Here is a 115,343-nt window from a genome sequence, read left to right on the forward strand (position 1 = left end):
TAAAACGTGCGGCTTTGTCAGCCGAATCAGAATAGATTACCCCACCGACCTGCATTTCTCCTTTCTTGGTGCGCGTTATTTTACGCTGATTGGCGACTATCCCCACACTCCAGCCATCAACACGAGCAAAACCGGTAATTAACGTTTGCCCATACCCTTCTTTAAACTCCGTAAAGGAGTCTTCATCCACGATACACTCCAAGACTTCATGCATATCGTAGGGCTTGGTTCTGTCATCAGGAAAAACGTCAAAAAGCTCTTCCGCATCTCGGGCCGGAGCTACAGGTTCTGTTCTATTGAAACCCGCCTTACCGAAAGGTCCCAATTTATCTACTAAATCTCGTACGGTTTCCAGACACTCTTCATCATCTTTTACTTTATAATCTGTCACCCCACTTATTTCGGTATGGGTAGTAGCACCCCCAAGTGTTTCATTGTCTACATCCTCGCCTATAGCTGCTTTTACAAGGTAACTACCAGCCAAGAAAACACTACCGGTACCATCAACAATCAGTGCTTCATCACTCATAATCGGCAGATACGCTCCCCCGGCCACACAACTGCCCATAATAGCTGCAATTTGTGGAATTCCTTCAGCACTTAATCGGGCATTATTCCGGAAAATGCGACCAAAGTGTTCTTTATCGGGGAATATCTCATCCTGCATAGGCAAGTATACTCCTGCGGAGTCAACCAAGTAAAGGATCGGTAGCTTATTTTCCAGCGCAATCTCTTGGGCCCGCAGATTTTTCTTTGCCGTAATAGGAAACCAGGCTCCTGCTTTAACGGTGGCATCATTGGCGACAATAATACAATCACGTCCCGATACACTTCCGATACCGGTAACTACGCCCCCAGAAGGGCATCCTCCTTCATCTTCATACATTTCATAGCCCGCCCACAGACCTAATTCATAGAGCTGCGAATCATCATCAATCAACAGATCGATGCGTTCGCGTGCCGTAAGCTTTCCTTTGTTATGATGTTTGGCAATTCGTTTTTCTCCTCCTCCCTTTTTTATCTCTTTTTCAGTTTCATTAATCTGCTTAATAAGTGATGCTAGATCTTGAGGAGAACTGGAATTGCTGGAACTCATAGAGCGGATTACTTTTTATAGATATTAAATTATAGTTTCGAGCGTTACCAAAATAACGATTTTTAGCAATTGCCAAAGTAATGAATGTATCTATTTCGATTCAAGTTCATTACTTTGCACCTTGCTATGTAAATAACATTTTTAATGAATCCGATAAGCTGTGAAATTATTTAAATTCTTTTTATCAACAGCGTTATTGTTCTTATGTCTGCTTTTCTTTTCTGATGCTGCATATGGCCAATGGAATAATGGATACCGGCAGTTGGCTAATCAGAAAGGGAAAAGTCCTGTTTCAATTGATATTATAACATTACCAACCAAGTCAGATTCTACCGTAACCATGGGCGTTGTGTTTAATTTGCCCTACAGCTATCTGCCCTTCAAAAAGGCCAAACGAACAAATTCAAATGGCGAATTTTACAGTAATCTTGAACTCAGTATCGAAATATTTAAAACAGACGGGCAAAAATCTTCTTCGAAGGATAAATTTTCAATCAAAGGACTGGAACCGATCGCCCGTGACTTTTTAAGTGATACGGTTTATGCTGAGAATTACGAACAAAGTCAGTCAAAAAAAGAATTTTTAAACGGCTACCTGCAAACTTCTTTACCACCCGGTACTTACGATTATGTTTTACAAATAAAACGGGGACAAGAAGCCCAAAGCAGGATGTCTCGCAGACAAACTGTACATATTTCTTCTTTTAAAAATGGAACCCAAGATCATGTTACTTTTGGGAATAGTCTGACCACACAAAATGGTATCTCCTATGTCAGTTTATCCAAGCTGGGAGAAAACGTAGCCTATGGTAAAGATTTTTATATGCTGGCTCATATCCCAAATTATGACCCATCAGCAAATTACAATCTGAAACTTGATAACCTTAAAGTTTCCGGCAAAGATACCACACAAAGCAGCACCGTTTATTCGTCTACACTTTCAGATGGTGATTTTAAAACTGATATACTGCCTACCCTCTCAAAAGCAAAGGATAATGATGTTCAGCTAAACCTAAAACATATTGAGAGTGGTTATACCTATGCCCTACTACAGATCCCTAATAAAAAATTACCCAACTCCTTATATCGCCTTACAATCTCAAAAACCGGTGACAGCAGCCCCGTAGTCAGCGAAACGTATCGCGCAGTTTGGGTAGATATGCCAAGGAGCCTACTCAGTTTAGACGTATCTATTGAAATGCTACACTATATTGTTGATGACAAAACACTGGATCGTCTTTCAAGTGGTTCTAATGAAGAACGGGAACAAAAATTTCGCGAGTTTTGGGAAAAACGGGATCCAACCCCTGAAACAGATTATAATGAGCTAATGGCCGAATACTACCGGCGAATTGATTATGCGTATGATAAATTTTCAACCCAAAACAAGCTTGGTCATAAGAGCGATAGAGGGAACGTTTACATAAAGTTTGGTCCTCCCAAAAATACTAAGCGTAAATTCCCTACAAACGGGCCCACAACCGAGATCTGGACCTATCCTTCGACTAAATTTGTATTCCAAGCCACTACAGGATTTGGAGATTTTAAGCTTGTCTCAAAAGAAAAATTATAGTTTGTCTCAACCATGAATTACCGAATAGCAATTAGCAGCGGCGATTTTAACGGTATTGGGCCGGAAGTCGTTTTAAAAACACTGGCCGCTCACCCACTCAATACTGTTACCCCCATTATACTTGGGAGCACAAAAGTCGTCGACTTTTACGCTAACCGAATTACAGAAGAATTGAAATACCATCAAACCGATAGCACCGATGAACTAGTGGACGGGCAGATAAATATACTTGAGTGCTATAATAATGAAGTACCCAATATTGCTCCGGGTTCTCTTACCGAACAGGCCGGGCTTTGTGCTATGCTTGCTGTTGAAAAAGGAATTGAACTGTGTAAAACCAAGGCTGTTGATGCGCTCGTAACTGCTCCTATATCAAAAGAGGCTGTCAACCTTGCGGGCTATCAAATCCCCGGACATACCGAATTTTTAGCTGAGCATACCGATACCTCGGATTTTATGATGATGCTGGTTAACAATGATCTGAGAGTGGGATTGACTTCAGTGCATATCCCCTTAGCCGAAGTGTCCGGTGCACTTTCCGAAGAAAAAATATTGAACGATATTTCGATAATGGACCGAAGTCTCAAAAATGATTTTAACATTGGTGCCCCTAAGATAGCAGTACTGGGGCTGAATCCGCATGCCGGTGATGGAGGTATTATTGGAAATGAAGAAATTGAATTGATTTCTCCTACAATTCAAAAAGCTCAACAAAACGGACATCTCGTAAGTGGCCCCCACCCTGCTGATGGCTTCTTTGGGAACAGGAAGTACAAAAACTATGACGGTATTTTAGCAATGTACCATGACCAGGGCCTTATCCCTTTTAAAACGCTTTCTTTTGGAGCCGGCGTTAACTTTACAGCCGGCCTGCCAATTGTTCGAACCTCTCCTGACCATGGCACTGCCTTCGACATTGCCGGAGCAGATAAAGCTAATTCCTCTTCGTTTACTCAAGCTTTTAATTTGGCAATAACATTGGCTAAGAATCGCCAAAAGGAGGCTTTACAAGCATGAGCAATATCGAATATCCGGAATACTCGAAATTAGCCGATATCTATGATTCGGTTATGAAAGACGTTAACTACGACCTTTGGGCTGATTTTATTGATGCCTTAATGTTAAACCATCATCCCAACCCCCAGACCATTATGGAACTGGCTTGCGGCACGGGTTCCCTGGCTCTTTCTCTTGATGAGTTGGAGTGCTATGATATTTTGGGAACCGATAAATCTCCACAGATGATTGCTAAAGCTCGTCAAAAAAATGAAGAAAAAAGATGCAACGTCGATTTTGAGGTGATGGACTTTCTCGATATCAACATGGACCGAACTTTTGATATCGTTGTTTCTGTGTTTGACAGTATCAATTATTTGCATTCACCAGAAGAGGTCAAACAGTTTTTAGAAGAAGTTCAAAGCGTTTTGGGTCCACAAAGCCTGCTTATTTTTGACTTTACTACCCCCAAGAACTCTATTCGAGCGATAGATTACCTGCACAACGAAGAAGGATATACCGAGGATGGCTATCACTTCTCGCGGAAAAGCACTTATGATTCTGCTGCTCAAATACATGTTAACAGTTTTAAAATCAAAAAGCTTGCCGATGACCAGCAAACAGTTTTAGAAGAGTATCAAGAATCTCACAGACAACGAGCATATACGCTAGAACAAATGCTTGATATTATCGATCAAACAGCGTATAACTTAGTTGCAAAATACAGCGACTTCGAATTCGAAGAAGCTGACGAAAATAGTTTACGAATCACAATGGTTTTACGATGTCCCAACACGCAGTCATAGAATTTCAAAATGTTAGTGTCTCTTATAATCATCAGCCCGTGCTGGATAATATTAACTTCAGCTTAGGCAATGGCGAATTCACTTATCTTATTGGCCAAACCGGGGCCGGAAAAAGCTCTTTCCTACGTCTTATTTACCGAGATTTATTGCCCGACAACGGAACCGTATCAGTAGCAGGAATGGATGTTAGCTCCCTGAAAGATAAAAAAGTGCCCTACCTACGGCGAAGACTGGGTATTGTGTTCCAGGATTTTCAGCTTCTTCCCGACCGTACTGTTTATGAAAACGTGGCTTTTTCCCTTCAGGTCACCGGTGAAAAGAAAAGCTTTATCAAACAACGCGTGCTGGAGGTATTAGGAATGGTTGGATTAAGCCATAAACGGCGGAATATGCCCGAAGACCTATCCGGAGGAGAACAACAACGGGTTGTTATTGCACGAGCCTTAGCAAACGAACCTCGTATTATGTTGGCAGATGAACCTACCGGGAACCTTGACCCTGCTGCATCTGCTGAAATTATGGATCTGCTCAAACAGATTAATAACCGTGGTATGGCTGTTCTGATGGTTACCCATGATTATGATACCGTCAAACAATATCCATACCGGACCCTAAAATTAGCAGATGGGGAGATCAACGAAGTAGACACTGCTGCATTATAATGCTACCCCTTGAAATCATTTATTACCACTTTAGCAATGCTTACCTTTAAAGGCTGTTCTTATTAAAAAAACAGCTAACGCTTTCGTACTATAAAGATATACACCTCAATTACATGAACCTGCACGATCGCACTCAAAAGGTACGTGAAAAAGCCCTGCGCCTGGGATTTAATGCCTGCGGTTTTGCTAAAGCCGGGCGTCTCGAAACCGAAGAACGTCGCCTGCGTGAGTGGTTAAACCAAGATCGTAATGGTAAAATGGGCTGGATGGAGAATCATTTCGAAAAGCGGGTAGATCCTACCAAACTCGTGCCCGGGGCTAAATCTGTAGTATCTGTAATAGGCAGCTATTTCCACCCCCGCCACCGGAAACAGATGGCCAAAGACAACAGCCCTCAAATCGCTAAGTACGCACAAGGCCGAGACTATCACAAAGTATTCAAGCAAAAACTTAAAAGGCTTTTTGCGGAGACAGAAGAACTTTTAGGAGGATTGGAAGGCCGGGTTTTTGTCGATTCTGCTCCTGTATTAGATAAAGCGTGGGCCGTTCGTTCAGGGTTGGGCTGGATGGGTAAGAACTCGAACATCCTGAACAAAAATATGGGCTCATTCTTTTTTATCGGAGAGATGATCATTGACGCTGAGTTCCAATATGATGCCCCTATTACCGACCACTGTGGCAGTTGCACCCGATGTATCGATTCGTGCCCTACCAATGCCATTTATGAGCCTTATCGTGTTGATGCCACAAAGTGTATCTCTTATTTGACTATTGAGCTAAAAGAGAGCATACCCGAAGACCAACGAGATGATGTAGGCGATTGGATGTTTGGATGCGATATCTGCCAGGATGTTTGTCCCTGGAATCGTGATGCTACCTATAGCCAGATGGAAGATCTTGCTCCGCGTGAAAAACTTCTTGACCATGATATCAATTTCTGGGAAGAACTGGATATCGAAAAATATGATGAGCTTTTTGAAGGAACCCCTATTCGACGGGCTAAATTTGAGAAATACAAGGACAATGTAGCAGCTGTTGCAACAAATATTAGGAAAAGCTGATTCAATGGCGGCCTCCACTCAATCACATAAAAGAAATGACTGAATTGCCGTTCTTATCCTTAATTGGAAAAATATTACAGCTACCTTAGAATGTGTTTAATCTATATCTGGCTCCCGCAATGTAACTCCTGTAATTTTTTTACTTGATAATGAATCTGAAGAAAAATCACTGGCAAAACTAAAAAAGGGCCTCAACAAATGTGAGGTGCAAATCAATATATATGCCAGTGAGCAAAATTTAGGATTTGCCGGAGGAGTAAATTACTTAGTAAAAAAAAATAAATCTGGATGATTTTTCAGGGCTTTTTTTACTAAATAATGATGCCAGTATCAATCAGAATACCCTGTGGCCCCTGCTTAAACAAAGTCGACAGCAAAATATTAAGTTACTAAGACCTCAAAATAAAAACACAGAAACGGGAGCATCTCGACGCTGGCCATGGTGGCTGTTTGGAATTAGAACACCCCACGAGTTCAACCCGGATCTCCAATGTTGGCCTACCTTTTATATTGAAGGCTCGGCACTATTCATCCAAAAAGATCTTGTTCGTAGAATCTTAAAAAAACGAGAAAACCTATTTGATCGAAGATTTTTTTATATGCCGAAGACACTTAATTAGGGTTATTTGTGCAAAAAATGGGATTCCAACCCTACATCACCTCTAAAGCAATATTTGAACACAAAAATGGGTCTTCTCAATCAAATGAAAGACGTGCACTCACTTATTATTATACAACGAGAAACCGTATCCTCCTTGCCAAAAATTACTTATCTGTCTATCTCAAACCATTATTCCATTCCTACTATTCTGTCACAAGAATTATAATAGCAACTTGCCAAATAGGTCTTGGGCGCAGTAATTTAGCCAGGGCTATTATAAAAGGATTAAAAGATGGATACCAAAAGAAGTATGGAAAATGGAACGAACACTGAATTAACAAGATAGAATATTGAAAGTTTACCCTTCCTGATATCCCTCTCTTCTTAAGAGTATTTAAATCTTCCTCTTCTTACCCTTCAGTACTTTGTACAACAACTCACGAGCTCTAGAGATATGTGCTTTCACTATACCCAAGGGAGAATCCAGCATATTACAAATCAGTATTAAAGGACGAACAGTTTAAGGGGGGTACCCGATGTTAGTATTTAAAATGCCACAATTTCAAGAAATTTTATCGGAATTATTGATTAAGTAATTAATATATTTTTATTACTTTTCTAAATATATTAATGCTATTGCAATACTATAACTTATAATAGTATCTGTTTTTACAATATGCAGTATTTTTTTATGTTGCAGTAGTTAAGTAAACTCAAGAGAATTAAACCCGCTGATACCTATCCCAAAAAGATATCACATTACTAAATCATTCGAATGGTGAAATTTATCACCCATCGAAATGAGAGAAGAAAAGAAACTGTGCATCAAAATAAACGCTAAGAATCCTTGCGTACAAAAGGATTCATCAATAAAAACTACTTTATCATGAAGATTTCAAAAGAAGACCTAAATTCAAGACCAAGTAAAAAAGATACAGCTGTTCATGTAACCGTACCAGCAAAGGTAGCTTACAACCTGGATGAGATGCAGAAAGTTACCTCAATTGTACTTGACAGGCTCAATTGTCCGGCATGTCATTCGGGTTTCGATATTCGATTTGATATCGAAAAAAGGTTTAACTTTAATGAAGACCTGGAATTGATTGATCGTCCAAGGTTTCGTTAAGTATGAATATTCCGGAACAGGGAGTTGGGATTATTTACTTCCCAGGGTTTGAAGATACCATAGAACTCAACTCAGATCTTATTTCAACTATTGAAATTGAGCCACAAACTCTGTGGACTCATAACAAGACTGAGTTGAGTTCTTACTCCTATGATGAAGACAAAGTAGAATATCTCCAGGCATTGGATATACCTATCTCCTTTCATGGAGTGGGTTTTCCTATTGGCGGCTCTATTTCCTCTGATACCGAACATATCAATTGCATGCAGAAAATGATTGATGCTCTTGATCCTGTATGGTTGAGTGAGCATCTTAGTTTCAACAAGATCTATGCAGAAGATGCAGTAAGAAATACTAATTTTCTGTTGCCCCCCCTTCAAACAATGGAGGGTGCGTTGAATGCTGCAGAAAAAATTAAAGCGTATGCTTCACATTTCGACCTACCTTTTGCCTTTGAAACCGGTACAAATTACCTGCAACCACAAGATTTTGAGCTTGCAGATGGCCATTTTATCAATGAGGTCGCTCGCAATGCAGATTGTAACATCCTGTTGGATATTCATAATCTGCTTTCTAATCAAAAAAATGGAAGGCAAAATATTTTTGAAGCCCTCTCACAAATAGACCTTAGCAGAGTTATACAAATTCACCTGGCAGGAGGATTTTATTTTGACGGGTACTATCTCGACGCCCATTCAGACGTTTCAAGCGCTGAAGTACTAGAGGTATTTGAAAAAGTGGTACGAATGTTACCTAACTTAAAGGCAATTACCTTTGAAATGCTTGCAGATTACCTTCCTGCTGTAAGTCAAGATGATCTGCGAAAACAGTTTGAAATCATGAATTCGGTTTGGGCGGAAAGAGGGAAAGATGCATCGGATACTGCTGCAGCCCCATTAACAGATAAATCTTCTGATATGGATGCTCCCCGTCTTACAGATTATGAACATGAATTAGGATTACTTGCCATTCGAAAGCAAAAAGCTACAGAAGTTCCTTCGCTTGATTATTTAAACCACGATAAAGGAGTAAAAATAATTCAATCCCTGATTGACAAATTCAGAAAATCACAGCTTGTCAGTTTTGCCAAATTATCATCCAGGTATATTATGCTTAAATATGGAGAGGAAGCTTTTGAACAAGTCTTTTCCGATTACTGTATAAAAAACTATCCCTGTCTTTTTGCCTCAGACAGTGGCATTCTTTTTTCTGAATATTTATTAAACGATTCAGACTTGGTTGAAAATGATACCTTTTTTAAAGATTTGGTAACCTATGAGTATAACTCATTATTAACATATATGGATGGGGTTGAAAGGGAAGTAAATATATCATTTAACCCATATGATATTATTCCATCCCTGGAATCACGGGAATTACCGAAAGATGTTAGCACAGGCAACTATGTTATTCATATTACTCCTGAAGAAGACGCCAAAGAAAAAGTAAATACCGTATTTCACAGTTAATATTACTTAGAACCGATCCTTTTTGTCTTTCAGCTCTTTGTACAACAGCTCACGAGCTCTAAAGATATGCGCTTTTACTGTGCCCAAGGGAGAATCCAGGATATCTGCAATCTCTTTATAACTTTTCTCCTCCATATGACGCAGTTCAATAACCTTTCGATATTTTTCAGGAAGATCTTTAATCGCTTTTTGCACAATTTTTTTTCGCTGTTTTTTTATGATATCACGATCGGTTTTTGCAGACTCATCCGGGAGCTGTATCTCCATCTCTCCGTCTTTTGTCTTTACCGGATCATCAATGGAGAGCGTTTTTAGCTTTTTCTTTCGCAAATAATCAATCGTATGATTGGTAGCAATGCGATATAACCACGTAGAAAAAGCGTAATTGGTATTGTAGGTATTCAGGTTATCAAAAGCCTTAACGAAAGCCTCCTGAACCAGATCTTCGACTTGCTCTCTGTCTTTCACCATTTTTAAAATATGAAAGAATAACGCCCGCTGGTATTTATCTACAAGCTTGGTATAGGCATCTTCGTTACCGCCAATAGCCTTCTTTACCAGTTTATCATCTTCGAGACTACTTTCAGAGGCGTTTTCACGAGGAGATTCGTACTCTTCTTCACTTGTTGTCTTATTATCTGACATTCCCAATGTAAAAGTTGATCTGAGCAGCTATTAATTTTAGTGCCTTAACATACTGAATCAAAAACATTTTTCCCATCTAGTTTTACAAAAAAAGACTTGAATATTTATTTTTGAACTTTTTTTATATAATATCTCGCATATAAAGAGTGATAAAAATAAAATTGTAAGGTTTTTGCTTTATAGGGGTCTTACATTATCAAGAACAACTTCATCAGTTTGAAGTTATCACTAACCAATAACAATAAAACATACAGACAATGAAAAAACTACTAACATTAGGATGCTTAATACTAGGGATAGCATTTTTAACAAACTCCAATACTTATGCTCAAGACATTAAAGCAGGTGGGGGCTTGGCATACGGTACTGAGATAGAATCTATTGGAATTCAAGCTGGAGCTGTTATGGGTTTTAGTGACAGTTTTAGAGGGGCAGCAGATTTTATCTATTTCTTTGGCGAAGAAGCAAATGGAGTTGATACCTCATGGTGGGAATTAAATGCCAACGTTCATTATGTCTTCTTATCTGAAGCTACAATGACGGTATATGGCTTAGGGGGACTTAACTATGCTACTGTTGAAACTACCGTCAGTGCCGGTGGGTTTACAGCCTCAGGAAGTGCCTCAGAAGTTGGACTTAATCTGGGAGGTGGCGCTGAATTCGGTATTGGTTTTGCTGACCTATACACTGAACTGAAATATGTTCTCGGTGACGCAGACCAATTAGGAATCTCGGCTGGTCTTCGATTCGGCTTCTAAGATCTAGTTAATTGAATTATATATTATTTAAGGCGTCCTATTCAGGGCGCCTTTTTTATTATTTCATTGATTTTAAAATTGCACCATGTCGGATGCCGCCTATTGAAACCACTAATGCTTCAAAGTTATTCACCTCCATAACTTGTTCCAGAATTAACAGTCCGGCTAAAAAGATATCTGCCCTCCCCTTCATCACTTCCAGATATTCTTCTACCAGCCGTGAACTACTCTGTTGTCTAATATAAGCTATCCACTTTTGCAGAACCCCTATTTCTATCTGGCACCCATTTAATGCTGATCGGTCATAGCTTGGAAGTTCTAATTCCATATAAGCCAACGAAGTTACAGTACCGGCTACCCCTACTAAAATTGGCTCTTTTATGAAATTAAAGGATCTATGACTGAGGGTTTCTTTAATCTCTGCCCGGCACTCTTCAATTTGTTGAAGTGATGGCGGATCATTAGTCAAAAACCGCTCGGTAAAACGTACACAGCCCATATCAAATGAATGCCGATCAATTAACCCTTCTGATTGCGAACCAACTGCTAATTCGGTACTACCTCCGCCAATATCAACAACTGCCAAGGGCTTGGCCACGGGCAATACACTTTGAGCGCCCCAAAAGGTATACTGTGCCTCTTCATAGCCACTTAAAACCTGGATTGATAGGCCTGTCTCCTTCCTAATATGTTCTATAAACTGTTCCTTATTGTTTGCATCCCGAACGGCACTGGTAGCAGTAACCGTTAGTTCTGTAACCTCAGGAAAATCGGTCGAAAGAATCTGTTTAAAATAAGTTAATGCTTCCGTAACTCTTTTTATAGCTTTATCACTGAGATTTCTTTCTTTATCAACGCCCTCTCCCAACCGAGGTATACACTGCTCTTCATATAAAACCTCCAGCTCACCGTCACTTACCTTAGCAACAAGTAATAGCGCAGTATTTGTACCTATGTCGATAGATGCTCTCATGAGGTTATCTTTTTGGCAAAAACTGCAATCCATTCATTTTCATGGTAGACCTCTAAAATCTCAAAATGTGGCTTTAACTCCTCTTTAAGCTGGTCCAGATCGGTTTCCAACAGCCCCGACAACAGTAATTTCCCCTTTTGTTTAAGGGCCGGAATAAAATCATCCAACAAGCTTAGAATGACATTTTTTTCAATATTGGCCATAATAAGATCAACAGCTGCTACATCGGCAATCACTTCTGATGACCCCAATTTTACCGTAATATCTTCCGATACTCCATTGAGCAATATATTCTCTTTTGTGTTTGTGATACTCCATTCATTAATATCAAAAGCGAGGGCTTCTTTCGCGCCCAATTTGATTGCAGCAATAGATAGTATTCCCGTTCCCGTCCCCGCATCAATAATCGTCTCCCCACCCTCTAACAGCTTGGCCAGAGCCTCCAACATCAATCGAGTGGTCTCATGATATCCCGTACCAAAAGACATTTTAGGATCAATCTCGAGCAGTATTTTATCATTGGGTACCGAAGCTTGCGACCATGTGGGTTTCACAAAGAATTGCCCTATTGATTGCGCCTTAATCGTCTGCTCCCACTGTGCATTCCAGTTTTGTTCGGCTACAACTTCTTCAGATTTTATGTAGCCATCACCCGGATAGGCCCCCAATAGTTGATCTATTTGTTCCCGATCGCCAATCCCAAGACTCTCTTTCGTGATATAAGCTACAATAGAATCTTCACGTTGTTCAAAACCGTCAAAATCCATATCAAACAGCTCGGCAATCAAACTTTCCTGGTACTCATCCGCAATCTCAATAACAAGTTTGATATATTTCATAACACTGGAAGTTAGAGCTTGGAAATTGGAAATTGGATTGCCAGAATCTGGCCTATGGCCTTAAACACCCAGCTTATAATTTCTATATTCTGTTATAAATTAATTCGGTTAAGACTTCTCCTACAGCTTTCAGGGTGTTTTTGTCAATAATATCCATATTGTCATCGTGGGTATGCCAATATGGGGCGAATTCTGCACCATTCTCCGTAACTTCATGACGAATAATATCAATAGTTGGTATTTGCAGATCTCGATTTATAATTAGGTGATCATCTGAAATAGCATTCCCTTTTTTATCCAGAAACAGCTGACCATGGTTTTTCTGATCGGCAATAGACCAGAGCTCATTTACCAATGCCGGGGCAAAATGCATAGAATACTGCTCTTTGGGAAACTGTGCTCCCTTGCCTCCTACCATATCCAGTAAAATACCAAAACGTGGAGAATATCCTTTTACCGGGGGATTTTGAGCCCAATATCTTGATCCCAAAAAGTAGTTGTCAAGATCTCCTTCTTTACCATAATCTTCGCCATCAAAGAGCACGATATCGACCCCAATGGGTGGCGGATTTTCCTTAAATAGGCGGGCAAGCTCTAGTAGGACACCAACCCCGCTCCCTCCGTCATCAGCTCCTAATATTGGTTCCTGCTTATTTTTATCAGCTTTGTCAGCACGGGGGCGGGTATCCCAATGGGCACACAACATAATACGATCACTACTCTGTGTATTAAAGGCAGCAATAATATTCGTTAGTTTAAGTTCTTCGCCTTGATACCCTTTGGCTGTAAAATTCTGTGGAAATACCGTCCGCTCAGATGAAAAATCTCGTAATGTATTCAACAGAAAAGCTTTGGTTTTACGATGTCCTTCTGAACCGGGATTTCGCGGGCCCAAAGCTACTTGCTCTTCAATAAAATGATAGGCACTGTCAGCATTGAATTGAGGGACAAACTGGTCTTTGTTTTCAAACGAAAATCTCTGTTCTGATGATTCCTCTCCCCCACATCCCAAAAAAAACACTGGCAGTAAACAAACAATTAGAATGATAATCGTTTTATTCATCACGGGAAACCATCGATGAAGAAGATTGTGACACCGGCAGTACAATAGAATCCATAATATTTACGTGCGGCGGGCGATTTGCTATAAAATGGATAATCTCAGCAATATCTTCTCCCGTTAAGGGATCCAAATTGGCATACACATTATCCGCTCGTTCATCATCACCGTGGAAGCGCACATTACTGAATTCCGTCTCTACCAATCCCGGTGAAACCATACTAACTCGTACATTGGTGCCGTGCAGATCTTTCTTTGTGGCTTCTGTAAATGCTTTTACAGCGTGCTTTGTAGCACAATAGACAGAACCACCCGGATAACTTTCGTGGCCGGCTATGGAACCGACATTGATAATATGTCCCCTATTTTTCTCTTTCATCCGGGGGCTAATAAGACGTGTCATATTCAAAACCCCTTTAATATTGGTATCTACCATCTCATCCCAATCTTCAAAAGAAGCATCATACACAGCATCTTTTCCGCGGGCAAGACCTGCATTATTAACGAGAGTATCTATAGGATGTTCAAGCTGAGATATAAAATCCGAACATGCCTCTCTGTCTCGTACATCAAAGCAGCCTGTTTCTACTACAACAGAATGCTCTGTTTCAAGTTGCTGCTTAAGATTATCCAGACGTTCTTTCCTACGTCCATTTATTATCAAATTACAGCTAGAGGCTGCAAATTCAACAGCAGTAGCTCTACCGATACCCGAAGTAGCGCCGGTAACAAGCGCCCATTTACCCTCTAATCGATTAGTCATCTTAAAAATATTTTTTAATCCAATTGCTCAACAAGGCGACCTGCATTAAACAGCTTGCCTTCTTCAAACGTATCTGCCATAAACTGCATACCATAGGGCAGCCCATTAGAATGAGTACCCGCCGGAACGCTCAACCCACAAATCCCGGCCAAGTTAGCAGAGGTGGTATAAATATCGTTGAGATACATTTGAACCGGATTATCTTGATTTGTACCCAGATCGAAAGCAGTGCTGGGCGCCGTTGGCGATACAATAACATCTACATCTTCAAACGCCTTTGTAAAGTCTTCTTTTATTAGACGACGAACTTTTTGCGCTTTGGCATAGTAGGCATCATAATAGCCGGCACTCAACACGTAAGTCCCTAACATAATACGGCGTTTTACCTCATCTCCGAAGCCTTCGGTACGGCTCTTTTTATACAATCGAATCAAAGCAGAATCCATATCTTCCAACTTGGCGCTCAGCTCAACCTTTTCGTCGCCTTTGGCCTGCTTAATCTGCTCGGTAATAGCCTCACGTTCCAGCTTAAGATCTTTTTCAACATCTTTAATATCAGCACGGTGCCCATAGCGGATACCATCATAACGGGCAAGGTTACTGGAGGCTTCTGCAGTAGCCAAAATATAATAGGTGGCGATACCATATTTCATATGCGGCAGGTGGATGGGGACTAACTCTGCCCCATTTTGCTCTAGTTCATCCAGTTTAGCCTGAATTCCTTCCTTGATTTCGTTGTCAAGGCCTTCCCCAAAATACTCTTCCGGAACACCGATGCGAATATTAGAGTCGGGCTCTTCGGCAAATTGCCGATAGTTCGGTACTGTTCTACTAGAAGAGGTGTTATCATTGGGATCGGCACCCGCTATCGTTTCAAGTAATATAGCTGCATCCTTTACAGAATGAGTAAGCGGTCCAATACAATCAAAAGATGAGGCAAAGGCAATTAAACCGTGACGAGATACACGGCCATAAGTAGGCTTAAGTCCTACTACTCCACAATACGAAGCCGGCTGGCGAATAGAACCGCCTGTATCAGAACCAAGAGAGGCCGTACAGAAATCAGCCGCTACAGCAGCAGCACTGCCCCCTGATGACCCACCGGCTACTTTATCGGTATTAACCGGATTTTTTGTAGGACCGTAAATAGTATTTTCAGTTGATGAACCCATTGCGAATTCATCCATATTCAAGCGCCCCAACAAAATGGCATCATCTTCTCGCAAACGCTCTACCACGGTTGCATCATATACACTCTCAAAGTTTGATAAGATGTTTGATGCACAGGTAGCCTGTTTATCACGTTCACAGATCAGGTCTTTAATACCAATAACCATCCCGGCCAAATTTCCGGCCGTTCCATCATCAATACGCTCCTGAATTTCCTTAGCTCTGCTAAGCGCACCGTCTTTGTCAATGCTTACAACGGCATTTACTTCAGCGTTGCGTTCTTCAATATTTGAAATATAATGCTGTACAATTTCCGGGAGTGTAACATCACCAGATGACAATGACTCTTGAATCTGGCTAAAATCTGAATAACTCAACAGTAAGTATGGTTTTAATTAATTTTCTTTGTTCTTAACTTCTTCTTTTTCCTTACTTTCTGAAGACAATCCTTCCTTTCCGCCCTGTTCGATCTCTTTTTTGATCTCATCTGAGGCTTTTTGGAATTCATTTATTCCTTGACCGATTCCACGGGCAAGTTCGGGGATCCGCTTTGCTCCAAAAAACAGCAGCACAACCAGCAGAATAATTAAAACTTCCATACCACCAAAACCACCAAGCATATAATATTCCTTCTTTTTTAGAGTTTGTATTTATTGATACCACAAGATATGAATAATTTTCTAAACCTTTGAGCCTTTGAAAGAAAAAAATAATTGCTTTTTCCTTAAAAAATGACTTGAATTTAATGTATGAAACCTTTTATTAAGGTGCTTAGTTATATAGTTGAACCCAAATAACAAAATAAGAAGTTTTATTTATGATCTGGACTGTTGAATTAGCAGCCGTATTAGATGACGCACCATTTCCTGCAACCCGTGATGAACTTATTGAGTGGGCCGAGCGGAATGGTAGTCCTCAACAGGTGCTCGACAATTTACATGAACTCGAAGAAATTGAACAAGGCGAAGATGTTGTATACGAGAGTATAGAAGATATCTGGCCCGATTATATTGGTAAGGAGGATTTTTTCCACAATGAAGATGATGAAGGATTTAATTACGATGATGTTTAATTCGTAATACAATAACGTTACCTTCAAGCGGTTGTACGGTTCGAGCCTGCAACCGCTTTTTTTTGGAATTTCTTAATCACCCTCTTTGCCCTTTTGAGTCGCGACATCACTTTTTTCGTTTTTTTATTATGCTTGCTCGGGATTATTTCTGCGAGCTCTCCTGCTATTGCTTTATCTCAAAATACCACCGTAAGCAGTGATACCACTGACAACGTCGTGCGTATTATACGTTTTGTAGGTAATGATAATGTAAAGGATAATACCCTTGAAACTCTTATCCGCACCCAAACCAATCGCGAGTTCCTGGGTATCCCCCGGTTTACCCCCTGGTATTTCATTTGGCAACTCACCAACAAGTTTGGCGAAGAACCCGCCTATTTAAATCGAGCAACCGTAACCAACGATATCGAACGGATAAAGCAGTATTACAAAACCATCGGTTACCTGGAAGCAGAGGTCGATACCAATATTGTCGAATTTAAAAAAAATCGTGTCGAAGTTTCCTTTCTGATTGACGAAAAGAAAGCTTTCAATATTCAAACGATAGCCTATTCTGGCATACCTCAATTTAAAGACTCTACCCTGGTACCCCAGTTTCTGGATGACAGCCCGCTCACAAAAAGTAGTATTAACGACTCTACCTTTACTGTATATAAACGTTATTCCGAAAATGATTTAACAACAGAGCGAAATAGATTAATCACCTTTTTAAAAAACAACGGGTATGCGGCTGTTCAAAAAGACTCGATCAATGTGTTGATGAGGCATGATTCAACCAATCGCCATCAGCTTGATGCACTGTTCAACATTAACTCGGGGAAAAAATATACTTTCGGCGACCTATACATATCCCTTGCCGGCCCTGATGACACCACTCATTACCAACAACGAGACACCCTGCAAAACTCTGAACGTACAAAAGGTGATGTTAAGATATTTCTTCAAAAAGAAAAGTCGGCTCAAACAAAGTTCAGCCTGTTAACAGGTCAGGTGCTTTTCAAGCCTGGCGATACTTTCAATAACGAACTATATATTCGTTCTGTAAATGAGTTTCAAAACCTGGGCATGCTTACTATCCGTCAATTTGGGCTTAGCGAAGATGGGGGCTTACCCAACTATTCCAACGACCGGATTCCCGTTATGTTTTCTCTCCAAACTATTCCCAAGCATTCTATTAATTTAAACCTGTTTGGGATGAAACGCTACGGTTTTGGTTCAGGTGCAGGAGTAACCTACACCAACAACAATCTGTTTGGAAAAGCAGAAAATCTTCAAATAAGTCTTAACGGTAGCTTTGAATACGTATCATCCGAAACGGTTCGCGATATTGCCTCAGGATCTGGTAACGGAACATATGATGGCCGATTCTTTCAGAGTTTTGAATCGCGTATAAACTATACACTTCCCCGGCTCACGTTCCCTTTTAGAGCATTTGATGAGAATATTTTCTTCTCAAACGGAAGAACCCGCTATGGTCTTTCTTTCAGCCGGTCTGATCAGCTACTGTTTGATATCAATTCAGATATTCGGTTTAACCTGCGATACGAAGTACAACATAATGATCGTTTTTCCAGCTTCCTTGACCTTATAGAACTAGACCTCCTGGACACCGACCCCTCGCCCCAATTCCGAGAAGCCTTGCGCAACGATTTTGGAGAAGATTCTTTCGAGTATAAAAGAATTCTTGAAGATTTTCGTCCGCAAGTCTCATCTATACTTCGCTACACCTTTCGGAGTAAACGAACTGACCTAATCAAACGAGATCACGGTTATTTTAGCGAGTACTCAATAGCCGTAGGCGGGAATATTCCCTTTTTAACGGATAAACTTATTGTCACCCCAAATACTCTTGAGGGACATCTGCCCCCTATAATACCGGGTAGTCAAAATAACCTTGCCTACAGCCGTTTTATTAAAGGAACAGCAGATTACCGGCGATATATACCCATTTCTAATAATGCTGTTTTTGGATATCGTGGATTTGTGGGAATTGCATTACCCTACGGCAAGAGCACTTCTATCCCCCTAAACCAACGGTTTTATGCCGGCGGTAATAACGACATCCGCGGGTGGGATATCTACAGTTTGGGACCGGGAGCAATTCCACTTGATGATGTAACAATCAATGGTGGAGAAATTAAGCTTTTGGCACAAACTGAGGTCAGACAACGTTTTATTCGCGACTTTTTCTCTGCTGATTGGATTGCGGGCTGGTTTACAGATGCCGGCAACATTTGGTATGGCCCGCGTACTGAATTTCCCTCAAACAGCGGAAATGGACAAACAACAGCCAGCCAGAGAGAACGATTACTTAAACTTGGGAAATTCAAATTCAATAATTTTCATAAACAAATTGCCGTTAGTTCCGGCTTAGGTCTTCGTTTGGACTGGGAATATGTTGTAGCCCGATTTGATTTCGCATTCCGCATTCACGATCTACAAAAAGGTTGGTTTAACGATAAAAAGCTATACTTTAGTTTTGGTATTGGCCATTCGTTCTAATTGTACTCTACAATTGATTTATTGGCATACAGCATAGAACTTGTCGGTATAATTTATCATAAAATCAGAGATGATGTTTGGATCTAAAAAGTTTGGCAAAGTTAAGAACAAAGGGGAAATTATTTTTAAATCCCGCTTTCTCAAAAATCTGACGACCCTGGAGCGTTCAGAGTTTTTACAGTATTGCCATCGACGAAAATACAAAGAAAATGAACATATCTATTACCAAGGCGATCCCGGTACCGGTATGTATTTTATTGAAGAAGGGAAAGTTGAGCTAATTGTAGAACCCGATCCCGGGTCGGAGGGCGAACCGCAAAGTTGTATTATTGAATCACCAGAAAGTTTTGGGGCCCTCTCTATTGGCTACGAACTGAGACGTATCAGTAGCGTAAAATGCCTCACTGATTGCGTCTTAATGGGGTTTTTCAAACCTGATTTTGAAACCCTAAAAAAACGACATCCCAGTATTGCAGTAAAATTCATGGAGACATTAGCCATGATCTCCATGAAACAGCTTGAAATTGTGACGAAAGAACTGAAAAAAGTTAGTACGGCCGAACACGCTTTTTCTCTGCAGTTTAAAACGTACTTCAACCAACAAAACGAAAACTCGCTCTAGCACCACCCTAATGGCATTAAAAAAAGGACAAGACATTGAACTTGATATTGATGATGCAGCATACAAAGGCAAAGGTATTGGTAAAATTGATGGACTAGCAGTTTTTGTACCCAATACTACACCCGGCGACCGTATCAAGGCACGTATCCTAAAAAAGAAAAAAAGCTACGCTGAAGCTAAACTCCTGGAGGTTTTGGAGAAAGGCCCCTACCGTATTGATCCTAAATGTCAACATGCTAAAAATTGTGGGGGTTGCAGTTGGCAGCACGTTTCCTACGAGCATCAAAAAGAGTTTAAACGAGATCAGGTCCGAGATCACATTCACCGCATCGGCGGACTTACAGATCTCGAAGTAAACCCCATCATTGGTTGTGATCTTCCCTTTTACTATCGCAATAAGATGGAGTACTCTATCGGGCATAAACGATGGCTAAGTCAAGAAGAAGTAAATCGTGATGAATATGTGGATGATCGCTGCTTTGCAGTAGGGTTGCATGCCCCCGGACGGTTCGATAAGATCCTGAACATCAACGAATGTCATCTGCAGGACCCTATTTCCTACAAAATAATGGATTTCTTTCGCCAGTGGTGTGTAGAGAATAATATTGCCCCCTTTAATCGAATTGATCACAAAGGGTTTATGCGTAATCTGATCATCAGAAAAGCGTACTATACAGATGATCTGATGGTTAATATCGTAACCTATCAAGATGACCAAGGTCTGATTGAGCCACTTGCTGAAGCTCTATTAAAAGAATTTCCTGAGATTACCACAATCATCAATAATGTGAACGACACAAAGTCTCCCACCTCTGAGGGGCGATATGAAAAGATCATTCACGGGCCGGGTTATATTACGGATAAGATCGGCGACTATCGTTTTAACATTGACGCCAACGCCTTTTTCCAAACCAATACGCCCCAGGCTGAACAGCTCTATAAAATTGTCAAAGATTTTGCCGGTATCCGTGACAATGATATTATCTATGACCTCTACTGCGGTGTTGGCACTTTAACCATCTACCTAAGTGACAAAGCAAAGAAAGTTGTAGGCATTGAACTCGAAGAAGTAGCAATCAGGAATGCACAAAAAAATGCCGAAAAAAATAATATTGACAACGTCTCTTTTGTAAAGGGCGACATGAAAGATGTATTTACAGAGGAGATTTCCGATCGGTACGGAGACCCGAACTGCTTAGTGACCGATCCGCCTCGCGCAGGTATGCACCCGGATGTTGTAGAACGACTCATAGAACTGAAAGTACCCAAAATCGTGTATGTAAGCTGTAACAGCTCTACTATGGCACGAGATCTCAAAAAGCTTAACGAAGTATATGAAATACAAGATATCCAACCGGTAGATATGTTTCCCCAGACCTATCATATTGAGACTGTGGCCAAGTTGCGACTTAGAACATAGCTGTCTCTCATCGATAGATTTTCCAAGTTTTAGAAACTTGGAAAATCTAAAAAATATTGGGTAGAGATGAAGGGTGATGTATAAAAGTGGACCCCGAAACAAGTATCCGTACAGAACAACGGTAGAACAACGATTTCTCACTACGTTCGAAATGACTCATTGTTTAAAAAAATAAGCATTTATTTCCTACAACTTCCTAATGTCATCTCAACCAACGGAAGTGATCTTTGCTTGCCTTCAGGAAACACTAACCTAAGAGAGGCTAATCTTATATATCAATTAATAGTGGCTGATTAAACATAAGACGACAGCTGGTTTTACAAGCTACCGTACTGGTATAAGCTTGAGGCATACGGGCTGAGATACCTTAATCTCCTGTCCTGTTGCAGTTAAAGAGCCGTCCTCTTTATTCCGTTTAAAGATTACGATATTGTCGGTCTTGCGATTAGCAACTAAAAGAAAGTTCCCCGTCGGATCGATCACAAAATTCCGGGGATGTACTCCCTTTGTCGATTGCCTTCCCACATGGGTCAGTGTCCCCTCTTGTTGGTCGATATTATAAATGACAATGTCATTAAGATCTTCACGATTCGAAGCATATAGGAACCGCCCATCTGGCGATATATGGATATCAGCGGCCGTGTTAGGTCCTTCGTACTCTTCTGCCAGGGTACTAACAGTCTGAATATGATTGAGCGAGTCTCCGCGGTATGCAAAGGCTGAAACTGTGGCCTTAAGTTCACTTACCAGGTATGCGAGCTTACCATTGGGATGATTGGTGATATGCCTGGGACCGCTGCCCGCTTTAGTGGTGTGCGAAAATGCCGGTGTCGATGCAAGGCTTACCGCCGTGCTGTCATACGGATACCCGTAGACCTTATCCGTACCCAAATCACTTACTAGCAGATGCTTCCCATCCGCAGATAGTACTGTGCAATGCACATGCGGGCTATTTTGACGGTTTTTATTGATGCTGCTTCCCTGGTGTTGAATTGTGGCCTTTGCTTTTGCCAAAGAACCGTCATCCCGAACCGGGAACATTGAGACCGACCCTCCAACATAATTACCTGCAAATACGGCTTTCCCATTTTCATCAATACTTATATAACACGGAGCCCCTCCCCTGCTGGATCGTTTATTCAAAAAGGTTAATTTTTGATTCTCTTTATCAAATGAAAAAGCACTTACCGCAGAGCTGGCCGAATCAGCTGTTTCGTTTACTGCATATAAGTTGGTATGGTCTTTTGATAACGTTAAATAAGAGGGATTATCAACTCCTTTGGTAACCCCAATTGAATCTACGCTACCACTGCTGGCATCAAACTTATAAAGATAGATACCTTCACTGCTTTCCCCGGTATAAGTGCCCACAAAGAGGAAATAGTCTGAAGGTTTCTCTACAGTATTACATCCCCAGCCACTGAAAGCGATAGCTACTACCAGTGCAAGTACTTTTAAATTATTCATGAATAATATTCTATAGTTATTAATATTTGGCAGGTACTCCATCTTTCGGAATTGACTGCTTGATAAATGTTCTAATGTCATTATTTGCTGCTTCAAGATCCTCTTTACGCAAGTACATCATATGCCCGCTTCTGTAGCCTTTAAACTGTATGCGATCTTGCAGCTTGCCACTACGATCCATATTCCATATCGTATATTTTGCATCAAAATAGGGTGTTCCTCCGTCGTAATACCCCGACTGCACCATCACATTCAAATAAGGATTTTCATTCATCGCCGACCGCAAGTTCTTTCCGGTTCTGTTATTATCACGATCCCAGGGGTGTACCGGTCCAAACATCCAGTATTGTAAATCTGTATTATAGCCAAGGTCACTACGTAAATAATGATTGATAGCTGGGGTAAATGCGTGATTCCAGGAACTCAAGGCCGGATCGTAAGTGTAGCGATTCCCTGCATTTTCGGGATCTTGCCCCCTATACCTTGAATCTAAACGACCAATTGTCAGTTCTTTTTCATCGCGAAGCAGCTCTTTCCAAAAGAATGAAGTAGAGATGCTCAAATTCCGATTGAGTATTTCTTTTTTAGAAATGCCGGAGAAATAAGAAACTTTTTTTGCTACTTCTTCTTTTTTAGACTCATCCAGGGCGCCCCCTTTTGCCAAGGCCGGAATATAAGTGTCAATGGTGTAGGCTTCTACTTCGGGCAGTATTTTCGAAAGATCCCGCTCTTGCAGCTCTTTGGGCAAGGCATTATGATACCAGGCCGCTGCGGTAAAATAGGGCAGCGTTAACGCATCTCCTACCGGGCCGTCACGATCGATACCAAGTCCTGTTGGTGATACCAGGATAACACCGTTTAGAAACATCCACTGGGAATCCTGCAGTTCATCAGCCAGTCCGGAGACCCGCGTAGTTCCATAACTCTCTCCTATTAAAAATTTTGGGGATTTCCACCGATCGTGCCGCGAAACAAACGTATCGATCCAGTCCGCCAGGTATTCAATATCGGCATTCACGCCAAAAAACTTTTTCTTTTTAACCTCTTTATCAACAATTCTCGAAAACCCGGTATTTACGGGATTCACATATATAATATCGGCAACATCGAGTATTGAATGGGGATTATTTTCTACCCCGTAAGGCTGCACAGGAAATCCTTCATCGCTAATTTTTACCTTTTTAGGGCCTGTATAGCCAATATGCATCCAAACAGAAGCTGAACCGGGCCCGCCGTTAAAGGAAATAACCAGGGGACGTCGTTCCGAATTATCGACATCCGTACGCTTATAGTAGGTATAAAAAAGTGAGGCTATGGGTTTTCCCTCTTCATCCCACACGGGCTGGTTCCCGGTAGTAGCCGTATAAGCTACCTCTTGCCCATTGATCCTTTGTTCATGATGAGTGGTGACAGCAGTATCAACCTTTACCTCCACACTTTGAGCCACTACTATCGAAGAAGTCAATAATAAAAAAACTCCCAGTATTGTCCCTGATAATGATCGCTTACATCTAATATTGATATCCATAATCCGACTTTTTTATTGAATAAATGTAATACCCGAGCAAAAATGGGCAAACCTTAAAATAATTGGCAAATATACAGTTGCAAACTAATGAGCTTCATTAACTGTCAAATCTTGTTAAAATTTGGGAACCCAAAATGTAACTTAATTGGTTTACGATTACATCTTAAATATTTCTTATAATACTTTTTATGGATATTAAAATTATTGGTGCCGGTCTTGGTGGCTTGACAGCTGCCTGTCTGTTAGCAAAAGAAGGACACCAGGTTACTATACTTGAAAAAAATGAACAAGCTGGTGGAAAAATAAATGAAGTTCGGGCTGATGGATTTCGTTTTGATACCGGACCTTCCTTGCTCACTATGCCCTTCATTCTTGAAAAATTATTTGAACGGTGCGACGTAGAGATCAATGATTTTCTTGATATTGAACCTATAGATCCCATTTGCCGATACTTCTATCCTGATGGATCCCAGTTTGACTGCTACCAGGAGAAAGAGGTGAATATTGCCCAACTCCAGGAATATGCACCCGAAGATGTTGAAGCTTTTATAGAATTTAATGAATATGCTGCTAAGCTGTATGAACATACTAAGGATGCATTTCTCTTTAATCCCCTGTATGGCCTTTCGGACTTAAGCTCACTAAACCTCACCGACTTTTTCAAGATTGACGCTTTTCAAACAGTATCTGAGCGTATCGATCAGATGTTTGAAACAGAGCTGTTGCGAAAGTTTTTTAAAAGATTCACTACCTATAATGGTTCTTCGCCCTACCAGGCCCCGGCCACCCTAAATGTTATTCCGCATGTTGAGCTGGCAATGGGCGGCTTTTATATTGACGGGGGCATCTACGCTCTTGTAGAAGCCCTGACCGAGCTTGCTGAAAAGCTAGGTGTTCATATTCAATACAAAACAGAAATATCAGCAATAGAAACTACCAATGGGGCCATATCGGGGATCAGGGATAGCTCCGGCACACACCATTCAGCAGAGGTTGTCGTTTCTAATGCCGATGCTGCCGAAACATATTTGAATTTTCTTGATGAAAAAGACCTATCGCTCCTGAAACAGAAAAAAATGGATCGTCTTGAGCCGTCGTGCTCAGGTTTTGTGCTTTTATTGGGTATTGACAAAACCTATAATGCCCTTGAGCATCATAACATCTTTTTCTCTGAGAATTATAGACATGAGTTTCAACAGATTTTCGAGGAAAAGGTAATGCCCGATGATCCCACTATTTACATAGCCAACACTTCCCATTCAAACCCGGGCGATGCCCCCGAGGGAGGTTCAAACCTTTTTGTACTGGTTAATGCTCCATATCTAAGTGATGAATTGGACTGGGAGACCGAAACAGAATCCTACAAAAGAAAGATTATACGAACACTTCAAGAGCGGGGGCTTACGTATTTGGAAGATCATATTGTGTATAGTCAAACAATTACCCCTAAAGACTTTTACCAGCGCTATCGAAGTAACAAAGGCAGCATCTACGGCACTTCATCCAACAGTAAATTTGCAGCCTTTATGCGCCCTCGTAATAAGTCACGATCAGTAAAAGGGTTGTACCTGGTAGGTGGCAGCACGCATCCGGGCGGCGGCATTCCACTTGTCACGCTCTCAGCCTTCCATGCCGTAGAATTAATCCAACGCTTCGAATAACGAACCCCTGTGAGATATGAGACTGTGAGATGTGAGCTTGTGGGGTACATTAGGCTTGGAAATACCGTTATTTTTGATCTAATCTTTTTGAGTAGGTGTAGATCATTTTTTGAAGTTCAATAACTTCATTACAGAGCCGGTTGCTCTTAGAGTCAGTTAAATGTCCCAGGTTGGTTGGTATAATCAATTGGGATTCCAGCTCGCAGGATGAGCTATAAGCAATACTCAAAAATCGATTAAAATCTTTGTCTGTATTCCGACCGGAACCTTCTGCTATATTTGAACCGATGGATACAACACAACGACGAAGCTGAGATACCAATCCATATTTTTCTTCAGCCGAAAAATCTGAAGTTGCCATATAAACATTTGTTACTAATGCAACAGCCGACTGCCAAATATCTAACTCTTTGTAGCTATGCATGGGTAAATAACAGTCTTAATTATTATCACTTAGTAGTAAGACTGTATAAACACACATTCCCTACAAATTATTTTGATTAATCTCTCTCTGATTATTCTCAAATCCCAGTACTCACATCTCACAGTCTCAAAATCTCACATCTCACTACTCATAATCTCAATACTCACGATCTTATATCTCACTTCTCCCCTAGGTTGATCACTTCAACATCCTGAATCTGTCCCTCATCAATAGTAAAACGCACGCACGTGCGGTATACCTGGAATCCATGCCGACCTGCTGCCCCGGGATTAATAAACAACATCTTATTCTTTTCCTGGTCACGCCCAATCTTTAAAATATGTGAGTGACCACAAATAAAAACATCCGGCGGATCATTTTCCATCTCCTCGCGAATAGGTAAACAATAGCGTCCCAGCGTACCGCCGATATGGGTCATCCAAAAATCGATTCCCTGGCGCTCAAAACGCTGATGTAGTGGGTACTCCTGTCGAATATCCTGCCCATCAATATTGCCATACACGCCAAGAACCGGAGCTATTGTTAACAGCTCATCGGCAATTTCAAGGGTTCCGAAATCACCCGCATGCCAGATTTCATCCCGATCTTCAAAAAAGTCAAAGATCTGGGGATCTAAATAAGAATGTGTATCTGATATTAATCCGACTTTGATCATAGATGATTCTTTATCATTTTCAGCTAAATGCCAGGGATATTTTTTAAAGTTATGTGAATGACACGATCCCTTGCAAGAAAAACAATTTATTTATTATTCAAAATCCGATATGCCCTTTTTTAGTATTATAATTGTCTCATGGAATGCCCTTGATCATCTCAAAAACTATTTCCCAAGTGTTGCCGAAACAGATTATCCAAACTTTGAAATAATATTGGCAGATAACGCTTCTGTGGATGGCTCCAAGGCATGGGTTCGGGAACACTACCCTGAGGTAAAGATCGCTGAATTTGATAAAAACTATGGCTATTGTGGTGGAAATAATCGCGCCGTGCCCCATGCCGACGGTGATATTCTCCTGTTTTTAAATAATGATGTGCGTGTAGAACCAGATTGGCTGAATGCTCTTGCAGAGTGCTTTGAACATAATCCCAAAGTAGCTGCGGCTCAACCCAAAATGCTCTCAGACCAGCAGCCCTCTCATTTTGAGTATGCTGGTGCAGCCGGCGGTTTTATTGATCAATTTGGCTATCCTTTTTGCCGTGGACGCGTCTTTGATACGGTAGAAAAAGATGAGGGACAGTATAATGATGATTCCAATATCTTTTGGGCCAGCGGAGCAGCCTTGGCTATTCGAAAAGATATTTTTAATGAGCTGGGAGGATTTGACGAGGATTTTGAATTTCACATGGAAGAGATCGATCTTTGCTGGCGTCTCTGGAATAACGGCTACAAAGTACGATACTGTGCCAATAGCACCGTTTATCACCTCGGCGGCGGGTCTTTGGCAATGGGATCTCCCCGCAAGGTGTATTACAATTACCGTAATAACCTGAGGATGCTCTGGAAAAATAGCAGCACTGATACACATATCTGGCGGTTTGTTGGACGTTACCTGCTCGATATTGTGGCCGCCCTCCGTTCTCTGCTTGGAACCAACTGGCCAGAGTTTAAAGCCATTGCACGTGCCCATCTACACTTTTGGCAATCATTTGATAAAACTCAACATAAACGAGCCCGCCTGCAGCAACAGCGAACCGTTGAAGATGATCCCAAAACCCTATTGCCCATCAGTATAATTCATAAATATTTTATAAAGGGTACGAAAACCTTTCGTAAATTTATTTAATTATACCAATGGATAAGCAAAACATAACACGAGCTGCAAAATCATTTTTAAAAAGGTGGTGGGCTTCCCTTCTTATTCTTCCTTTTATCATATATTCCTTACATCAAATCTATTGGGCTATACAGTACAATATTTTCTTTGCGGTCAATTATGACTACCCCTTTCCATTAAATATCGTCAATTTTTTTGTCGATAATTTTTTACTGATCACCCACGAAGCCGGACATACTTTCTTTCGTATTTTTGGCGTACGATTTATCACGATTTTAGGGGGCTCCTTATTTCAAATAATACTGCCGGTTGTAATATTTGCATACTTTTGGTTCAATAAAAAGCGGATTGGCATGCAGTTTTCATTAGTGCTTGTGGGCTTTAGCTGGCTCGATGTTGCAGGCTATGCTGCGGATGGCGGGGCCCGTCAATTGCCACTTATTGGTGGGCTGGGCAAAGAGGCTCATGACTGGTACAATCTGTTAGTAAAAATGAATGCGCTGGAACATGATATCACCTTTGCCCTCTGCTTCGTAGCTATGGGAATCATTTGTTACCTTTGGGCACTTCTGATTCCGCTACTACCTGAGCAACCAAAAGAAGTTTCAATAGACCTTGATTTAGACACTTAATGAAATCGTTAAATACAATGAGACTTTTATCATATCATACCTCGCTATTTGTTCTATTAAGCATATTTTTATTTACAGCATTAATATCTTGTAGTAACCAAGAGCCCCAAAAGCCCACAAAAGAATACACAAAAACCATCAACGACTGGCACCAGCAACGGATATCTTCCCTCAAAGAAAATGACAGCTGGTTAACGCTCTCAGGACTTTATCCGTTGGAAGAGGGTACATTTTCATTCGGCGCCGATTCGACTAATGATATTGTATTCCCGTCCAAAGCAGCAGGCAAGCTGGGTACCATCACCAAAAAAGGCAGCAGTTTTTACATGGATATCCATAAGGATATAACCGTCAAGCATGATGGTAAAGATATATCCTCGATAAAGCTCAGTCCCGATAAAAAAGATACCCCCACTATATTAGAACACGAATCGCTGCTTTGGTACATTATTGAGCGAAGAGGCAACTACTACATCCGCCTGAAAGATACTGAGCATTCTAACTTAACCAGCTTCGATGGAATTGATCGATTTCCCATCTCCCCGGACTGGAAAATTAAAGCAGTATTCCAACCATTTGATACCCCAAGATCAGTAAGTATTCCTGATATTTTGGGAGATACCTATGAGGAGATGATCTATGGAACTCTTGAGTTTTATGTAGATGGACAAGACTACAGTTTACTACCCATTGGGCATCCACAAAAAGATGAAGAGTTTTTCATTATTTTTGGTGATAAAACAAACGGAGAAAGTACATATAGCGGAGGACGATATATCTATATTCCTACCCCCGGTGAAAAGGACTATACGTATATTGATTTCAACAAAGCTTACAATCCGCCCTGTGTGTTTACCAGCTTTGCCACCTGTCCTATCCCCCCTCCCAGAAACCGATTAAATATTAAAGTTACTGCAGGCGAAAAAATCTACGAAGGTTCTAAATAAACTATCATGGGTTCTCGCTTTTCGGAACAAGCAGATCTCTATGCAAAGTATCGACCCCATTATCCCCAAGAGCTCTACGACATTATTTTTAATCACTTACAGGCTACTGAAAGAGCATGGGATTGTGCCACCGGTTCCGGGCAAGTTGCCCGGGTACTTTCAACCACCTTTGATAGTGTAATAGCTACCGATATTAGCAAAGAACAGTTGTCGCATGCTCCCAGCGGTAATAACATCACCTATTCGGTTGCTGCTGCGGAAAAATCGGGGCTGCCAGCCAATCATTTTGAGAGGGCTTTGCAAAACCTTTGATTTCGTCATTCTGAGCTTGTCGAAGAATCTCCAGTATCCATCTACTGCCGTTGAAAGGGAGATCCTTCATTACATTCAGGATGACTGCCTGGTTTTGCAAAGGTCGCTTTGATTTAATCACTGTTGCTCAGGCTATTCACTGGTTTAATTTTGATGAATTCTATGATGAGGTCTGTCGGGTGGGAAGAACTGGAGGATTGCTGGCCGTTATTGGCTATAGCATGATTAGTATTAACGATAAGGCAGATCCCATTTTAGAAGCCCTGTATGAAGAGGCTTTTGGTACCTATTTCAATGAAAACCGTCAATACCTGGACCAGTATTACCGAACCATCCCCTTTCCCTTTGAGGAGATCCAAACTCCTAACTTAGAGTATACCGTTTCTTGGTCGATAGATGAACTGGAAGGCTACTTTAATAGTTGGTCGGCCATCCAAAAGATGAAAAGTGACCAAGGGTATAATCCGGTTCCAAAAACAATGAATAAGCTAAAATCTAAGCTTCCGGAAACTCAAAAATTAGAGGTTTCCTTTCCCATCTTTATGCGGCTGGGACGCCTATCCACCTCCCGTTAAGAAGCTTACTTTGCCATTTGATAGAGTAGCTCAATCTCTTCGGGCCATCGCTCGGTATTAGGAGTTTCCAGTATCATCGGGATATCATCAAAACGGTCATCTTGCATTAGTAACTCAAAACCTTTTATTCCTATTTTGCCCTCCCCAATATTGGCATGGCGGTCTACCCTACTTCCCAGCTCTTTTTGCGAATCATTTAAGTGCATTCCTTTCAGATACTCAAACCCTACGGTTTGGTCAAATTCAGTCATCATTTGTTGGTATCCCTCGGCCGTTGACATATCATATCCCGCAGCAAAAGCATGACAGGTATCAATACAGACGCCCACCCGGCTTTTATCTTCTACGCCATCAATGATTTCAGCCAGGTATTCAAACTTATAACCGATACTGGTGCCCTGCCCGGCAGTATTTTCGATAACAGCTGTTACGCCCTCCGTTTGCTCCAATGCCCGATTTATGGACTCAGAATTTCGTTGCAGACACTCATCAACACTAATTTTGCTCAAATGATTACCGGGATGAAAATTCAACAGTTCTATCCCAAGCTGCTCACATCGCTTTAATTCAACGGTAAAAGCATTTCTTGATTTCTGTAATTTATCCTCATCAGGATGGCCCAGATTAATCAAATAGCTGTCGTGAGGCATCACGTAATCCATCTTATAATTAAGAGCGGCACACTTCTGTTTAAATCCCGCTATACTTTCTGGGGTAAGCGGCGGAGCCTCCCACCTGCGCTGATTTTTAGTAAAAAGGGCAAACGCTTTAGCTCCAATTTCATCTGCCCGTTCCGGTACGTTTTCTACACCACCTGCGGCACTTACATGAGCTCCAATATATTTCATAAACCTGTGGGTTAAATTCTTTTTAGGACACGAGAGAAGTAATTCAAAAGAAGTAGCAATTTCAACCGCTTTCTGATGAATCACTCCTGATATTATAATCATTTAAGAGAATTCATCGTGTCAAAACAGGTGTTCATCGAAAACCCCTTTTGAGACATCCTATAATTTCATTAGTTGAGGACAGTTCAATCGCAACAAAGCCATAAATCATGAAAAAAATAACATATAGTATCCCGGTTCTACTTCTCCTTTTCATTCTTACCGGTTGTGGCATTCCTTCGGTGCATCCCCTCTATAATCCTGACGATTTGGTGGTAAAAGAAGAGTTGTCCGGTAAGTGGAAAAAAAAGGAAAACAGTGATGTTTATAATGTATTTCATCTACAAGACCTGAAAGTAAATGAACAGGTTCGCGACACACTTGGTATCAAAGAGGATGATAGTCTTATTGCGGCCTTTGAGGAGATTAATCTTGATAATACCTACTTGATTGTTGAGTCAGATATTGGCGAGGCAGATTCAGAAATTTTCGTAGGCGGGCTTGTAAAGCTTGATAAAAACTACTATTTGGATTTATATAAATATCCAGGTTTCTCTGCAGACAACTTTTCATACCCGGTACACCTTTTTGTAAAAGTTGATCTGCATGACGATAAAATTGTAATGCACCAGTTTCGGGAGCAATGGATCAAGGAATTGATCAAAAAAAGAGAAATTCGTATTAAACATGAAGTCTCTTTTGATAACTTTTTGCTAACGGCTTCTACCAACGACTTGCAAGCATTTATCCGCAAGTATGGAGATAACCCAAAAGCCTATGACGGGGATGAACTTATTTTCAACAAAATAAATGATTAGTGGACCGCCTTAAGACCTATACCACTGCTTTTTTAAGCAACCACTGGGTACAGTATTTTTTATTCTGGATGCTTTGTTACTTCGTATTAACAAAGCATTTTTCCTACGATGGTACCATTAAAAAGATTGATCTTATATATACCGGCCTATTTATGCTGAGTATATGGGGGGCGGTAATCATAAACAGCTTTGCACTTATTCCCCGTTTGCTGGCTCATAGAAGATACCTTGGCTATGCCGGGTTAATAACCCTTACCATGTTGGGAACCACCTGGTTTAATATTCTTACCTACGAATATCTGTCTGACTGGCTCTTTCCCGACTATTATTTCATCTCATACTTTGAATGGTACCAAATTTTACAATATATACTGGCATTCACGGGCATCACAACCCTGTTGCAACTATCACGGAGCTGGTTCAGGGAAGCTGAAATGCAGCAATCATTAGCCGAAATAAAAGAGGAAAAAATAGCTACAGAGCTCAAAGCATTGCGAGCTCAAATAAATCCTCATTTTTTATTTAATAGTCTCAATCACATTTATGCTCTGGCCGTTAAAAAATCATCCCAGACAGCCCCTGCGGTACTTCAGCTTTCTGAGCTTTTGCGCTATGCAATCCAGCGGATGAATCATGAGAAAGTACCATTAGAGGAAGAGATTGAATACCTCGAAAAGTTTGTGGCTCTTTATAAAAGCCGAACCCACCATCCTGAAAGGGTTCATTTTTCGGTGACCGGCAGCCCCAAAAATCTAACTATTGCCCCTTTACTGCTTGTGGTATTTGTTGAAAACTGTTTTAAACATGGCAGCACACCCCTCAAAAACGACTCCATAGATATCTCTTTATCCATTGAGGAGCAGAAGCTTCGCCTGCAAACGAAAAACAGAATTTCTCAAGATCATGAACTGCCCAAAATATCGAATGGACTAGGACTCGAAAATGTACGACGCCGCCTTGTGTTGCTTTATGAGAATAAGTACAACCTCGACATTAAACGAAATGATCGTTTTTTTGAAGTTGATTTAGAATTGGAACTACTATGAGTAATACTATCACCTGTCTAATTGTTGATGATGAACCTTCTGCCCAGCAGATACTGGAGCGTTATATCTCAGATGTTCCAAGGCTAGAGCTACTCAAAAGCTGTGACGACGCGCTCCAGGCTCGAAGCTACCTCACTGATCACCACGCTGATTTATTACTGTTAGATATCAACATGCCCACCCTCTCGGGAATTAGCTTTTTAAAGTCACTGAGAAACCCGCCGGAGGTTATCTTAACTACTGCTTATGACGAATATGCCTTGGAAGGCTACGAGCTAGATGTAATTGATTACCTGCTCAAACCATTTTCATTCGAACGGTTCCTGCAGGCAATTTCAAAATATGAGGATCGGGTTCAGAACGATAATCAACAAAATACCCTTTTTATAAAAGCCGACCACAAAACATACCGAATCGATAGTGATTCCATCTCATATATCGAATCGTTAGGAGATTATATAACGATCCATATCTCTGATAAAAAGTTGACGACCTACGAAACATTGAAGAATATCCAAACAAAATTACCGTCTAACTTTATGCGCGTACACAAATCTTTTATTGTATGCATCGATAAAGTCAACTACCTGGAAGGCAATCGCCTTATTCTGAGTACAGATGAGATTCCCATAGGGGGAACTTACCGTGAAAAAGTTAAAAGCAGATTCAATATATCGTAATGGACCTATTTCCAGGATCCAATAATAAGCCCCATTATCGTAAAAGCAACACTCCAGTAGCCCCCGTTGATACAGATATATTTCCATGATCTCCGTTCATATAGACTATTTACGGCAAGGGCAAAAAAGATCCAGCCGAAGCCTGTCAAAAATCCATAAAAAGCTCCGCTGGCTGCCGTTACCTTAGCTGCTGCTTCCGGTGATCCCGTTAAAAAGAGAGCCAGATTTAACGCCATAATACCCTCAAAAACAAAGGCCAGGCCAAATATTTTAGCCATATTTTCTTCTTGAAGTCCTTCTTTGTTCATACCAACAGCCTCCATCCATGCGGCCCCAAAAAGGGGGCCATACCAGAGCCATCCTACTAAAAAAGTTGATAGCGTTGCTGCCAGAACTGCCCAAAAGTTAATGTTTGAGAACTCCATAATGATATCCCCTATATGATTTTAAGATGAAGGTACGATCTACTTTGTCTTCTGCTATTGATCTATCTTGGTAAACGTTAAAATAAATGTAGCCCCTTTACCCTGCCCATCACTCTTAACTTTAATACTTCCTCCCATTTCTGAAATGTAGTTGGCACTGCTGTGTAATCCAAAGCCGTGGCCAGAATCTTTTGTCGTAAACCCCTGCGTGAATACACTTCCGAGGTTTTCCTTTTTTATCCCAGATCCATTATCCGCAATTGACAGATACAAATGCTCCTCCTCTTGCCAGGTTTCTATCCAGATAATCCGCTCTGATGGGGGTTTGTGTGCCATTGCTTCTTTGGCATTTTTAAACAGGTTAACCAATATGTGCATCAGCTTACTTTTTTGCACTTTGACTTCATCCTGGTCATCAAATTCAGTTTTAATCGTCAATTCATGACGGCTAATACTATCCGACTGGATTTTCAAAATATCTTTGATTATCTCTCGTAACCTTGCACTTTCTTCTACCCGGCCAACTTTCGCAAAACTTTGCTGAGTATCAATAACCTCAGTGATAAGCTTCACTTTTTGCGTGAGTCTCTCGCAATGCGCTTTAAGGTTTTGGTGCTCGTTTTCCAAGGGTTTTTCAAGCTTGAGGTAATAGTCCAACAACTTGTTTCCCCTGGGATCATTAATAAGAAAATCTTCAAGATTATCTTTGTGTTCCTTCAACAAGGCATTAGCTCGTTTATATTTAGGGAGTTTTGAGTTGTTGAGTGTCTCCGCAATTTGTGTTGTTGATATATTAATACTGTTTAAAATATTACCAATATTATGAATGACTCCTGTAGCTAAATCAGCCATACCGGCTTTATGCGCTTTTTCTATCAATTCACTCCTTGTTCTTTTCAGATCCTGTAAGGCCTTTTGCAAGTCATCATTTTTCTTATTTAACTCTTTGGTACGCAGCTCTACCTTTTCCTCTAATCTTTTATTTTGTTCCTGTATAGAGCGAATACGATATCGATAGCCCGCCGAAACCACTCCAATTATCAAAATAGCTGATATAAGGTAAAACCAGGTAGTTCGCCAAAATGGTGGGACAATGACCAGGGTTAGCGCATCTTTTTCTGCCCCCCATACCCCATCGCTATTGGCCGTCTTCAACTTAAAATGGTACTCCCCAGGATCTAAATTAGTATATGTGGCCGATCTTTTTTTACCTACTAAATTCCATTTGGAATCGAAGCCTTCTAACTTATAGGCATAGCGAACTCCTTTTACAGCACTATACTCTAAAGCAGCGTAATTTAAAGTAATTACACTTGAATTGTAGGGTAAGGTAATCTGTTCGGTTTGACTTATATGCTTTTTAAGCGGGGTATTTTCACCAATTTTCACCGTTTCATTGAACAACTGAAAGTTTGTTAATACAAGCTGGGGAACCTTGTCAGTAGCCGTAATACTATCAGGATGAAACCGATTAAAGCCATTTGCTCCACCAAAATACATATATCCCTGTCTATCTTTATAATGGGCTCCTTCACTAAATTCTCGACTTTGTAATCCATCTTTAATTCCATATTTGGTAAATTTCTCAGTATCTGGATCAAATTTTGCCAATCCATCATTTGTGCTAATCCATATATGGCCGTTATTGTCGGTTAGCATTCCATTTATAACATTGTTAGGCAATCCATCTTCTTTTGAGTAGGTAGTTAGCTTATGGGTTTTTCGGTTAAAGAGTTTAAGCCCACCCCCGCGGGTTCCCAGCCATAACCGTTGCTGTTGATCTTCCAACATACATTGAATAACACTGCTGTATAGGTTACCCCCATTAATATTAAAAAACTGAAATTCCTCTTTACTCCGGTTGAACTTCGTTAGGTTCCCCCCGTAAGAACCGATCCAAATGTTCCCTTTACTATCTTCATAAAAGCTTCTTATATCATTATTGCCGATACTTGTTGTATCTCCGGGATCTTCTTTATAGCGACGGATATTTTCGGTTTGGGGATCCAAAACATTAACCCCTCCTCCATTGGTGCCAATCCACAGGTTACCACGGCTGCTCTTGTAGAGTTCAAAAATATCATTACTGCTCAAGCTATTTACATCATCCGGATTATGCTGATAATGCTTAAACGTATTATCAGCCAGGTTGTATTGGCTGACTCCCCCGTTATAGGTTCCTAACCATACATGGTTCTTTTTCTGGTGCTCTTCCATCGCTAACACAACATCACTCGGAATACTATTCTTATCATCAGGATTATGACGAATAGCAGAAAAAGTGCCATTATCCCGATCAAAGATATTTAGGCCTCCACCGTCTGTCCCAATCAAAAAAGTACCGGTAGAGGTTTCCAAAAAACTACGTACGGTATTGTAAGTAAGACTTGTAGAATCGTTCGGATTGTTCTTGTAGTGTTCAATTTTCTTTTTATCCCTGTCGACAAAATTTACACCCCCAGAGAACGTGCCAATCCACATGGTCCGATCATCTCCCTCAAATAAACTCAGAATGCCATTTTTATGAATACTTTTGGGGTTGTATTTATCGTATTTAAAATTGTGAAACTGTTCTTTTGCCCGATCAAAAACACTTAAGCCCTCGTTACTCGTGCCTATCCAGAGAAGCCCCTTATAATCTTCTTCAATAGCATATATCCTGTCACCAACAATGCTATTGGGATCCGTATTATCGTGGCTGTAACTACTGAAGGTGTCTTCTTTATAGTTATAATAATTTAGTCCCCCTCCATCAGTTCCAATCCACAACCGTCCTTTGCTATCTTCATAAATAGTGGTAATGTGATTTGCGCTAATACTGTTTTTGTTGTCGGGATCATGGAAGTATCGTTTGAATTGCCCTGTTTGGCGGTTCATAATATTCAATCCATCTTCTGTACCTACCCACAAATTGCCCCTACTATCCTCATAAATAGCGGTCACATTATTTGAGCTAATACTCAATGAATCATTCTTCTTATTAACATAGTGGGTATCCTTGGAAAGGTAATGTTCATCCTTAGGCCCGGTACGCTCCATCAAGTTTAAGCCCCAGCTGGTACCAACCCAGAAATTCCCGTTGTTATCTTCATAAATATCCCAAATAGAATTATCACTTAGTGTTTCCTGGGGGCGGTCGATATCACCTTGAAATCGAATAAAACGATCCTTTTCGCGATCATACAAATTTACCCCACGTCCAAGAGTACCAACCCAGAGGTTCCCTTTACTATCTTCGTATAATGTTCGCACCTCGTTAGAGCTGATGCTATACCTGTCATCAGCATTATGCGTATAAATGGTGAATTCATATCCATTATATTTATTCAACCCATCTTGGGTGGCAAACCACATGTAGCCCTGCTCATCCTGCAATATGGCATAAACCGACCGTTGGGAAAGCCCATCTACGGGCGTTAGCTGATGGAACTCCGTATTTTGCAAGACTTGTCCCCTGCTTACAGTAACTGACAACATCAACAGTAATAAAAAAAAGCTACATCTCACTTTTAATCGTTGTACTTCCATATTTCTCTACTATTCCTCTAACTAAACCTATTATGAACCCACTACTTACTGTATTCTCCCCCTCATTTTTTGGGAAAGAGTAATGTAAAAGTTGCTCCTTGCCCTTCACTTTCTACTAAAATTTTACCATCCATTTCGGCCATGTAATTGGCACAGGTGTGTAACCCATACCCATGTCCCGACCTTTTAGTCGTAAATCCGTGATTAAATATTTTTTTCTTATTTGCCTCACTGATACCATCCCCATTGTCGGATATCGAGAGATAGATATGGTCCTCATCCTGGCTCGTTCCAATTGTCAATACTCTCTCATCTCGATTGACATTGGTCATAGCCTCTTTGGCATTTTTAAATAAATTAACCAGTATATGTATCAGCTTACTCTTTTGTACCTCAACGGTATCAGTATCTTCAAAATCTTTTTGTATGTGTAATTCGTGACGCTCAATACTCCCTGCCTGTAGTTTCAAGGTATCTTCAACAATCTCTTCGAGCTGTACCTCTTCCACAATGCGCCCGACCTTGGCATAGTCTTGCTGAGCATCAATTACTTCCAGCATCAGATTAACCTTATCAATAAGTCTATTGCAATGCTCTTGAAGTTTCTCATGCTCCTGGCTTAAAGGTTGCCCAAGTTTTAGATAGTAGTTTAACAACTTTGGTCCTCGGGAATCTTCAGCGATAAATTCTTTTAAGTTGTCCTTATGTTCGTCCAGAAGCTCATTAGCTTGCTGTAACTTCGGAATTTTCGATTTTTGCAGCGTCTCATTAATCACTGATGTAGAAATATTAACGCTATTTAGAATATTGCCGATATTATGGAGTACGCCTGTTGCCAAATCTGCCATCCCGGCTTTATGTGCTTTTTCAACTAATTCATTTCTGGTTGACTTTAGTTCCTCTACCGTCTCATTCAGCTTTTCATTCTTATCTTCCATCTTACTACGCATTCCTGCTAACTTTCGTGCCTGGCTATAAAATGAGGCCGCGGCATTAATTATAAAAAGAATGAGCATTATCATTACAATGATGTCAATATAAAATGGCCCGTCTAACTGGACTTCGGCTCCCATAATTAGTCCACCCATTAGCATTCCACCTAGAAAAAGTGCCAACGTTTGAAACATCTGCCGAAATCCTCCAATCATCGTATTAGTGACAAGAGCACCCGCTAAAAAAGCATATGACTGCCACAGATAAAATTCAATGGCTACAATCCAAAAACCAAGCATTACCGATTCAAACTTCATTGCCCATAACTCTACTCGTTTATCTCCAGGCCTTAGTTTGGACAGCAACAAAATAAAATTAGGATAAATCAACAGAGATATTGTTAAGAAAAAGAAATACCAACTGGACCATCCCCTTTCTACAACTAGCAACCCAATAGCAATAAAAGAAGCAATAAATCCCACCATGCGTGGAATATAATTAGCACGTGCCAAACGGTGTGCCCTACCCATTTTAAAATCAGTTAAAAATGATGGCATATTATTAAATTACAGCCCCGCATTTAGTTAATAGCAGTCACAGGTGCGGGGATAAAATCAGTTTTATTCCTCTTCGTTACTATCTTTCGCTTTAGCAAAGATTAGTGTAAAAGTAGCCCCTTTGCCCTTACCATTGCTCTCCACTTCAATATCACCACCCATTTCTTTCATATAGTTTGCACAGCTGTGCAGCCCAAAGCCATGTCCGCTTTTTTTGGTAGTAAATCCGTGGTTAAATACTTTTTTAAGATTTTCTTCTTTAATACCGGAACCGTTATCAGAAATGGAAAGGAATACTCTATCGTTATCTTCCCAGCTTCTTATTTTAATTACTTTGTCATCGGGCCGATTCCCCGCCATAGCTTCTTTCGCATTTTTGATAAGGTTCACAAGCACATGCATCAATTTTGAATGCTGGGCAATAATCGGATCCACAGAATCCAGCTCCTTGTCAACAGTTAGCCCGTGGCGGTCAATAGATCCGGCTTGCAGAGTCAAAGCATCTTCAATCATCTCTCCAAGCGAAATATGATCGGCATACATACTTGCTCCGGCATAGCTCTGTTGTGCTGCAATTGCTTCATTAATGAGTTCTATCTTTTCGGTCAAACGTTTCGATTGCTTAATAACTTTTTGTTGTTCTTTTTTTAACGGATCTTCAAGCCGGAGATAGTACTGCATCAACTTTTTCCCTTTGGGGTTATTTGTAACAAACCCTTCAATATCATCTACATTTTCACGTAATATTGTATTTGCCTGCAGCAATCCCTGCAACTTGGAATGCTTCATAGTATCTTCGATAAGAGCGGCAGAAGTATTCACACTGTTCAAGATATTACCGACATTGTGTAAAATTCCGGTAGCGAGATCTGCCATCCCTGCTTTATGGGCTTTTTCGACCACTTCATCCCTTGCTTTTTCGAGCTCTTCCAGGGCATTTTTGAGTTCCTCATTTCTATGATTTAACTCGGAAGTACGATCTGCTACTTCTTTTTCGAGCCGTTCACTATATTCCTTATACCTGCGTACTTTCATCCTATAGCCAGTAAAGATAACTCCGATGACAAATACGGTAGCAAACAGATAAAACCATGTTGTTTGCCAAAAGGGAGGTGTAATAATAAGCGATAGTGAGGTTCCCCGATTATTCCAAATTCCGTCGTTATTTGATGCTTTAACACGAAAGGTATATTCTCCCGGGGCCAATTCAGTGTAAGTAACAAAGTTTCGGTTACCCACATAGTTCCAGTCTTCATCAAAGCCTTCCAGCTTGTAGGCATATTTGTTTTTCTCGGGGATGGTAAAATTAAGGGCCGCAAACTCAAAAGAAATTACATTATCAGCATATGATAATGTGAGCGCATCGGTGTATGTAATTGTTTTCTGAAGAATAGTTTTTTTGCCATTATCGCTTTTAAAATCACCCTGAACAGGCACCGATTCATTAAACAACTGCAGGTCAGTAAGCACCACGGGAGGAGCATGAGGATTACCTTTCAGATCTGAAGGCACAATTTTGTTAAAACCGTTAATCCCGCCAACGTAGACTTGACCGACAGCAGAAGTAAAAGCTGCACCGGCATTAAATTCATTGGCCTGCAAACCATCACGCTTGTTAAAAATATCAAAGGCCTCCGTTTCGGGGTGCCACACAGCAAGCCCCATTGTAGTACCCAAATAAATATGGCCTTCATGGTCGTTTGTTATAACCCAAATAATATCGTCAGGCAATCCATCATCCCGATTATAATAATTAAGTAATTCGTGTGTATCACTATCTAAAATAAATACCCCTACTGAAGTTCCTATCCAAAGCCGGCCTTTCGAATCTTCATGAATATCCATTACCGAACTCCCTTTGGGAATTGTGGAATCCGATGCAAAAGATTTAAAATCATCTGTTTGGGGGCGATACAGATTCAGTCCTTTTCTGGTTCCGATCCAGATTTGATCTTTACTATCAACGTACACCTCTGTGGTAAACGAATCCAACAGACTATTGGGGTCTGTAGGATCTGACTTATAATGTACAAATTGATCCGTTTCGGGATCCAAGACATCTACCCCGCGCCCCGATGTGGTAACCCATACCCTGCCATCAGCAGCTATATCTACTCCCCAAAGTGAAGGATAACTAATAGAATTTGTGGTTCCTTCGTCTACCATATAACGCTTAAACTCTTGCGTATCATGATTAAATTTATTGAGTCCCTTTATAGTTGCCATCCATATATTTCCTGACTGATCTTTTGCAAGATTAAAAATGCGATTGCTGCTCAATGAATTTTGATTCTTGGGATCATGGAAAAAGGATAAAAACTCACCGGTTTGGGGATTAAACCGATTTAGGCCATTATCTGTACCTATCCAAATATTCTTATCTTTATCTTCCACAAAATCCCAAATATTATCATCACTTAACGTATTTTCTTTATTAGGTTCATGCGTATAGTGCTCAAATCCTTTTTGATGATAACTAAATTTATCAATCCCATTCGACCAACTTCCTATCCACAGGGTATTGTGCTGATCTTCGTAAATACTGTATATCCGATTTGATTTTATGCTATTTGGATTGGTGGGGTCAGAGGTAAACCTGCGAAAATCGTCTGTTTTTGAGTTGTACAAATTGAGACCATTCTCGGTGCCTATCCATAAGTTTGACCTGCTGTCAGAATAAATAACATTAACCGTATTGTCGCTTAATGAGGTAGGATCACCACTTGCATTGCGATAAGCTTTTGCCTGTTCTCTCTTCTTGTCTATGCGATAGAGCCCATTTTCTGTACCTACCCAGAGTACCTCATTTTTATCTTCATAAATTGAAGTAACAACTTCATCCGACAAAGCAGAAAGATCGAGTTCAACTAGTTTCTGCTCCTTGGCATCCAGATAAAAAAGGCCATTTCCAAACGAGCCCACCCATAATACTCCTTTAGAATCACGATAGACAGTCCTAAAATTGCTATCCCCTTCGGGAATATAATAACCTTTAAAATGCCCTTTTTGCCTGTCTTGCAGTTTATTTAACCCGCCATTTGTCGCAATCCAAATAGTTCCATCTTCGTCGCATTGTACTCCATAAGCCGTATTATGTGTAATACTGTTGGAACCATCTTCAGAAAAATAACGACTAAAAGTTTCTGTCCTCAGGTTAAAGTAGGTAACACCATTTACCGTTGTAATCCAAAAATTACCCTCTGGGTCTTTGCATATATCCGTTACATGTTTATCACTAAGCCCTTCCTTCTCAATTAAATTACTGCTGTAAACAGTCATTTCACGACCATCATAACGGTTAAGTCCTCCCGTGGTTGCAAACCACATAAACCCTTTGTCATCTTGAATAATTGTTGATACTGATGACTGCGAAAGGCCATCTTCAAGCCCAAGATGTTCAAACCTAATACTATCTTGCTGCGCAGAAACGGGTGAAGCGAATAACAACCCTAAGGAAAGGTGAATCCAAAATATTATTACGTAATGTACCAATCGTCTCATGTTAAAGGATATCCAAAAGTTGGCAAGTGGCCGCTTCTAAAAGCCTACTGCTATGGTTAATTTTATAGCTGCTAATTTACAACCCAGACTAAGTTACAAATCATTATTTTTTAATACTCTTGTTATACACTAAAAAAACTCAGGATATTTCATATAATGGCTCAATAAAATGCTCGATTAACGATAATTGCAAAATAATATTCTCAAAATTACAATAATAGCATAGCCATTAATTAGAGGAAATACGATGATTACTATTATTAACTACTATCTCTTTTAGAACCCTCATCAACTCTTGTTTATCAATGGGTTTAGGCACATAATCATCCATACCCGCATCTAAGCACAATTGGCGATCTTCTTCCATAGCAGAGGCTGTAAGAGCAATAATTGGGAGATGGTTACCTGTCTCCTTCTCCTTTTCGCGAATTTTTTCAGTTGCTTCATATCCATCCATCTCGGGCATTTGAATATCCATAAGTACAAAAGCGTAGTCTTTTTTATCCACAGCATCTACCGCTTCACGTCCGGTTTCAACGATATCGATATTCATGCCTTCTTTCTCCAGTATCTTAGTCGCAACCATTTGGTTGATCTTATTATCCTCTGCTACCAAAACGTGGAGCTCTTCGGGAAATATTGACAGTTCGTCAGAATCTTCCTTATCTGGGGCTTCCTCATCCTCCTGTTGATCTTCGACCTCCTGTAACGGAACAGTACAGTAAAAGGTTGACCCTTCTCCGAGTTCACTTTCAACACCAACTTCTCCATCCATAAGCTCAGCAAGTTGCCGACATATAGCCAACCCAAGGCCGGTACCCCCAAACTTACGTGTCGTTGATGAGTCGGCTTGGGAAAATGAACCGAAGATATCTGTTTGTTTTTCTTCAGAAATGCCCGTACCGGTATCTACCACCGAAAACTGTACCAGGTTTTCTTTCGCTTCTGATTTAATAAGTTCAACATTGAACGAGACGTATCCCTCTTCGGTAAACTTGACGGCATTACTCCCGTAATTAAGTAAGATTTGACGCAACCGGGTAGGGTCGCCCAACAACTTCTGCGGGATATCGTCATCTACCGTGTACGAAATATCCAACCCTTTTTCGTCGGATGAAAAAGTAATGATTTCGACAACTTCTTTAACAACATCACGGATATTAAACGGGATCTTCTCAATCTCCATTTTCCCCGCTTCAATTTTTGAAAAGTCTAATATATCATTTATAACCCGAAGTAATGATTCGGCACTCCGTTTAACCAATTGCGATAGTTCTTTCTGCTCCTCATCAAGATCGGTCTCCATCAGCAGATCATTCATCCCGATAACTCCATTCATCGGGGTACGAATCTCGTGGCTCATATTAGCTAAAAAGATGCTTTTGGTCGCCGATGCCTCTTCGGCCTTTTCTTTCATCTTCTTATATTTTTCTACTGATTTGTTGAGCTGCTTAGTGCGTTCATTTACTTTTTCCTCCAGCTTCTCGGTATAACTTATCGTCTCTTGTTGAAGCTGCCATTTGGTTGTCTGGGTTAAGGCCATCTGTTTAAGCGCAGTGGCATCAAATGGCTTTTTGATAAACAGCAACTTATCTGTTGTTCCCAGGTTTTGAATAATCTCGTCCAGTGAATAATCCGAATAGGCCGTACAAATCACCACTTCGGTATACGGATAATTCTCCCATATTTTTTTAATAGCTTGTATCCCATCTATGCCCGGCGGCATCCTGATATCCATAAACACCAGTGAATAGGGATTGTTTTTTTCCTGAGCTTCAGCCACCATATCAACTGCTTCTTCCCCTTGGTATGCATGGTCGATCTCATAGTCAACCTGAGCAACCGCTTCCTCTTTATGTTCACTCATATCACTAAACAGATCATCTTCGATCTGCTGCAGCTCAGGGTCAGAATCTCCACTGGAATTAGACAGAATGGTCTCAATATCCTCATGGATAGATTCATTGTCATCCACTATTAAAATATGATTGTGTCCCATGTTTGCTGATGTTTACAATCGTCTCAATTATTATTTCAAATACTTACCCTACGCACTTTTTTAAACCTGCACCAACTTAACATTAATATAATAAAATCTTTGTAAAAAGATCTTGTGCATGAAAATTACCCCCAACTATATAACAAAGTTATCGTCTAATTGTGATAATTATTAAAAACCCATCCTATCACTCTCTAAGGTACTTCAAACGTTAAATTGTGATTTAAGTTTGATCCGTTCCTTCACTATTAGAAGGATAATTAAAAACTTCTTCAACTGATAATCCAAATACACGAGCTATGCGAAAAGCCAATTCTAACGAAGGCGAATATTTAGCAGCTTCAATAGCATGAATGGTTTGGCGTGTCACCCCTACTTTTTGAGCCAGCTGTTTCTGTGTCATTTCTCTGTTTTTAAAACGCAATAGACGTATATTATTTTCAATAGGTTTCTTATCCATATCAGATCCCCTTTCTGTAGTAGTATATTTGGGTGCCAGCTTTTGTTATATCAGCCATAAAGAAAATTATAATTAACAGATGCAACGATAAAACAGGCACTGTCAAAACCAGCTGATCTTCAAATACCTCCTGTCCCAGATTATTTAAGAACATGTTAAATGCCAATACGATAATCGATCCCATTAAGAAATAATAGGCATTCTTATAGCCCTTAGCTTGTATTTTTTCATCACGTTCGTCTTCAAAAACTTCAGTTGAATTGAATTCCTTCAAAACCTCTATCAGCAATTCAACTACCACTGCAATTGCCAAAACCTTCCAAAATAATCCTGTAATATATCCTGCATGTTCTTCAAGTGATGTTGGCCATCCAAACACTGCAGTCAGGTACAATCCTAATAACACTATTGATGAGGCTAATGAACTCCACGCATAGATCTCTTTCTTTGACATGATCTTTTTTCTTTCGTTAACAGTTTATAAAAGTATAATATACTATACGTGATGTATAAAAAAAGTTACATTGCATATGGTATTTCTTACAATTTTCTGAGATACTTTACCATTTCTTGCTTAAAGATACTCATGTTTAAATCATGCTGTACTCCCAACTTCCTCTTGTTCCTTCTTTCCTGCCAGACTTGAACACTCCCAAGATAATTGTATGTTTACAGCTAGGTCTTAAATCTCTAACTCAAGATATAATTGACTGCTACTATGGAAAAGATGGATCGACTGCGTGATGCAATTACCGACTACATTTATGACGAAGGTCGCGAGTACAAACGATTATTACTTTCACGTACCTTTTACACTGCTCTTAAAAAGGAAGCTGAAGAACATGACGTCCCTATTGATCTGCCACGCATGGAAATCAAAGATAATGTAGATTACGATTTTAAACTACTGCCCTGATATTTCTTATTTAGGATTCTTTTTTTGGAACACCCCATCGCTTTCTACCCTATAAGGAGAAAAAAGTATTCTTATGTTTTGGATTGCCGGTGGGGCTCTCATTATTATTTTTTTCAGTTCTAAAACTTTTCTAGGAAACAAGCGCAAGTGGTATCAAACTGGAACAATAAGACAAAGATCCTGGCTCAGTTATATATTGCAACAGGCCGGTAGCCTATTGTTAATATTAGCCGGTGTTTTGTTCTTTATGCTGGCCCTTGTCTGTTATTTCAAAGGCTATCACATTCACCTTTCTCCTGAATATCTCTATCAATTACATATCTCAACGAACTAACTATTATTTGGTCAAAATTATACTTCGAAAACTGCTAATTTTTTTGCAATTTTAAAGATGTGCAAAAGTATCGTTTATATCTTTGTACATTTTAAAATAGTAACACTAAAAAGGTACGTATTTTTTTATGCCACGATGTGAATTATACCAAGACGCCCACGGTGAATGGAGATGGAGAAGAACCGCCAAAAACGGTGATATCGAAGCTTACTCCAACGGTGGATTTGAAGAGAAAGAAAAAGCCAAAGAAGATGGTAAAGAGAACGGAAACTGCACAAGTTACACCCGCAGTAATTCTTATTAAGCCATAATGTAATAACCGATTTTATAATAAGGCTGTCCATCTTAATTGGTGGGCAGCCTTTTTTGATTAAAAACCATATTAGGATGTTGGAACAACGACTGAGCCTTATCACACTGGGCGCTGATGATGTAACGCAGCTCTCGAACTTTTATATTGATATATTCGGCTGGCAGCCCCTGCCCTCAAGTAATGAAGATATTACTTTTTTTCACCTAAATGGATTTCAGCTAGCTATTTTCAGTCGTGATGCTCTCGCCCAAGATGCCGAGGTACCACCTGAAGGCAGCGGCTTTAAGAGTTTTTCTTTGGCCTATAACCTACAATCTAAATCGGCCGTTGATAACCTTTTTGAGGAATTTCAATCTAAGGGAGTTATCATCCGTAAAAAACCTGAAGAAGTATTTTGGGGTGGGTACAGCGATTATATTGCTGACCCTGAAGATAACCTTTGGGAAATAGCCTATAACCCTTATATGTCGTTTGATGAGGACGGGAACGTAATTGATGAAACCGAATAAACAGTCTTTTTATCATGAAAATTGCTCTTATTCAGCAAGCCTGTACCGAAGATAAATATGAAAATCTGGACCGAGGTCTACAGGCTGCTCGTGAAGCTGCAGAACTGGGAGCTAAAATCATCTGCTTTCCGGAACTGGCTTTTGAGCCGTTCTATCCCCAGTATGACAATCCCACAGAACCGGGACGTCATGCCGAAACGATACCGGGAAGTATAACAGAATCATTCTCTGAGCTTGCTGCGGAATTTGAAGTCGTTATCATTCTTAATCTTTTTGAGCAGGATGGAGATAAAACCTATGACAGCTCTCCTGTTATAAACATCGATGGTTCCATCATGGGCACCACCCGTATGATCCATATTACCGATTATGCCTGTTTCCATGAGCAACAGTATTACACGCCTGGCAATAAAGGAGCTCCTGTATATGATACTCCCTATGGCAAAATTGGCGTTGCTATCTGCTACGACCGGCATTACCCGGAGTACATGCGGGCATTGGCGGTGCAAGGGGCAGAAATTGTATTTGTACCACAAGCCGGCGCAGTGGGAGAATGGCCTGAAGGATTATACCAATCGGAGCTGCGAACTGCTGCTTTCCAAAACGGCTATTTTACCGCTCTCTGTAACCGTGTAGGAGAGGAACCTAAACTTACCTTCGCCGGAGAATCATTCATTTGCAACCCCGGCGGTTCCGTCATTGCCGAAGCTGCCAGTCAAAAAGAAGATATTCTATACTGTGATATCGATCTCAATGAAGCAGCAGACTCTCACTCCCGAAAACTTTTTTTAAAAGACCGGCGACCAGAGCTGTATGCAGGATGGATAGATTCTTAATAAACTGTTTCCCAGTTTCTCTATAGAAAATCTACTCTTACCGGTAAGACTCCCCATTTAACATACTTCACAACAGTTTTGCGGCATCTCCTCGTCCACTTCACTGCCCTGGCTACTGAGAGAACTGATAGTCAGCCCCGAATATTTATGCTGAATTCGCAATGCATTACCAATAGCTAATAGTGCTACTCCGACATCGGCAAAGATAGCCTCCCACATAGTTGCAATACCGATGGCAGCAAGTCCCATAACCAGCAATTTTATCCCTAATGCAAAGCCAATATTTTGCCACACTACCCGGTGCGTAAAGTTAGCGATCTCTATGGCCGTAGGTATTTTTGATGGCTGATCGGTTTGAATGACCACATCCGCCGTCTCAACTGTTGCATCAGAACCGATTCCGCCCATCGCAATCCCGATATCAGCCAGGGTTATTACCGGCGCATCGTTCACCCCATCCCCAATAAAGCCAACGGTATTATCTTTATTCAGGGCTTCTTTGACGTGATTGTATTTATCATCCGGCATAAGACCGCCGAAGGCATGATCGAGTCCCAGTTCCTTTGCTACATGGTCTACTACCTGTTGCTTATCACCGGATAGCATAATGATCTCTTCAACACCCAACCGGTGTAATTCTTGAATTGCGCTTTTGCTATCTTCTTTGATACGATCAGCAATACTGATGGTACCAACATGGGTACCATCTTCTGCTACGTGTACATAGGTATAAGGATTATCCCACCCATTACGTACGAGCTGCGTATCATACTCATTCAGTAAATCACGGTTACCAACCGCTACCGTCTTTTGATTAATCGTACCTATCAGTCCTTTCCCGGATACCTCCTGTTGATTTTCTACCGGGTACAACAATTGCCCGTTCGAATAATCTACAATAGCTTTTGCAATGGGGTGGGTCGATTGCTGCTCGAGCGAAGCAGCTAATTTTATCAGCTCCTCTTTGTCGTAACCGTCCGCAGGATAAACTTCCTGCACTTTGAACTCTCCCTTGGTCATGGTTCCTGTTTTATCCATAAACAGGATATTCATTTTACGAAGCTGATCCAGGAAGTTAGCCCCTTTAAATAAAATACCATTGCGCGAGGCCGCCCCGATACCCCCAAAATAGCCAAGTGGTATAGAGATAACCAGTCCACAGGGACAGGAGACCACCAAAAATATTAAGGCACGGTATAGCCAATCCCGAAATACATAATCATCCACAAATAGATAAGGAATAAAAGTAAGCGCCACGGCCAACCAAACCATAAGCGGAGTATACACCTTGGCAAAACGAGTCATAAATCGTTCTGTAGGCGCTTTACGCTCAGCAGCTTCTTTTACCATCTTTAAAATATTAGATAGCTTGGTATCCTCATAGGCGCTGGTTACCTCAATACGAACAGGAGTCTCCCGGTTGATGGATCCGGCCCATATTTCTTCTCCGGCCTTGCGGGTCATCGGTTTGGATTCTCCAGTCAGGGCGGCAGTATTAAAAGAACCCTCATCCGAAAGCAGTACGCCATCCAGGGGGACCTTCTCTCCCGGTTTAACGCGGATAATTTCTCCTGTTTCAATACTTTTAGGTGCTACCTGTAATACGGTGCCATTTCTTTCAACAGTTGCTATCTCGGGCTGGCTGTCAATTAATGATTTTATGGATCTTCGAGCCCGGTGAACTGCATTGCCCTGGGCATATTCTCCCACCATATAAAAAAGCATTACCGCAACACCCTCGGCATACTCCCCGATGGCAAAAGCTCCCACAGTAGCAATACCCATCAATAGAAACTCACTGAATATCGTCCCATTTTTGATGGATTCAAATGCTTTTACCCATACCGGTCCACCTACTGCAATGTAAGAAAGCGCATACAGCGATAAATACACATATTTTTGCCCTGCAAAAGAAGCTATCATATATTTTGCAGCTAATGTCCCTGCCAAGAGCACAGTACTTATAATAACTTCTTTGTAATCTTTTAGGTATGACATCATAAGTGAGGTTTTTGGTCAATCCATCTCCATGCGTATTCGGCCTCGTCAATAGAAAATATCTTTAGCTCTTCGGTGAAGGTACTAAAATATTGTGTTGTTTGCTCTTGGTTATTAAAGCCATTAATAACGGCAATGCGATCGAAAGAATCGACATATTTTGTATATAGTCGGCGACTCATCTTATATCCGCTAAAGGCTGCCCACCCCTTAAAATTTTCTATTATAATCAGAAGGTGAGGATCTTTCAGATATTGCACATGTTTGCTAATAAATGGTGCTAGCTCTGCTATTTCTTCTTTTGATATTCTCCCGGACACCCTAAAGGCCAGATTCCCGGTATTTATATCTTCATTTATTTCAATCATTTTCAAAGTAATCAGTTTTATTTTTAGAGGGCTTTGCAAAACCTTTGATTTCGTCATTCTGAGTTTGTCGAAGAATCTTCAGTATCCATCTGCTGCCGTTGAAAGGGAGATCCTTCATTACATTCAGGATGACTTCCTGGTTTTGCAAAGGTCCCTTTTAACCTCTGCCTAAAAGATAAGTCTAATTCGGCAACTGACTCTTGCAATATTTTGTAATTCTTGTGCAGAGTTATGTTATAACATGGTTATTCTGTTGAATATCTATGGATATCCCCATCCTTGTAATCTCTTCTTCAAACTCTTCAGGCTTTGCCGCAGATCCCATAAAGTGCACCCCAACATCATTAATAGTTTTATCTAAAATCTGTTTGACAGCAGCAACTACTGGAATAGCCGTAGCCCGATAAAGATCTTCTGTTGAAGCTGTTATCTGCAATGACTTAGAATTCCCTTTCAACTTTACCTTGATGATTCCACCAAAGGGCGGTTTTGTGAACCAATTATTTGCCCATCGAAATAAATTAACACCAGCTGATTTCAAATATTCATTATTCCGCAGTCCCAAAGCTGTCCATATAAATAAAATCAGATCACAAATCGGGTTATATCCTCCGTGATAGAACGTTAATGATCTCAGTCCGAGATCAACAGCAGTTGATTTAAGCTCAGCCAATTCTGCGGGATAACCGGTGACGTTTCCAAAGGGTTCTGGAAACTGCATATTCTGGTTATGAATTATGGATTTTCGGACCCACTGTCCCTCTTCTAAAAAGGAAGCTGTTAAATCAGCATGTTCCATAATGTCTGCAATACTGGTATATGGCATCTCTTTCTCCCGGTATACAGCGTGCACCTCAATATTTTTAGCCTTATCGTTAAGTTTCTGCACTCCCAATTGTGCCAAAAATGCGGGCAGACCCGGTTCCCAGCCGGCCTCCAGTACACAAATACTATTATTTTGAATAATAACTGACTTATACTTTTCAAACTGAGCTCGCTTCGACTTGCCGGGGATAAGATCAACATAATGAACACCTGCTTCGCAAATTATTCGAATAACCTGTTTATCGTTCGTAGGCAATGGCACACAGTTGATCAGCAAATCATATTCCGGCAGTACCTTTTCCAAGGCTTTGCTATCGGTAATATCCAGTGCTATGCCTTTGCATCGTTCAGCAGAAGCTCGATTGTTTAAAGTTATTGCTGTTATCTCAGCCTTCTGTTTATTTCGTCCGGTAATCGTTATAAAATATTCTGAATACTCAACCAATAAACGAGCAATTTCTGTACCAGCCCGTCCGTATCCGCCCATTAATAGCACTTCTTGGGGCTTAATCATATCAATATTTGGCTAATTAAAATTATTATTGCCAAACTTATAAATCTACACCTCTTAACTCTTACATCTTCATGTATTTATTGTGCAGAACTTTGATGTATTACCGCCCAATTTTATCATTTGCGAGTTCTTCATTCCTTAAAATGGTTTTGCCAAACCACCCCGCTCTTTTGTTCTGTCCCTCAACCGACGGACCAGAAACTTATCTACACCTTGTGACAATAAAACCGAGATCATGAAATAAATTCAGGATGACCTGCTAAGTTCTGTAAAACTCGGCTTTACTTTAATATCTATCCGCTAATGGAGTCTACCATGATAGCTATATTTCCTTTTTTATGGCCTTTATCCACATACTGATGAGCTTCGGTAATTTGTTCTAGGGAATAACGCCAATCGATTACTGGCTTGAAATCCTTCCCCTTCAACACCACAGCCATTAACAACCTTTCGATATAGTAGCATATATTATTGATTACAACTGATCGATAGAAGTGCGTTTATTCTCTTTAATATCTTTAAAATGTGATGGTGCAAGCCCCGTTTCTTTTTTGAACTGGCGTGAGAAATGTTGTTGACTACTATAATCCAATTCCAGTGCTATCTCGCTGAGCGTTTTCTCATCATAAACAATAAGCTCCTTAGCCCGCTCAATTTTCTGCTGAATAAAATATCGTTCTATAGACTTTCCCTCCACGGCAGAAAATAACCGACTCAACTGCTGATAATCTTTGTGAATCTCACCCGACAAATAATCCGAAAGATTCTCCTCAAGTGGTTGCGTTGACCGAACTTGCTGAATAATAAGCTGTTTAATCTGCTCAACCATGCGACTGTTATCATCATCGATAATATCAAAGCCGTTATCACGAATAACAGAAATTAGTTCACCGTACCGATTTTCATCAATAGGTTGAGCCAGATATAGCTCACCGAGCTCAATTTTTTGCACCTCAAAACCTGCAGTTTTCAGTTTCTCTTCTAATACCTCGGCACAGTGGCTGCACACCATGTTTTTAATATGGAAATGTTTGTTTTGCATAAATAGTAAAATAAAGTAATTAACAAAGAATTAGTACTGGAATCAGTAAGCGATTATTATCGCCCCAGATTATGGATCATTCACAGCATTCTCTTGCATTTTTATGATAAATATTTGCAAAATTATGTATTCAAAGAGCTGACAAGCATCAAAAAACTTGCCAACTCTTATTAGAAATTTACAGTTCGGCATGTGTGACCGGTTCGGAAAACCACTTGTAGATGGTCGGCAATACTACCAACGTAAGCAGCGTGGAGGTAAACAGACCACCGACAACGACAGCAGCCAACGGGCGCTGTACATTGGAGCCAATGTCATTAGCCAACAATAACGGTAACAGCCCTAGACCGGTAGTCAGTGCAGTCATCAATACAGGACGCAATCGCAATAGCGAAGCCTGCACGACCGAATTTTCGGTTGACATTCCCTCCTCTCGCAACTGATTAATATAGGAGACAATCACCAGCCCGTTAAGTACTGCAATACCGAATATGGCGATAAAGCCCACAGCTGCCGGTACTGACAGGTACAGCCCCGATATCCAGAGAGCAAAGATACCCCCAATGGAAGCAAACGGAATGTTCAGAAAGATGAGCACTGCATAACGCCAACTTCCAAAGGTGGAAAACAGCATGAAGAAGATCAGTCCCAGGGTAATGGGCACCACCACCATCAGACGGTTCATGGCCCGCTGCTTATTTTCAAACTGTCCGCCGTATTCGGTAAAGTAACCGGCGGGAAGATCCACTTGCTGTTCTACCTTTTGGCGGATTTCATTCACGACGCTACCCATATCTCTACCTCGAACATTAAGCTGCACGTAGGTTCGTCGGCTGGCCTTGTTGCGGGATATTTGTTTGGGACCGGTAAAGACCTCCACATCTGCAATCTGGGAGAGCGGTACCAGGGAACCTTTAGCGGTACGCACGGGCAACTCACGAACTTGTTCAATGCGTTTGCGCTGGTTCTCTTGCAGGCGCACGAAAATATCAAAGCGGCGAATGCCCTCAAATACCTGTCCGGCTACCGAGCCTCCGATGCCGGTCTCTACGGTATTCAGAAAGTCATCGATGCTGATGCCCAGTCGGGCCAGCTGCTCGCGATCAGGTCGCACAAGGATTTGCGGTTTCCCTCCCTGTTGCTGGGCGCGGACATCCACCGCTCCTTCTACGCTTTTGGCGACTTCTGCAATTTCCTGCGCTTTTTGAGCCAGGGTATCCAAGTCATCCCCATACAGACTGGCAACTACCTGAGCACGGACACCGCTGAGTAGTTCATCCGTACGAAGCTGAATAGGTTGAGAAAAATTGGAAGCTACGCCCGGCAGATCTTCCTGCAATTTTTCAGCCATGGCCGACTGCAGCTCTTCATAGCTGCGTCCGGCTTCCCACTCATCAAGCGGTTTGAGGTTCACCACATTGAAGACCACGTTTACCGGTTCAGGATCGCCGCCTACTTCCGCACGTCCCACACGGGAAAAGATGCCCTGCACTTCGGGAAAGGTTTGCATGGACTCCTGAATACGCTTCGTGTATTCCTTGGTAGTTGGCAGGTTAGCGCCCGGAGGCAGTACAGAGCGCACGGCAAAGGTGCCTTCCCGCAAGGTCGGCTGAAATTCGGTTCCCAGGAATGGGAACACGGCCATGCTTGCAGCAAACAGCACTAATGCCCCACCAAAGACCATTTTGGGGAATTGGGTAGCTTTTTCAATCAGCGGACGGCTGAATCCTTTTACTTTGCGGACTAACCACGGTTCTTTATCCATTCCTTTATCCGGAAGGATAAAACTGGAAATGACCGGGATGTAGGTCAGGGCCAGAAAGATAGCTCCGCCCAGTGCAAAGGTGATCGTATAGGCCAGCGGCTTTAACATTTTTCCCTCTACGCCTTCCAGCGAAAAGAGCGGAATAAATACAATAATAATAATGCTGGTGGCAAAGATCACCGGTCGGATGACTTCACGAGCGGCCTCACCCACCACCCGCACCAGAGATACGTTCTCGGTATCTCGTTCTTCCAGCAGGCGGTAGGTATTTTCTACGATCACGGTGGCACTGTCCCCGATCATCCCAATACTGATCGCAAGTCCCCCCAAACTCATCAAGTTTGCCGATATGCCCATGAGGTTCATCCCAATAAAAGCCATGAGAAACGCAATGGGAACAGTGGATATAATAATGAGCGTTGAGCGAAGATCTCCCATAAAAAAGTAGAGAATAAACAAGACAAGAATGGCCCCAAAATACAGGGCATTGCTTACTGTGCCCACGGCTTTGTTGACGAGCTGTCCCTGCGAGTAAAAAGGCTTCATAACCATGCCGTCAGGTAGTGCCTTGTTAATGGCATCGATCTTTTGATCTACTTGGGCCAGCAGGTCCTGCGTATTTGCGCCAATGAGCTTTAACACAAAGCCCCCCACCGACTCCTCTTGATCTTTAATAAGAGTGCCCCGTTTAATCTCGGAGCCGAACTCGACCTTGGCTACATCCTTTACATAAATGGGGCTGCCATCCTTACTATTTATGATGATGTTTCGTATATCCTCCAAACCCTGCTTGTTTGGCTTAATCCAGCCATAGCCGCGGACGAGGTATTCTTCCCCTCCTCGCTCTAAAAAGGAGGCACCTACATTGCGATTGTTGGTGCTGATGGCTTTTTCCAGATCATCCAGAGTAAGCCCGCGTGAAATCAGGGCGTTCATATCGGCATTAACTTGGAACTGGCGGACATCCCCGCCGAGAGAGAGTACGCCGGTAACGCCGGGTACGGTCCGAAGCTGGGGCTTTACAATCCAGTCTTGGGCTGTACGAAGCTCCATCAGGGAATGGTTAGTGGTATCTTTGTTGGTTACTTCATACATCATGATGGTCCCAAGCCCCGTAGTGATGGGTCCCAGTTGTGGTTGTCCCAGCCCATCAGGAATAGACTCCCTGGCTTTGGAGAGTCGTTCCATCACCAGTCGTCGGGCAAAATAGATCTCGGTGCCCTCTTCGAAATATATGTTTACACGCGAAAGCCCAAAGATGGAAGTACTCTGCACGCGATCCAGCTTGGGCAGTCCATACATTGAGATTTCAATGGGATAGCTGATCTGTGTCTCCACATCCACCGGGGAAAGACCGGGACTGGAAGTAAATACCTGCACCATGGTGGGCGATACGTCCGGGAAGGAATCGATGGGGACATCCTCAAAGGAGAAGTATCCATAGACGCCAACGGCCGCCACCAGAATGAGGATCGTCAATCGATTCTTTAATACGTTGTCTATTATCTGTTGAAGCATAAGTCAAAATTCTTTAGTCGTTAAATACTCATATGTCACCCTGAATTTATTTCAGGGTCTGCAATTCGTAGTGGTATTTTTAGATGCTGAAACAAGCTCAGCATGACATGAGAGTAAATTTAATGTCCGTGGGATGCGCTTCGCCCCTGAGCGGTAAGGGCGGACTTCAGGTCAAAAGCTCCGGCAACGACAGCTTTCCGACCGGGCTTCAGGCCCGTAGCAATTTCCGCATAGCCCTCATTTTCATTGCCCAGTATCACTTCAACCGGCTTGTAGCTGCCTTCCTCGTTGCCGGGGACAAACACCACTTGCTCACCTTCGATGGTTTGTACGGCGTCAATGGGAATCATGGCTACATTACGTTCTTTCTCTGTGGATATGCGCGCGGTGCCATACATCCCGGCCCGTAACTTTCGGTTTGGGTTTTCAACAACGGCACGAACCGGCATGGTTCTGGTTCCTTTTTCCAGTGAATAGGAAACCCAATCCGTTTTTCCCTCAAAGGTTTCTCCGGGGATACTTCGGACCGTGAGACTTACGCTTTGTCCTTTGCCCAAATACCGGATATCCTGCTCGTAGGCATCGATCATCACCCACATTTTAGAGAGATTCGCTACGTGGATGGGCGTCTCACTGGAACTAATGGTTTGTCCGGGTGAAATATCCCGTTCTTGAATTACCCCGTCGAGCGGACTCGTCAGATAAAAGTGAGATAATGGCTTATCACTGCCCGCTTCGATATTTTGAAGATCTTTTTTACTTAGACCATAAAGACGCAGTGATTCTGCCGCTGCATTATAAGCAGCCTTTGCTTCTTGGTAGTGTGCTTCAGCTTGCAACATTTCGGCACGACTCGATATCTCCTGTTCATAAAGAGATTTTTCTCGTTCATAGTGTGCCTTTTCAGCTTTTAACTCAGTTCTCAGCCGAATATACTCAGCCTTTGCTTTTCCCAGTCCGACGCTACTCATCAAAGCAATCGGCTCCTCCTTTTTGACGCGCTCTCCCAAGCCTTTTATGACTTTCACAACTTTTGCCTCGATACGGGGACCAACTTTTGCAATCTGATCCAGATCGTATCCGATACTGGCCGGACGTGAAATTGTTGAGGAAGCACTACCTTCGGATAGCGTTTCCACTTTGATGCCGAGATCACCTTCTTGCTGCTCAGTCAGATGCACTTCACGGGCATGCTGCCCATCTTCCTCGGTATGCTGCTCCGGTTCTTCACTGTGTTGCGATTCTTGTTGATGTTGCTCGTTTTGCGTGTGGGTTTGGGAACCTGATTCAGCTCCACAGCCTTTCAAAAGACTTCCTAATAAAAGACCGGCAAGTGTTAATACAGTGAGATTCTTCATGATTGGTAATTCCATATTCATTTAAAAAAATTAGTTTGCAGAAATTTCAGAGAGGGGGGTTCCAATAAGTCGTTCTACTTCGGCTACGGCCCGGTTGTATTCGGCCAAGGCCTGGATGTAGCGAGTACGTGTTGAGAATAGCGTACGCTGGGCATCCAGCACTTCCAGATAATCAAACTTGCCCTGCCGGTAGCCGGTTTGGGCCGCTTCAAAAGCCGTTTTGGCTCCGGGCAATACTTGCTCATGCAGCTGTTTTACTTCATGGGCTGATGACCTAAGCCGATTGTATGCCACTCGCAAAGTTTTATAAGTTTGTATGAGGGTGGCTTCTCGATGCCACTCTGCACGATTCAACTCATATTTGAGCGCTCTGATATTTCCCTGATTACGGTCAAAAAAAGGCAACGGCATGGATACACCAACAATAGCAGCACCGGCACCTAAATCCTCCGCGTGTTTATATCCTCCGCTCACAGTGATGTCGGGAATACCTTTTGCCTGTTCCAGATCAAGAGCCGATTCACGTTGCTGCAATTCGGTAGCCCACCGCGCCACATCCGGATTTTGCTGGATATAAGTTTGCACCTTAGCATATTTGGGGACCTCAGACGGCATGCTCAGCTGACCTTTTAACTGCTCGAATTGTGGTTGCTTGTTTCCCCAGTAAGCAGCCAGCGAGCTACGAGCTGACTCCCATTGGTTGCGTGCATTTTCCAGATCTATTTTAGCGCGGGATAGCTCAACCTGTGCTTTCGTCTGGGCCAGCTTGGGAACTTTACCGGCCTTCACCTGGGCAGATATGGAGTTGTACAGGTTTTGAGCGACATCAACCAACTCTTGCTGCTGTTGCCACTGACGCTGAGCTTCCATTGCTGAGATATAAGCTTTGGTTACGCCTGTTAGCACATCAAGCTTTTGGGTCTCATAATCCCATCCGGCCAGTTCCTTTTGGGTACCTGCCAATCGCTTCCGCTTGAGTCGATCAGCACCCAGCAGGATTTTTTGTCCCAATTTGACGGTCACTTCTCGGCTGTCGTAGCCTTCAAAGGGTCCCGTACCACCAAAATTTTCCATTTCGGCATTCAACTGCGGGTTGGGAAGCAGCGAAGCCTGAATGCGTTCGGCTTCTTTCACACGCACCTGCCAACCATAGCCTTGCAGCCTAGGATTTTCGAGTAGGGCTTTGGACAGCGCGTCTGAGAAAGTCAGCGTATCCGAAATCGTGACCTTCGATGCCGTATCCTGTGAATTAACATTCTGATTTAATGCAGGAGAACGTTTATAGATTTTATCTCCCAATGTGCTTTCTGAAGGTGGTTCGATCAATGTTTCTTCTGTGGCACATCCGGCAGCAAGCACGAGCATACCGGTGACCAAAATTGCTTTAAATAATTTCATTTATTTCCAGCCAATTGTTTTCTGTTATAGAGGGGCAAGGAAGGCTAGTTATAGGTTATTTGTAGAATAGTTATTAGTTGTTATCCAATAACTAGTAACAGATAACGAATAACAGGAGGATAAATATCTGACGCAGCTTGATCCTCTAATCCTAATACCTTGCTTGATAAGAGTTAAAAAGGGAGGGACTGGAACTACTTAGTTGTAGAGAATGCGAACAACCGTTTTCAGCGAAGCTGTTATCGAATCCTCAATTAAGGGAGACGTGTAGGAAACAAGTTGAAAGACCTGTGATTGCGGGAGGTTTTCAACCTTGCTGTAAAGAATACCATTAAGAAATTTGAGCGTGCGTTCCTGGTTGAACTGTGTAATCTGTTGCTCCTTGGAACAAGCGAGTGATAAGGCTAGGTCGTTATGAGCTTTTTCTGCTTCTTCTAAAGTGGGTGTTTGATGGTCATGAGATTGCTTTTCATGCATCACATCTTCAGAAGGAATTGAAAATAACGAACCAACCTCAGATTCAATATTCACCTCTCCGTTCTCTTCGAAACAATACACCAGATTATCAACCACGCCATGAATACTAATGGCATGGAAGCTTAACAATATCAGCAAGGTAACTGAAAGGCTTGTAACCAGATGTTGATATTTTGTTCTAAAATGATCCATGTAGGCGTATAAATTATTGCTCAGTAAAAGTAGGGATTTCTGGTTGAACTCCAAAGCATTATGTTTATTTCATCAGGATGATCTTGTCTGAACTTTTCTACCCAGCGCCCTCTTTCTTATCTTTCACTAGCGTATTTATTGCCTGAAAAACATTTCCAAAGCCTATGTTAGAAGGGGTCTACCAATCCAAATACTGGCTAAGCCGACTCATCATACAGCGTGGTATTGGGCTTATGTACGTGATTGCCTTTGTCGTAGCCATTAACCAGTTTCGCCCCCTTCTGGGTGAAAACGGCTTACTGCCGGTCCCCTCTTTTATAGAACGCATCTCCTTCAAACGTTCACCAAGTATTTTTCATTGGCATTACTCAGATACCTTCTTCGCAATTATTGCCTGGATAGGCCTGGGGCTATCTTTATTAGCCGTTACCGGTATTTCTGATAGTAGCCCCATCTGGCTATCTGTGAGCGTATGGTTATTGCTTTGGGGGCTATACCTCTCTATCGTTAATGTAGGTCAACTTTTTTATGGTTTTGGATGGGAGTCTCTGCTGCTGGAAGCCAGTTTTTATGCCATCTTTTTGGGTCCTCTACATTATCAAACCCCTTTTTTAATGATTCTGATGATCCGCTGGCTGTTGTTGCGTGTTGAGTTCGGAGCCGGACTTATCAAAATGCGGGGCGACAAGTGTTGGAGAAAACTCACTTGTCTTAACTATCACCACGAAACACAACCCATGCCAAACCCGCTCAGCAGATTTTTCCATCTGTTGCCCGAATCCTATCATAAAATAGAAACGTTGTTTAACCACATTGTTCAACTTGGAGCAGTATGGTTGCTTTTTCTGCCCCAGCCCTTTGCTTCCATAGGTGCCGGTATGATCATTTTATCACAAGGATATCTCATTTTGAGCGGCAACTATGCATGGCTCAACTGGATGACGCTAATACTGGCTTTTAGCGGTATCAGTGATTCATACCTACAATACCTTTTCCCTCTTCAGATCCCCCAAAGCATAGTTACTCCCACTTATTTTCAACTTATCATTATCGGGCTGGCTATTATTGTAGCTTACATGAGCATTGCTCCCATTAAAAACATGATATCTCCCCATCAACGGATGAATGCAAGTTTTAATCCTCTTCACCTGGTAAATACCTATGGTGCTTTTGGGACTGTTACAAAAGCTCGGTACGAGATTATTATCGAAGGAACAACGGAAACCAATATTACTCATGACACCGAATGGAAGGAATATAAATTCAAAGGGAAACCTGGTGCCCCCCGTAAAATGCCCTCTCAATTTGCCCCCTACCATTTGCGACTCGACTGGCAGATCTGGTTTGCAGCCATGTCATCATTAAAAAGCAATCCCTGGTTGATTCGTCTAATTATTAAATTACTACAGAACGACCAACTAACTACTAAACTATTGGCTCATAATCCGTTCGATAAAAGGCCTCCGACCTATATTAGGGCTCGATTATTCAAATATGAGTTTACCAATCACGAAGAGTTTAAAAATGATCACAGATGGTGGAAACGTGAGTTTGAACGCACCTATATGCCACCGAGATCACTAAATCAACTACAGGTATTTAAGTTATGAGCTCACCAAAAAATAAATTAATATCATCTAGCTCAATGGTTACCTTACGAATAGTAATTGAGAATAAAATTGAACGACCATGAACTTCTTAGGAGATAACGAACTTACTGATCATCTTGAATCTATCATCCACGAAGAAACCCAACTGCACGACTACCATTTTGATTTAACCGTTACCCAGATTCATCGTTTTACGATGGCAGGAGCACTTGATTTTGGGGGCAGTGAATTTAAATCGGCCGAAACCGAAGTAGTCGAGTTACAAAAGAATTCCGGAGACGATTACGGCTGGTGGCATCTGTCAGAAGGAACCTATCAAGCTACCATGAATGAAACGTTAGCTGATATTGAAGATGCAACAGCAATAGTTGTTCCGCATTCTCATCTTCACCAAGCTGGGGTAACCTCAAGTACCTCAATAATACCAAATCCTGACGATGAACCGATAACAATGAATTTACAGGTCCCATCAGTGGGCTGTAACATTAAAGAAAATGCTCGCATAGCTTCTCTCTACTTACTTTCAAACTAGTTAACTGCACAACTCTTTAACCTTACCTGCTAATTAAATAACGAATATATGGAATCTGTACGTTGGGGAATTTTAAGCACAGCTAAAATTGCAGTGACTAAAATGATTCCCGCTTTACAAGAAGCAAAAAATTGTACGGTAGCTGCTATCAGTTCGCGATCTGCCGGAAAAGCCGAAAAAACAGCAGACAAGCTCGACATTCCCATCTCCTATGGCTCTTATGATGAACTGCTAAGCGACTCAAGCGTTGATGCCATATACAATCCCCTCCCTAACCATCTGCACGTCTCAAAATCTATTGAGGCATTACAACAACAAAAGCACGTACTCTGTGAGAAGCCAATCTCACTAAATGCCAGTGAAGCTCAAAATTTGATATATGCGAGCCAACTATATCCGGACTTAAAAATCATGGAGGCCTTCATGTACCGTTTCCATCCCCAGTGGAAACGTACGAAGTCAATTGTTGAAAATGGAGAAATTGGTGATCCCCAAACAATAGAATCGTTCTTTTCATACTATAATGACGATCCCGAGGATATACGAAATAACCCGGATATGGGAGGTGGCGGGTTAATGGATATCGGATGCTACTGCATTTCACTCTCGCGTTTTCTATTTGATGATGAACCTAAAGAGGTTTCGGGACACTGGAAAATAGATCCAAAAACAGGTACTGATTATTTAGCGTCGGGGGTGTTGGACTTCGATTCAGGTACGGCGACCTTTTCTTGCAGCACTAAATCAGCACCACACCAACAGGTAAATATCGTTGGAACCAAAGGAAGGATCGTCATCCATACCCCTTTTAATGCCCCACCCACCGAGGAAACAACAATAACGCTATATAGAGGTCAGAAAGAGACTGAAATTTCTTTTGATCCGGCCAACCAGTATACATTGCAGGCCGAGGCATTTGCCAAAGCAATTCTAAACAATTCAGAAGTGCCCACGCCTCTTGAAGACGCAATCAATAATATGCGAGTAATAGACCGGTTTCGTCAAAACGCTCACTCCAAAGAATGAATTAAGATTAACATCTGTCTGCCTCTGTAATATTTCCTATTTTAATTTCAAATTAATCTTAGACTTTTAAGAGCATTTATGGGCCAAAAAACGGATAAAATTTTTGAGCGAGCAAAGGTAAATCTTCATGAAGGAAATGATAAAAAAGCCCTTCGGTTAGTTAACCAAGTGCTAAATCGCGAACCTGCTCATTCCAAAGCGCTTCGGTATAAAGCACTTATCAAAATGAGCGCCGATGACTTTGCTGAAGCTGAAGAATTTCTGCTCTTTGCTATTGACCAAAAGCCCGAAGATGACCAGCTGTACCAGATGCTGGGCAGCTTCTATCAAAATAATGCTGAGCCTGAAATGGCCCTGGCCCAGTTCAAAAAGTCTATAGATTTAAATCCCCAAAATTACCTGGCCCACAAAGGATTGGGTATGTTATATGCCAATGCCCTGGATGAACATGAAAATGCCATCACCTATTACACCAAAGCAATACATATTAACGATCAGGAAGCAGACCTGTACTTTAACCGGGGATGCAGTAATATGATTATACAGGAGATGGAGCAAGCCAAAAAGGATTTAAAAAGAGCGGCAGAAGAGGGACATGAAAAAGCGCAAGGAATGCTCGACCAATACTTTAGCTAAGCCGTATAACAATAGTATTCAATGGTTATCATCCCAAACTAAACTGGGGTCTTGTGGTAGCTAATCAACGTTGATCTACTATCAACTCATATCAACTCTACTGGCTTTACAAGATCTTAGAAGCGATACTTCGCCGAGATCAGTAGATAGTTCGGAATGATATGTTTTTTCAATCGGGGGCTGGTCCCAACAGCTGCAGGGATCCGATTCCCCCAGCAGTTTTATTCGTTTTTCCAGCTTTGTTGGTCCTACTTTTGGCGGATGTCGATATAAAATGGACAACACATCTACTGGTACCTCCTATTAGCTACAAGGGACCTTTGCAAAACCAGGCAGTCATCCTGAATGTAATCAAGGATCTCCCTTTCAACGGCAGCAGATGGATACTGGAGATTCTTCGACAAGCTCAGAATGACGAAATCAAAGGTTTTGCAAAGCCCTCTACAAAACAATATGCTCCCTCACGTTGCAAAGGTGCGCCATTATGGGAAGCGATCCTTGGTAAGTCAATAGACCACCCCGCCTCGTACCTCCCACCCTGTGAAGGGGATTTTTTTGCTCTTTGGCTGCTACGCGAACCTTTTCAAGGAGATCCTGAAACAAGTTCAGGATGACAAGTAGTTGTAAATTAAATGGATTCCCCTTTCTGTATTAGAGGTTATGAGGCTCCCGGCTATGTGGGGAAAAGGGTACTCCTGCACCTCCTTCGGTTTCTATCAACAACCTATCGCAGTTAAAGCCACAAAGAGGACTAATATCTTGCTCTATCAACGTCTGTCCTCGCGAGAGGAGTGAAACGAAACGCGGCGATCTCGCTGACATAGCTACTTGATACGTTAAGGATATCCTTTAGAACGTCTAAAAAGCTATTGCCGAAAAGACAACACCTCCCGACCAATTCGAAGCCCACGAATTGCCCACCCTCCTCAAGGAGGGATTTCCTCTAATCTTTTTTGTGCACCACCGTTGGGCTCTTCCTACAGGTAGGGAGAGAAACTCCTTATCTCAGCATGTGTCAAGATCTCCTTGAAAAGGTCTGCTTAGTATCTAGGGGAGACTGCCGCGGTCTTCCGAAAAATCGCCGGAATCCCTCGCAGTGACACTGCTTTTAAGTTTTAAAATAAACGCCTGTCATTGTGCCGTGCCCCGTTCTACGGGGAGCAGTACCATAGTTTGACGGTACGAGATGGCAACCTTCCTAAAATGATTGGTTAATACGTAAGGGCTTCTTTTTTGAGGCTAGACGAACTTATTCTCGGCGATTCTTCGACTCCGCTTCGCTCCCTTCGGAATGCTTTATATAATTCGTCGGAGGACAACCCCAGTCGCCCGACAAGAGTTGGGAATTTATGTTCCAACCATTGTTAGAACCACAAGTGGAGTTTTGAAAAACGATTCCCCAGCCTTGTCCTTCAAAACGTTAGCACAGTTTTTTGTCTGTTGGTATATATAGGGTTCATCAAAAGATACTCTTACAAGATAATGACAGATGGGCCGAAACAGCTCTTTATACGGCCTCACTGAAAAATCCTCTCTACAAACGAAGTCAGATTTTTGGGCTAATTGATAAAAGGGTCCTTTGCAAAACCAGGCAGTCATCCTGAATGTAATCAAGGATCTCCCTTTCAACGGCAGCAGATGGATACTGAAGATTCTTCGACAAGCTCAGAATGACGAAATCAAAGGTTTTGCAAAGCCCTCTAAAATATAACCGCTTGTCATCCCGGACTTGATCCGGGATCTCGTATTGGCAATCAACGTTATCCACGGCCAGCTTGTACCACCCTTATCGGACCTTATGAGCTCCTGATCCGCCGGCCGATGATCAAGATACCAGAATAGCTGTTTTAAATCGTTAAAAGGTATTATAGCTGATGCAATCACCCTTTTTTAATGGCATGAAATACACGATTTAAAAACGTAAATGTGGGGGTAGGATCAACACCATTTAGATAGTTTTGTTTACCAATTTCAAATGCCAGCTTCCACTGCTTCATTAAAACTTGCTGGGCATCCCAAAATGAGTACCTCTGATCATAAATATTCGTTGACTCCGAGGATACTCCGTTCACTTCCAGTACCGTTAATTGCTCACCATTTTTAAGTTTTTCCTGGGATGGAGCTTTTATATCAAAACGGCCAAAGTAATAGCCCGAGACCGGTTTACAAATTTGCTCCATAGCCTCTGTCAATTTATCCGTAATTAAGTCGCTACCCTCCTCAAAAACAGCTCCCCGAGCATGTGTCCCCAGATCAACAATGGTGACCTCTTCTCCCTGTTCCGGCACATCATACAAATGATCTTCATTTTCGCGGAGATGATATTTCGCCATACTTACTGCCCGGTCATCCTCCAAAATAAGCTCTTCAATCGTTTTCTGTCCGTTGCCTGTTACCTTTGGCAACTTTTTTACGGTGAGAGAATAGATATTTCCCCTTTGTTCTCCAGGTATTTTGTAGTAAAAGATACCAAACTCTTTCCCTGCAATATATTCCTGGATAATTTTATCGCCCTGAGCTTCATCCAGGTAGATCTGCATAGCATGGTCGTTCCGAATTACTTTTACCCCCCTGCCCCGTTCCCCCACATCTGGTTTTAATACTACTGGAAAAGATAAGCTGTTCTCCTCCATAAATAATTTGGCCTGCCTCTCTTTTTCATAAAAGTCTGCATCACCATTTATCAACTGATATGCGGCGACATCGGTATCACAAAATTGATTTAAGATATCCACCTTCGACTCCCCCACGAAACCGCCATCAGGCAGTGCGGGGTTCGAAGCGGTAAACAGTGTTAGGCAGCGATGCTTGATCCCCAGGTACAAGACATAACAAAATACAGGAGCATACAGCAAAAAGGGCGACCAATACTCCCAGCGTGTCAAGCGGCGGTATCGCGATACTAACAATCTACGACCTTTATAGCTGAACGCCGGAAGAATTACCTTAACCAACATTATCAGGAAAAAGATGGTCCCTAATAAAACCCATATTGCATAATTGTGATAGAGTGAAAAGTACCGTATCAGCTCATTTCCCAGAAGCTTCGAAATACCTACAAGCATTGGGGTCCATATAGTGGCGGCCAGTAAAAAGTAACCCGAAAACATCCAAAAACCAGCCCCAATAACGCCCGCACTAAAATAGGTCGGCAAACGACTGCCCGGCAAAAAACGGCTGGCAATAATAATGGCTGGACCTCTGACTTTAAACCAATCGGCACTTTTATCCAGATCCCGCTCAGATATCATCCACTTAAAGGGAGCGCGGCGAACAGCAGCCCTCCCCATAAACCTTCCCACAAAATATAGTCCCATATCACCGAGAAATATACCTATAAAACAAGCAATGGTTGCCGGCCAAAAACCTATCAGCCCTCGTGCGGCCAGCAGCCCCGCCCCAATACAAGTGAGATCTTCACTTACGAAGGTAGCCAATACAATGATAAGCATGATGATAAGCAGCGATACCCCTTTAAACTTCTGAAAATCCATATTAGAGAACTTCTTCTGAGCCTCTTGGATGCGTTCTTCAGAAGCATTGCTTGCAATAGTGGCTCTCCCGTTTTCAACATCATCAACAAACTCCTTTATTGCCAGGCTAACAGAATCAGCTTTAGTTTCAATCAGATCATGATCGGCATTATAACGCTTTAGTACACTTTGTGGCACAATGCGATGGTGTTCCTTTGCTGCAACCATCGGTACTAAGGGATCTTTTTTTCCATGCAAAATCAGCATCGGTTTCTTATAAGCCTTGAGGTGCGCACGAAGCGGGCGCTGATCTGACTGGTAGTGACTTCTCGCATATGACACATTAATGCCAATAGCATTTAACAAACCAAAGTGGGGAATGGCGTTGTGTAATACCCAAACCGTTGTCAGTTGGATGCCATGTACGGCATGATTAAGCCGATAACTGCCCAACAGCTCCAGCTCCTGTACCCCAATAGATGACACAAGACTTAAAGAAGCAACCTTGCGGGGATAATCATGAGACAAATAAATTGCACTGGCACCTCCTAGCCCGTATCCCAGCACATGTATATTTGACAGGTCAAGCTTTTCAAGCAGCTGATTAGTATATACCGCCAATGTTTTAAAAGAATAGTTCGGCAAGTGCAAATGATCTTTCCCATTGTTATAACCGGGCAAATGAGGAATGATAAGCCGATATTTATCAGAAAGTTTCGTGGTAAGATTATCAAAAACTTCTGGACCTTCAGGTCCCCCGGGCAATAGTAATAGCGTAGGTGGCTCTTGTTTATTACCGGTGTATATGTCTTGGTAGTAAATATCGATGTTGCGTTCTGCAGAAATGCTGTCTCCCTTTACCACCTGAACAGTAACAGCCTGCTCTGTCGGCTGTTCGGGTGGCAATGGTTGATTAAACAACCATATAACGAGATGGGATGCCATTAATAATACAATATAACCAAGAGTATATTTTTTCCATCCCTTAAGCTTGACCCAAAAAGTTTTTTCCATCAATCAATATAGATTTAGCTCTTGGCTATTTCACTGCGTTAATCTTCTTCGAAGATAACAGGAGAAAAGTTACGATTAACCTCTTTTTTCAGTTCATCGGCAAGTATTTTACGATTGCTGCTGCTAACCGATTGCTCACCAAATGTAATTGTCGCTTTAAAACTTTTCAATTTTAAGAGTTCCCAAAAGTGAGGAAAGAACTCCATATCACCCCACCAACATATATTTAAATGAGCCGGTTTATCCGGGTTTGTGGATTCGTAGGTAATTGTAGCGTAATCAACGGGCATTCTTGTTACAGCAGGATACTGTAACAACGGCGCATTGAAAGATTCCACCTTTGCCCCTTTGGTACTGGTGCCTTCCGGAAAAATTATTACCCCTTGATTGGCCGATATTACATCAGAAATCTTATCATTCATCCTTTTAACATCACGCTTCAGCTCGCGGTTTATGAAAAGGACTCCTAACGTCTTGGTAGCCCATCCAAAAAATGGCCATGACTGTATTTCACTTTTGGCTACAAAGGTAGCATCCAGGTACCTCCACAACGGAATTACATCAATATAACTCAAATGGTTAGATACCAAGAAAAAAGGAGGCTTGGGCGGGGTTCCCTTTACAGTTAATTTTAAACCAACAACAATTCCTGTAATCCAAGCCCAACTTTTAATAACTATATTTTTCCATCTAACAGCCCACTTATCACTAACAAGCGTTATCAATACATTACCTATAGCTACCAACAGAACCGTCGCCAACGAGACGATAAAAAAAAGGACTAACCGTAGTAGCGCTCGAATAGACTGAATCATAAAAAATAATTACCTTATTTGAGGAACAGTGCTTTTGATCGTTCATCGAGCTTCATAATATCCACCAAAATAAGGTAATCTATTGTTTTAAACTCCGAATCCAGGGCTGGCGGTGAAAGTATTTTAGCTCCCAAACCGATATATAGTTTAAAAAGCTGTGGTAACTCTACCTCTCTCAATTCCTCTTCGTCATATTCTACTTTCGGGCAGCGAAAACGTTCTTTAACCTCAGTAGTAAATTCTTGATGCACTAATCCATTATTTTTCAGATAGTCCATTACAATCCATCCCTGAGCAGGATCAGTGCTTGTTATAGAACAACACCCAAAAAGATATCTGCTTTCGGTAAGCTTCATATACTCAGCAATACCACGCCAAAGCAGATATAATACCCGTCCATTCCGGTGGTTTTTGTGGATACAGGCCCGACCGACTTCTACTGATTTGTTCATAATATCACTCGGGAGATTTTCCAGATGATATTCATCGGCAGTATAAAATCCTTTATGCTGTATAGCCGTTTTATACGTCTGCATTCGGTAGGTTCCAATAACAGCCCCAGACGTTTTTTCAGTCACAAGCAAATGATCACACTGCTCATCGTACTTATCAACATCTAATTCCGTTTTGTGTGACCGTTCCAGTCCCTCCTCTAACTCAACATTAAAAACCTGATATCGTAACGATTGGGCATTATGTAAATCTTCCGTCGTTTTTGCTAAACGCACCACATATTTTTGTGAGTTTACCAGTTGCTTAGAAAAATCGTTGTTTTTAGGCATAATTCCTTCTATTAAATATCAAAAGCCTTTAACATAACCTATTAATCTCACAATATAATTATGAAACTATTAGGTATTTATTAAACCGTTTTTTGAGGGTGGGATGATACGCTTTTATCCGACAAATTGATAAAAAAATATCAGCTGTATTTCGAAGGGAAACCTAAAGTTTAGATCAATCTGCGAGCCAACTTTTCAAGGCTTTATTAACGAGCCCCGAGTAATACATCTCTTGCTCTTCAGCCATAGTTTTAACCTTTTCAATAACGCTAACCTCAAGGTTATAACTTACGACCTTTTTCTTTGGTTTTTTCTTTGTTGGCGAAGGTGGAGAGAGGCTCTCAGATTCCCGCCTCGGAATACCATTGTTAGATTGGGCCTGCTTCTTCTTGGCGTCCTTTTCTTTGCTTTTGCCATCCGACACACCCAAATCGGGGATAAAATCCATTTTAGAACTACTCCCAGTTCCCAGTCCAATAGGACTGCTACCCAGACTTTTCTTATTACCCATAATTTATCAAACCTAATTAAAATCTAGACCTGTCCATTTCTTATCTCTCTTGACAATGCCGCATAATCTTTTGCTCCATGGCTGTTAGGGTCGTACTCAAATATTGTTTTATGATGACTGGGGGCCTCTGCTAATGCAACATTATCTCTAATTAAGGTGTCAAACACCTTTTCTCCAAAATAATCCTGTATATGATCAACAACTTCTTTATTCAGGTTCTTTCGCCCGTCAAATAACGTACAAATAATACCCGAAATTTCGATATCGGGATTTAAACGCTCTTTTACAACCTGAATAACCTCCATCAATTTCGAGAGCCCGTGCAAAGCCAAATACTCTGCTTGCAATACAATAAAAACCTCCTTTACTGCGGTAAATGCATTGAGTGTAAGCAGTCCTAAATTTGGCGGGCAATCGATTAAAATATAATCATACTTGTCATAGAAGGGCGCTAGTTTATTTTTCAGGATATTTTCGCGTGCCGGTTCATTAGCAAATTCCATCTCTGCCCCAGACAAATCGATCGATGATGGCAAAATATCAAACCCATTATGGCTAATCAGGGTTTCTTCCGGCTCTATCCTGCCCTTCATTACGTCATAGATACTGGTTTCTAACCGATTAGAGCTCTTTCGCAAAGAATAGGTTAAATTAGCCTGCGGATCCAAGTCAACGAGTAATACTTTTTTCCCTTCACGACATAAGCCGGCCCCCACATTAATAGTTGATGTTGTTTTTCCGACCCCACCCTTCTGGTTTGTAAAAGCAATCGTTTTCATAATTATGTTTTATTAGTTTGCCAATGTACAGTTATTTATAAGAGTAGAAGTAACTCCACCTATTAACTAGAGTCTTTCAACACCTATTTGTTATAACATTTACAAGAGTATTTCAACATCCATTTGTTACAAACTATATTAAAAATTTTTAATATTGCAAATTAGAATGCCCTTTATCATTATAAAGAAAGGGGAAAGATACCCTCACCGGATCAGTTAAGTAAATGCGTATCACCAATTTGGGAATAGAACATCAACCAGATATTGTATCCCAAAAATAACTGCAATAATGACAACGGCAATCAATAATACTGTAACGGCAATCGCTTGTCCCTCTGACATCTGCTTTCCTTTGGGCTCTTGTTTTTTCTTTTTTCCCATACAGTTCTTCTCCTTTGTTAGTATTTAGATCAAACTAGGGTGGTAATATTTTATTTGCAAATCCTTATGATCAATAAATAATTTATTATTTTGGCTTCAGTATTTTATATACAACAATCTCCGGCCAGTTCATACTCATACAAATTTATTTTGTCTCACCCTATGGCAACACCGATCACGGTCAAAGAATATGCTCACAATCTCTGGAAAGCTGGAACCTTTACCTCTGCCATACTCTGCTTAACTCTTTTCATCACCTTCTGGAATATATCTGATCCATTTTGGAGCGGCATAGTTCGGCTCACAGCCTTTATATTCTTTGCTTTAGCGGTATTGGGTTTGCTAAAACTGATGAATGGTCCACTGCGGGTTACCCTGGAGAAAACAGAAGGTCTGCTGCTAATAAGCTATCAAAAGAAAGGCACTGTCATTCAAGAAGAACAGTTTGAAATAGATACAATTAAACAAATATTACCGGCCCAACCGGGTTATAATCCTTTATATACACTGGTAAAAGCTACACCTGTTGCATTCAAAGTCAACTTCAATGATACCGAACGTGAGCTTTTTCTTTTCGAGTTCAGCGGCCGCCCCCTCCTGTTCACTAAAGCTGAGCAAGAGAAGATTAAACAGTTTTTGCAAGCCGCTGAAATTGACAAAGAGGTTTCTCTCTAATCCCTATATGGCAACGGGTAAACAGCAGGACTTTTATACCCCATTCTGTCTACAGCACGAACTCCAAACAGATAATTATCTTTGGAAACTCCCGGAATGGTAAATTGCGTAGTATCCCCAACAAACTTTTTATCTTTCCATAGAGGGACATGTGTAGGCCTCCAAACAATTTCGTAGCCCTTAAGGTCCGGTTCATTACCTGCTTCCCAGCGCAGGGTCGTATTATTCTCTAGTTTTGAGACATCGATCCCCACATCTTTTGGCCGTTCTGGAGCATTTGCCAGCGTTGCAATTGCAGCAGCATTAAGTTTTGTTACTTTAGTAACATATCCATAATCAACAAATTTGGGCAGATCCCCGTATTGGATACCGTCTTCTTTCCGAACATCCTGATGTTGCCGTTCATAGTACTCATGGGGTTCACTAATGCGTACGGCCGGATAACCTTCATCCAGGAAGGCTGAATGGTCCCCTCCCCTCAGATATCGATCTTTTCGATAAATGATATTGGGTTCCAGTTTGACATCTATATTCTGTGCTACCCTATGAATAAAACGACCGAGTTGCCGGGAGGGCGTATCGTTTTCTCCACCTGTATATAATAACATGCGATGATAGTCAGATAACTTTTTATTTGTGGGTATCCCTTGGGTAAAGATACGCACCTCGTTATCGTGAATAGAACCATCGGTACTTTTAATGGTATTCCCGATGATATCATTGGTAAACATTGCAGCAATATCCAGGTTTCTTTTCTTTGCTTTTTCAGCAAAATGGTTAGCACCAAGCAATCCCTGTTCTTCTCCTGCCACTGTCATAAATATAATAGTAGCATCGAACTCATATTTCGACATTACCCGAGCCAACTCCATAACAGCTGCTGTACCTGAAGCATCATCATTAGCTCCGGGGGCATAACTGGTATCATCCATGATGTCTGAAACCCTGGAATCATAATGCCCACTAACAAGATACATGCGATCTTTACTTTCGAGCTGTTTTCCGGGCAATTTAGCGATCACATTCACAATTTCTGTAGGCTCATCAATCCGGCGGTTTTCGGTTTCAATATACCGGTCATATTTTACTTTTAATCTGCCTCCAGAGGCCTTCTGATACTCCTTGAACTTCTTGTATATCCACCGGCGAGCTGCTCCTATACCTATTGAATCGCTTGCTGTATCGGAGGTAGTATGCCGCGTATGAAAAGAGGCAAGCTTACGAACATTTGTTTCTATAGAATCTACAGATATCTGATCCAATATAGGGGAGAGCTGTGCCCCGGGTTTAACCTCTTCTTTAGCTATCTCAGTTTCACATCCTCCTATTAAAAAGAGAAGCATACAGAGCAAAGCCAATATATTCTTTCTAAGAATCATAGTTATATATTACGTTTGGAAGATTTTCCTAAAGATCTTTACCTAAAGGATAAAGCACTCTGTACACAAATGTTGTAAAAGCTTTTATATCATTTGCAAAACAATAATTATTTAGACAACATCTAGCCATAAAATTTTAACAAACTATAGTATTATGAAGCCCATACATAAGATCTCTCTTTTCTGTATATCTGTTCTTTTACTAATTGGATGTTCAGAAACAGAAAAAGACCATCAACAGCAAGCAGATAAATTGGCTAACGAATTTATTATTGTTGACGGTCATATTGATGTACCCTACCGCCTTAAAAGTAACTGGGAAGATATATCCAAAAAAACAACGAGCGGTGATTTTGATTATCCCCGAGCTAAGGAAGGAGGATTAGATGCTCCCTTTATGTCGATCTATATTCCGGCGCGCTATCAAAAAACCGGGGGAGCTAAGGCCGTAGCAGACAGTTTAATTGACCTGGTCCAAGGTATAGCTAATGATAATCCCAATAAGTTTGCTGTAGCCACTACACCAGAAGAGATTAAATCTGATTTTAAAGATGGAATTATTTCTCTGCCCATGGGCATGGAGAATGGAGCCCCTATTGAAGAAAATTTACAAAACGTACAGTATTTCTACGATCGTGGAATTCGATATATTACCCTGGCCCACTCCAAAGACAACCAGATTAGTGACTCCTCTTATGATACTACCGACAATACCCACCAAGGGTTAAGTAACTTTGGACGAAATGTGGTTAAAGAGATGAATCGTGTGGGTATTATGGTTGATGTTTCTCATATCACTGATCAAGCGTTTCATGATGTTATGGAAGTGACCGATGCCCCTGTGGTTGCTACACATTCCTCATGTCGCCATTTTACCCCCGGCTTTGAGCGTAATATGAGTGATGAACTTATTAAGAAGCTGGCAGATAATAATGGGGTTATTATGATTAACTTCGGTTCTACTTTTTTAGATAGTACTTCTCAAAATAGTGCGGACAAAGTACAAGAGGAGATCGCGCAAAAAATTGAAGAAAAAGGCCTGGAACCCGGCAGTAAAGAAGCTCGTAAATTCAGTAGAAAATACTTTCAAGATAACTTTAAGTTCAGTACCGTCGAAAAAGTAGCTGACCATATCGACCACGTTGTTGAGCTTGTTGGCATTGAACATGTAGGCCTGGGTTCAGATTATGATGGAGTAGGCCCTACTCTTCCTGTCGGGCTCAAAGATGTATCAACGTATCCTAACCTGTTTAAAGAGCTCCTGGATCGCGGCTATACTAAAGAAGATATCAAAAAAATTGCTTCAGCTAATATTTTCAGAGTATGGAACAAAGTTATTGAGGTCGCAGACAACTCAGAAAATCAATCCAATTCACTTTAATTCCTATTTTATCCCGGCAATGTTTATCATTGTCGGGATATTATATTCTTGATTATTTATGATGCAACCTATTACATCTCCTACCCTGCTTCTCAACAAAAAAGTATGTAAAGCCAACCTACACCGGATGGTTGAAAAAACAAGTGCTCATGATCTTGTTTTAAAACCTCATATGAAAACCCACCAATCAGAAACAATTGGTGAATGGATAAAAGAAGCAGGTATTAAGGCTGTCACTGTTTCTTCTATTGAGATGGCCCGTTACTTTTATAAGGCCGGTTGGAAAGATATAACTATCGCCTTTCCTGCCAATCCATCTCAATCGCATGATTTAAATGAACTTGCAGCAGATTGTAACATCACGGTATTAATCAATAGCAGTAGCGTGGCCAAGTCGTTGGCAAATAAGCTCACACAACCCATTAATGCGTATATTGAAATTGATACCGGAGCCGACAGAACAGGTATCCCGTCAGATCGGACTTCAAAAATCAATGATCTTATTGCAGTAATACAACATACTCAGATGTTACAATGGATTGGTTTCTATTCACATCCCGGGCATTCCTACCAGGCACGATCTGAAGAAGACATTAGCAAGGTCCATCAATCAGTATTATCGCAATTTCAGGCATTGAGAGAAAAATTCAGCTCTTTATCGGATGAATTTGAAATTTGTGTAGGCGATACCCCTAGTTGTTCTGTAGCTGATTCGTTCACCGGTATTGATGCAATTAGTCCCGGCAACTTTGTTTTTTATGATCTGATGCAAACACAAATAGGAAGTTGTGAAATTTCTGATATCGCCGTTGTGATGGCGTGTCCTGTAGTTGATCGGTATCCCCAAAGAAATGAAATTGTTATTCATGGGGGCGCTATCCATTTTTCAAAAGAACAGATAACACAAAACGGTGTTGTACACTTTGGGCAACTGCTAACACCATCCAATGACCATTGGGAGTTATTAGATCCCCCCGCATACCTTACTTCTTTATCTCAGGAACACGGTATTATCAGCTGTAATCCCACAGATATAAATAATTACACCATTGGGGATACCGTTTATATTGCGCCTGTTCACTCCTGCCTTACCGCAAATATAATGGAGCGCTATAAGCTTACTGAAGGCCAAACAATAGATCTGATGAAATGAAAAAGAAGGTACCTACTCATAATGGTACCTTCCACAACGGACATTAATATTAAGCCTATTTAATATTCAGGGAGAATCTGCTCCTCACTTATCTCTCTAAAAGAAAGAGAATTTCTCCCCAATTATTCCCCAACATTACCTTACAGGGGGCTTTGCAAAACTAGTCACATCTTGTCATGCTGAACTTGTTTCAGCATCTCATACACAGTTGTTAATCTTAAAACCGAGATCCTGAACTGATTACTACTACGCCAAGGTGTAATCTGCCGAAACCCTTAGGGGTAGGTATGGCTTCGTAGCACAGGTTCAGGATGACATGTCCGGTTTTACAAAGCTCCCTTACAAACCTCTATTATCAATTGGCTTGATATAGCCAGGCATCACTATCCTTTTGTTTAATATCTTTAAGTGCCCTGCGCGCATTTTCCAGCTCATCAAAAGCATTGTAAGCTACAAAGCGCCATCCATTCCCATTCTTTTTAATAATCACAGCGTCACCATAGCCCTGTTGGATTAAGCGGTCTCTGAATTTTTTTGCATTAGAAACCTTTTCAAAAGCCCCACCTATTATATAGTAGTTCTTGCTTTCATTTTTTGGTGAGTCTATTTGCTGATTATCTTCCGGCGTTGTGCTTTCATCTTTATTCACTTCAACATCAAGGGGATCCGCTTCTATAGGCTGGTCCCCCCCAAGATTTAATTCTACTTTTTCTGTTTTAACTTCGGGATCTGTAATAGCCGGCTCTTTCTTCTTTGTATCGTCTTCTAATTTTACGGGTTGCTCTTCGTCAGTGTTAATTTCTTCAGCCTCATCAGAGTCATTTTGGGGCTCTTCTTCCTTCTTCGGTTCTTCTTTAACCTCATTTTCAGGAGCTTCCGTTTTATCTTCTTCAAATTCATCAGTTTCAAAGCCCGCTTCTTTTTCTTTCGCTTTTTGACTTTCTTTTACCTCATCACGCATACGCTGGCGTTCATCCCGAAGGAGCTCATACTTACCTTTATACTCCCCATCTTCACTTATACGCTCGGGAATAGTAGGTTCTAAATCAGCTTGTAACAGTATTACCAACTCACGCATTTGGGTATCACTGGAATTGTAGCCAAAGAGATAGCGAAGTCCGAAGAACCATGGCGGCAGATCCTTTAATATTGGAATACCTCTGCGTACTTCAGACTGCTCAGTACTATACAGTCCGGCAATAACCGTCGCTTCCCCATCCAATAAGAGGGCTTGTGTTGATGCTTGCTGTTTATTGATTATTGTACTTACCGGATCGGGTTGAGCTGTAGAGCGCTCGGCCACAATATCCAAGTGTACAAAAGTAGTATCATTTTGTTCAATAACTCTTGGTGTAACCTCCAAAATAGTACCAACACTAAAGAAATCCTCAATCACATTGCCGGCAATATCTCGTTGTTTAATAGAGAAGTCTTGCCCCACCTGAATACGACCATCTTCGCCATCCATTACCTTTATCGTTGGAGAAGCTAAAATTTCTCCCAGGTTATCTGCTTCAAAAGCACTAAACAAAGCCTGAACGTTAATACCTGTGTTCCCAATTTCTCCTACATTAATAACTGCATTAAAGACCTCTTGAGAAACATTTTGTGCTCCTTTAGAATTAACCTGTACGAAAGGTCCATTACCGTCAAAGTTTGAATTTGGTATTTGGCCTCCACCGGACCCCTCGCCACTACCTCCTCCACGGCCGCCGCCAGAACCGCCGCCACTATCTCCACCACCTAATATAGCATCAGGCACATTCTCAGAGATAGTTGACCAATCAACACCAATCTCTTGTAGCGCACGTCGATTACCTTCGAAGAAGATAGCATTAATACGGACCTCATGGGTTTTTGTAGTAGCCACGGGGCCTTGCTGCTGCCCTTGGCCACCTCCCCCACCTGTCGCAGTTTGTTTCTGAGAAGGACTCTGCTGTGATTGGATAGTTACTATTTCAAAAAAGTCTTTCTGTTCAAGAAGAGTACGATTTTTCACCTTTAAAATTAGTTTCAAAGCATCCATCCAATGCATGGGGGGAACCGAAATACCAATATTCCCCTCTGTTTGGGCACGATCAATAACAATTTTATTCCTGTACCTTTGAGCGAAATCATTAATAACATCCAAAGCCCTGTTAAAAGAGGTACTCCGATCAAAAGTGACCACCTCTTCGGGATTGGTATATTCTCGGTACTCTGCAGGTAAATTATCCCGGTTCTGTGCATTCGCTACAGAACTAATTATAAACAGGGTAGCAAATAAAAGTGAGGTAAATATTTTCAATATAGAGAATCTCATATTAGTTACTGCTTTCATTTTCATCTTTATTAACCTGCAAGGTTAGTTGATCTATAATACCGCCTTTATTAAGCCTAAAAGTGGCTGATCCCTTATTTACATTAATCTTCGTTAATTCTCCCAGATAAACATCATCTCCAATCGACAGTTTTTTCATCACACCATTCTGGTCAATCATAAAGACCTGATCAGAACTTATTGCCACCAGAGAACTAGACTCTACATTTACTAAATTATCATCATTATGCTTTACAGTCCGAATTAAGGGGAAAAAAGGATTATGTACCGAACCTAATAAATTATTTTTGATAGCCAAGTCGGGTTCACCGAGCAGCTTTACACGATCATAAAAACTGGTGAGTGTAAAGTTAAAATCTACTTTTCCATACGATTCAAGATCATTAATTGGATTAACTTTTACCCCACTTACTTTATTAAGAGGCCGACTTAATTCAATCTGGCGAATAAAATTATTAAGATTTCTGTAATACCCCTCACCGGTAATGACCATTTTTATAGTTCCGTACTGCCCGTACTCCGTAGAATCAATAAAACTGAACGAAAAGTCAGTATATGCAGACCCACGACCTACATTTGTTAAAAACTCATAGACCAGATCTTCATTGCTGCTGGGATACAATGCTTTGTTATAGTTATTAAAAAAAGATTTGGCTTCTTTAAACTGCTCTTGCAACAACGGATATTGATCTGCCGTTTGTTGTTTATTATTAAGTTCCTGGCGGGTTTCCTGCACATCCTTTTTCAGCTCTTTGATCTGAGGTTTTTGATAGAAATAGATATACCCCCAGCCTCCACCAATAAAAGCTGTCAACACAAACAGTAATATTAACGTATTTCGTACTCCGTAGGACATAAAAACAGCTTCCTGTTATTTTCCAATTAGTTTTTGAACCTCTTGCGGGGTAGCAGGAGAGTATAATGAATCATTAGCAATAAATTCTTTTATCGATATAGAAAAATTATACACATTTTGCTCCCTTATCAGCTCTTTCTGGACATCCAGTAATGTTGCATCTTCAAATACATCAATAATTTTGGGGATACGAGACCGATATAACGTATACCCTTGTAAAGACACTTCGCCTGAGCTATTCTGAGTAAATGATGCAAGCCAGCTACTTCCGACATTCCGCATTCCTCGGTTAAGAATCTGCAATTTCGCCGACCATTCCTGGCTCCCTTTTGTCAATGTATCTAGCATCACAAGTTTTTCTCTTAAGGTAGCAAGGTTATCTTGTAGTTCTTTTGAATTGGCAACAATCGGATCAAGCTCATTAATTTGCGACTCCATCTGCTCCAGCTGAGTAGAATACTGATCAATCTCTTGAGCATTTTGAGTATAAAAATAGTTAACCGTAATGGGAGCCAAGAAAATCAAAAATAAGATTAACATTCCGTGCCATTGCAGCTGAAATATCTTCTGACGATCCTGTACATACTTGGGAACAAATGAGATCTCCGGAAAAAACTCTTCTTTAGCCCCTGATGCAGCGATAGCAGTGCCAATAGCCGTTGTGAATGAAGGAACCGAGGACGGGTCTACATGTTCAAGGTCAAAAAATTCCTCTTTAAACGTAAAATCTTCAACATAGATATCAGGAAAATTATCCTCAAAGAACTCTACTGCTTGTTGCCCAAGCGTATTATTGGTTAATAAAATACGATCCAAGCTCGGTACTTCTCCCGTATCAAGCTGGAAGAGAATTTTACTGAAAACAGTATTTAAAAACGTTTTCTTATTTGTACCCTCATTAATAATAGGCGAAACGAGCCAGATATCTTCGCCCTTCATAAATACGACCCTGCACTGTTCTTTCCCAAACTGGACAATACCGGTTAGTTCATCGGCATCCAATTCATAGTTGGCTCGTACCAGCCCAACAAGCGCTATTTCATCAGGGATGATGTTTTGTATCGCCATTTTCCCTGAGTAGAGCTCGCGAACATTATTTATCAATTTAAGTGTAGACGATTCATCATCAATTGAGGCCAACAAAAGTGACCCATCTTCTCTCACCTGGTACGAATAATTATCCTCAGTTTTGGGCATACCATAGATCGACTCCAGCTTATCTTCAAGATCTTCAATGAGGTCTTTTCTCTTAACCTCACTAAAATCAGTATCTCTGATAATCTGAAAAATGGTATCTCCGGCAGGTATATTTAACCCCATATGAAGTTTATCGCCCTGCAGATCTGTAAGCAGATCATAAACCAATAGTTCATTCGATTCGGCCTCCTCAGACTCATCTACCATATCCATGGCAAAGTCCTCAGCCTCTTCTTCAAGGCCTTCAAAGTCAATTTCTTCTTCCTCTTCCTGGCCCTCTTCTTCTAACCCAAATATCGAATCGGCATCTTCATCTAAATCTTTATCCTCAAAAGCTGCATCAATATGGCCTTGTTGATCTGATGAGCTTTCACTGCTTATTTTTTCTACCAGTGAATACTGGTCCAGTTTAACCAGGTTCAGTGAACTGCCATCCACCCTAATCCGTGCCACTCGAATAGCATCATCCTGTATGGTAAGTCCTATAAATTCTTTTTTTCCAAACATTCGGTTGAGTTATCCGCTGTAGATTAATATTCAGTTTCTGAAATTAGCTGCTTAAGACGCTTTTTATTGTTCGCATTATTGATGGCCTCTTCTTTAGAGATCTTTCCTTCATCATACAGCCGTTTCAGATCCTGTTCCATTGTATTCATACCTTTTGCGCTGCCCTCCATTAACATCTGGTATATTTCGCCAACGTTATTATTACGAATTGCAGCCTTTACAGAACTAGTAACCACTAGTACTTCTTTTGCCAACACACGCTTACCATCAAGTGAAGGAATGAGTTTTTGACTAATAACGCAAGTTAACACGTCAGCAAGACGCGTTCTTACCCGATTTTGTTCATTAACGGGCACCTCACCGAGAATACGTTCAATACTTTCCATAGCTGAACTAGTGTGGAGCGTACCAAACGTTTTATGCCCCGAATCTGTAATCTCAAGTGCCGTCATAATAGTTTCCGGATCACGAAGCTCACCGATAACAATAATATCAGGATCTTGTCGTAACGCTTGTATCGCTCCTTCTTTAAATGACTTTACATCTCGACCAACCTCACGGTGGCGAACTACAGACTTATTAGGCGTATGAATAAGCTCAACAGGAGAGGCAATAATTACAATGTGTGAATCAACTGTTCTATTATTGGCATCTATAACCGTATCGAGGGTAGATGATTTACCTGATCCTGTAATCCCGGTTACCAGCGTTAAACCATACTTAAAGTATTTTAAACTTAACGCCTTGGCAACCTCGGGATGTAAATTCAATCCTTTAAACGGCCGTATGGTATTATCGATCTTTCGCATATTAAGTGCTAAGTGCTCAAGATCAAAATACATATCCGCACGAAATCGCTTTGCATCCGAGACCTTTGCTCCTGTATCAATAGAGTATGAAAAGTCTAAATTCCGATTTTCAAGCAGATGCTTACGCTGGCTGGGCATAATAAGGTTATGCAGCAAAAAGTCGGTTTCAGTGAGGGTAAATTCAGGAGCACTTTTATCTGGTGATTTATCTCCGTGGATACGGTACCATACTTTATTATCACATCCCGGACCTCCCAAGTCGATATCGGAAGCCTCATTATCGTACATCTTATTCAATAGGCTTTCAATAACATCTTGTAACTCTCCCCGGACCTCTTGGGATAAATTGTCTACAAGTGAACCAATTTCCTGATGGCGTTCTATTCCCTTTGAACTAGCATTTAGCTGCTCAGCAAGTGGTGCAATAATTTCTTTGGCTCTATCTTTTTGTACCCCTACTTCCATCTGCTATAGCTTATTTTAATAATGAATTTCATTAATAAAGAGAGATTTGTGCCCTGTTTGTTACAAAATAAATGTCGTAGCTATCATTCCAGCATCCACTGGCACTACCCACACATCAAAACATTAATTTTTCTTAATATTATTAAATATCTTACCTATTACCAACTAGTATCGTCGAGTAAACGTTTTTTCAGCTGTAAAAGCTGTATATTCATGTTGCTGATCTTCTTTTGCTGTATTTCAATAATATTACGCGTAAAGATATTAAACAGCTTTTCTGGTTTTTTTCGGAAGAAGTTTAGGGCTTCGTATCGTTCAAATTTCAACAATTGGATATCTCCCTCTGAAACTACCTTAGCCATTCTGTTATTTTTACTAAATAAGAATGTTTCTCCCAAGAAGTTTCCTTTGGAAAGCGTAGCCAACTGTATATTATCTTTCCAAATAGAAACTTTGCCTTCAGCTATCAAGTAGGCAGAGTTGACATACTCTTCTTCATTAATGATGATATCATCCTGAACAAACTTTTCCAGCTGTCCCAGTTTCAAAAATTCCATAATATCTTCGTAATGGAAATTTCTGAGTAACAATGGCGGCTCTTTTAGAAATTGCCGTATGTACTCTGGCGCTGCCTCTTTTTCTGCTTGATTTTCAGTTGTCATAACTGTACTCCGAGTTTATACTTGTGCTAACCCCATCAAAAACACATTCGATTAGTAATACTGTTTATATATGCCCATAAGAGCCATATTTCTATACAAAATCAATCCTCTATTGTAATTGCTGCAATTTCATCAATCGTAGTCATGCCATTTTTAATACGCTCACGCCCCGATCCTCGTAAACTTAACATTCCTTGACTCATAGCATGTTCTTTGATCGCAACCTCATCAATTTCATCACCGGATTCAAGAATCATTTTCCGAATTTCTTTGTCAAAATACAGAGCTTCCATAATAGCAGTACGCCCTTTATATCCGTTTCCACATCTGTCGCATCCAACCGGGCGATAAAATGTTGTCTCCTCATACTCTTCTTCGGTAAATCCAATACCCTTGGCACTTTCTATATGGGGCTCATACTCCTCTTTACATTCATCACAAAGCGTACGAACCAACCGCTGAGCCATAATAAGGTTCACTGCATTGGCAATAAGGAACGTTTCGACCCCCATTTTATATAATCGTGAAATAGCACTGGGGGCATCATTGGTGTGAAGCGTAGAAAATGTAAGGTGCCCGGTATTTGCAAGCTTAATAGCAATTTCAGCAGTTTTAAGGTCACGAATCTCACCTACAAGCACAATATCAGGGTCATGTCGCAATATCCCTCGCATAGCAAGGTCAAAACTCATGTGATTACCAATTTTTAACTGCCTGGCTCCTTCAATAAGGTACTCCACAGGGTCCTCAACGGTAAGCACATTTACCGATGGATCAATCACATAGTATAAAGCTGCCACAAGCGTGGTTGATTTACCACTGCCTGTAGGACCTGTTACAATAACAATACCCGAAGGCTTTTCAATCGCTTTTACAAAATCATCTTTCGCCTTTTCTTGCAGCCCCAACACATTAAGGTCGGTAATCACTTCTCTGTCATCGAGAATACGAATTACAATAGATTCGAACTTCCGGTCAAATTGCTCCCCTACCATTGGCATAATGGAAACACGATACCGAATGCTATGGTTGTCTACAATACGCTGTATAAAGCCATCCTGAGAGGCATCGCGCTCAAATCGATCCACATTACGTGTTTTATCTTTAACAACAGCTGATATCGCCTCGGGCTTCACATTATTTTGTTGATGCCAGAGTTCCAGCTTGCCATCGATTCTGAATCGTATATCTGTAGAGGCCGGCCCACAGGGCACGATATGAATATCACTCACCCCTTTCCGCACCCCCTCCACCAAGAATCCCTCAACCAGGGAGTTAAGCATACTCTGGTTAATCTCGGCATCGATCTCCTCTTCATTAATCTGCTCTTCATCTTCTTCGAGATCGGGTTCTTCGTACTCAATCTCTTCGAGAAGATCCAAGAACTCATTTTTCTGTTCATAGACCTGGGTAAGTATCTGTTCTACCAACTCATACCGGCAATAAACAATCTCATGCTGCCTAAAATTAAGCTTACTGATAATACTGGTGAGCATGGGGTCCGACGGGTCGGCAGCAGCAATGGTAAGGGTATTTTTTCCTTTCTTTAAGGGAACTGCTTTTTGATGGACCAGCTCATCAACAACCTCGGTAGGCAGATCATCAATATGTTTTTTAATATTCTCAATGACCTGCCCTTCAATTTCATCTTTCTCAGGAAAGACCTCATCAAAAGCATAGATAGAAGCTACTTCTTTCATCACCTTATGGCGATCGATACCCAAATCCTGATATAGAATCTGCCCAATTCTACGATTCGAAGATTCAGGTTCTTCGCGCAAAATAGCCAAGGCCTCATGAAGTTGTTCTTCAGAGATTATGCCTCGATTTACAAGGATATCACCTATATGTCTGCGTGTATTTACTTTTCCCATCTATAAAAACAACGATTTCTGCTGGAACCGAAAAATTGAAACTTACCGTCTAATATACATTATAACAGCTGAAAAGTAAGTAAAAAACTTACTGTTTAGAGGCTTATTTACTCATTTCAACCAATTTTACGATCTATTTAGTTCTTCAGGCAGTTCAGTTAATAGCGTGATAATCTACATACCAGATTTAGGCTTAATAAGTGCAGATTCGGCAGAAACAATGGTTATTGCAATAAGTGCAATCATAATAAACAAGTTTACGCCCAAACTAACCATATCAATAACGGTTTCCATTTTGTAGGTAGTTTGTGTTTCATAGTATTGAGCAAGCTGCTTGGCATTCTTTTTAAGGGCACCGGATTCGGCCCCCAATTTAAACCGACTTATAGCTGTATCTGTAAATACTTCTGTGGCTTTTAGGGATTCAATAAGGCCGGCCCCCTCTTTCAGCATCATCTTTATAGCCACTTCTTTAATCTGTTTTTCCATGTACTTATTTCTGCAGGCCTCGGCAGCTATTTTTATAACTTCAATATTTTGCCCTGAACCGCTGTACAAGGTATAAAATACACGGGCAAATATTTCGATACTGGTTTTGTGCAATAAATCGCCTATTACGGGTATTTTAATGATATTTTTATCTTTCCAGAGTTGCCCTTGTGGGGTTTGGGTTAAATAGTACCAGGCAGCTGTTATAGGAATAACAAAAGAAAGAGTCAGTATTATCCAGTTTGCCTGCAACCAATAACTTAATTCTAAAGTAGCCGCGGTCATTGGCGGCAGTTCAATCCCCATATCAACAAAAGCCTCAGCTGTAGCCGGAAATATATATCCTACATAAAATAAAATCACTCCAATTGTTGCAAGAACAGTAATGGCAGGCATTAATAATGAGCGTCTCAAATTCTTTTTAAATTCGGCATCACGCTCTAAAAACTTGGCCGTACTTTCAAAAACCTGGGCCATATTACCACTGGTAGAGGCTACACTAAGCATATAGGCCGCAAACTCGCCAAATACATCTTTGTGCTTACCATACACTTCGTCGCCTTCCTTACCATCTTTAAGGTCTTTCTGGATGGTACTGATGGTTTCTCGCATGCGCTTATTCGTGGTATCTTCGTAAAGAAGATCCAAAATTTCATCAAAACTAAGTTGCTGATTAAGCAGATCAGCACTTAAACTGATAAAGGTAACAACTTCGCTTTGGGGTACACCTCCTTTAAAATCAAACCACTTTTTATTAATCCGTATAACCTTATACCCAAGCTTTACAAGGGCTTTTTCCACTTCCTCTTTGGAGTAGGCCTCTTGTTCACCGGTTACCGGATCTTTAGCCCCTTTTTGTACTTTATATTTATAGGTCTCTTTTTTATCAATGGATTGGACCTTAAAGCCATTTTTACGAGAAAGCTTTTCTACTCTTTTCTTTGCCTTCTTTTTACTGTCTGCCTCAAACTCCGACTTAATTTTTTTCCCTTTTGCAGAAACAGCAGTAAGTCTGAATTCAGCCATGTTTTAAATTAAATTAAAAATTAGAATCGAGTAATTCAGTATGATCTTGCTCTAATTATTGTATAAAATTTTATTGTAACTAATAGATCAATAATAAAAGTTAAAAATCTATTTTGTTACAAACATTAAAGGCTTTTTGATTTAAATTGCTCAATTTTTATGCAATGATAAAATATTATCTAGTTCTATTTTATTCTTATTGTCAACTGATCCTACATTTTTATAAGGATTTAGCTGACCAGTTATGGAATGTTTATCTCATTTATTTTCTCTTTGTGGGAGGGAATAATCCTCCAATCCAATTTTTCCCTGTTGCCAATAGCGGGGATGGGACCGACTTGAAGTAGTATTTTGATAATAATATGCCTCTTTTTTACCTCTATCAATCGGATTCTGTATTCCCCAGTTAATAAAACCTATAAATGCTAAAATAGCCAATCCCACTAATACACTTTGAATGCCCGTCTTAGGGGTATGGTCATTGATATCGTATTGAATATTCTCCTCAAAATATAGTCCCATTGATACTCCAACTACCAAGACAAACCAAATTTGGCTGAGTGGCATTACTGCTAATCCACTAAAAAAACCATGAATAAATCCTGCAATAAGTGACCAAAAAAGTCCGAATTTGACCCAATATTTTTGTTTGGGATATCCTTTATCTGCTAAATTATATTTTAACTGCTTTCCAAAAGAATACAACCCCAACAAAAATACCCCTAATAAGATAAATGCAACTACCAAACCCCATTCATATCCAAACTGTAGAAACCAATTATGGGGATGCCCCCAAGCATTATCCAGAGCTACCGATGCGTATTGCATCGGCCCATACCCAAAAAAAGGACGTTCTAATATTTCAAAAACCAATTCCGCCCAGTGGCCAAAACGGCCAGAACTACTAACACGCTGCAAAGTCGGTTTTGTACCTTCAGCCCATAACTCAAAGAGCAAATAGTAACCTATTAATGTTATAATAGCCAAAATAGTGTAGTATCTAAAAAACCGCCATCTTTTATCAACATATATCAACCCAACCAAAGAACCACCCATGACTACCCCCAAAACAGTACCTCTACCACCGCTTGCAATATTTAATATTCCCCACCCGACAATTAAAATAGCAATACTGTATTGCAGCCATTTCTTTTTTGAAAAGTTCCAATAATACCATCCCAAACTTGCAACGATGGGAAGAGTCCAAGTCTGAATCTGATTAAAAAAACGAACAGATGAAAAACTGTACAATGCTTTACCATTTAAATCACCCGGCCATAAAGGAGTATCACCGAACTGGTACATCAAATAGAAAATAGTAACTCTGCTTAAGTAGAAAAAAACAGTGCTTAGTACAGCAAACCTTAAATACATCAATGATTTTTGCGGATATACCCAAGCAATAGCACCTATCATAAAAACTAACAAAACGAGCATGCAATTATGAGCGTACTCTAAAAAAGCCCAGTCAATTTGAAGTGCAAAAAAACAGGAGAAACCTCCTACTAGTAAAACAACTGCTAGAGCTATTTTTATCTTAAAGTTAAATAGCTGAATAAATTCAGTCGTTTGGACTCTTCTTTTGGAAGAAAAGATAAGTGTAAGCCCTCCAAAAAATAGCAGGCCTATTTCCAATAATCGTTTGTTGTTATATAGATCACTTATACCCCATTCTTCGTATTGCAATGTCGGTATTAGAATTAAAATACCTGTGATTAAAATTAAAACAACTTCTTCAAGAGAAATCTTCATGATATTTGCTAATAAAAAAGCCTCCCAATTAATTGAGAGGCTTTTAAAATCTAAAGTATTTACTAAACTAAATTAGCTTGCTGGGCAAGCATCGACAGTAGGAGCAGTTGAAGCGTCTGGATCATAATCACCCATTACAGCATCATCAGCACATACCCGAATTGCTATTGCCCCACCAGATTGTGGTTCGGCTGACACAACGAAATCATCACCGGTAGGACTCGCGGGCAACGTATAAGTACCGTTTGAGTTCTGAATTTCAGTGTCACTATTGATATCTCCCGGAACACCTCCGAGGTTATTGGCAGTTATACCATCAAAAGCATTTCCACCGCCACCGAGGGCCTCGGGCTTCATGTAATACTGCTGAGCAGAAGATGCAATTGATAGTAAATCATTCCTTACAGCATCTACGTTAGCACTGTCTGATGCAGCTGAAAATGTATTAATAGCCACGACTGTAGCGATCCCTACGATAATTGTTACCAAAATTACGAGTAAGAGTTGTTGTTGTCCCATGGTTTTACCTGTTTATTAGATGATTGTTGATTTATGAAACCGTTCTCTAAAGTATCTTGAACCCCGAAGCAAGTCGTCGTTCAATAGCAAGAGTATTTGAAAGTACATTTGTTACAAATTAACTCTGCATTTACAGATTAACTCTTTGTTTCCGGTTCTACAAAATATTATTTCTTAAATGATCTGCAAACACTCTATTAACAATATTAAAGCTGCGACAAATAAATGCAAGAATTATATTAAAATATCTTAATATATTTCTATAGATTTGTCTTTTGAGGCCATATGAGCTGTATATCAATGTATTTATAAATGCACTTTACTAAAAACAGCGGCATATTTAGGTTTATATCTTCATTCTCGTACTGGCCAAATATTCAGCCTTGTTCTCTTTGAAGAACATTTGTTATCAGTATGAATCAAACAAAACATTCTTTTTTCAAGCATATTGTTAACATTACCAGTGAAAACTGTGGCTCATAAACAGAGCAATTCTATGATAAAATGCAATTATTAGTGTACTTGAATTTCAAATTTGCATCAAAGAATAAATTTTGAGATAAAAAATTAAATTTATAATTGTTATCTCTATATCAGAAACCTATAATTAAAAGTGGATATTTTGATTGCAGGTTAACCTGTGCAGAAAAGTTAAATTTTGTTAATATTAGTAACATTGTTGATTCATAGACCTCCTATTTACTTAGGATTCTATTAATACATCATCTACCAAACTACATACAAAATGAAAAAACGTTTCCTTTTATTCCTCCCCCTCGTTCTCGTTGCTCTTGTACTGCAAAGTTGTAAATCCGGTTCTGATTCATCCATTATTTCCGGGCAGGTCACAGATAAAAATACCGGAACCCCTATTAAAGGGGCTTTTGTTGATGTTATTAAACCTGAAGATATAACCAATACTGCAACAACTGATTCTTTGGGGAATTTCTCTTTTGATGTTGAAGTAAATGAAGCTCAACCATTTTTGCTGGAAGTCTCCAAACAAAATTATAAGCCTGGTTATACAAGCTTTAAAATAGCACCGGGAAAGAATATTGAAGATTTAATTGTTAAGCTTGAAAGCTCTACCCAAGACGGAGGTGGAGATGGAGATGATGGTGATGTCGGAGGTGAAGCTGGCGGGCCGGCTTCTTTAGAACTTACAAATTTAACGGAGCCTGAGATTGATGTTGCCGGAACCGGCGGAAAAACAAATACGACATTTACTTTTGAGGTATCGGATTCTGCAGGTCGAGTGGTTGATTACCCTGTAGATGTTGAATTTAATATTATCGATGGACCCAATGGTGGGGAAAGTATAAAACCATCTGTTGCTACTACCGGTGTGAACAGTCCGGTTGGCAAAGTAAAATCGAACTTATCAGCCGGTGACTCTTCAGGTACTGTACGAATTGAAGCAGTTATTAGACGTCCGGATGTAAATCTTACAATACGATCCACCCCAATTCGTGTTGCCATAGCCAGTGGATTTCCTGATCAAGAAAACTTTAACGTGGCTCCTGCTGTACACAATTTTGATGCATTTGGTTATATTGATGAAAACCATACCAACCCTATCACTGCTAGCGTTGGAGACTTAAAGGGTAATCCTGTTACTGAAAATACGGTTGTTTACTTTTCTGCCAGTAAAAATAACTTGAATGGAGGAGGCGGTTTAGTTAGCTCCAGTTCTCCAACTGATGAAAATGGCTTTGCTACTGTTGAACTCTTTGCAAATGGCAGCCAACCTACCGGCCACCCCCAGGGCCCCGGATTTATTGATGTTATTGCTGAAACTGATGCAAACAGTATAACTGAAACAACTACTATACTGCTAACCACTCCCGAAGCTAATATTAATGTCTCACCAACTACCTTAAACATATCTAACGGCGGGGGACAAACATTTACTGTCACTATCACAGATCTTAATGGTTACCCTATGGCTGCCAATACCGAAATAACGGTAACGCCAAGTGAAGGCCTTTCGGCCAGTGGTAGTATCACTGATTTGAAACTGGGAGACTATTTTGCTCCCGGACCAGATCGCACCGAATTTGAGGTTACCATCTCCGATGCTAACCCTGATGAAACTAATCCTACAGAAGGTAATTTTACTATTAAAGTTGTTACTCCTTCCGGTCGAGAATCTACCCGAACAATCAGTGGTTCAAGAGCCAAGACCAAATAACTAACATACATTTATCATGAAAAGCCCTGCCTGCAAACGGCAGGGCTTTTCTTTTTCTGAAATATCACTTTCTATAAACAGTCCACAATTATTATATTTGGCTTCAAAAATTAACATAACAATTAATTGATACATGGAAGCCCCCTATACTCCTGAGGAGTACAACAAAGATCTTGACAACATAAACTGGGTAAGTGGACTCCCCTTTATTCTTCTTCACCTTGGCTGCTTGCTGGTTTTCTTGGTAGGTTTCAGCTGGACGGCCGTTTTTGCCCTCGTTTTTACCTATGTCATACGAATGTTTGGTATTACAGCCGGATTTCACCGTTACTTTTCGCACCGATCGTTTAAGACTTCTCGCCCTTTCCAATTTCTGCTTGCGTGGTTAGGTACAGCCTCAGCCCAAAAGGGTCCTCTCTGGTGGGCTGCTCATCATCGGCATCACCATAAACATGCCGACACCGAAAAGGATGTACACTCACCTGTTAAACGAAGCTTCTGGTGGTCGCATGTGGGGTGGATATTAAGCGATCGTTTTAAGGATACAAACTTCAAAATGGTTAAAGACCTAAAGAAGTATCCCGAACTAAAATATTTAAATAAGTATCACCTAATCCCTCCTATTCAGTTGGCTGTGGGGACTTTTGTAGCGGGAACACTCCTCAATGCGTATTTCCCCTCGCTGGGTACGTCCGGATTTCAATTACTAGTATACGGATTTATCATCAGCACAGTGCTGCTTTATCACGGCACATTTACCGTAAATTCACTTGCCCACGTCTTTGGCGAACGACGTTTTGAAACTAATGATGACAGCCGCAACAATTGGTTTATCTCACTCATCACCCTGGGCGAAGGCTGGCATAATAATCATCACCGCTTTCCTTCCTCAGAACGACAAGGTTTTTACTGGTGGGAATTTGACATTTCTCACTACGCCCTTAAAATACTTTCCTGGTTTCGGTTGGTTTGGGATCTGCGCGTCCCCCCTAAAAGAGTTTATGCCGAAAATAAGGTCTTCAAACGCCCCCCTGATGTTATTGAACATCCGCAGGGACGATAAATACTATAGAATCACCCAGGATATATTTATATTGTCATATTCGATTATCACTAATGTATTAGTTTTATTTTATTGATCTATGGATATTGAAACACCCAGCGACGAATTTAAAAACGTATCTTATAACCAATCTTCATTTGGGAAGCTGAAAAAACATCTCGTTAATGAGATTGATAACGATCAGCATCACCTTTGTCTTTTTCTGGGCAATTATAAACCCAACAAAGACAATGCCGTGGAAGAGCTAGCCTCTGCCCTTGGCCGGGAAGTTAAATATATCGATACCTCGGAGCTGGTAAGCCGAATTGAATCTGAAACTTTTGAAAACCTGGGTCACTTCTTTAAAGGTCTTGAAGAGTCGGATGAAATTCTATACTTCGAAAATGGAGATGAGCTGTGTGGAGTCTATACGGGTAATACACACTCTCGGGTAAAGTATGCTACACCCGAAGAGCGACACTTTATAAAAAAGGTAAAGGCCTTTAAAGGACTTGTTATTTTGGATATTCCGGAATATATCGATGCTGATAAAACCCTTCGTCGTGCTGCTCAATCCATTGTATCATTTGATTTGCCAAAATCGCTCTTAAAGCGTTTTGTATGGCATCTCAAGAACTACTCCCTAAATGGAAACGATCTTAAGACTAAACGACCGGAAGCAGATTTAGAAATTACTTAGAGAGGGCTTTGCAAAACCTTTTATTTCGTCATTCTGAGCTTGTCGAAGAATCTCCAGCATCCATCTACTGCCGTTGAAAGGGAGATCCTTCATTACATTCAGGATGACTGCCTGGTTTTGTAAAGGTCCCTTAGATTTAAATAGATCTGTTTTAGCAGTTTGAGAAAGCTATTATGTCATCCTGAATAAGCTACTGAGCTTGGTGTAGTATCTCCTAACGTCTAAAAAACCCTCCCCACCGTAGTTAAGTTTGCTGCCTATGAAGGTATATTGTTTGGCCATTGATACAGCCATGGTTCTAATCCCTGGATGAACTATTCATTTTTTGGTAATAAAAAAATTTAATCAAATTGTACATCTCGTACCAACGCAGAGCATTGGAACGAGATTCCGTTCTATGTTGCCCCCCTACCCTCAACTTGTAACCCATGGACGTATCTGCTATCTTCGACTAAATGTAACAGACAAATTTATCTTTAATCTTTTAACCTAGTTTTATGGCTATCAAAGTAAAGTTAGATACCGGTGGACGCCGTGGTAAAACTGTAACCATGATCAGTAACATTCAACACAACCCACAGGTCATCGAAAAACTGGAAAAAAAGCTAAAACAAAAATGTGGCGCCGGTGGTACCAGCTATGCCAAGACGATAGAAATTCAAGGTGATCATGTCGATAAAGTACGCAATTACCTTCAGGATGAAGGATATAATGTAAAGTAACAGCTATTGACCTTATTGTCTTAAAACTCTTCTCCCCAAACCAATTGAATCATCATGAATCTCAATATCTCAGAAGAAGAATACAACGAAATTTTAGAACAGATAGAAAGTGAAGATAGTCCGGTAGGTATTGATGCCGGTAAAACACATGTTCTGATCTTACAGAAATTGATGCGCATAGAACGCAGAATGGAAGCCCTGGAAATGCGCTTTTTTGAAGAAGAGGAATAGTTAAAAGGGGCCCCTGATGACAGTTATTAATAGAAGATGAGTATTGCAAAACCCGGCTTGTCATCCTGAATTCAGTTCAGGATCTCGGTTTTAAGACCAATAACTGGATATGAGATGCTGAAAGAGATACTTCGACAGGCCAACCTATGCTAATAGCTTCGGCTGATAAACTCAGTACATGGTTCAGCATGACAAGATGTAACTAGTTTTGCAAAGCCCTCTTAAAAAAAAAGGTGCAGCTACTACCCTGCACCTTTTCTAAAATACGCTTACCTAGTATTTATAGATTTACTTTACTTTCGCGTTTGGGATCCAGATCGTAGAGTGAAGAAACTGTAGCCTGCACCGTTTTATACCAGTCGTTGCCATACTTATCATTGATTTCATAGAAATCAGAGAAATCAGGTTTACGTACTTTCATCTTCCACTCCTGATTTTTCGCCTTATAAACCGGATCAACGTGTAACAGTTGGTGAAAAACGACCATCTCACGAGTTTTTTGGTCGAGCATATCCCACATTTCACCGGATATTTCAATCAGATAATTGTTACCAGAGTAATATTCAACTTCACGAGAAGCTTTCTTACACTTAGCAGCTTTATATTTCGAAAGGTTAGGATAAACCAAAAAGTATCCTATTTCAGCAGGGCCAAAATCTAAACTTTCGCGCTCAATCACCATTTCGGCAATCTTTTCTACTTCAGGCGACTCCATCAGCTGTTTATTACTGTGGGCTATAGTATCGCCTGGCTTTAAAAAATCATTATCTTTCATTGAACGTAGTTCTCATTTGAGATTCACATTTTCAGGTGTCCAAAGGTATCATTCTGAGCACTTCTTTTCACCTGTTTTTAGAGATGATTCTTCGAAGATAGTTGAGCTGGCCCAGATGGTAGTTTAAGTGACCATACAAATGGATAAGAGCACCTCTCTTCGTCTTACCGAAGGGGACATTGAGTGAAAAATCTTTATCTAACCTTCCTTCTTCCGCCGAAAATATCGTATCCAACATATCTTGCAATGAGTGTATCCGATCAATAAGCTCTTCTTTGGGGATACCCGTATTGGAAAATTCTTTTTCGCGATCTCGCATATATCCCGTATCTCCAATGCCATGACCAATAAAATGGTTAAGATTCCCGACAAGGTGTTGAACCAATATCCCACAACTATTTGTTACTCCTTCGGGAGATTCCCATAACTTGGCTTCGGGAATAGCCTCCAGGTTCTCAACAATTGCATCTAAATCACGATTGAACAGGATCTTTAAATCATTACTTAATGAATTCATACTATAAAATTGAGTTATGATTCCTCTAACTGACAATTGGGGCAATAGTATATTTTTCTACCACTCGTTTTTTCTTCTTCAATAATGCGTCCACATTTGTGGCATCGGTCATCGGTACGTTTGTAGACAAAATGGCGAAATTCAGACCTCTTTGCGCCCTCCCGCTTCAGAGCCTCAACGATAGAGGGATCATTGGTAATACCACCAGTTTCGTAAGAGCGAACCGATAGTTTAACGGTAGCCTTGGCCAACGCTTTTTTCTCCTCATCAGAATACGCTCGAAGTTTTTGGTGAGGGGCTACTTTGGCATAGAACATAATTTCACTGCGGAGATAATTTCCAATGCCACTCACAAACCCCTGATCTAATAACAAAGTAGTGAGCTTACGATTTTTAAACTCATCAGAGGTGTATTGTGCTAAAATATCTTCATACGTTGTCTCCGGATGTAATACATCGGGTCCTAACTTTTTAATGTACGAATGTTCAGATATCTCCTGCTTACCCAGTATCTCTATTTGAGAAGCCGAATATAAATATGCGGACTTTTTACCATTGTGAATTGCAACTCGCAGTGAACGGTTTGTATCAGGCTCTTCTCCCGCCTCACTGACCATCCATTTACCATACAGTTGATTGTGGCTATACATTACGGTATCTCCCTCAAAATAAGTAAGAATTGCTTTACCGCGAGCTTTCACATTTTTTACAGATTTTCCTTTTAGCTTTGATTCGTAATCCTTTAATTCATCAAAAGCGAAGTAAAGGTCTGTAATGGTGTCGTTTTTTAGGGATTCAGTTAGTAAATCGGCTGTTCTCCAAATTTCTGGTCCTTCGGGCATACTTAAAGTTTATTATTAAATTTTTTATTATATAAAAATTCCAATTACAACACTTCAACGGCTATATGATTCGATCTATGCTAGCAATAGCTGTAGGGTATATTACCATTACAGCCACTAACAGTTTCGTACATCTTATTATATCCTTTTATTTTAAAACAGAGTTTGCCTTAACCGGCATTACCACCCTGCCGTCTGAAATATGGGTGGCAGGCGTTACTCTATTGCAGTTGGGTTTTGGTATGTTTGCTGGATTATTGAGCAGTACTCTTGCTCAATCTGACAAACACTTAGCCACCCTTGGCCTCATTTTATTATTAGTTATAGCAGGCATATTAGACTATACCATATTACAACAGCGAGAACCAACCTGGTATTTAATAACTTCTACAATCCTCAGAGTGCTGGGGGTATTTATCGGGTATAAGCTACAAATTCAACAGATCAAAGGTACAACATCATGAAGTTAAAGTTAACTGCTTTACTAATTATTGCAACAACCACCCTAACTTGTACCTCTGGTGTACAGCAGAATTCTGTGCAAAAAAATCCCGCACCGGAAAACAGCAGGTATCCCTTTTTATACAGCAGTTCTGATGCTCTATTTATGAGTTGGCTTGTTAAAGAACATGACCAAAACACTCTCCAATTTGCTAAATTTAATACCAACGGATGGAGCAGCCCCCAAACCATAGCCACCGACTCTGCTTGGTTTGTAAACTGGGCCGACTTTCCCTCTATTGTAGCCCACAATGGCAACCCAATAGCTGCACACTGGTTAAATAAAAGGGAAGGCGGGCCGTATGCTTATGATGTGAATATTTCAATGACTACTCCCGGTAATGATTGGCGGGCTCCCATTGTCCCTCATCTTGACAGTACTGCTACCGAACACGGCTTTGTATCCATGGTACCGTGGGATGAGTCAACAATATTGGCGGTATGGTTGGATGGACGGCGAACTGCAAACCGTTCTGAGAATGATTATTATAACATTGAAAAAGCAATGACTCTGCGAGGAGCATTTATCACTACTGATGGTGAAGTAAAAGAAACATTTTTGATAGATGAAGCAGTGTGTGATTGTTGTCAGACCTCTCTTGTTCGTACCCAAAAAGGGGCAATTGTTGCCTATAGAAATCGCACCGATAAAGAAATTCGAGATATTAAAATCAGCAGGTTTGATGGAAAGGCATGGTCTAATCCGCAACTGGTTCATCAAGACGATTGGAAAATAGGAGCTTGTCCTGTAAATGGGCCCAGTATAGTGGCTGAAAATAATATGATTGCGGTAGCCTGGCATACCGGAGCAAATAATAGCCCTACAGCTAAAGCCGCTATATCTACCGATCAGGCGCTTAACTTTAGTGAACCCATCGTGCTTAATAATGATACCTCAATTGGGCGCCTGGATGCGGTACTTCATAACGAACAACTCTATGTCTCATGGATTGAAGAAACACCCAATAAACCGGTATTACGACTTAAATCTATTAACAGTGAGGGACAACTTATAAACGATCTGATTATCGATGAAGTAGAAAAGAGTAGAAAAACCGGTTTTCCCCGGATGGCACGCTACCAAGACAACCTCATTTTTGCCTGGACCAAACCAGATTCAGCAACAACATCCATTATCACGAAAAGAGTTCCATTAGCTGATTTATAACAAGTACACTGGATTAGCAGAAGTGGACAAATCTCTTAGGCGAGATTATCTATCTCATTGGCATCCTGATTTCGCCATTCAGTGAGCTGATCCAGTACCAAGGTACGGATTTCTTCCGAAAATGCCCGCGTATCTTTTACATCATAGCCCTGCCCAGACACCGGTTCCAGGATCTTTAATTTAATCTGTTTTGCCATTCCGAACTTCCAGCTTCGTTTGGGTAATGTATTTTGGGTACCGTCAATAACCATAGGCAAAATAGGGATCTCTTTTTTTATTGCCAGCTCAAAAGCCCCCCTGGTAAAAGCATTGAGCTTTCCATTTCGGGAACGCGTTCCTTCCGGAAAAAAGATGACGGAACATCCTTGATCCAGGTAAAATTGAGCCTGTTCAAAAGTCTTTTGTTTTCGGTCATCTGCTCGCCTATCCACAGAGATATCACCGGCCAGCTTCATCATCCATCCTATTACCGGTGTTTCGAATAGCTCTTTCTTTGCTACCCATTTCATTTCCCAGGGCAAGTTGGAGATTAAAGGTATATCAGCCTGGGACAAATGATTACACACCATAATATAGGGGCGGCGATCATCAATATCCGTATTCCCCGTAATCGTTATCTGCCAATTAGGGTTAATTTTTGAGATCGCATGTCCCAATTTTCTAAACAGTCTGCCGGTTCGATAACGAGCCGGATCTCGGTCAAAAAGCCGTGTTACTGCCAACAACGGTAACCATATCAACACCAACAGCGTAACGCCCAACCAAATCAGCAGGGATTTTAATCCTTCCCACATAGTAGCTATGATCCGATTTTTGGAATATAACTTTTGATGATTCCCCACAAGCCTTTAGCCGGTTTTAACGACCTTCGATTACGACTTACCGCCTTTTCAATTACTTCTGGCTGGAAGTAATCTTCCTCTTCGGCATCTTTTCGGTGGCGCTCCAAAATTTTCTGGGCTTTTTCTTTAACCTCTTTAGAACTTGGTTTTTTCTTTGTAGGCTTTGCCTGTTGAGAAGATTCTTTCTTTTTATTCGTATCCTTCTTCTTGACCTGCTTTTTATCGGTCTTTTTGGGCTGTGATTCCTTTTGACGACCATTGCTTGAAGTAGCCGAATCTGGTTGATTCTTTTTCTTCTTTCTCGATCCCGGCCTTGGGGGGCGTGGCTTGCGCTTATCTTTGGAGGTCTTCTTTTGCGATTTCTTGGAAGATCCCTTGTCTTGATCTTTAGATTTCTTCTGGCCCTTATTACTGCTCTTGTTCTTCTTGGTACGCTGTTTAGAAGAATCCTTACTCTTCTTATCTCCCTTTCCTTTATCCGAAATTTCTTTGACTGTCAGCTGGTCTCCCACCACATTTTTGATAGCATGGTAGTACTTTTTGTCTTTATTGCTGACAAAAGTAATAGCTGTTCCCTCTTTGTCATATCGCCCTGTTCGTCCAATACGGTGAATATAATCTTCCGGATTATTGGGCACATCAAAGTTCACAATCAGTGACACATCATCGATATCGATACCGCGAGACAGTACATCTGTTGCTACCATCACGGGATGTGTCTTATTCTTAAACTTACGTAAGGCCTCGTTACGCTCCTGCTGGTCGCGGTCGCCATGCATACTTACCGCATTGACGCCCCGCTTTTTGAGCATACGTTCTACCTCGTCGGTACCTCTGCGAGTAGCACAAAAAACAATAGCAGTCTTATATTTATCCGCATCAAAAAGCTGCTCAAACAAGCTTAATTTTTTCTTGGGATGCACAAAGTAAATCTGCTGGTCAACACTGTCTGCAGGTTTTGATACTTCAAACTCAACCTCAGCGGGGTTCTTCATTACTTCATCAACCACTTTCTGCACCTCTTCAACCATCGTAGCCGAAAAGAGCATCGTCTGCCGATCAGTGGGCAGCTGCTTCACAATCTTCATCACATCCGGCAAAAAGCCCATATCCAGCATGCGGTCGGCTTCATCAAGCACCAGGTACTCGAGCCCACTAAAATCAAGGTTCAGTACATTCATCTGGTCAATAAGTCGACCCGGTGTAGCCACAATAATATCCACACCGGCACGAATTGCCTTAACCTGAGTACCGTAATCACTACCCCCGGTTACGGTCGCAGAAGAAACACCAGTATGGTAACCTAGCGCAAAAATCTGTTCTTCGATCTGCTGTGCCAACTCACGCGTTGGTGAGAGTATGAGAGCCTGGGTGTGCTCTGAATCATTCTTGATAATTTTTTGCAACAATGGGATAACAAAAGCTCCCGTTTTACCCGTACCGGTTTGGGCAGCCCCGATAACATCCTGCCCATTTAGAATCAATGGTATACATTCTTCTTGAATGGGCGTAGCTTCCTCATATCGAAGGTCGCGTAATCCCATCATAAGGTCATCGCTCAATTCAAACTTCTCAAATCTCAAAAGTGGTATGTGGCTTAATTAACAGTTATCGTGATATGCGAATAAGAAGCCTAAGATACGATTTTCTAAGCAATTCACTTAATACTGCAGTAAATTTTTTTACGGACAAAAATTTAAATAACTTCGACACGAATTAAGAACTTAAAATTTTATCCATAACCAATGAATTCAATGAAATTAACGATTAAAACCTTTTGTCTCTTTCTAGCAGGTTCATTTCTGTTCGTGGGATGCAACTCAAACTCCGGTTCTTACGGTGATGTTTCCCTCGAAGCCCAGATCGACAGTGTGAGTTACAGCATGGGCTACCAGATGGGTGCTATGTCGCTAAAGCCTCAAGGTATGACCGATGTTAAACCGGAACTTTTAGCTGCAGGTATCAAAGCAGCACTCGAAGACACCTCTGCCCAGCTCTCTAACAGAGAAATGCAGCGCCTTGTTCGCCAATACCAGATGCAGGCGCAGCAAAAGATGCAGCAAAAGCGCATGAAAAAAGGGAAAGAAAACGCTAAAAAAGGTGAAGAATTCCTTAAGAAAAACAAAGAAAAAGAGGGCGTAAAAGTCACAGACAGCGGCCTTCAATACAAAGTCTTAAAAGAAGGTTCCGGCCCCTCTCCCGATTCTACCGACAAGGTAAAAGTACACTACGAAGGTACTCTGCTTGACGGTGAAGTCTTTGACAGTTCTTATGAACGCGACAATCCTGCTACCTTTCCTTTAAATAAAGTTATTGCCGGATGGACCGAAGGGGTTCAGCTAATGAAAGAAGGAGCAAAATATAAATTCTTTGTTCCCGGTGAGCTTGCTTATGGTAACCAACCGCCACAAGGAGGACCAATTGGTGCTAATGAAACACTTATTTTTGAAGTAGAGTTGTTAGAAGTTAATCCTGAAGAGTAAATTAGGACTTCAGTTCAAAACAATTCGACACTTTTATATGTTCAAAAGCCGCCAGGTATCATACCTGGCGGCTTTTTTTAGGGAGCTTTGCAAAACCCGGCATGTCATCCTGAACCTGTGCTACGAAGCCATACCTACACCTAAGGGTTTTGGCAGATTACACCTTGGCGTAGTAGTAATCAGTTCAGGATCCCGGCTTTAAGGTTAATAACTGTATATGAGATTCTGATCCGCCAGCCGTCGGACAGCATGACAAGATGTGACTAGTTTTGCAAAGTCCCCTTTTAGTAATATGTTCCTAAGATCTTTTTCTACCTATCTTATCCATCTTGTTGTAGATAGATATTGGCTGATGATCCTTTTGAGTCATCTTTCGGAAAAATAATATGAATATGGGTACCGTTTTCTCTGTTTACCTGTAGCTGCCCATTGAGTTGATCTTTCAATGTATTAACCAAGGTCAGTCCCAGCGTATCCGGGCTACTAAAATCGATATCCCCCTCCACCCCCACACCATTATCTGCCACTACCAAATGTATAACTCCTTCTTTTTCAGTCATTTTGAATCGGACTTTCCCGCTTTTTCCATTGGGAAAAGCATGCTTTATAGCGTTTGTAATAAGTTCATTGGCTATAAGTCCGCATGGTATCGATTGATTAATAGTGAGATTCAACTCCTCGGTCTCCATCTCAAGTTCTATCTCATCAGGATCAAAAGTGATGGTATCAAGTATAGATTCCATTAACTCTCCGAGATAATTCTTAAAGGAGATATTTGCAAAATCACCGGAAGAATATAGCATTTCATGGATAAGCGCCATCGACTTTATACGCATCTGGCTGTTGCTCAGAATATTTACAAGTTCCCTGTTCTCTGTATTAAAAATTTCAAGCTGAAGCATACTGTTAATAACGGCCAGGTTATTTTTAACCCGGTGATGCACCTCTGCCAGCAGCACTTCTTTTTCTTTTAGGGCGGCTTTTATTTTTTCTTCGGCCTTTTTGCGTTCTGTGATATCCTGTATGGTGCCCGATACCTCCACAGAGTTACCCTCTTTATCACGGTTTACCTTACCGCGTTCATGCACATATATTTCAGTTCCATCATTTTTTTGAACCTGATGCTCAAAATCTATTATCTCTCTGTTTGTTTTAAGCCCTTCGATAATTTGAACTAACTCTTGACGGTCATCTTCAGGCATCATACCCAGCAGCATATCAACAGTAGGATCAACCTCCTCCTTATTCAGGCCCAGGATATCATACACTTGATCGGACCACACAAGTTTATCCTCAGAAATATTCCAGTTCCAGCTTCCTAAACTGGCAATACGCTGCGCTTCTTTAAGCTTCTCTTCTTTGTCTTCCAGTTCTTTTAGTGCTTTTTTCTCTTCGGTAACATCTATCCCGATTCCTATTACATAATTGTAGTCATCTAACCGATACCGAAAACCGGATAACAGAAGCGGTATTTTCTGACCATCTTTACTGACAAAGTTAATCTCTGTGCGCGAATAACCCGTTTGAAAGACCTCCCCCAGTGCCTGTTCAGCTGCGTCCCGGCTCTCTCCAAATATAAAATTGTGGTATAGCTCGGAAATAACATTTTCTTCTTTTCTCTTATTAATGCCCTCTAAATTGTTGTTCCACTTTATAATTTTGCCCTCTTCATCAATAAGGAAGAAAATCCCCGGCAGGTGACGGATAATATCTTCGGTAAGAAGTTTCTGCTTATGTAAATCTTGTTCTGCTTTTTTCCGGTCGGTAATATCTCGTCCGGTGACATAGTATTTCCCGTCATTCTCAGTAACAGAAATTTCAAACCATAATCGATGATCTCCCCTTGACTCAAAAGTAGTTTCGTAAATAAATCGCTCCTCAGCTCCTTGAAATGCCCAGTCAGAGAGTTGATTCCTGAAATCCTCTTTATTTATATAATCTGTAAGCAGGGTCCCTTCAATTTCATTTGAACGGTAACCTATTACCTTTTCTACCTCTTCATTTACTTCTTCGATCTCCAGTGTATCAGAATCTACTATCAGCATAATATCTGCTGAATTATGTAGAAAAGTAGCCGTCTTCTGTAATTTCTTATGTTCTTCGATCAGCTGCTCCCTCTTCAACCGCAACTCCAGTTTAGATTCTACATCACTAGCAAGTACCTGTAACGACTCCAGCTGCTCGTCGGTAAGGTCTCCCGGCTCATCATCAAACACACAGAGCGTTCCAATATTGTATCCCCGCGAACTCGTTAAGTTAACGCCTGCATAAAATAGCAAGTCCTCATCCTTTACAAAATCATATTCTTTAAATCGAGGTGCCTTGCGAAGATCATTAATAACCAAATACTTATCTTGCTGAATAGTATAAGTACAAACGCTTTCATCTCTCGGTATTTCTTGCACATCCCAACCGTAGCAAGACTTTGACCACTGGCGATCATAATCCAGGAAATTAATTTGGGCAGATTTTACCCCACAAAGATAAGCTGCCACTTTGGTTAAGTCATCGAATTCCTTTTCATCCGGGGTATCCAGGATATTGTACCGATGTAACTCTCTTAGTCGTCGCTTCTCTTCGGGGGTACTATTGCCATTAACAATATTTTTTTCTTTATTTGAACCCACAATATAATCCTCTCTGTGTTTGCCTATACTTATATATTATGGATCAACATATTAAAAAAAATTAACATTCATAAATACAGCGAGAGCTTGTCGGGGCTAAACACTTCTATGAGCTATTCGAGACCACTGCCTATCAGTTCAAACAGCTCTTTTTTATCGGTATCGAAATGGCTGTTATAATCATTGATACTGCGGCTTATAACTTCTTTGGCCTCTTTTTGGCCATAAATATGCGTAATCTCTACCTCTCTTTCTTTATCACTAAACGGGCGCTCTTTATAGGTTAGGAAATAATGCGACAAGCGTTCCACAATATGCTTAGGTACATCTTTAATGTCAGACATTCCCCCGAATGAAGCATCTCCTTTCATAACAGCAATGATTTTATCATCGGCCTCTTCCCCGTCGAGCATGCGAAAACCGCCAACCGGAATAGCATCCAAAATCAAATTGCCGTGCGGAATATTACGTTCTGTAATAACACAAATATCCAATGGATCCTGATCCCCTTTTACCGTGGGGCGTCCCGTCTTTTCGGCACAATAATTTCCTACTTGTTCGGCACATAAGGTCTGGGGTATAAATCCATAGGGCAAGGGACAGATATTTGAAAAACGCTGGGGGCGGTCAACCTTCAGATAACCACTTTCCTTATCCAGTTCATACTTCATCGTATCACCGGGTACGATTTCAATAAATACTTTTACGACATCGGGCTTCTCTTCCCCAATATCAATTCCATGCCATGGATGGGGCTTGGAAAATAGTTTGGTGAGTTTTAAAAACCTACGAATTTGCGATCTATTCATCCTCTTTTGTTTTGATAATTCATTAGTACCTGAAAAGATAACGACTTTGAAACAATAATTTGGCACTGATTCCTGACAATAAAAAAAGGGAACCGCCCCTTCTGTCGGCCCCTAAGGTGGTTCTATATTACTTTGATCAAGATGCTACGTTTATCATAATTAGTAGATCTACATACGCTTGTGCTTCTGCATCACCGGCAGCAGTGAAGGTTGACTCAACAATGATATCAACATTAAGAAAGATATAAGTGAGACCAATACAACCTTTCTACACGATCTACTTGAATTACTACCAATTGAAATAGAAGAGGGCTTTGCAAAACCTTTGATTTCGTCATTCTGAGCTTGTCGAAGAATCTCCAGTATCCATCTTCTGCCGTTGAAAGGGAGATCCTTCATTACATTCAGGATGACTGCCTGGTTTTGCAAAGGTCCCATAGAAGTAAGAGGTTCTAAGAGGGTCCTCTTTGTGGTCATATCTGTGGCGGGGCTGACAATGGTAACTGAAGGAGGTGCAGCTATGCGCCTCGAAGTTTTAACGTAGTGGCGGAGGATGGCCGGCAGCTTTACCAATATCAACAATAGCGCGAGCGTCCCGCTCGTGCATAAATGGGGCAGTTCTATTTTATTCTTCACACATCGAAAAACAAGATCTTTACACGATGATTTGGCTGCCCCACTCCTGGCCTCTCCCTACTTTACGCAGGGAGAGGGACGCCTAAACGTCGACAAAGCCATATCTAAGTTTTTTCTCTTTTTTAAAAGGCAGAAAACAAATAAGAAGCTATACAAAATGTAACGCGATCATCTTGATCGTGCTGTTGTTAAACAAGGATTTCTCGCTACGCTCGAATTGACTCGTTTGTTAAAACGGGGAACATTTATCCACCGCTGGCTCCCCAATGTGGTTTTCAATCAAGAGTCTGGCTTTCCATAAACAGATGAGCAGTACCATCCCCCAAGCCCCCTTGTACCTATTACATGATCAGGGAGTCGCTTAGGACATACCTTTTTCATCTTTACACTTGCTTATCTTGCTTTATCTAATTCGCCGGACGGCACCTCCAGCCGCCCGACGAAAGATAGAAACTCATCCAGACTTCTAACTCTTTTTGGATGGACCAAGACGGAGCATAAAAGGACTGTGAAGAATGGCATGACATGATGGATTAATAGTATGAGGGGATAACGTATATACACAAGCGAGACGCTTGTGCGATAATAAAGTCACAAAATCATATAGAATCCCCTTGTCATTCTGAACCATGTACTGAGCTCAACGAAGTATCTCTTTCAGAATCTCCGTGAAGAGGGCAGGCAAAAAGCTATCCAGGAATGGGTTGGAATTGTGTTTGCACAGGTGGGATGGTATCGCAGTAGTTATTTTATCGAGAAAGTACCAGCAAAGATGGGCCTTACAAAAGGGCAAAAAAATAAACAGGACCGGGATCAACCGGCCCTGTTTTGTACGTTGGCTTTTCGGGGTACAAATCAATGGTTACAACAATAGGTAACCAGGGATCAGTATGTTCAATAGTTCATACTCTACTACAACAGTATTGTTCCAAGTTTTTTAGATTTTTTCTGTTGTTAGAAAAGAACGGCGGAAAAGGGCAGATTATTACCTATAAACCGATATTATTTCTCCCAAAGGCGGTCCTGGAGGCCCGAGGCACGCTGTAATCTCTTCTCGATTCCTGCGCGAAGTACCGATTGGTCACCCAAAATTGAAATTGCTGTGCGCGAGCGCGTGATTGCGGTGTAGATCAGCTCCCGGCTCAACACCTTGGAGTCGGAATCGGGCAGCACCAGCATCAGCTTATCAAATTCCGAACCCTGGCTCTTGTGCACCGTCAGCACGTAGGCCGTGCTGTGATCGGGCAAACGACCGGGCGCAATAGCTCGAACGGTATCTTCGTGACGGAAATAGATCTTGAGTTCGCCCTCTTCGTCCGGCAGGCAAAGCCCGGTATCCCCATTGTGGAGACGCAGGCTATAGTCGTTCACATTGATAATCACCGGCTTGCCGGGATACCATTGCCGGTATTTGGGGATTAAGTGCTCTTGCTGCAAGATCCGCTCTACCAGCTGGTTCAGGTATCGCACGCCCCACGGACCGCGTCGGTGGGCTGCCAGGATCCGCATTCGATTAAAAGCCGTGAGTGCTTCTTGCGGAGAAGATGAGTTGACAATATTCTTGAAATAGGTCCTCATCTCATCCCCTATTACCTGCTCCAAGGTGGAGTGGTCAGGAATGGTCACTAACGACGTGTCATTGTAACTGGGATCGTCCAGCACCTGCGTGGCTTGCTCGGCCTCTCCCCTGTTTACGGAGTCGGCCAGCCGACCAATACCGCTGTCGGAATCAAAGCGGTAGCTTTTGGTCAGCAGCGTAATATTATCGGTAAGCGGATAGGGAGCTTGCTGTTGATTTCGTTCGGGAATCTGCAGATCCAGCTGACTCAGTTCCTGGGCAAATGCACTGCTGAAACCGTTCTGTTCTATGTTGCAGATATCCCCCAGCACCGAACCGGCCTCTACTGACGCCAGCTGATCTTTATCGCCCAGCAAGATGAGGCGACAGTCTGCGAGCAAGGCCTCCATCAGCTTGCTCATCAGTGCCTGATCGACCATCGAAGCCTCGTCAACGATGATGGTATCGTAAGGCAAGGGATTGTCGCTGTTGTGTTTAAAAGCTGCGGTATGTCGGCGGGCGCCGAGCAGCTGATGGATCGTCACCGCATCGTCGGGGACGGCAGCCCGGATCTCTTCGGAAACGTTGAGATCATCTTTGGCGGCTGCAATAGCATCTTTGAGCCGGGCCGCGGCCTTGCCCGTGGGAGCTGCCAACGCAATATTGGGGCTGCCCTCCCCCTGCTGCTGTTCCAGAAGCAGCGCTAAAATGCGCACGACCGTTGAGGTCTTGCCTGTTCCCGGTCCGCCGGAAATAATAGCCAGCTTATGATGCAGCGCACTTACCGCAGCCACCTGCTGCCAATCGGGCTGCTGCGTGGAGTGGGCAAAAAGGCGCTGCAGGCCATCCTGCAATATATCTTGGTTAATATCTTCGGCTCGAGCGCTGCTTCTTTTGATCAGCTCTTGGGCCAGCAGATCTTCGTAATGCCACAGCTTGTGGAGGTAGAGCCGGTTTTGACCATCCAAAATGAGCGGACAAAATTCGCCCGGTGAACCTATGGCAGGACTCCCGGCCAATAGCTGGCTCCAGCGACCCAGGTCCGGTGCCGTAATTTCTGTTTCTGTATCCCCATCAACAAAAAGGGATTGCCCGGCATAGCGATTCAGCTCCACACAGACATTGCCCTGGCGATAGTTGTAGCTGACCAGGCAGGCGGCCAGCAGTACGGGCCCGGGAATATCGGGATGCTGATTTCGCAGGAACCGGCAGATCTCCAGGTCGATATCGCGGATGACCTCTTCACTGCGAAGGACCGACAATTTTTGCATTATCTTATTCATGGCGGCCTCCCAGGATATATTCGTTTAAATGGGTGATGGTAGAGCGTTCCGGTTTGTCAAAGAATATGCCCTCGCGGCCCTGCTCGTTCATGCCCCGCAAAAAGAGGTAGAATGCGCCTCCAAAATGCTGCTCATAGGAGTAGTAGTCGGGAGTTCTCGCTTTCAAAAACCGGTGCAGCGCCACCGTATAGATGTGATACTGCAGGTCATAGGAAGCCTCCTGCATCTCCTCTTTAAGCAGTTCGCCGCGATAATCGCTGACCGAATCTCCCAGGTAGTTGGTCTTATAGTCGAGCAGGTAATACTTGCCGTCGAATTCAAAAGTGAGATCGATAAATCCTTTGAGATAGCCCGACTCGGCCCGCCCTCTGCCACCGGTTGGTCGGTCGTTGGGACGAATGATGGAGATCAGCTTCTCTGCCTCGATCTGGTCGTTTTGGTAATAGAATTCCATCTCGGGAATCATCTGCTTGGTATCCAAGGCCGACAAGCAGAGGGAATCATCGGATTCCAAGAGCGGCTTGTTCACCACCGTCTCCAACATCGTTGTTACTACGCCCTCCCAGTCGGTATCGATGCCAAAGCTCTGTAGATTTTTGCGAATTACCGGGCCGGCCTCACCGGGTTGGGCAAAGTCGGTATCCTCATCCTCAAAAATGTTGTGGATACAGGTCCCGGGCTGCGGTCCCTTGGGAAAGGTGAATATGTTCTTTTCTTCCTGTTGCTGTGGGAGCTCGACCACCGGCTCATCGATATATTGATCATAATCGGGCATATCGGGGTCGTCCTCTCCGGCAATGCTGGTGAGTGATGAAAAGCTGGAAACCCGGTAGCTGGTTGTCAACGGCTGGTTTCGATCAAAAGATCGTGCTTTGAGCTCAGGCTGGGTGTCATCGAATCCCGGGAATTCGAGCTGCGGACTTTGGGTGACCTCCGGCTCCTGTTTGAGGGTAAACAGCTGGGGATGGCGCGTACACAGCTTTTCAATTTTGTGGTGCATCTGGTCGCCCGACCACTCCACCTTTGGACCATACTTCACCTTTTTCTTGAGCAGCGCTTCGGCTTGCTGGGGATCTTGCAGTAGGTAGCCGAGGGACGAAAATTCGGCATCATTGGCGAACTGCCACGTCAGGTAGACGCACTGCTGGGCGCGGGTCATAGCCACGTAGGCCAGCCGCAGGCTCTCGGCCTGTTCTTCTCGCTGTGTATAAAATCGTTTTTCTGCCCGGTCGTCATCGGATTTACCATGCAGGTCCAAGTAGGTAGTTTCCGTATCATCGGGGCGGTGATAGACCAGCGGCTGACCGCTGTCTGAAATACGCGGACCGTACCACAAGAAGGGACAAAAGACCACGGGATACTGTAGTCCCTTACTTTTGTGCATGGTCACAATTTTGACCAGCTCCTCGTCACTTTCCAGGCGCAGCTGCTCTTCGTCGCTGTGGTTGCTGCTGTTCTCTTTGCGTTTGCGAACCAACCAGTGCAGCAGGCTTCGCGTGCCCTCTTTGTGATGTTGCGACTCTTCCTGCAGCAGCTCTCCCAGGTGCAGCAAGTTGGTCAGCCGCCGCTCCCCATCGGGATATTTGATACTGTGTTCGGCCACCTTAAGCCGCGACAGCAGCGAGCGGTACATGGCGGCAAAGCCTTCTTGCTGCCACCTTTGATGCCAGTCCGCAAATTGCTGCAGTACCTGCACCCACTGCTCTTCATCTTCTTCGATGGTATAGAGCTCGCGGGCGGTATAGTTGGTCAGCGATAAGGCCAGCGCCGTTTTTACCAGAGTCTCGTTGGTAGGTTCGGCTACGGCCTTCAGCAGCTGCGTAAGCTGGGCGGCCTCCTCACTTTCAAATACACTTTGATTACTGTGACGCACGCTTTTGATATCGCGCTCTTGCAGGGCTTCGCTGATCAGGTCGGCCTGCTTGTGGCGACGCACCAGCACCGCAATATCTTTGGCCTGCAGCGGCCGGTCGCCAATGGTGACATCGCCTTTTTTGCCGCCCTCGAGCAGCCGGTAGATCTCATCGGCGGTATCTTCGGCCACCTGTTCTTTGGCTGCTTCTTTGGTCAGCTGATCCTGTCCTGTCTCCGAGAGCCGTCGGAAACGAATGGGCGGACGTGCCCGTCCATACTCTTTGAGCCGGTCATACTTTTTCTCGGGCCAGCCCCACTCTACCTGCTTGTATTCAATGTCATCACCGACGACAAAGGGATTTTCATGTCCGCCCCAAAAGGCGTTGAGTCCCCGCAGCAGGTCGGGCGTAGAGCGGAAGTTTCGATCCAGCCGAAAGCGATTTTCTTGCGGTGCATCTTCACGCGCTTCGATATAGGAATAGACATCGGCCCCGCGAAAGCTGTATATCGACTGCTTGGGGTCCCCGATCATAAACAGCGTTTCGTTGGTATCCTTATAGATACGCCGAAAAATATCGTACTGGTTGGGATCGGTATCCTGGAATTCATCAACCATGGCGATGGGATATTTCTCCCGCAGCTTGGCGGCCAGCGTTTTCCCCCGCTCCTCATCCAGCAGCGCATTGCGCAATCGTAGCAGCAGGTCGTCATAAGAGAGCACCTGCAGCTCCTCCTTTTTCTTATTGAGTTCGTTACGCAGGTAGGCCAGCAGCTTTTTCTTAAAGATGATATCGTACTGCTTAAAGGTGCGGGCCTGCTCTTGGTAATTATCGGCCAGCTTGAAAAACGGGTGTTGCGGCGGACGTACCCCCTCCTTTTCTGCCGATTTCTTCAAGCTGCCATCGATATAGCTCTGGGTAAAGCGCTCAAATTTGTCAAAAATATTGATAGAAGGCGTCTCCGACTCAAAGATCGCATCCATGCTGGCAAACCAGCTCGTAAGCCAGTCCGATCGGTAGTTGCTCATCTCATCGCGGCTCAGCAGCTCCAGTATCACCGAACGCTGATCTTCCCAGATCGCTTTCATTTCGCCGTGGAGCTCGCTGAATTGCTGTAGCTCTCTTTCCAATCCCGCATCGTCAATCTCTTTGGGCAAAATTTCCAGGTACGGCTTGCCGATATAGGTGCCCAGTTCGCTGGCCAGCGACTCCGGTCCCAATCCTTTGTCATCCAATAACTTTAGCAGCGGCTCTTTTTGGGGATTTTCGGAAACTTCGGCCACCCAGCTGCGCCAGTAGTCGTCCACTGCTTCCTGCACCAGCTCAGAATCGTCGCCGATCATCTCGGCATCGTACATCGCCCCGCTTTCAAACGCCTGCTCCTGCAGCGCCTGGTAGCAAAAGCCGTGGATGGTATAGACCGAGGCCTCATCAAACATGCGCACGGCCTGCTCCAGCTTGGTAATCGCCTGTTGCCGGTCGATCACCTGCCCCAGCAGCTCTGTTAAAAACTGGTCGGATTCATCCTCCACTTCCCCGGCTTTAAGTACGGCAATGGATTCCCGAATACGGTCGAGCAGCCGGTCTTTAAGCTCTTTGGTGGCCGCTTCGGTATAAGTGACCACCAATATTTTCCCCACGCTGATATCCTGCTCGATAAGGGCCCGGATATAGAGGGAGGTGATATTATAGGTCTTGCCCGTGCCGGCGCTGGCTTCAACGAGGTTGATGCCCGAAAAGGTAACTTCAAAAGGTTTTAGCAGTTTCATATCAGCCCTCCTCCTCTATTATTGCTTCAAAATAAGGAGCCCAGAGGCTGCGGCTGTATTCCACAAATTCTTGCTCTTCAAAGGGATGCTCCCCTTCCGTTACCAGTTTATTATAGGGATCATCCCCTTCGCCGGGATAACCACCCCAGCCGGGTTCCCACTTGCTCACCGCTTTGGCGATGCCCTCGTCCTCCTCCTTATCATCCTGCAAAACGGCCTTGGCATAAGCGTAGGAGGATTTACAGAATATCGGCAGTGGCTGCTGCAGTCCCTGCCAGTAGTAGTCCAGCAGTTGTACCAGCAAGTTTTCGCTCTCGGATACCGGGGACAGCCGATGCTCTTCGAACGATCCTTCATTCCAGCTAAAGAGCATACTGTTGCCGGGATGATCGGCCGGCTTCCGCTGTTGAAACAGCAGGTGACGGATCCACCAGCCCACTTTATCCTTGGGGCGGGCCTTGCCGAAACGGTACTCCATCCGTGCCCCGCGGTAGATATCGGTGAGGGTGCCCGTAATACGAAAGTCACCAATATCGAGGCTCAGCTCGAGGTCGGCCAGCGGCTGCTCATCCAAGCGTTGCTGGATTTCGGTACCGAACTCTTCTACTTCCCGGGCCTTCTGGCGGAAGGCCTGTTCGCCGGTCCACCCTTCGGGCAGCATATCGCGGGAACGCATCACCTGCTCATAGGATTCGAGGGACTGCTCTTTCAGGAATCGCTGCAGCAGCGGCTGCCCTACATTATATTCAGCCAGCTTATCCAGCGCAAAAGGCTCGCGGTCTTCGGTGATGATATCTTCGTCGCGCAGGTAGATTCCGAGGCGGTTGCGGAGCAGGTATTCGGCGGGATGCTGGAAAAAGGAGATCAGATCGTTAACGGAAAGCTGCTTCCATTCCGCTTCGGCTTCGCCCAGACCCTCTTCGAAAAAGGCGGTGCCATTTTCTTCGCCGTTGGCCAGACTTCGGCTCAGCTCCAGCTGCGATTTCGAATAGCTGAAATGCTGTTCCCCTTCAAAATAGCGGGGACTAAAGGGCTGGAGGCGATGCTTGGTGAGCATATCTTCGGGACGCAATCCGTAGTGCTCCTGCAGGTGATCCAGAAACTCTTTGAGTACCACCGAGGGCGGGAATTCGGCATCCTGGCGGTTGCTCTGCCCCACAAAACTAAAGTAGAGCGTGCTGCGCACCGACAGCAGGTTTTCTAAAAAGAGATAGCGATCCTCTTCCGACTGTACCGGGTCGCCCGGCTGCGGATCGAGGTGCATAAGGTCAAATTCGATGGGTATTTTCGAGCGTGGAAAGCTGCCTTCATTCAGCCCGATCATCCCGATTACTTCAAAAGGAATAGAGCGCATCGGCATCAGCGAGCTAAAAGTGACGCCGCGGCCTATGCGTCCCCCGCCGGTGGTTTTCTCTTCGAGCTGATCGGCCAGCCAGCGTCGGACAATAGCAAAAGGAATCTGCTTGTTACAGCCACCGAGCTCCGTCTCTTCGGTGAGCCCGCTGATAGCATCACGAATGCGGGCAATCTCCCGGAAATAGTCGCGGTTATCGGGCAGAAAACGGTCCACGAGGGACTCCAACTGATGCTGCCACTGCTCCGGCGACCGGGCTTCCCGGCACCGCTTGTTACATTCAAACAGCTGGTTGAGCAGTCGCGAAAAGGTGCCGGCCAGGGCCGCGTCGTCCGAACTCTCAACCTCACCATAGGCGTAAATATGTTGATAGAGCTCGTCATCGGAAGACCGCATCATATATCCCAACAAAATACGCTGCAAACCCGCCTGCCAGGTAAAATGATTGCTTGGGGGCAGCCCCATATCGGCCTTACTGCTGCCATCGATGCCCCAGCGGATATTGTTATCGCGGATCCACTGCTCCAGCCTGTTGAGCTCTTCTTCGCCGTAGCCGAAGGCCTCTTGTATGGGATCGGAATCGAGCAGGTCGAGCACTTCGGTGATCTTAAAACGGCTCTCGCTGAGCTCCAGGATCTTCTGAAAAGCCTCGATAGCGGGACGCTCCCCCTCGATGCCGCGGTCGGCGATGGCATAGGGAATGGCGGGCTGCCCTTCGTCGGGGGTGCCAAAGACTGCCTCGATCATGGGGGCATAGGTCTCGATATCGGGCGTCATGATGAGTACGTCATCGGGATTGAGGTCCGGCTGCCGGTCGAAGAGCGAGAGCAGCTGATCGTAGAGCACCTCCACTTCGCGCATGGGACTGTGGCAGGAGTGCACCTGCACCGAGCGGTCGGCGGCGGGCACCTTCAGCTTGGGCCCCAATAGCGGACTGTCTTCTTTGAGGTCGGACTGTATAGCGGTTATCACCGACTGCCGCGGCTCGTCGGTGGTAGTGACCTCTTCCCAGTTCACCTCTTTTTTAATGACAGCATCGGACCGTACCGCTGCTGAAAACTGCTTCATAAAGCCGGTGCCCTCTGCGGACAGCGACTGCAGCAAGGGATTGACGAAAGCATCGCTTTCTTTCTTATCCGGATCGATGGTGAGATGATAGAAATAGACCTCCGTTAGTTTTGAGAGCTTCACCATCGTCTCAATAAAGGCGGGTGAGGCGGTGGAGACGCCAAAAATGGTGATACGGACGGGCAGTTCCTGGGTATCCAGTGTCCCGTTTTCGATATGCCGGATGAGCTGCTGCTGGAGCTCCGCCCGGTGCAGCCATTTTCCGTCGTAATAGTCCTTCCAGTGATTGGTGAGCCTGTTCCAGAGCTGCATCTGCCAGCCTTCGGCATCCACACTGCCAGTGGCCAGCTTCTTCTGCTCCCAGTGGTTGATCATATCGGGACGATAGATAAGATACTGGTCAAAGACGTCGGCAATTTTGGAGGCCAGCTTCCAGCTGCGCATGGCGCGCTGCTCGGGATCGGGGTCGCTGATATAGCGGCGGAGGTTGGGGAACTGATCCAGCAGCTGCTCGTCTTCAAAAAGCTCGACCAGGCTCCAGGTCATGGGGCCGCGGTCGGAGGGCAGGTCTTTTGGAATATCATCGTCAATACTTCGGATCAGCTTCCAGATGCGCTCGGAGGGAAATTCGAACTCCATATTGGCGGCGATACCCTCTTCTTGGTCGGCCAAGTAGAGCGACAGCCACTGCCCGATGCCGTGGTTCTGTACTACAAAGATCTCCGGCGCCAGCGGGTTCTCCGGCAAATTATCCTTCATCTCGGCACAAAGCCGTCGGGCTAATGGTTCTAATTCTGATCCGTAAAAAAAGTTGAGCATCCGCTTCCCGCTTGATCGGTGATCCGCTATGATTTGAACTGCTAGCAAAAACCGAAAAAAGCGGGTGAAAGTAAACCCCGTGTTTGGTTATTAGTTGTTGGTTAATGGTTATTTGTTAATGGGGATTGGTTGTTGGTTAATGGTTATTTGTTATTCGGTGTTTGTTATTGGTTGTCTGCCCTGGATAAAATTTCTCATTTGATAATGGGGATGGGGAGAGTTGTTGGCAAGCCTTCTTGTTAGTGAGTAGTGTTTTAGGAGGGCGTCGTGCATGCAAATATATGGGATGTATGTAACAAGTCCCCGGCACTTTGGAAGTGCCGGGACTTTGTTGCTAGGTTCTTCTTGGTTAGATGAAAAGGCAGGCTCATGATAAGGGGATCAGGGAGATGCGATTCGGCATATTATTATACTTTCCCTTTACCGGCCTTTTGTGCACCTTGCATCACTGAATAATGCCATCATCATTGGATAGCCTGTCGGAAAAATTATAGGTTAGGTTGCAAAATATAATTGCTTATGAATAATCAACAATCGAAAATATATCGGTTTAAAATTTCACTCCTGGATATTGAGCCACAAATATGGCGGATCATAGAAGTGCCCCAGGAATATACTTTCTGGGATCTGCATGTTGCTATACAAGACGCAATGGGTTGGCTTGATTATCACCTTCACAGTTTTGAACCAACGGTATCAGGAAAGTCGAGCCCCAAACCAATCGGTTTACCTGAAACACCTAATGACGACATGTTTTTAGCAGGTTGGACTATACCAATCAAAAAATACTTCGAGAGTAAAGGCGACACTGCTCGCTATGAGTATGATTTTGGTGATGGATGGTTACATCAAATTGAACTTTTAGCTATAGAATCTATTGAAAGTACTATCAGCTATCCCCGTTGCACTGATGGTGAACGGGCTTGTCCGCCGGAAGACTGCGGTGGCGTGCCAGGGTACTATAGATTGATAGAGATTATAGCTGAACCGAGTAATAACGAATATGAGACAATGAGACAATGGCTTAAAGGTCATGACGAAAAATATTTTCCATACGACCCTGATGAATTTGATCCGCAATCAGTTAATTTCCGGGATCCCCAGAAGAGATGGAATATAATAATGGGACTTGAAAGCTAAGCCCTTGGGGTGGTTTAGTTATTGGGGGTTAGTTATT

At 42.0% G+C, this 115,343-nt stretch carries 100 protein-coding genes (1 of these 100 only partly in view); 43 read left to right on the forward strand and 57 right to left on the reverse strand.

Going from position 1 to position 115,343, the window contains the following annotated elements; all coding sequences use genetic code 11:
- Positions 1 to 1,096: the 5' portion of an acyl-CoA carboxylase subunit beta gene (locus tag G3569_RS06110; RefSeq protein WP_165267130.1), read on the reverse strand. Its footprint begins 533 nt before the window's first position; the window shows 1,096 of its 1,629 coding nt (coding positions 1-1,096); the start codon lies at positions 1,094 to 1,096; the stop codon falls past the left edge of the window.
- A gap of 160 nt (positions 1,097 to 1,256) precedes the next feature.
- Here G3569_RS06110 and G3569_RS18900 point away from each other — a divergent pair, with 160 nt between their 5' ends.
- The 7 genes from G3569_RS18900 (at position 1,257) to G3569_RS06145 (ending at position 9,390) form a co-directional block, all read left to right on the forward strand.
- Entirely contained in the window at positions 1,257 to 2,669 is a 1,413-nt protein-coding gene (locus G3569_RS18900; protein ID WP_165267132.1) for a GWxTD domain-containing protein, read from the forward strand.
- 12 nt (positions 2,670 to 2,681) lie between these two features.
- A complete protein-coding gene (gene pdxA / locus G3569_RS06120) occupies positions 2,682 to 3,686 on the forward strand; it encodes a 4-hydroxythreonine-4-phosphate dehydrogenase PdxA (RefSeq protein ID WP_165267134.1) in 1,005 nt (334 codons plus the stop codon).
- Positions 3,683 to 4,471 (forward strand): class I SAM-dependent DNA methyltransferase, encoded by a 789-nt coding sequence (locus G3569_RS06125; protein ID WP_165267136.1) that lies wholly within the window; start codon positions 3,683 to 3,685, stop codon positions 4,469 to 4,471. The genes pdxA and G3569_RS06125 overlap by 4 nt, the downstream gene beginning before the upstream one ends.
- Complete coding sequence (gene ftsE / locus G3569_RS06130) at positions 4,450 to 5,133, forward strand: cell division ATP-binding protein FtsE (protein ID WP_165267138.1); 684 nt, start codon at positions 4,450 to 4,452, stop codon at positions 5,131 to 5,133. The genes G3569_RS06125 and ftsE overlap by 22 nt, the downstream gene beginning before the upstream one ends.
- Positions 5,134 to 5,246: 113 nt before the next feature.
- Positions 5,247 to 6,194: a tRNA epoxyqueuosine(34) reductase QueG gene (queG, locus tag G3569_RS06135; RefSeq protein WP_165267140.1), complete on the forward strand. Its 948-nt coding sequence runs from the start codon at positions 5,247 to 5,249 to the stop codon at positions 6,192 to 6,194.
- A gap of 1,487 nt (positions 6,195 to 7,681) precedes the next feature.
- Positions 7,682 to 7,921 (forward strand): hypothetical protein, encoded by a 240-nt coding sequence (locus G3569_RS06140; protein WP_165267142.1) that lies wholly within the window; start codon positions 7,682 to 7,684, stop codon positions 7,919 to 7,921.
- 2 nt (positions 7,922 to 7,923) lie between these two features.
- Positions 7,924 to 9,390 carry an MbnB/TglH/ChrH family RiPP precursor modification enzyme gene (locus tag G3569_RS06145; RefSeq protein ID WP_165267144.1) on the forward strand — a complete coding sequence of 489 codons (1,467 nt, stop codon included), beginning with the start codon at positions 7,924 to 7,926 and terminating at the stop codon, positions 9,388 to 9,390.
- Positions 9,391 to 9,396: 6 nt separating this feature from the next.
- On the opposite strand, the gene G3569_RS06150 is transcribed toward G3569_RS06145, so the two are convergent.
- The gene (locus G3569_RS06150; protein ID WP_165267146.1) at positions 9,397 to 10,035 is read right to left on the reverse strand and encodes an RNA polymerase sigma factor; all 639 of its coding nucleotides are present in this window, start codon (positions 10,033 to 10,035) and stop codon (positions 9,397 to 9,399) included.
- A gap of 257 nt (positions 10,036 to 10,292) precedes the next feature.
- On the opposite strand from G3569_RS06150, the gene G3569_RS06155 reads away from it, so the two are divergent.
- On the forward strand, positions 10,293 to 10,793 hold the full coding sequence (locus G3569_RS06155) for an outer membrane protein (RefSeq protein ID WP_165267148.1): 501 nt from the start codon (positions 10,293 to 10,295) through the stop codon (positions 10,791 to 10,793).
- A 58-nt stretch (positions 10,794 to 10,851) separates the two neighbouring features.
- Here G3569_RS06155 and G3569_RS06160 read toward each other — a convergent pair whose 3' ends face one another.
- The 6 genes from G3569_RS06160 to G3569_RS06185 form a co-directional block, all read right to left on the reverse strand.
- A complete protein-coding gene (locus G3569_RS06160) occupies positions 10,852 to 11,766 on the reverse strand; it encodes a Ppx/GppA phosphatase family protein (RefSeq protein WP_165267150.1) in 915 nt (304 codons plus the stop codon).
- Entirely contained in the window at positions 11,763 to 12,605 is an 843-nt protein-coding gene (prmA, locus tag G3569_RS06165) for a 50S ribosomal protein L11 methyltransferase (RefSeq protein WP_165267152.1), read from the reverse strand. The genes G3569_RS06160 and prmA overlap by 4 nt, the downstream gene beginning before the upstream one ends.
- A gap of 82 nt (positions 12,606 to 12,687) precedes the next feature.
- Positions 12,688 to 13,668, reverse strand: coding sequence for a M28 family peptidase (locus G3569_RS06170; protein ID WP_165267154.1), 981 nt, complete (start codon positions 13,666 to 13,668; stop codon positions 12,688 to 12,690).
- A complete protein-coding gene (locus tag G3569_RS06175) occupies positions 13,661 to 14,428 on the reverse strand; it encodes an SDR family NAD(P)-dependent oxidoreductase (protein WP_165267156.1) in 768 nt (255 codons plus the stop codon). Before G3569_RS06175 ends, G3569_RS06170 begins: the two co-directional genes overlap by 8 nt.
- A 14-nt stretch (positions 14,429 to 14,442) precedes the next feature.
- Complete coding sequence (locus G3569_RS06180) at positions 14,443 to 15,975, reverse strand: amidase family protein (protein WP_165267158.1); 1,533 nt, start codon at positions 15,973 to 15,975, stop codon at positions 14,443 to 14,445.
- A gap of 18 nt (positions 15,976 to 15,993) precedes the next feature.
- Positions 15,994 to 16,218, reverse strand: coding sequence for a Sec-independent protein translocase subunit TatA/TatB (locus tag G3569_RS06185; protein ID WP_165267160.1), 225 nt, complete (start codon positions 16,216 to 16,218; stop codon positions 15,994 to 15,996).
- Positions 16,219 to 16,415: 197 nt separating this feature from the next.
- On the opposite strand from G3569_RS06185, the gene G3569_RS06190 reads away from it, so the two are divergent.
- From G3569_RS06190 to rlmD, 4 genes are all read left to right on the forward strand, one after another.
- The gene (locus tag G3569_RS06190) at positions 16,416 to 16,670 is read left to right on the forward strand and encodes a DUF2795 domain-containing protein (RefSeq protein WP_138429737.1); all 255 of its coding nucleotides are present in this window, start codon (positions 16,416 to 16,418) and stop codon (positions 16,668 to 16,670) included.
- A 93-nt stretch (positions 16,671 to 16,763) separates the two neighbouring features.
- Positions 16,764 to 19,172, forward strand: coding sequence for a BamA/TamA family outer membrane protein (locus G3569_RS06195; RefSeq protein ID WP_205720053.1), 2,409 nt, complete (start codon positions 16,764 to 16,766; stop codon positions 19,170 to 19,172).
- A 70-nt stretch (positions 19,173 to 19,242) separates the two neighbouring features.
- Positions 19,243 to 19,794 carry a cyclic nucleotide-binding domain-containing protein gene (locus tag G3569_RS06200; protein WP_240894621.1) on the forward strand — a complete coding sequence of 184 codons (552 nt, stop codon included), beginning with the start codon at positions 19,243 to 19,245 and terminating at the stop codon, positions 19,792 to 19,794.
- A gap of 10 nt (positions 19,795 to 19,804) precedes the next feature.
- Entirely contained in the window at positions 19,805 to 21,214 is a 1,410-nt protein-coding gene (gene rlmD / locus G3569_RS06205; protein ID WP_165267162.1) for a 23S rRNA (uracil(1939)-C(5))-methyltransferase RlmD, read from the forward strand.
- A 324-nt stretch (positions 21,215 to 21,538) separates the two neighbouring features.
- Here the strand turns inward: rlmD and G3569_RS06210 are convergent, their stop codons facing one another.
- Positions 21,539 to 22,681, reverse strand: coding sequence for a lactonase family protein (locus G3569_RS06210; RefSeq protein ID WP_165267165.1), 1,143 nt, complete (start codon positions 22,679 to 22,681; stop codon positions 21,539 to 21,541).
- A 19-nt stretch (positions 22,682 to 22,700) separates the two neighbouring features.
- On the reverse strand, positions 22,701 to 24,209 hold the full coding sequence (locus tag G3569_RS06215; protein WP_165267167.1) for a S10 family peptidase: 1,509 nt from the start codon (positions 24,207 to 24,209) through the stop codon (positions 22,701 to 22,703).
- 188 nt (positions 24,210 to 24,397) lie between these two features.
- Between G3569_RS06215 and G3569_RS06220 the strand changes: the two genes are divergently transcribed.
- Entirely contained in the window at positions 24,398 to 25,870 is a 1,473-nt protein-coding gene (locus G3569_RS06220; RefSeq protein ID WP_165267169.1) for a phytoene desaturase family protein, read from the forward strand.
- Between the two features lie 67 nt (positions 25,871 to 25,937).
- Here the strand turns inward: G3569_RS06220 and G3569_RS06225 are convergent, their stop codons facing one another.
- Together G3569_RS06225 and G3569_RS06230 are read right to left on the reverse strand one after the other, a co-directional pair.
- Positions 25,938 to 26,294, reverse strand: coding sequence for a four helix bundle protein (locus tag G3569_RS06225; protein ID WP_165267171.1), 357 nt, complete (start codon positions 26,292 to 26,294; stop codon positions 25,938 to 25,940).
- 178 nt (positions 26,295 to 26,472) lie between these two features.
- On the reverse strand, positions 26,473 to 26,970 hold the full coding sequence (locus G3569_RS06230) for a metallophosphoesterase family protein (protein ID WP_165267173.1): 498 nt from the start codon (positions 26,968 to 26,970) through the stop codon (positions 26,473 to 26,475).
- A 109-nt stretch (positions 26,971 to 27,079) separates the two neighbouring features.
- Between G3569_RS06230 and G3569_RS06235 the strand changes: the two genes are divergently transcribed.
- The 5 genes from G3569_RS06235 to G3569_RS06255 all read left to right on the forward strand — a co-directional run bounded on the left by G3569_RS06235 (position 27,080) and on the right by G3569_RS06255 (position 30,556).
- Positions 27,080 to 28,099, forward strand: coding sequence for a glycosyltransferase family 2 protein (locus tag G3569_RS06235; RefSeq protein WP_165267175.1), 1,020 nt, complete (start codon positions 27,080 to 27,082; stop codon positions 28,097 to 28,099).
- 8 nt (positions 28,100 to 28,107) lie between these two features.
- Positions 28,108 to 28,722, forward strand: a complete 615-nt coding sequence (locus G3569_RS06240) for a hypothetical protein (protein WP_165267177.1) — start codon at positions 28,108 to 28,110, stop codon at positions 28,720 to 28,722.
- A gap of 17 nt (positions 28,723 to 28,739) precedes the next feature.
- Positions 28,740 to 29,669 carry a DUF1684 domain-containing protein gene (locus G3569_RS06245; protein ID WP_165267179.1) on the forward strand — a complete coding sequence of 310 codons (930 nt, stop codon included), beginning with the start codon at positions 28,740 to 28,742 and terminating at the stop codon, positions 29,667 to 29,669.
- Between the two features lie 6 nt (positions 29,670 to 29,675).
- Complete coding sequence (locus G3569_RS06250) at positions 29,676 to 29,981, forward strand: class I SAM-dependent methyltransferase (protein ID WP_165267181.1); 306 nt, start codon at positions 29,676 to 29,678, stop codon at positions 29,979 to 29,981.
- Positions 29,982 to 30,061: 80 nt separating this feature from the next.
- Positions 30,062 to 30,556 (forward strand): methyltransferase domain-containing protein, encoded by a 495-nt coding sequence (locus G3569_RS06255; RefSeq protein ID WP_165267183.1) that lies wholly within the window; start codon positions 30,062 to 30,064, stop codon positions 30,554 to 30,556.
- 5 nt (positions 30,557 to 30,561) lie between these two features.
- Here G3569_RS06255 and nfo read toward each other — a convergent pair whose 3' ends face one another.
- On the reverse strand, positions 30,562 to 31,404 hold the full coding sequence (gene nfo / locus G3569_RS06260; RefSeq protein ID WP_165267185.1) for a deoxyribonuclease IV: 843 nt from the start codon (positions 31,402 to 31,404) through the stop codon (positions 30,562 to 30,564).
- A 209-nt stretch (positions 31,405 to 31,613) separates the two neighbouring features.
- Here nfo and G3569_RS06265 point away from each other — a divergent pair, with 209 nt between their 5' ends.
- Genes G3569_RS06265 through G3569_RS06275 form a run of 3 tightly spaced genes read left to right on the forward strand, consistent with a single transcriptional unit; the run spans position 31,614 to position 33,987 of the window.
- Positions 31,614 to 32,261, forward strand: a complete 648-nt coding sequence (locus tag G3569_RS06265; RefSeq protein ID WP_165267187.1) for an LptM family lipoprotein — start codon at positions 31,614 to 31,616, stop codon at positions 32,259 to 32,261.
- Positions 32,261 to 33,307, forward strand: coding sequence for a sensor histidine kinase (locus G3569_RS18905; protein ID WP_165267189.1), 1,047 nt, complete (start codon positions 32,261 to 32,263; stop codon positions 33,305 to 33,307). The genes G3569_RS06265 and G3569_RS18905 overlap by 1 nt, the downstream gene beginning before the upstream one ends.
- Entirely contained in the window at positions 33,304 to 33,987 is a 684-nt protein-coding gene (locus tag G3569_RS06275; protein WP_205720054.1) for a LytR/AlgR family response regulator transcription factor, read from the forward strand. The genes G3569_RS18905 and G3569_RS06275 overlap by 4 nt, the downstream gene beginning before the upstream one ends.
- Before the next feature lie 5 nt (positions 33,988 to 33,992).
- Here the strand turns inward: G3569_RS06275 and G3569_RS06280 are convergent, their stop codons facing one another.
- From G3569_RS06280 to G3569_RS06310, 7 genes are all read right to left on the reverse strand, one after another.
- Positions 33,993 to 34,412, reverse strand: a complete 420-nt coding sequence (locus G3569_RS06280; RefSeq protein WP_165267191.1) for a DUF1761 domain-containing protein — start codon at positions 34,410 to 34,412, stop codon at positions 33,993 to 33,995.
- A 54-nt stretch (positions 34,413 to 34,466) separates the two neighbouring features.
- On the reverse strand, positions 34,467 to 37,940 hold the full coding sequence (locus G3569_RS06285; RefSeq protein ID WP_165267193.1) for a two-component regulator propeller domain-containing protein: 3,474 nt from the start codon (positions 37,938 to 37,940) through the stop codon (positions 34,467 to 34,469).
- Positions 37,941 to 38,002: 62 nt separating this feature from the next.
- Positions 38,003 to 39,430 (reverse strand): ATP-binding protein, encoded by a 1,428-nt coding sequence (locus G3569_RS06290; protein ID WP_165267195.1) that lies wholly within the window; start codon positions 39,428 to 39,430, stop codon positions 38,003 to 38,005.
- A gap of 63 nt (positions 39,431 to 39,493) precedes the next feature.
- Entirely contained in the window at positions 39,494 to 42,931 is a 3,438-nt protein-coding gene (locus G3569_RS06295) for a two-component regulator propeller domain-containing protein (RefSeq protein ID WP_165267197.1), read from the reverse strand.
- A 229-nt stretch (positions 42,932 to 43,160) separates the two neighbouring features.
- A complete protein-coding gene (locus G3569_RS06300) occupies positions 43,161 to 44,930 on the reverse strand; it encodes a response regulator (protein WP_165267199.1) in 1,770 nt (589 codons plus the stop codon).
- Between the two features lie 223 nt (positions 44,931 to 45,153).
- Positions 45,154 to 45,390 carry a helix-turn-helix transcriptional regulator gene (locus G3569_RS06305; RefSeq protein ID WP_165267201.1) on the reverse strand — a complete coding sequence of 79 codons (237 nt, stop codon included), beginning with the start codon at positions 45,388 to 45,390 and terminating at the stop codon, positions 45,154 to 45,156.
- Between the two features lies 1 nt (position 45,391).
- Positions 45,392 to 45,844 carry a DUF2178 domain-containing protein gene (locus tag G3569_RS06310; RefSeq protein WP_165267203.1) on the reverse strand — a complete coding sequence of 151 codons (453 nt, stop codon included), beginning with the start codon at positions 45,842 to 45,844 and terminating at the stop codon, positions 45,392 to 45,394.
- A gap of 264 nt (positions 45,845 to 46,108) precedes the next feature.
- Here G3569_RS06310 and G3569_RS06315 point away from each other — a divergent pair, with 264 nt between their 5' ends.
- The 4 genes from G3569_RS06315 to G3569_RS06330 all read left to right on the forward strand — a co-directional run bounded on the left by G3569_RS06315 (position 46,109) and on the right by G3569_RS06330 (position 48,298).
- Positions 46,109 to 46,306, forward strand: coding sequence for a hypothetical protein (locus G3569_RS06315; protein WP_165267205.1), 198 nt, complete (start codon positions 46,109 to 46,111; stop codon positions 46,304 to 46,306).
- Positions 46,307 to 46,767: 461 nt separating this feature from the next.
- Complete coding sequence (locus G3569_RS06320) at positions 46,768 to 46,944, forward strand: YegP family protein (protein WP_165267207.1); 177 nt, start codon at positions 46,768 to 46,770, stop codon at positions 46,942 to 46,944.
- Positions 46,945 to 47,027: 83 nt separating this feature from the next.
- On the forward strand, positions 47,028 to 47,462 hold the full coding sequence (locus G3569_RS06325; protein ID WP_205720055.1) for a VOC family protein: 435 nt from the start codon (positions 47,028 to 47,030) through the stop codon (positions 47,460 to 47,462).
- Positions 47,463 to 47,476: 14 nt separating this feature from the next.
- Positions 47,477 to 48,298, forward strand: a complete 822-nt coding sequence (locus G3569_RS06330; RefSeq protein WP_165267210.1) for a nitrilase-related carbon-nitrogen hydrolase — start codon at positions 47,477 to 47,479, stop codon at positions 48,296 to 48,298.
- A gap of 57 nt (positions 48,299 to 48,355) precedes the next feature.
- Here the strand turns inward: G3569_RS06330 and G3569_RS06335 are convergent, their stop codons facing one another.
- From G3569_RS06335 to G3569_RS06375, 10 genes are all read right to left on the reverse strand, one after another.
- Complete coding sequence (locus G3569_RS06335; protein ID WP_165267212.1) at positions 48,356 to 50,299, reverse strand: heavy metal translocating P-type ATPase; 1,944 nt, start codon at positions 50,297 to 50,299, stop codon at positions 48,356 to 48,358.
- A complete protein-coding gene (locus G3569_RS06340) occupies positions 50,296 to 50,664 on the reverse strand; it encodes a SpoIIAA family protein (protein ID WP_165267214.1) in 369 nt (122 codons plus the stop codon). The genes G3569_RS06335 and G3569_RS06340 overlap by 4 nt, the downstream gene beginning before the upstream one ends.
- A complete protein-coding gene (locus G3569_RS18345; RefSeq protein ID WP_205720056.1) occupies positions 50,657 to 50,812 on the reverse strand; it encodes a hypothetical protein in 156 nt (51 codons plus the stop codon). Before G3569_RS18345 ends, G3569_RS06340 begins: the two co-directional genes overlap by 8 nt.
- A gap of 81 nt (positions 50,813 to 50,893) precedes the next feature.
- Complete coding sequence (locus G3569_RS06345; protein WP_165267216.1) at positions 50,894 to 52,003, reverse strand: saccharopine dehydrogenase family protein; 1,110 nt, start codon at positions 52,001 to 52,003, stop codon at positions 50,894 to 50,896.
- 293 nt (positions 52,004 to 52,296) lie between these two features.
- Positions 52,297 to 52,443 carry a zinc-binding dehydrogenase gene (locus G3569_RS18910; protein ID WP_165267218.1) on the reverse strand — a complete coding sequence of 49 codons (147 nt, stop codon included), beginning with the start codon at positions 52,441 to 52,443 and terminating at the stop codon, positions 52,297 to 52,299.
- 35 nt (positions 52,444 to 52,478) lie between these two features.
- Positions 52,479 to 53,045 carry a helix-turn-helix domain-containing protein gene (locus G3569_RS06355; protein ID WP_165267220.1) on the reverse strand — a complete coding sequence of 189 codons (567 nt, stop codon included), beginning with the start codon at positions 53,043 to 53,045 and terminating at the stop codon, positions 52,479 to 52,481.
- Positions 53,046 to 53,223: 178 nt separating this feature from the next.
- Positions 53,224 to 56,328, reverse strand: coding sequence for an efflux RND transporter permease subunit (locus tag G3569_RS06360; RefSeq protein ID WP_165267222.1), 3,105 nt, complete (start codon positions 56,326 to 56,328; stop codon positions 53,224 to 53,226).
- 119 nt (positions 56,329 to 56,447) lie between these two features.
- A complete protein-coding gene (locus G3569_RS06365; RefSeq protein WP_165267224.1) occupies positions 56,448 to 57,686 on the reverse strand; it encodes an efflux RND transporter periplasmic adaptor subunit in 1,239 nt (412 codons plus the stop codon).
- Between the two features lie 30 nt (positions 57,687 to 57,716).
- Positions 57,717 to 59,084 carry a TolC family protein gene (locus tag G3569_RS06370; protein WP_165267226.1) on the reverse strand — a complete coding sequence of 456 codons (1,368 nt, stop codon included), beginning with the start codon at positions 59,082 to 59,084 and terminating at the stop codon, positions 57,717 to 57,719.
- Positions 59,085 to 59,282: 198 nt separating this feature from the next.
- The gene (locus G3569_RS06375; protein ID WP_165267228.1) at positions 59,283 to 59,753 is read right to left on the reverse strand and encodes a hypothetical protein; all 471 of its coding nucleotides are present in this window, start codon (positions 59,751 to 59,753) and stop codon (positions 59,283 to 59,285) included.
- Positions 59,754 to 59,917: 164 nt separating this feature from the next.
- Between G3569_RS06375 and G3569_RS06380 the strand changes: the two genes are divergently transcribed.
- From G3569_RS06380 to G3569_RS18745, 6 genes are all read left to right on the forward strand, one after another.
- A complete protein-coding gene (locus tag G3569_RS06380) occupies positions 59,918 to 61,363 on the forward strand; it encodes a lipase maturation factor family protein (RefSeq protein ID WP_165267230.1) in 1,446 nt (481 codons plus the stop codon).
- A gap of 79 nt (positions 61,364 to 61,442) precedes the next feature.
- Entirely contained in the window at positions 61,443 to 61,895 is a 453-nt protein-coding gene (locus tag G3569_RS06385) for a dCTP deaminase/dUTPase family protein (protein ID WP_165267232.1), read from the forward strand.
- A gap of 48 nt (positions 61,896 to 61,943) precedes the next feature.
- The gene (locus tag G3569_RS06390) at positions 61,944 to 62,921 is read left to right on the forward strand and encodes a Gfo/Idh/MocA family protein (protein ID WP_165267234.1); all 978 of its coding nucleotides are present in this window, start codon (positions 61,944 to 61,946) and stop codon (positions 62,919 to 62,921) included.
- A 78-nt stretch (positions 62,922 to 62,999) separates the two neighbouring features.
- Positions 63,000 to 63,557 (forward strand): tetratricopeptide repeat protein, encoded by a 558-nt coding sequence (locus G3569_RS06395; protein WP_165267236.1) that lies wholly within the window; start codon positions 63,000 to 63,002, stop codon positions 63,555 to 63,557.
- Positions 63,558 to 63,877: 320 nt separating this feature from the next.
- Positions 63,878 to 64,171: a hypothetical protein gene (locus G3569_RS06400; RefSeq protein WP_165267238.1), complete on the forward strand. Its 294-nt coding sequence runs from the start codon at positions 63,878 to 63,880 to the stop codon at positions 64,169 to 64,171.
- A gap of 965 nt (positions 64,172 to 65,136) precedes the next feature.
- Positions 65,137 to 65,268, forward strand: coding sequence for a hypothetical protein (locus G3569_RS18745; protein WP_276611312.1), 132 nt, complete (start codon positions 65,137 to 65,139; stop codon positions 65,266 to 65,268).
- Positions 65,269 to 65,437: 169 nt separating this feature from the next.
- On the opposite strand, the gene G3569_RS06405 is transcribed toward G3569_RS18745, so the two are convergent.
- The 6 genes from G3569_RS06405 to G3569_RS06430 all read right to left on the reverse strand — a co-directional run bounded on the left by G3569_RS06405 (position 65,438) and on the right by G3569_RS06430 (position 71,312).
- The gene (locus G3569_RS06405) at positions 65,438 to 68,044 is read right to left on the reverse strand and encodes an alpha/beta fold hydrolase (protein WP_165267240.1); all 2,607 of its coding nucleotides are present in this window, start codon (positions 68,042 to 68,044) and stop codon (positions 65,438 to 65,440) included.
- Positions 68,045 to 68,082: 38 nt separating this feature from the next.
- Positions 68,083 to 68,859: a lysophospholipid acyltransferase family protein gene (locus G3569_RS06410; protein ID WP_165267242.1), complete on the reverse strand. Its 777-nt coding sequence runs from the start codon at positions 68,857 to 68,859 to the stop codon at positions 68,083 to 68,085.
- A gap of 14 nt (positions 68,860 to 68,873) precedes the next feature.
- Positions 68,874 to 69,641 carry a GNAT family N-acetyltransferase gene (locus G3569_RS06415; protein WP_165267244.1) on the reverse strand — a complete coding sequence of 256 codons (768 nt, stop codon included), beginning with the start codon at positions 69,639 to 69,641 and terminating at the stop codon, positions 68,874 to 68,876.
- A gap of 175 nt (positions 69,642 to 69,816) precedes the next feature.
- Positions 69,817 to 70,152 carry a hypothetical protein gene (locus G3569_RS06420; protein ID WP_165267246.1) on the reverse strand — a complete coding sequence of 112 codons (336 nt, stop codon included), beginning with the start codon at positions 70,150 to 70,152 and terminating at the stop codon, positions 69,817 to 69,819.
- Between the two features lie 23 nt (positions 70,153 to 70,175).
- Complete coding sequence (locus tag G3569_RS06425; protein WP_205720057.1) at positions 70,176 to 70,931, reverse strand: ParA family protein; 756 nt, start codon at positions 70,929 to 70,931, stop codon at positions 70,176 to 70,178.
- Positions 70,932 to 71,162: 231 nt separating this feature from the next.
- Entirely contained in the window at positions 71,163 to 71,312 is a 150-nt protein-coding gene (locus G3569_RS06430; RefSeq protein ID WP_165267248.1) for a hypothetical protein, read from the reverse strand.
- Between the two features lie 90 nt (positions 71,313 to 71,402).
- Between G3569_RS06430 and G3569_RS06435 the strand changes: the two genes are divergently transcribed.
- Positions 71,403 to 71,987, forward strand: coding sequence for a hypothetical protein (locus G3569_RS06435; protein ID WP_205720058.1), 585 nt, complete (start codon positions 71,403 to 71,405; stop codon positions 71,985 to 71,987).
- Here G3569_RS06435 and G3569_RS06440 read toward each other — a convergent pair.
- Positions 71,984 to 73,366 (reverse strand): M28 family metallopeptidase, encoded by a 1,383-nt coding sequence (locus tag G3569_RS06440; RefSeq protein ID WP_165267253.1) that lies wholly within the window; start codon positions 73,364 to 73,366, stop codon positions 71,984 to 71,986. The two genes, G3569_RS06435 and G3569_RS06440, sit on opposite strands and share 4 nt — an antisense overlap.
- 154 nt (positions 73,367 to 73,520) lie before the next feature.
- On the opposite strand from G3569_RS06440, the gene G3569_RS06445 reads away from it, so the two are divergent.
- Positions 73,521 to 74,747 carry a dipeptidase gene (locus G3569_RS06445; RefSeq protein WP_165267255.1) on the forward strand — a complete coding sequence of 409 codons (1,227 nt, stop codon included), beginning with the start codon at positions 73,521 to 73,523 and terminating at the stop codon, positions 74,745 to 74,747.
- Between the two features lie 58 nt (positions 74,748 to 74,805).
- Positions 74,806 to 75,900 (forward strand): alanine racemase, encoded by a 1,095-nt coding sequence (locus G3569_RS06450; protein WP_165267257.1) that lies wholly within the window; start codon positions 74,806 to 74,808, stop codon positions 75,898 to 75,900.
- A gap of 355 nt (positions 75,901 to 76,255) precedes the next feature.
- On the opposite strand, the gene G3569_RS06455 is transcribed toward G3569_RS06450, so the two are convergent.
- From G3569_RS06455 to G3569_RS06495, 9 genes are all read right to left on the reverse strand, one after another.
- Positions 76,256 to 78,202 carry a secretin GspD/PilQ domain-containing protein gene (locus G3569_RS06455; RefSeq protein WP_165267259.1) on the reverse strand — a complete coding sequence of 649 codons (1,947 nt, stop codon included), beginning with the start codon at positions 78,200 to 78,202 and terminating at the stop codon, positions 76,256 to 76,258.
- 1 nt (position 78,203) lies between these two features.
- On the reverse strand, positions 78,204 to 79,076 hold the full coding sequence (locus G3569_RS06460; protein WP_165267261.1) for a type IV pilus inner membrane component PilO: 873 nt from the start codon (positions 79,074 to 79,076) through the stop codon (positions 78,204 to 78,206).
- 15 nt (positions 79,077 to 79,091) lie between these two features.
- Positions 79,092 to 80,780, reverse strand: a complete 1,689-nt coding sequence (locus G3569_RS06465; protein ID WP_165267263.1) for a PilN domain-containing protein — start codon at positions 80,778 to 80,780, stop codon at positions 79,092 to 79,094.
- 23 nt (positions 80,781 to 80,803) lie between these two features.
- Complete coding sequence (locus tag G3569_RS06470) at positions 80,804 to 82,054, reverse strand: type IV pilus twitching motility protein PilT (protein WP_165267265.1); 1,251 nt, start codon at positions 82,052 to 82,054, stop codon at positions 80,804 to 80,806.
- Between the two features lie 158 nt (positions 82,055 to 82,212).
- Positions 82,213 to 82,716, reverse strand: a complete 504-nt coding sequence (locus G3569_RS06475) for a cyclic nucleotide-binding domain-containing protein (RefSeq protein WP_165267267.1) — start codon at positions 82,714 to 82,716, stop codon at positions 82,213 to 82,215.
- A gap of 101 nt (positions 82,717 to 82,817) precedes the next feature.
- On the reverse strand, positions 82,818 to 84,590 hold the full coding sequence (locus G3569_RS06480) for a GspE/PulE family protein (RefSeq protein WP_165267269.1): 1,773 nt from the start codon (positions 84,588 to 84,590) through the stop codon (positions 82,818 to 82,820).
- 174 nt (positions 84,591 to 84,764) lie between these two features.
- On the reverse strand, positions 84,765 to 86,105 hold the full coding sequence (locus G3569_RS06485; protein ID WP_165267271.1) for a type II secretion system F family protein: 1,341 nt from the start codon (positions 86,103 to 86,105) through the stop codon (positions 84,765 to 84,767).
- A 258-nt stretch (positions 86,106 to 86,363) separates the two neighbouring features.
- Positions 86,364 to 87,857 carry an O-antigen ligase family protein gene (locus G3569_RS06490; protein ID WP_165267273.1) on the reverse strand — a complete coding sequence of 498 codons (1,494 nt, stop codon included), beginning with the start codon at positions 87,855 to 87,857 and terminating at the stop codon, positions 86,364 to 86,366.
- A gap of 72 nt (positions 87,858 to 87,929) precedes the next feature.
- Positions 87,930 to 88,376, reverse strand: coding sequence for a hypothetical protein (locus tag G3569_RS06495; RefSeq protein ID WP_165267276.1), 447 nt, complete (start codon positions 88,374 to 88,376; stop codon positions 87,930 to 87,932).
- A gap of 745 nt (positions 88,377 to 89,121) precedes the next feature.
- On the opposite strand from G3569_RS06495, the gene G3569_RS06500 reads away from it, so the two are divergent.
- The 5 genes from G3569_RS06500 to G3569_RS06520 all read left to right on the forward strand — a co-directional run bounded on the left by G3569_RS06500 (position 89,122) and on the right by G3569_RS06520 (position 93,262).
- Positions 89,122 to 90,567: a carboxypeptidase regulatory-like domain-containing protein gene (locus tag G3569_RS06500; protein WP_165267278.1), complete on the forward strand. Its 1,446-nt coding sequence runs from the start codon at positions 89,122 to 89,124 to the stop codon at positions 90,565 to 90,567.
- A 133-nt stretch (positions 90,568 to 90,700) separates the two neighbouring features.
- Positions 90,701 to 91,630, forward strand: a complete 930-nt coding sequence (locus G3569_RS06505) for an acyl-CoA desaturase (RefSeq protein WP_165267280.1) — start codon at positions 90,701 to 90,703, stop codon at positions 91,628 to 91,630.
- Between the two features lie 79 nt (positions 91,631 to 91,709).
- A complete protein-coding gene (locus G3569_RS06510) occupies positions 91,710 to 92,309 on the forward strand; it encodes a hypothetical protein (RefSeq protein WP_165267282.1) in 600 nt (199 codons plus the stop codon).
- A 497-nt stretch (positions 92,310 to 92,806) separates the two neighbouring features.
- Positions 92,807 to 93,031, forward strand: a complete 225-nt coding sequence (locus G3569_RS06515) for a translation initiation factor (protein WP_165267284.1) — start codon at positions 92,807 to 92,809, stop codon at positions 93,029 to 93,031.
- Between the two features lie 54 nt (positions 93,032 to 93,085).
- Positions 93,086 to 93,262 (forward strand): hypothetical protein, encoded by a 177-nt coding sequence (locus G3569_RS06520; RefSeq protein WP_165267286.1) that lies wholly within the window; start codon positions 93,086 to 93,088, stop codon positions 93,260 to 93,262.
- A 280-nt stretch (positions 93,263 to 93,542) separates the two neighbouring features.
- Here G3569_RS06520 and G3569_RS06525 read toward each other — a convergent pair whose 3' ends face one another.
- The 3 genes from G3569_RS06525 to nei form a co-directional block, all read right to left on the reverse strand.
- Positions 93,543 to 94,037, reverse strand: coding sequence for a putative metallopeptidase (locus tag G3569_RS06525; RefSeq protein WP_138429790.1), 495 nt, complete (start codon positions 94,035 to 94,037; stop codon positions 93,543 to 93,545).
- A 67-nt stretch (positions 94,038 to 94,104) separates the two neighbouring features.
- Complete coding sequence (locus G3569_RS06530) at positions 94,105 to 94,554, reverse strand: DinB family protein (RefSeq protein WP_165267288.1); 450 nt, start codon at positions 94,552 to 94,554, stop codon at positions 94,105 to 94,107.
- A 14-nt stretch (positions 94,555 to 94,568) separates the two neighbouring features.
- Positions 94,569 to 95,396, reverse strand: a complete 828-nt coding sequence (gene nei, locus G3569_RS06535; RefSeq protein WP_165267290.1) for an endonuclease VIII — start codon at positions 95,394 to 95,396, stop codon at positions 94,569 to 94,571.
- Between the two features lie 65 nt (positions 95,397 to 95,461).
- On the opposite strand from nei, the gene G3569_RS06540 reads away from it, so the two are divergent.
- A complete protein-coding gene (locus G3569_RS06540) occupies positions 95,462 to 95,860 on the forward strand; it encodes a hypothetical protein (protein WP_165267292.1) in 399 nt (132 codons plus the stop codon).
- Positions 95,857 to 97,065, forward strand: a complete 1,209-nt coding sequence (locus G3569_RS06545; RefSeq protein ID WP_165267294.1) for a sialidase family protein — start codon at positions 95,857 to 95,859, stop codon at positions 97,063 to 97,065. The genes G3569_RS06540 and G3569_RS06545 overlap by 4 nt, the downstream gene beginning before the upstream one ends.
- Positions 97,066 to 97,100: 35 nt before the next feature.
- Here the strand turns inward: G3569_RS06545 and G3569_RS06550 are convergent, their stop codons facing one another.
- Together G3569_RS06550 and G3569_RS06555 are read right to left on the reverse strand one after the other, a co-directional pair.
- The gene (locus tag G3569_RS06550) at positions 97,101 to 97,859 is read right to left on the reverse strand and encodes a lysophospholipid acyltransferase family protein (RefSeq protein ID WP_165267296.1); all 759 of its coding nucleotides are present in this window, start codon (positions 97,857 to 97,859) and stop codon (positions 97,101 to 97,103) included.
- A gap of 5 nt (positions 97,860 to 97,864) precedes the next feature.
- A complete protein-coding gene (locus tag G3569_RS06555) occupies positions 97,865 to 99,490 on the reverse strand; it encodes a DEAD/DEAH box helicase (protein WP_240894622.1) in 1,626 nt (541 codons plus the stop codon).
- Between the two features lie 162 nt (positions 99,491 to 99,652).
- On the opposite strand from G3569_RS06555, the gene bamJ reads away from it, so the two are divergent.
- Complete coding sequence (bamJ, locus tag G3569_RS06560; protein ID WP_205720059.1) at positions 99,653 to 100,390, forward strand: BamJ family beta-barrel-assembly machinery protein; 738 nt, start codon at positions 99,653 to 99,655, stop codon at positions 100,388 to 100,390.
- A 320-nt stretch (positions 100,391 to 100,710) separates the two neighbouring features.
- On the opposite strand, the gene G3569_RS06565 is transcribed toward bamJ, so the two are convergent.
- The 6 genes from G3569_RS06565 to recC all read right to left on the reverse strand — a co-directional run bounded on the left by G3569_RS06565 (position 100,711) and on the right by recC (position 114,166).
- Complete coding sequence (locus G3569_RS06565; RefSeq protein WP_165267300.1) at positions 100,711 to 103,017, reverse strand: PAS domain S-box protein; 2,307 nt, start codon at positions 103,015 to 103,017, stop codon at positions 100,711 to 100,713.
- Positions 103,018 to 103,130: 113 nt separating this feature from the next.
- Positions 103,131 to 103,826: an inorganic pyrophosphatase gene (locus G3569_RS06570; RefSeq protein ID WP_165267302.1), complete on the reverse strand. Its 696-nt coding sequence runs from the start codon at positions 103,824 to 103,826 to the stop codon at positions 103,131 to 103,133.
- A 168-nt stretch (positions 103,827 to 103,994) separates the two neighbouring features.
- Positions 103,995 to 104,264 carry a hypothetical protein gene (locus G3569_RS06575; protein ID WP_165267304.1) on the reverse strand — a complete coding sequence of 90 codons (270 nt, stop codon included), beginning with the start codon at positions 104,262 to 104,264 and terminating at the stop codon, positions 103,995 to 103,997.
- A gap of 1,200 nt (positions 104,265 to 105,464) precedes the next feature.
- Entirely contained in the window at positions 105,465 to 107,303 is a 1,839-nt protein-coding gene (gene recD / locus G3569_RS06580) for an exodeoxyribonuclease V subunit alpha (RefSeq protein ID WP_165267306.1), read from the reverse strand.
- Positions 107,296 to 110,925, reverse strand: coding sequence for an exodeoxyribonuclease V subunit beta (gene recB / locus G3569_RS06585; RefSeq protein ID WP_165267308.1), 3,630 nt, complete (start codon positions 110,923 to 110,925; stop codon positions 107,296 to 107,298). Before recB ends, recD begins: the two co-directional genes overlap by 8 nt.
- A gap of 1 nt (position 110,926) precedes the next feature.
- Positions 110,927 to 114,166 carry an exodeoxyribonuclease V subunit gamma gene (gene recC, locus G3569_RS06590; RefSeq protein ID WP_165267310.1) on the reverse strand — a complete coding sequence of 1,080 codons (3,240 nt, stop codon included), beginning with the start codon at positions 114,164 to 114,166 and terminating at the stop codon, positions 110,927 to 110,929.
- 519 nt (positions 114,167 to 114,685) lie between these two features.
- Between recC and G3569_RS06595 the strand changes: the two genes are divergently transcribed.
- A complete protein-coding gene (locus tag G3569_RS06595) occupies positions 114,686 to 115,306 on the forward strand; it encodes a plasmid pRiA4b ORF-3 family protein (RefSeq protein WP_165267312.1) in 621 nt (206 codons plus the stop codon).
- The last annotated feature ends 37 nt before the right edge of the window (positions 115,307 to 115,343 follow it).

Source organism: Fodinibius halophilus (assembly GCF_011059105.1).
In the GTDB taxonomy this organism is placed as follows: Bacteria; Bacteroidota; Rhodothermia; order Balneolales; family Balneolaceae; genus Fodinibius; species Fodinibius halophilus.

Excerpts from the sequence above, each read along its gene's own strand:
- G3569_RS06250 (WP_165267181.1), top strand. The coding sequence starts at position 29,676 with ATGGGTTCTCGCTTTTCGGAACAAGCAGATCTCTATGCAAAGTATCGA.
- G3569_RS06375 (WP_165267228.1), bottom strand. The coding sequence starts at position 59,753 with ATGGATCATTTTAGAACAAAATATCAACATCTGGTTACAAGCCTTTCA.
- pdxA (WP_165267134.1), top strand. The coding sequence starts at position 2,682 with ATGAATTACCGAATAGCAATTAGCAGCGGCGATTTTAACGGTATTGGG.
- G3569_RS06370 (WP_165267226.1), bottom strand. The coding sequence starts at position 59,084 with ATGAAATTATTTAAAGCAATTTTGGTCACCGGTATGCTCGTGCTTGCT.
- G3569_RS06455 (WP_165267259.1), bottom strand. The coding sequence starts at position 78,202 with ATGAGATTCTCTATATTGAAAATATTTACCTCACTTTTATTTGCTACC.
- G3569_RS06325 (WP_205720055.1), top strand. The coding sequence starts at position 47,028 with ATGTTGGAACAACGACTGAGCCTTATCACACTGGGCGCTGATGATGTA.
- G3569_RS06155 (WP_165267148.1), top strand. The coding sequence starts at position 10,293 with ATGAAAAAACTACTAACATTAGGATGCTTAATACTAGGGATAGCATTT.
- G3569_RS06575 (WP_165267304.1), bottom strand. The coding sequence starts at position 104,264 with ATGGGACCTTTGCAAAACCAGGCAGTCATCCTGAATGTAATGAAGGAT.
- G3569_RS06550 (WP_165267296.1), bottom strand. The coding sequence starts at position 97,859 with ATGTGGGAAGGATTAAAATCCCTGCTGATTTGGTTGGGCGTTACGCTG.
- G3569_RS06285 (WP_165267193.1), bottom strand. The coding sequence starts at position 37,940 with ATGGAAGTACAACGATTAAAAGTGAGATGTAGCTTTTTTTTATTACTG.
- G3569_RS06245 (WP_165267179.1), top strand. The coding sequence starts at position 28,740 with ATGAGACTTTTATCATATCATACCTCGCTATTTGTTCTATTAAGCATA.
- G3569_RS06340 (WP_165267214.1), bottom strand. The coding sequence starts at position 50,664 with ATGATTGAAATAAATGAAGATATAAATACCGGGAATCTGGCCTTTAGG.
- prmA (WP_165267152.1), bottom strand. The coding sequence starts at position 12,605 with ATGAAATATATCAAACTTGTTATTGAGATTGCGGATGAGTACCAGGAA.
- G3569_RS06360 (WP_165267222.1), bottom strand. The coding sequence starts at position 56,328 with ATGCTTCAACAGATAATAGACAACGTATTAAAGAATCGATTGACGATC.
- G3569_RS06410 (WP_165267242.1), bottom strand. The coding sequence starts at position 68,859 with ATGATTCAGTCTATTCGAGCGCTACTACGGTTAGTCCTTTTTTTTATC.
- rlmD (WP_165267162.1), top strand. The coding sequence starts at position 19,805 with ATGGCATTAAAAAAAGGACAAGACATTGAACTTGATATTGATGATGCA.
- G3569_RS06465 (WP_165267263.1), bottom strand. The coding sequence starts at position 80,780 with ATGTTTGGAAAAAAAGAATTTATAGGACTTACCATACAGGATGATGCT.
- G3569_RS06265 (WP_165267187.1), top strand. The coding sequence starts at position 31,614 with ATGAAAAAAATAACATATAGTATCCCGGTTCTACTTCTCCTTTTCATT.
- G3569_RS06480 (WP_165267269.1), bottom strand. The coding sequence starts at position 84,590 with ATGGGAAAAGTAAATACACGCAGACATATAGGTGATATCCTTGTAAAT.
- G3569_RS06200 (WP_240894621.1), top strand. The coding sequence starts at position 19,243 with ATGATGTTTGGATCTAAAAAGTTTGGCAAAGTTAAGAACAAAGGGGAA.
- G3569_RS06425 (WP_205720057.1), bottom strand. The coding sequence starts at position 70,931 with ATGAAAACGATTGCTTTTACAAACCAGAAGGGTGGGGTCGGAAAAACA.
- G3569_RS06175 (WP_165267156.1), bottom strand. The coding sequence starts at position 14,428 with ATGACTAATCGATTAGAGGGTAAATGGGCGCTTGTTACCGGCGCTACT.
- recB (WP_165267308.1), bottom strand. The coding sequence starts at position 110,925 with ATGAAACTGCTAAAACCTTTTGAAGTTACCTTTTCGGGCATCAACCTC.
- G3569_RS06440 (WP_165267253.1), bottom strand. The coding sequence starts at position 73,366 with ATGATTCTTAGAAAGAATATATTGGCTTTGCTCTGTATGCTTCTCTTT.
- G3569_RS06485 (WP_165267271.1), bottom strand. The coding sequence starts at position 86,105 with ATGGCTGAATTCAGACTTACTGCTGTTTCTGCAAAAGGGAAAAAAATT.
- G3569_RS06220 (WP_165267169.1), top strand. The coding sequence starts at position 24,398 with ATGGATATTAAAATTATTGGTGCCGGTCTTGGTGGCTTGACAGCTGCC.
- bamJ (WP_205720059.1), top strand. The coding sequence starts at position 99,653 with ATGAATTCAATGAAATTAACGATTAAAACCTTTTGTCTCTTTCTAGCA.
- G3569_RS06470 (WP_165267265.1), bottom strand. The coding sequence starts at position 82,054 with ATGGAAGTAGGGGTACAAAAAGATAGAGCCAAAGAAATTATTGCACCA.
- queG (WP_165267140.1), top strand. The coding sequence starts at position 5,247 with ATGAACCTGCACGATCGCACTCAAAAGGTACGTGAAAAAGCCCTGCGC.
- G3569_RS06525 (WP_138429790.1), bottom strand. The coding sequence starts at position 94,037 with ATGAAAGATAATGATTTTTTAAAGCCAGGCGATACTATAGCCCACAGT.
- G3569_RS06170 (WP_165267154.1), bottom strand. The coding sequence starts at position 13,668 with ATGAATAAAACGATTATCATTCTAATTGTTTGTTTACTGCCAGTGTTT.
- G3569_RS06355 (WP_165267220.1), bottom strand. The coding sequence starts at position 53,045 with ATGCAAAACAAACATTTCCATATTAAAAACATGGTGTGCAGCCACTGT.
- recD (WP_165267306.1), bottom strand. The coding sequence starts at position 107,303 with ATGAATAAGATAATGCAAAAATTGTCGGTCCTTCGCAGTGAAGAGGTC.
- G3569_RS06240 (WP_165267177.1), top strand. The coding sequence starts at position 28,108 with ATGGATAAGCAAAACATAACACGAGCTGCAAAATCATTTTTAAAAAGG.
- G3569_RS06380 (WP_165267230.1), top strand. The coding sequence starts at position 59,918 with ATGTTAGAAGGGGTCTACCAATCCAAATACTGGCTAAGCCGACTCATC.
- G3569_RS06145 (WP_165267144.1), top strand. The coding sequence starts at position 7,924 with ATGAATATTCCGGAACAGGGAGTTGGGATTATTTACTTCCCAGGGTTT.
- G3569_RS06160 (WP_165267150.1), bottom strand. The coding sequence starts at position 11,766 with ATGAGAGCATCTATCGACATAGGTACAAATACTGCGCTATTACTTGTT.
- G3569_RS06505 (WP_165267280.1), top strand. The coding sequence starts at position 90,701 with ATGGAAGCCCCCTATACTCCTGAGGAGTACAACAAAGATCTTGACAAC.
- G3569_RS06215 (WP_165267167.1), bottom strand. The coding sequence starts at position 24,209 with ATGGATATCAATATTAGATGTAAGCGATCATTATCAGGGACAATACTG.
- G3569_RS06190 (WP_138429737.1), top strand. The coding sequence starts at position 16,416 with ATGATCTGGACTGTTGAATTAGCAGCCGTATTAGATGACGCACCATTT.
- G3569_RS06140 (WP_165267142.1), top strand. The coding sequence starts at position 7,682 with ATGAAGATTTCAAAAGAAGACCTAAATTCAAGACCAAGTAAAAAAGAT.
- G3569_RS06235 (WP_165267175.1), top strand. The coding sequence starts at position 27,080 with ATGCCCTTTTTTAGTATTATAATTGTCTCATGGAATGCCCTTGATCAT.
- G3569_RS06305 (WP_165267201.1), bottom strand. The coding sequence starts at position 45,390 with ATGGATAAGAAACCTATTGAAAATAATATACGTCTATTGCGTTTTAAA.
- G3569_RS18910 (WP_165267218.1), bottom strand. The coding sequence starts at position 52,443 with ATGGCTGTGGTGTTGAAGGGGAAGGATTTCAAGCCAGTAATCGATTGG.
- G3569_RS06185 (WP_165267160.1), bottom strand. The coding sequence starts at position 16,218 with ATGCTTGGTGGTTTTGGTGGTATGGAAGTTTTAATTATTCTGCTGGTT.
- G3569_RS06315 (WP_165267205.1), top strand. The coding sequence starts at position 46,109 with ATGGAAAAGATGGATCGACTGCGTGATGCAATTACCGACTACATTTAT.
- G3569_RS06295 (WP_165267197.1), bottom strand. The coding sequence starts at position 42,931 with ATGAGACGATTGGTACATTACGTAATAATATTTTGGATTCACCTTTCC.
- G3569_RS06365 (WP_165267224.1), bottom strand. The coding sequence starts at position 57,686 with ATGAAGAATCTCACTGTATTAACACTTGCCGGTCTTTTATTAGGAAGT.
- G3569_RS06500 (WP_165267278.1), top strand. The coding sequence starts at position 89,122 with ATGAAAAAACGTTTCCTTTTATTCCTCCCCCTCGTTCTCGTTGCTCTT.
- G3569_RS06530 (WP_165267288.1), bottom strand. The coding sequence starts at position 94,554 with ATGAATTCATTAAGTAATGATTTAAAGATCCTGTTCAATCGTGATTTA.
- G3569_RS06225 (WP_165267171.1), bottom strand. The coding sequence starts at position 26,294 with ATGCATAGCTACAAAGAGTTAGATATTTGGCAGTCGGCTGTTGCATTA.
- G3569_RS06570 (WP_165267302.1), bottom strand. The coding sequence starts at position 103,826 with ATGAATAGATCGCAAATTCGTAGGTTTTTAAAACTCACCAAACTATTT.
- G3569_RS06280 (WP_165267191.1), bottom strand. The coding sequence starts at position 34,412 with ATGGAGTTCTCAAACATTAACTTTTGGGCAGTTCTGGCAGCAACGCTA.
- ftsE (WP_165267138.1), top strand. The coding sequence starts at position 4,450 with ATGTCCCAACACGCAGTCATAGAATTTCAAAATGTTAGTGTCTCTTAT.
- G3569_RS06125 (WP_165267136.1), top strand. The coding sequence starts at position 3,683 with ATGAGCAATATCGAATATCCGGAATACTCGAAATTAGCCGATATCTAT.
- G3569_RS06520 (WP_165267286.1), top strand. The coding sequence starts at position 93,086 with ATGAATCTCAATATCTCAGAAGAAGAATACAACGAAATTTTAGAACAG.
- G3569_RS06275 (WP_205720054.1), top strand. The coding sequence starts at position 33,304 with ATGAGTAATACTATCACCTGTCTAATTGTTGATGATGAACCTTCTGCC.
- G3569_RS06210 (WP_165267165.1), bottom strand. The coding sequence starts at position 22,681 with ATGAATAATTTAAAAGTACTTGCACTGGTAGTAGCTATCGCTTTCAGT.
- G3569_RS06310 (WP_165267203.1), bottom strand. The coding sequence starts at position 45,844 with ATGTCAAAGAAAGAGATCTATGCGTGGAGTTCATTAGCCTCATCAATA.
- G3569_RS06510 (WP_165267282.1), top strand. The coding sequence starts at position 91,710 with ATGGATATTGAAACACCCAGCGACGAATTTAAAAACGTATCTTATAAC.
- G3569_RS06345 (WP_165267216.1), bottom strand. The coding sequence starts at position 52,003 with ATGATTAAGCCCCAAGAAGTGCTATTAATGGGCGGATACGGACGGGCT.
- G3569_RS06540 (WP_165267292.1), top strand. The coding sequence starts at position 95,462 with ATGATTCGATCTATGCTAGCAATAGCTGTAGGGTATATTACCATTACA.
- G3569_RS06320 (WP_165267207.1), top strand. The coding sequence starts at position 46,768 with ATGCCACGATGTGAATTATACCAAGACGCCCACGGTGAATGGAGATGG.
- G3569_RS06395 (WP_165267236.1), top strand. The coding sequence starts at position 63,000 with ATGGGCCAAAAAACGGATAAAATTTTTGAGCGAGCAAAGGTAAATCTT.
- G3569_RS06450 (WP_165267257.1), top strand. The coding sequence starts at position 74,806 with ATGATGCAACCTATTACATCTCCTACCCTGCTTCTCAACAAAAAAGTA.
- G3569_RS06490 (WP_165267273.1), bottom strand. The coding sequence starts at position 87,857 with ATGAAGATTTCTCTTGAAGAAGTTGTTTTAATTTTAATCACAGGTATT.
- G3569_RS06495 (WP_165267276.1), bottom strand. The coding sequence starts at position 88,376 with ATGGGACAACAACAACTCTTACTCGTAATTTTGGTAACAATTATCGTA.
- G3569_RS06330 (WP_165267210.1), top strand. The coding sequence starts at position 47,477 with ATGAAAATTGCTCTTATTCAGCAAGCCTGTACCGAAGATAAATATGAA.
- nfo (WP_165267185.1), bottom strand. The coding sequence starts at position 31,404 with ATGAAATATATTGGAGCTCATGTAAGTGCCGCAGGTGGTGTAGAAAAC.
- G3569_RS06515 (WP_165267284.1), top strand. The coding sequence starts at position 92,807 with ATGGCTATCAAAGTAAAGTTAGATACCGGTGGACGCCGTGGTAAAACT.
- G3569_RS06420 (WP_165267246.1), bottom strand. The coding sequence starts at position 70,152 with ATGGGTAATAAGAAAAGTCTGGGTAGCAGTCCTATTGGACTGGGAACT.
- G3569_RS06300 (WP_165267199.1), bottom strand. The coding sequence starts at position 44,930 with ATGGGACACAATCATATTTTAATAGTGGATGACAATGAATCTATCCAT.
- G3569_RS06595 (WP_165267312.1), top strand. The coding sequence starts at position 114,686 with ATGAATAATCAACAATCGAAAATATATCGGTTTAAAATTTCACTCCTG.
- G3569_RS06290 (WP_165267195.1), bottom strand. The coding sequence starts at position 39,430 with ATGCCATCATTTTTAACTGATTTTAAAATGGGTAGGGCACACCGTTTG.
- G3569_RS06475 (WP_165267267.1), bottom strand. The coding sequence starts at position 82,716 with ATGACAACTGAAAATCAAGCAGAAAAAGAGGCAGCGCCAGAGTACATA.
- G3569_RS06230 (WP_165267173.1), bottom strand. The coding sequence starts at position 26,970 with ATGATCAAAGTCGGATTAATATCAGATACACATTCTTATTTAGATCCC.
- G3569_RS06430 (WP_165267248.1), bottom strand. The coding sequence starts at position 71,312 with ATGGGAAAAAAGAAAAAACAAGAGCCCAAAGGAAAGCAGATGTCAGAG.
- G3569_RS06460 (WP_165267261.1), bottom strand. The coding sequence starts at position 79,076 with ATGTCCTACGGAGTACGAAATACGTTAATATTACTGTTTGTGTTGACA.
- G3569_RS06150 (WP_165267146.1), bottom strand. The coding sequence starts at position 10,035 with ATGTCAGATAATAAGACAACAAGTGAAGAAGAGTACGAATCTCCTCGT.
- G3569_RS06545 (WP_165267294.1), top strand. The coding sequence starts at position 95,857 with ATGAAGTTAAAGTTAACTGCTTTACTAATTATTGCAACAACCACCCTA.
- G3569_RS06390 (WP_165267234.1), top strand. The coding sequence starts at position 61,944 with ATGGAATCTGTACGTTGGGGAATTTTAAGCACAGCTAAAATTGCAGTG.
- G3569_RS06255 (WP_165267183.1), top strand. The coding sequence starts at position 30,062 with ATGACTGCCTGGTTTTGCAAAGGTCGCTTTGATTTAATCACTGTTGCT.
- G3569_RS06385 (WP_165267232.1), top strand. The coding sequence starts at position 61,443 with ATGAACTTCTTAGGAGATAACGAACTTACTGATCATCTTGAATCTATC.
- G3569_RS06335 (WP_165267212.1), bottom strand. The coding sequence starts at position 50,299 with ATGATGTCATACCTAAAAGATTACAAAGAAGTTATTATAAGTACTGTG.
- G3569_RS06405 (WP_165267240.1), bottom strand. The coding sequence starts at position 68,044 with ATGGAAAAAACTTTTTGGGTCAAGCTTAAGGGATGGAAAAAATATACT.
- G3569_RS06445 (WP_165267255.1), top strand. The coding sequence starts at position 73,521 with ATGAAGCCCATACATAAGATCTCTCTTTTCTGTATATCTGTTCTTTTA.
- G3569_RS06415 (WP_165267244.1), bottom strand. The coding sequence starts at position 69,641 with ATGCCTAAAAACAACGATTTTTCTAAGCAACTGGTAAACTCACAAAAA.
- recC (WP_165267310.1), bottom strand. The coding sequence starts at position 114,166 with ATGCTCAACTTTTTTTACGGATCAGAATTAGAACCATTAGCCCGACGG.
- nei (WP_165267290.1), bottom strand. The coding sequence starts at position 95,396 with ATGCCCGAAGGACCAGAAATTTGGAGAACAGCCGATTTACTAACTGAA.